Annotated in this window: 99 protein-coding genes, 8 tRNA genes, 3 rRNA genes and 1 riboswitch (2 of these 111 running past the window's edge); of the genes, 67 read left to right on the top strand and 43 right to left on the bottom strand. The window is 55.8% G+C overall.

All coding sequences use genetic code 11. The features are described from left to right. Both HF679_RS18020 and HF679_RS18015 read left to right on the top strand, forming a co-directional pair. Positions 1–639, top strand: the 3' portion of a protein-coding gene (locus tag HF679_RS18020; RefSeq protein ID WP_123758033.1) for an MFS transporter. The gene continues 627 nt to the left of window position 1, outside the view; 639 of the gene's 1,266 nt are visible here — the last part of the coding sequence; its start codon lies off the left edge, out of view; it ends in the stop codon at positions 637–639. Positions 640–1,022: 383 nt separating this feature from the next. Then, complete coding sequence (locus tag HF679_RS18015; protein WP_123758032.1) at positions 1,023–2,411, top strand: carbohydrate porin; 1,389 nt, start codon at positions 1,023–1,025, stop codon at positions 2,409–2,411. A 46-nt stretch (positions 2,412–2,457) separates the two neighbouring features. Here the strand turns inward: HF679_RS18015 and rhaM are convergent, their stop codons facing one another. From rhaM to rhaB, 9 genes are all read right to left on the bottom strand, one after another. Continuing rightward, a complete protein-coding gene (rhaM, locus tag HF679_RS18010; RefSeq protein WP_123758031.1) occupies positions 2,458–2,772 on the bottom strand; it encodes an L-rhamnose mutarotase in 315 nt (104 codons plus the stop codon). Continuing rightward, positions 2,769–3,917 carry a lactaldehyde reductase gene (gene fucO / locus HF679_RS18005; RefSeq protein ID WP_123758030.1) on the bottom strand — a complete coding sequence of 383 codons (1,149 nt, stop codon included), beginning with the start codon at positions 3,915–3,917 and terminating at the stop codon, positions 2,769–2,771. The genes rhaM and fucO overlap by 4 nt, the downstream gene beginning before the upstream one ends. A gap of 18 nt (positions 3,918–3,935) precedes the next feature. Further along, positions 3,936–4,955: an ABC transporter permease gene (locus HF679_RS18000; protein ID WP_123758029.1), complete on the bottom strand. Its 1,020-nt coding sequence runs from the start codon at positions 4,953–4,955 to the stop codon at positions 3,936–3,938. Continuing rightward, positions 4,952–5,959: an ABC transporter permease gene (locus HF679_RS17995; RefSeq protein WP_187043064.1), complete on the bottom strand. Its 1,008-nt coding sequence runs from the start codon at positions 5,957–5,959 to the stop codon at positions 4,952–4,954. The genes HF679_RS18000 and HF679_RS17995 overlap by 4 nt, the downstream gene beginning before the upstream one ends. Continuing rightward, positions 5,956–7,467 carry a sugar ABC transporter ATP-binding protein gene (locus tag HF679_RS17990; protein ID WP_123758027.1) on the bottom strand — a complete coding sequence of 504 codons (1,512 nt, stop codon included), beginning with the start codon at positions 7,465–7,467 and terminating at the stop codon, positions 5,956–5,958. The genes HF679_RS17995 and HF679_RS17990 overlap by 4 nt, the downstream gene beginning before the upstream one ends. A gap of 50 nt (positions 7,468–7,517) precedes the next feature. Continuing rightward, positions 7,518–8,504: a rhamnose ABC transporter substrate-binding protein gene (gene rhaS, locus HF679_RS17985; protein ID WP_123758026.1), complete on the bottom strand. Its 987-nt coding sequence runs from the start codon at positions 8,502–8,504 to the stop codon at positions 7,518–7,520. A 79-nt stretch (positions 8,505–8,583) separates the two neighbouring features. Then, positions 8,584–9,414, bottom strand: a complete 831-nt coding sequence (gene rhaD / locus HF679_RS17980; RefSeq protein WP_123758025.1) for a rhamnulose-1-phosphate aldolase — start codon at positions 9,412–9,414, stop codon at positions 8,584–8,586. Positions 9,415–9,522: 108 nt separating this feature from the next. Further along, positions 9,523–10,782, bottom strand: a complete 1,260-nt coding sequence (gene rhaA, locus HF679_RS17975) for an L-rhamnose isomerase (RefSeq protein ID WP_123758024.1) — start codon at positions 10,780–10,782, stop codon at positions 9,523–9,525. Then, on the bottom strand, positions 10,779–12,245 hold the full coding sequence (gene rhaB, locus HF679_RS17970) for a rhamnulokinase (protein ID WP_187042265.1): 1,467 nt from the start codon (positions 12,243–12,245) through the stop codon (positions 10,779–10,781). Before rhaB ends, rhaA begins: the two co-directional genes overlap by 4 nt. Before the next feature lie 311 nt (positions 12,246–12,556). Here rhaB and rhaS (HF679_RS17965) point away from each other — a divergent pair, with 311 nt between their 5' ends. Both rhaS (HF679_RS17965) and rhaR read left to right on the top strand, forming a co-directional pair. After that, positions 12,557–13,393, top strand: a complete 837-nt coding sequence (gene rhaS, locus HF679_RS17965; RefSeq protein ID WP_123758021.1) for an HTH-type transcriptional activator RhaS — start codon at positions 12,557–12,559, stop codon at positions 13,391–13,393. A gap of 72 nt (positions 13,394–13,465) precedes the next feature. Continuing rightward, positions 13,466–14,314 carry an HTH-type transcriptional activator RhaR gene (gene rhaR / locus HF679_RS17960; protein ID WP_123758068.1) on the top strand — a complete coding sequence of 283 codons (849 nt, stop codon included), beginning with the start codon at positions 13,466–13,468 and terminating at the stop codon, positions 14,312–14,314. A 122-nt stretch (positions 14,315–14,436) separates the two neighbouring features. On the opposite strand, the gene HF679_RS17955 is transcribed toward rhaR, so the two are convergent. From HF679_RS17955 to HF679_RS17945, 3 genes are read right to left on the bottom strand one after another with little or no spacing between them, the layout of a single operon-like run. Further along, complete coding sequence (locus HF679_RS17955; protein WP_123758020.1) at positions 14,437–15,744, bottom strand: TRAP transporter large permease; 1,308 nt, start codon at positions 15,742–15,744, stop codon at positions 14,437–14,439. Continuing rightward, positions 15,737–16,240: a TRAP transporter small permease gene (locus HF679_RS17950; protein WP_123758019.1), complete on the bottom strand. Its 504-nt coding sequence runs from the start codon at positions 16,238–16,240 to the stop codon at positions 15,737–15,739. The genes HF679_RS17955 and HF679_RS17950 overlap by 8 nt, the downstream gene beginning before the upstream one ends. A gap of 14 nt (positions 16,241–16,254) precedes the next feature. Next, the gene (locus HF679_RS17945; RefSeq protein WP_123758018.1) at positions 16,255–17,238 is read right to left on the bottom strand and encodes a TRAP transporter substrate-binding protein; all 984 of its coding nucleotides are present in this window, start codon (positions 17,236–17,238) and stop codon (positions 16,255–16,257) included. Positions 17,239–17,625: 387 nt separating this feature from the next. Between HF679_RS17945 and sodA the strand changes: the two genes are divergently transcribed. Further along, the gene (gene sodA / locus HF679_RS17940) at positions 17,626–18,246 is read left to right on the top strand and encodes a superoxide dismutase [Mn] (protein ID WP_123758017.1); all 621 of its coding nucleotides are present in this window, start codon (positions 17,626–17,628) and stop codon (positions 18,244–18,246) included. A 70-nt stretch (positions 18,247–18,316) separates the two neighbouring features. Further along, on the top strand, positions 18,317–18,991 hold the full coding sequence (yiiM, locus tag HF679_RS17935) for a 6-hydroxyaminopurine reductase (protein WP_187042264.1): 675 nt from the start codon (positions 18,317–18,319) through the stop codon (positions 18,989–18,991). Between the two features lie 77 nt (positions 18,992–19,068). Here the strand turns inward: yiiM and cpxA are convergent, their stop codons facing one another. Continuing rightward, positions 19,069–20,442, bottom strand: a complete 1,374-nt coding sequence (gene cpxA / locus HF679_RS17930; protein WP_123758015.1) for an envelope stress sensor histidine kinase CpxA — start codon at positions 20,440–20,442, stop codon at positions 19,069–19,071. Continuing rightward, positions 20,439–21,137, bottom strand: coding sequence for an envelope stress response regulator transcription factor CpxR (gene cpxR, locus HF679_RS17925; RefSeq protein ID WP_004203671.1), 699 nt, complete (start codon positions 21,135–21,137; stop codon positions 20,439–20,441). The genes cpxA and cpxR overlap by 4 nt, the downstream gene beginning before the upstream one ends. Positions 21,138–21,292: 155 nt before the next feature. Between cpxR and cpxP the strand changes: the two genes are divergently transcribed. From cpxP to pfkA, 3 genes are all read left to right on the top strand, one after another. Beyond that, positions 21,293–21,796 (top strand): cell-envelope stress modulator CpxP, encoded by a 504-nt coding sequence (gene cpxP, locus HF679_RS17920; RefSeq protein WP_123758014.1) that lies wholly within the window; start codon positions 21,293–21,295, stop codon positions 21,794–21,796. A gap of 159 nt (positions 21,797–21,955) precedes the next feature. Continuing rightward, on the top strand, positions 21,956–22,852 hold the full coding sequence (gene fieF, locus HF679_RS17915; protein WP_123758013.1) for a CDF family cation-efflux transporter FieF: 897 nt from the start codon (positions 21,956–21,958) through the stop codon (positions 22,850–22,852). Positions 22,853–23,055: 203 nt separating this feature from the next. Next, positions 23,056–24,018, top strand: coding sequence for a 6-phosphofructokinase (gene pfkA, locus HF679_RS17910; protein ID WP_123758012.1), 963 nt, complete (start codon positions 23,056–23,058; stop codon positions 24,016–24,018). 62 nt (positions 24,019–24,080) lie between these two features. On the opposite strand, the gene rraA is transcribed toward pfkA, so the two are convergent. The 7 genes from rraA to priA form a co-directional block, all read right to left on the bottom strand. Further along, positions 24,081–24,566: a ribonuclease E activity regulator RraA gene (rraA, locus tag HF679_RS17905; RefSeq protein ID WP_123758011.1), complete on the bottom strand. Its 486-nt coding sequence runs from the start codon at positions 24,564–24,566 to the stop codon at positions 24,081–24,083. Positions 24,567–24,658: 92 nt separating this feature from the next. Continuing rightward, the gene (gene menA, locus HF679_RS17900) at positions 24,659–25,585 is read right to left on the bottom strand and encodes a 1,4-dihydroxy-2-naphthoate polyprenyltransferase (RefSeq protein ID WP_123758010.1); all 927 of its coding nucleotides are present in this window, start codon (positions 25,583–25,585) and stop codon (positions 24,659–24,661) included. Between the two features lie 192 nt (positions 25,586–25,777). Further along, a complete protein-coding gene (gene hslU / locus HF679_RS17895; RefSeq protein WP_123758009.1) occupies positions 25,778–27,112 on the bottom strand; it encodes an HslU--HslV peptidase ATPase subunit in 1,335 nt (444 codons plus the stop codon). Positions 27,113–27,121: 9 nt separating this feature from the next. Continuing rightward, the gene (gene hslV / locus HF679_RS17890) at positions 27,122–27,652 is read right to left on the bottom strand and encodes an ATP-dependent protease subunit HslV (RefSeq protein ID WP_095105382.1); all 531 of its coding nucleotides are present in this window, start codon (positions 27,650–27,652) and stop codon (positions 27,122–27,124) included. Positions 27,653–27,743: 91 nt separating this feature from the next. Then, on the bottom strand, positions 27,744–28,745 hold the full coding sequence (gene ftsN / locus HF679_RS17885; RefSeq protein ID WP_123758008.1) for a cell division protein FtsN: 1,002 nt from the start codon (positions 28,743–28,745) through the stop codon (positions 27,744–27,746). 76 nt (positions 28,746–28,821) lie between these two features. Further along, complete coding sequence (cytR, locus tag HF679_RS17880; protein WP_123758007.1) at positions 28,822–29,850, bottom strand: DNA-binding transcriptional regulator CytR; 1,029 nt, start codon at positions 29,848–29,850, stop codon at positions 28,822–28,824. A 151-nt stretch (positions 29,851–30,001) separates the two neighbouring features. Further along, positions 30,002–32,197: a primosomal protein N' gene (priA, locus tag HF679_RS17875; RefSeq protein ID WP_123758006.1), complete on the bottom strand. Its 2,196-nt coding sequence runs from the start codon at positions 32,195–32,197 to the stop codon at positions 30,002–30,004. Between the two features lie 264 nt (positions 32,198–32,461). Between priA and rpmE the strand changes: the two genes are divergently transcribed. Next, a complete protein-coding gene (rpmE, locus tag HF679_RS17870; RefSeq protein ID WP_045853658.1) occupies positions 32,462–32,677 on the top strand; it encodes a 50S ribosomal protein L31 in 216 nt (71 codons plus the stop codon). Positions 32,678–32,802: 125 nt separating this feature from the next. On the opposite strand, the gene metJ is transcribed toward rpmE, so the two are convergent. Beyond that, the gene (gene metJ, locus HF679_RS17865; RefSeq protein WP_004869405.1) at positions 32,803–33,120 is read right to left on the bottom strand and encodes a met regulon transcriptional regulator MetJ; all 318 of its coding nucleotides are present in this window, start codon (positions 33,118–33,120) and stop codon (positions 32,803–32,805) included. 265 nt (positions 33,121–33,385) lie between these two features. Between metJ and metB the strand changes: the two genes are divergently transcribed. Further along, complete coding sequence (metB, locus tag HF679_RS17860) at positions 33,386–34,546, top strand: cystathionine gamma-synthase (RefSeq protein WP_123758005.1); 1,161 nt, start codon at positions 33,386–33,388, stop codon at positions 34,544–34,546. A gap of 2 nt (positions 34,547–34,548) precedes the next feature. Continuing rightward, positions 34,549–36,981: a bifunctional aspartate kinase/homoserine dehydrogenase II gene (locus HF679_RS17855; protein WP_123758004.1), complete on the top strand. Its 2,433-nt coding sequence runs from the start codon at positions 34,549–34,551 to the stop codon at positions 36,979–36,981. Between the two features lie 44 nt (positions 36,982–37,025). Here HF679_RS17855 and HF679_RS17850 read toward each other — a convergent pair whose 3' ends face one another. Further along, positions 37,026–37,397: a carboxymuconolactone decarboxylase family protein gene (locus HF679_RS17850; protein ID WP_123758003.1), complete on the bottom strand. Its 372-nt coding sequence runs from the start codon at positions 37,395–37,397 to the stop codon at positions 37,026–37,028. A gap of 89 nt (positions 37,398–37,486) precedes the next feature. On the opposite strand from HF679_RS17850, the gene HF679_RS17845 reads away from it, so the two are divergent. Continuing rightward, positions 37,487–38,386, top strand: coding sequence for a LysR family transcriptional regulator (locus HF679_RS17845; protein WP_187042263.1), 900 nt, complete (start codon positions 37,487–37,489; stop codon positions 38,384–38,386). Positions 38,387–38,553: 167 nt separating this feature from the next. Next, positions 38,554–39,444 (top strand): methylenetetrahydrofolate reductase, encoded by an 891-nt coding sequence (gene metF, locus HF679_RS17840; RefSeq protein ID WP_123758001.1) that lies wholly within the window; start codon positions 38,554–38,556, stop codon positions 39,442–39,444. A 33-nt stretch (positions 39,445–39,477) separates the two neighbouring features. Here the strand turns inward: metF and HF679_RS17835 are convergent, their stop codons facing one another. From HF679_RS17835 to HF679_RS17825, 3 genes are all read right to left on the bottom strand, one after another. After that, positions 39,478–40,581 carry a glycerol dehydrogenase gene (locus HF679_RS17835; protein WP_123758000.1) on the bottom strand — a complete coding sequence of 368 codons (1,104 nt, stop codon included), beginning with the start codon at positions 40,579–40,581 and terminating at the stop codon, positions 39,478–39,480. Between the two features lie 54 nt (positions 40,582–40,635). After that, complete coding sequence (fsa, locus tag HF679_RS17830; protein WP_123757999.1) at positions 40,636–41,298, bottom strand: fructose-6-phosphate aldolase; 663 nt, start codon at positions 41,296–41,298, stop codon at positions 40,636–40,638. 208 nt (positions 41,299–41,506) lie between these two features. Next, positions 41,507–42,361, bottom strand: a complete 855-nt coding sequence (locus HF679_RS17825) for a helix-turn-helix transcriptional regulator (RefSeq protein WP_154145190.1) — start codon at positions 42,359–42,361, stop codon at positions 41,507–41,509. Positions 42,362–42,514: 153 nt separating this feature from the next. Between HF679_RS17825 and zinT the strand changes: the two genes are divergently transcribed. Further along, on the top strand, positions 42,515–43,165 hold the full coding sequence (gene zinT / locus HF679_RS17820; RefSeq protein ID WP_187042262.1) for a metal-binding protein ZinT: 651 nt from the start codon (positions 42,515–42,517) through the stop codon (positions 43,163–43,165). A 107-nt stretch (positions 43,166–43,272) separates the two neighbouring features. Here zinT and ppc read toward each other — a convergent pair whose 3' ends face one another. Continuing rightward, positions 43,273–45,924 carry a phosphoenolpyruvate carboxylase gene (ppc, locus tag HF679_RS17815; RefSeq protein WP_154145189.1) on the bottom strand — a complete coding sequence of 884 codons (2,652 nt, stop codon included), beginning with the start codon at positions 45,922–45,924 and terminating at the stop codon, positions 43,273–43,275. A gap of 255 nt (positions 45,925–46,179) precedes the next feature. Further along, entirely contained in the window at positions 46,180–47,331 is a 1,152-nt protein-coding gene (argE, locus tag HF679_RS17810; protein WP_123757995.1) for an acetylornithine deacetylase, read from the bottom strand. 177 nt (positions 47,332–47,508) lie between these two features. On the opposite strand from argE, the gene argC reads away from it, so the two are divergent. The 4 genes from argC to oxyR all read left to right on the top strand — a co-directional run bounded on the left by argC (position 47,509) and on the right by oxyR (position 51,935). Next, entirely contained in the window at positions 47,509–48,513 is a 1,005-nt protein-coding gene (gene argC / locus HF679_RS17805) for an N-acetyl-gamma-glutamyl-phosphate reductase (RefSeq protein ID WP_123757994.1), read from the top strand. 6 nt (positions 48,514–48,519) lie between these two features. Then, the gene (argB, locus tag HF679_RS17800; RefSeq protein WP_123757993.1) at positions 48,520–49,296 is read left to right on the top strand and encodes an acetylglutamate kinase; all 777 of its coding nucleotides are present in this window, start codon (positions 48,520–48,522) and stop codon (positions 49,294–49,296) included. A gap of 71 nt (positions 49,297–49,367) precedes the next feature. After that, entirely contained in the window at positions 49,368–50,741 is a 1,374-nt protein-coding gene (gene argH / locus HF679_RS17795) for an argininosuccinate lyase (protein ID WP_123757992.1), read from the top strand. A 276-nt stretch (positions 50,742–51,017) separates the two neighbouring features. Further along, positions 51,018–51,935 carry a DNA-binding transcriptional regulator OxyR gene (oxyR, locus tag HF679_RS17790; RefSeq protein WP_123757991.1) on the top strand — a complete coding sequence of 306 codons (918 nt, stop codon included), beginning with the start codon at positions 51,018–51,020 and terminating at the stop codon, positions 51,933–51,935. On the opposite strand, the gene sthA is transcribed toward oxyR, so the two are convergent. Then, positions 51,918–53,318, bottom strand: a complete 1,401-nt coding sequence (sthA, locus tag HF679_RS17785) for a Si-specific NAD(P)(+) transhydrogenase (protein WP_123757990.1) — start codon at positions 53,316–53,318, stop codon at positions 51,918–51,920. The two genes, oxyR and sthA, sit on opposite strands and share 18 nt — an antisense overlap. Positions 53,319–53,514: 196 nt before the next feature. On the opposite strand from sthA, the gene fabR reads away from it, so the two are divergent. Together fabR and HF679_RS17775 are read left to right on the top strand one after the other, a co-directional pair. Next, entirely contained in the window at positions 53,515–54,150 is a 636-nt protein-coding gene (gene fabR / locus HF679_RS17780; RefSeq protein WP_123757989.1) for an HTH-type transcriptional repressor FabR, read from the top strand. Between the two features lie 15 nt (positions 54,151–54,165). Continuing rightward, a complete protein-coding gene (locus HF679_RS17775; protein ID WP_123757988.1) occupies positions 54,166–54,525 on the top strand; it encodes a YijD family membrane protein in 360 nt (119 codons plus the stop codon). 56 nt (positions 54,526–54,581) lie between these two features. Here the strand turns inward: HF679_RS17775 and trmA are convergent, their stop codons facing one another. Next, complete coding sequence (gene trmA / locus HF679_RS17770) at positions 54,582–55,682, bottom strand: tRNA (uridine(54)-C5)-methyltransferase TrmA (protein ID WP_123757987.1); 1,101 nt, start codon at positions 55,680–55,682, stop codon at positions 54,582–54,584. 115 nt (positions 55,683–55,797) lie between these two features. After that, positions 55,798–55,979: riboswitch (cobalamin riboswitch) on the top strand. A gap of 65 nt (positions 55,980–56,044) precedes the next feature. On the opposite strand from trmA, the gene btuB reads away from it, so the two are divergent. The 9 genes from btuB (at position 56,045) to HF679_RS17725 (ending at position 64,541) form a co-directional block, all read left to right on the top strand. Continuing rightward, positions 56,045–57,913: a TonB-dependent vitamin B12 receptor BtuB gene (gene btuB / locus HF679_RS17765; RefSeq protein ID WP_123757986.1), complete on the top strand. Its 1,869-nt coding sequence runs from the start codon at positions 56,045–56,047 to the stop codon at positions 57,911–57,913. After that, positions 57,858–58,709 (top strand): glutamate racemase, encoded by an 852-nt coding sequence (murI, locus tag HF679_RS17760; protein ID WP_187042261.1) that lies wholly within the window; start codon positions 57,858–57,860, stop codon positions 58,707–58,709. Before btuB ends, murI begins: the two co-directional genes overlap by 56 nt. Before the next feature lie 381 nt (positions 58,710–59,090). Continuing rightward, a 16S ribosomal RNA gene (locus HF679_RS17755) occupies positions 59,091–60,630 on the top strand. Between the two features lie 70 nt (positions 60,631–60,700). Next, positions 60,701–60,777 (top strand) — tRNA-Ile (locus HF679_RS17750). 109 nt (positions 60,778–60,886) lie between these two features. After that, a tRNA-Ala gene (locus HF679_RS17745) sits at positions 60,887–60,962 on the top strand. A 205-nt stretch (positions 60,963–61,167) separates the two neighbouring features. After that, positions 61,168–64,072, top strand: a 23S ribosomal RNA gene (locus tag HF679_RS17740). Between the two features lie 95 nt (positions 64,073–64,167). After that, positions 64,168–64,283: ribosomal RNA gene (rrf, locus tag HF679_RS17735) — 5S ribosomal RNA — on the top strand. Together the 16S, 23S and 5S rRNA genes with 4 tRNA genes alongside form the textbook arrangement of a ribosomal RNA operon. A 55-nt stretch (positions 64,284–64,338) precedes the next feature. Continuing rightward, positions 64,339–64,415: transfer RNA gene (locus tag HF679_RS17730), tRNA-Asp, on the top strand. 50 nt (positions 64,416–64,465) lie between these two features. Next, positions 64,466–64,541, top strand: a tRNA-Trp gene (locus HF679_RS17725). A gap of 98 nt (positions 64,542–64,639) precedes the next feature. On the opposite strand, the gene hdfR is transcribed toward HF679_RS17725, so the two are convergent. Beyond that, positions 64,640–65,461 carry an HTH-type transcriptional regulator HdfR gene (gene hdfR / locus HF679_RS17720; RefSeq protein ID WP_123758144.1) on the bottom strand — a complete coding sequence of 274 codons (822 nt, stop codon included), beginning with the start codon at positions 65,459–65,461 and terminating at the stop codon, positions 64,640–64,642. Positions 65,462–65,579: 118 nt separating this feature from the next. Between hdfR and HF679_RS17715 the strand changes: the two genes are divergently transcribed. Then, on the top strand, positions 65,580–65,918 hold the full coding sequence (locus tag HF679_RS17715; RefSeq protein WP_123758143.1) for a DUF413 domain-containing protein: 339 nt from the start codon (positions 65,580–65,582) through the stop codon (positions 65,916–65,918). A gap of 24 nt (positions 65,919–65,942) precedes the next feature. On the opposite strand, the gene HF679_RS17710 is transcribed toward HF679_RS17715, so the two are convergent. After that, the gene (locus HF679_RS17710; RefSeq protein WP_123758142.1) at positions 65,943–67,463 is read right to left on the bottom strand and encodes a YifB family Mg chelatase-like AAA ATPase; all 1,521 of its coding nucleotides are present in this window, start codon (positions 67,461–67,463) and stop codon (positions 65,943–65,945) included. 364 nt (positions 67,464–67,827) lie between these two features. On the opposite strand from HF679_RS17710, the gene ilvL reads away from it, so the two are divergent. The 7 genes from ilvL (at position 67,828) to ilvA (ending at position 74,372) form a co-directional block, all read left to right on the top strand. After that, positions 67,828–67,926 carry an ilv operon leader peptide gene (gene ilvL, locus HF679_RS17705; RefSeq protein ID WP_001311244.1) on the top strand — a complete coding sequence of 33 codons (99 nt, stop codon included), beginning with the start codon at positions 67,828–67,830 and terminating at the stop codon, positions 67,924–67,926. 66 nt (positions 67,927–67,992) lie between these two features. Further along, positions 67,993–68,064, top strand: a complete 72-nt coding sequence (gene ilvX / locus HF679_RS25040) for a peptide IlvX (RefSeq protein WP_217426897.1) — start codon at positions 67,993–67,995, stop codon at positions 68,062–68,064. Between the two features lie 2 nt (positions 68,065–68,066). Continuing rightward, a complete protein-coding gene (gene ilvG, locus HF679_RS17700; protein WP_123758141.1) occupies positions 68,067–69,713 on the top strand; it encodes an acetolactate synthase 2 catalytic subunit in 1,647 nt (548 codons plus the stop codon). Beyond that, on the top strand, positions 69,710–69,967 hold the full coding sequence (gene ilvM, locus HF679_RS17695; protein WP_123758140.1) for an acetolactate synthase 2 small subunit: 258 nt from the start codon (positions 69,710–69,712) through the stop codon (positions 69,965–69,967). Before ilvG ends, ilvM begins: the two co-directional genes overlap by 4 nt. Before the next feature lie 16 nt (positions 69,968–69,983). Then, positions 69,984–70,913, top strand: a complete 930-nt coding sequence (locus tag HF679_RS17690; RefSeq protein WP_123758139.1) for a branched-chain amino acid transaminase — start codon at positions 69,984–69,986, stop codon at positions 70,911–70,913. Between the two features lie 61 nt (positions 70,914–70,974). Then, positions 70,975–72,825: a dihydroxy-acid dehydratase gene (ilvD, locus tag HF679_RS17685; RefSeq protein ID WP_123758138.1), complete on the top strand. Its 1,851-nt coding sequence runs from the start codon at positions 70,975–70,977 to the stop codon at positions 72,823–72,825. A 2-nt stretch (positions 72,826–72,827) separates the two neighbouring features. Further along, on the top strand, positions 72,828–74,372 hold the full coding sequence (gene ilvA / locus HF679_RS17680; protein WP_123758137.1) for a threonine ammonia-lyase, biosynthetic: 1,545 nt from the start codon (positions 72,828–72,830) through the stop codon (positions 74,370–74,372). On the opposite strand, the gene ilvY is transcribed toward ilvA, so the two are convergent. Beyond that, positions 74,369–75,259, bottom strand: coding sequence for an HTH-type transcriptional activator IlvY (ilvY, locus tag HF679_RS17675; RefSeq protein ID WP_187042260.1), 891 nt, complete (start codon positions 75,257–75,259; stop codon positions 74,369–74,371). The two genes, ilvA and ilvY, sit on opposite strands and share 4 nt — an antisense overlap. 162 nt (positions 75,260–75,421) lie before the next feature. Between ilvY and ilvC the strand changes: the two genes are divergently transcribed. Further along, positions 75,422–76,897: a ketol-acid reductoisomerase gene (gene ilvC, locus HF679_RS17670; RefSeq protein ID WP_123758135.1), complete on the top strand. Its 1,476-nt coding sequence runs from the start codon at positions 75,422–75,424 to the stop codon at positions 76,895–76,897. A gap of 121 nt (positions 76,898–77,018) precedes the next feature. On the opposite strand, the gene ppiC (HF679_RS17665) is transcribed toward ilvC, so the two are convergent. After that, complete coding sequence (ppiC, locus tag HF679_RS17665; protein WP_123758134.1) at positions 77,019–77,300, bottom strand: peptidylprolyl isomerase PpiC; 282 nt, start codon at positions 77,298–77,300, stop codon at positions 77,019–77,021. A 50-nt stretch (positions 77,301–77,350) separates the two neighbouring features. After that, positions 77,351–77,632: a peptidylprolyl isomerase PpiC gene (gene ppiC / locus HF679_RS17660; RefSeq protein ID WP_123758133.1), complete on the bottom strand. Its 282-nt coding sequence runs from the start codon at positions 77,630–77,632 to the stop codon at positions 77,351–77,353. Positions 77,633–77,744: 112 nt separating this feature from the next. Between ppiC (HF679_RS17660) and rep the strand changes: the two genes are divergently transcribed. Then, complete coding sequence (gene rep / locus HF679_RS17655; RefSeq protein ID WP_123758132.1) at positions 77,745–79,766, top strand: DNA helicase Rep; 2,022 nt, start codon at positions 77,745–77,747, stop codon at positions 79,764–79,766. A 71-nt stretch (positions 79,767–79,837) separates the two neighbouring features. Here rep and gppA read toward each other — a convergent pair whose 3' ends face one another. Further along, a complete protein-coding gene (gppA, locus tag HF679_RS17650; protein ID WP_187042259.1) occupies positions 79,838–81,328 on the bottom strand; it encodes a guanosine-5'-triphosphate,3'-diphosphate diphosphatase in 1,491 nt (496 codons plus the stop codon). A 125-nt stretch (positions 81,329–81,453) separates the two neighbouring features. Beyond that, positions 81,454–82,719 (bottom strand): ATP-dependent RNA helicase RhlB, encoded by a 1,266-nt coding sequence (gene rhlB, locus HF679_RS17645; RefSeq protein ID WP_123758130.1) that lies wholly within the window; start codon positions 82,717–82,719, stop codon positions 81,454–81,456. Positions 82,720–83,062: 343 nt separating this feature from the next. Here rhlB and trxA point away from each other — a divergent pair, with 343 nt between their 5' ends. The 17 genes from trxA (at position 83,063) to HF679_RS17560 (ending at position 98,386) form a co-directional block, all read left to right on the top strand. Further along, positions 83,063–83,392, top strand: a complete 330-nt coding sequence (gene trxA, locus HF679_RS17640; RefSeq protein WP_123758129.1) for a thioredoxin TrxA — start codon at positions 83,063–83,065, stop codon at positions 83,390–83,392. Between the two features lie 332 nt (positions 83,393–83,724). Next, the gene (rho, locus tag HF679_RS17635) at positions 83,725–84,984 is read left to right on the top strand and encodes a transcription termination factor Rho (protein ID WP_002883293.1); all 1,260 of its coding nucleotides are present in this window, start codon (positions 83,725–83,727) and stop codon (positions 84,982–84,984) included. A gap of 240 nt (positions 84,985–85,224) precedes the next feature. Beyond that, positions 85,225–86,328 carry a UDP-N-acetylglucosamine--undecaprenyl-phosphate N-acetylglucosaminephosphotransferase gene (gene wecA / locus HF679_RS17630; protein WP_123758128.1) on the top strand — a complete coding sequence of 368 codons (1,104 nt, stop codon included), beginning with the start codon at positions 85,225–85,227 and terminating at the stop codon, positions 86,326–86,328. 13 nt (positions 86,329–86,341) lie between these two features. Beyond that, on the top strand, positions 86,342–87,388 hold the full coding sequence (gene wzzE, locus HF679_RS17625) for an ECA polysaccharide chain length modulation protein (RefSeq protein ID WP_123758127.1): 1,047 nt from the start codon (positions 86,342–86,344) through the stop codon (positions 87,386–87,388). A 43-nt stretch (positions 87,389–87,431) separates the two neighbouring features. After that, complete coding sequence (gene wecB, locus HF679_RS17620; protein ID WP_123758126.1) at positions 87,432–88,565, top strand: non-hydrolyzing UDP-N-acetylglucosamine 2-epimerase; 1,134 nt, start codon at positions 87,432–87,434, stop codon at positions 88,563–88,565. After that, positions 88,562–89,824 (top strand): UDP-N-acetyl-D-mannosamine dehydrogenase, encoded by a 1,263-nt coding sequence (wecC, locus tag HF679_RS17615; RefSeq protein ID WP_187042258.1) that lies wholly within the window; start codon positions 88,562–88,564, stop codon positions 89,822–89,824. Before wecB ends, wecC begins: the two co-directional genes overlap by 4 nt. Positions 89,825–89,902: 78 nt before the next feature. Further along, a complete protein-coding gene (gene rffC, locus HF679_RS17610) occupies positions 89,903–90,577 on the top strand; it encodes a dTDP-4-amino-4,6-dideoxy-D-galactose acyltransferase (RefSeq protein WP_174510351.1) in 675 nt (224 codons plus the stop codon). A gap of 4 nt (positions 90,578–90,581) precedes the next feature. Next, positions 90,582–91,712 (top strand): dTDP-4-amino-4,6-dideoxygalactose transaminase, encoded by a 1,131-nt coding sequence (gene rffA, locus HF679_RS17605; RefSeq protein WP_123758123.1) that lies wholly within the window; start codon positions 90,582–90,584, stop codon positions 91,710–91,712. A 1-nt stretch (position 91,713) separates the two neighbouring features. Beyond that, the gene (gene wzxE, locus HF679_RS17600; RefSeq protein ID WP_123758122.1) at positions 91,714–92,964 is read left to right on the top strand and encodes a lipid III flippase WzxE; all 1,251 of its coding nucleotides are present in this window, start codon (positions 91,714–91,716) and stop codon (positions 92,962–92,964) included. Beyond that, positions 92,961–94,040, top strand: a complete 1,080-nt coding sequence (locus HF679_RS17595; RefSeq protein ID WP_123758121.1) for a TDP-N-acetylfucosamine:lipid II N-acetylfucosaminyltransferase — start codon at positions 92,961–92,963, stop codon at positions 94,038–94,040. Before wzxE ends, HF679_RS17595 begins: the two co-directional genes overlap by 4 nt. Continuing rightward, positions 94,037–95,386: an ECA oligosaccharide polymerase gene (gene wzyE, locus HF679_RS17590; protein ID WP_123758120.1), complete on the top strand. Its 1,350-nt coding sequence runs from the start codon at positions 94,037–94,039 to the stop codon at positions 95,384–95,386. Before HF679_RS17595 ends, wzyE begins: the two co-directional genes overlap by 4 nt. Before the next feature lie 8 nt (positions 95,387–95,394). Next, complete coding sequence (gene wecG, locus HF679_RS17585) at positions 95,395–96,135, top strand: lipopolysaccharide N-acetylmannosaminouronosyltransferase (RefSeq protein ID WP_187042257.1); 741 nt, start codon at positions 95,395–95,397, stop codon at positions 96,133–96,135. 318 nt (positions 96,136–96,453) lie between these two features. Further along, positions 96,454–97,839: a bifunctional threonine/serine APC transporter ThrP gene (thrP, locus tag HF679_RS17580; protein WP_123758118.1), complete on the top strand. Its 1,386-nt coding sequence runs from the start codon at positions 96,454–96,456 to the stop codon at positions 97,837–97,839. Between the two features lie 102 nt (positions 97,840–97,941). Next, positions 97,942–98,018: transfer RNA gene (locus HF679_RS17575), tRNA-Arg, on the top strand. 64 nt (positions 98,019–98,082) lie between these two features. Continuing rightward, positions 98,083–98,158 (top strand) — tRNA-His (locus tag HF679_RS17570). Positions 98,159–98,180: 22 nt separating this feature from the next. Then, positions 98,181–98,266, top strand: a tRNA-Leu gene (locus tag HF679_RS17565). 43 nt (positions 98,267–98,309) lie between these two features. Then, a tRNA-Pro gene (locus tag HF679_RS17560) sits at positions 98,310–98,386 on the top strand. A gap of 634 nt (positions 98,387–99,020) precedes the next feature. On the opposite strand, the gene hemY is transcribed toward HF679_RS17560, so the two are convergent. Genes hemY through hemC form a run of 4 tightly spaced genes read right to left on the bottom strand, consistent with a single transcriptional unit; the run spans position 99,021 to position 103,129 of the window. Further along, positions 99,021–100,217, bottom strand: a complete 1,197-nt coding sequence (hemY, locus tag HF679_RS17555) for a protoheme IX biogenesis protein HemY (protein ID WP_187042256.1) — start codon at positions 100,215–100,217, stop codon at positions 99,021–99,023. Positions 100,218–100,220: 3 nt separating this feature from the next. Further along, complete coding sequence (gene hemX, locus HF679_RS17550; RefSeq protein ID WP_123758116.1) at positions 100,221–101,429, bottom strand: uroporphyrinogen-III C-methyltransferase; 1,209 nt, start codon at positions 101,427–101,429, stop codon at positions 100,221–100,223. A 21-nt stretch (positions 101,430–101,450) separates the two neighbouring features. Continuing rightward, on the bottom strand, positions 101,451–102,191 hold the full coding sequence (hemD, locus tag HF679_RS17545; RefSeq protein ID WP_123758115.1) for a uroporphyrinogen-III synthase: 741 nt from the start codon (positions 102,189–102,191) through the stop codon (positions 101,451–101,453). Next, complete coding sequence (gene hemC / locus HF679_RS17540; RefSeq protein WP_123758114.1) at positions 102,188–103,129, bottom strand: hydroxymethylbilane synthase; 942 nt, start codon at positions 103,127–103,129, stop codon at positions 102,188–102,190. The genes hemD and hemC overlap by 4 nt, the downstream gene beginning before the upstream one ends. A 348-nt stretch (positions 103,130–103,477) precedes the next feature. Here hemC and cyaA point away from each other — a divergent pair, with 348 nt between their 5' ends. Next, positions 103,478–106,030: a class I adenylate cyclase gene (gene cyaA / locus HF679_RS17535; RefSeq protein WP_123758113.1), complete on the top strand. Its 2,553-nt coding sequence runs from the start codon at positions 103,478–103,480 to the stop codon at positions 106,028–106,030. Positions 106,031–106,092: 62 nt separating this feature from the next. On the opposite strand, the gene cyaY is transcribed toward cyaA, so the two are convergent. Continuing rightward, complete coding sequence (gene cyaY, locus HF679_RS17530; RefSeq protein ID WP_123758112.1) at positions 106,093–106,413, bottom strand: iron donor protein CyaY; 321 nt, start codon at positions 106,411–106,413, stop codon at positions 106,093–106,095. A 138-nt stretch (positions 106,414–106,551) separates the two neighbouring features. Here cyaY and lptM point away from each other — a divergent pair, with 138 nt between their 5' ends. The 9 genes from lptM to HF679_RS17490 all read left to right on the top strand — a co-directional run bounded on the left by lptM (position 106,552) and on the right by HF679_RS17490 (position 114,597). Then, positions 106,552–106,755 (top strand): LPS translocon maturation chaperone LptM, encoded by a 204-nt coding sequence (gene lptM / locus HF679_RS17525; RefSeq protein ID WP_123758111.1) that lies wholly within the window; start codon positions 106,552–106,554, stop codon positions 106,753–106,755. A 35-nt stretch (positions 106,756–106,790) separates the two neighbouring features. Then, positions 106,791–107,615 carry a diaminopimelate epimerase gene (gene dapF / locus HF679_RS17520; protein WP_174510377.1) on the top strand — a complete coding sequence of 275 codons (825 nt, stop codon included), beginning with the start codon at positions 106,791–106,793 and terminating at the stop codon, positions 107,613–107,615. Beyond that, the gene (locus HF679_RS17515; RefSeq protein ID WP_123758109.1) at positions 107,612–108,319 is read left to right on the top strand and encodes a DUF484 domain-containing protein; all 708 of its coding nucleotides are present in this window, start codon (positions 107,612–107,614) and stop codon (positions 108,317–108,319) included. Before dapF ends, HF679_RS17515 begins: the two co-directional genes overlap by 4 nt. Beyond that, on the top strand, positions 108,316–109,218 hold the full coding sequence (xerC, locus tag HF679_RS17510) for a tyrosine recombinase XerC (protein WP_154145217.1): 903 nt from the start codon (positions 108,316–108,318) through the stop codon (positions 109,216–109,218). Before HF679_RS17515 ends, xerC begins: the two co-directional genes overlap by 4 nt. Next, positions 109,218–109,934 carry a 5-amino-6-(5-phospho-D-ribitylamino)uracil phosphatase YigB gene (gene yigB / locus HF679_RS17505; protein ID WP_123758107.1) on the top strand — a complete coding sequence of 239 codons (717 nt, stop codon included), beginning with the start codon at positions 109,218–109,220 and terminating at the stop codon, positions 109,932–109,934. The genes xerC and yigB overlap by 1 nt, the downstream gene beginning before the upstream one ends. Positions 109,935–110,012: 78 nt before the next feature. Continuing rightward, positions 110,013–112,175, top strand: a complete 2,163-nt coding sequence (gene uvrD / locus HF679_RS17500) for a DNA helicase II (protein WP_154145218.1) — start codon at positions 110,013–110,015, stop codon at positions 112,173–112,175. Between the two features lie 148 nt (positions 112,176–112,323). Then, on the top strand, positions 112,324–112,380 hold the full coding sequence (gene ysgD / locus HF679_RS25035; protein ID WP_350028775.1) for a YsgD/CorL family protein: 57 nt from the start codon (positions 112,324–112,326) through the stop codon (positions 112,378–112,380). A gap of 148 nt (positions 112,381–112,528) precedes the next feature. Further along, entirely contained in the window at positions 112,529–113,479 is a 951-nt protein-coding gene (corA, locus tag HF679_RS17495) for a magnesium/cobalt transporter CorA (RefSeq protein ID WP_123758105.1), read from the top strand. Between the two features lie 215 nt (positions 113,480–113,694). Next, the gene (locus HF679_RS17490) at positions 113,695–114,597 is read left to right on the top strand and encodes an endonuclease/exonuclease/phosphatase family protein (protein ID WP_045853602.1); all 903 of its coding nucleotides are present in this window, start codon (positions 113,695–113,697) and stop codon (positions 114,595–114,597) included. Positions 114,598–114,655: 58 nt separating this feature from the next. On the opposite strand, the gene rarD is transcribed toward HF679_RS17490, so the two are convergent. Next, positions 114,656–115,343, bottom strand: partial view of an EamA family transporter RarD gene (gene rarD / locus HF679_RS17485; protein WP_154145219.1) — the 3' portion only. The gene runs 206 nt beyond the window's last position; the window shows 688 of its 894 coding nt (coding positions 207–894); its start codon lies off the right edge, out of view — the gene reads right to left on this strand; its stop codon occupies positions 114,656–114,658.

Genomic DNA, 115,343 nt, shown 5'->3' with positions numbered 1-115,343 from the left:
CGTCCCGCGGTGGATCTCAAAACCGCCATCAGCATGTTCCGCCAGCGCAAGATGTGGATGTTTATTCTGTATGTCGTGGGCGTGGCCTGCGTGTATGACGTCTTCGATCAGCAGTTTGCGACCTTCTTTAAATCTTACTTTGCCACCCCGGAAGCCGGCACGCGCGCCTTTGGTTTTGCGACCACTGCCGGAGAAATTTGCAACGCCATCATTATGTTTAGCTCGCCGTGGATCATTAACCGCATCGGCGCGAAGAATACCCTGCTGATTGCCGGGATGGTGATGGCGGTGAGGATGATCGGTTCGTCGTTCGCCACGACGGCGGCAGAGGTGGTGGTTCTGAAAATGCTGCACGCGCTGGAAGTCCCGTTCCTGCTGGTGGGGGCATTCAAATATATTACTGGGGTGTTCGATACCCGGTTGTCGGCGACTATCTATCTGGTGGGCTTTCAGTTTGCCAAACAGGTGGCGGCGATTTTCCTCTCGGCATTTGCCGGCAATATGTATGACCGGATTGGTTTCCAGGACACCTACCTGATCCTCGGGAGCATTGCGCTGGTCGTCACCATTATCTCCGCCTTCACCTTGTCAGGAAAAACGGCCGTCGACAGCGTCGGCAATAAGACGATGGCGGTGTAGGCCGGGACCAGACCTATAATCATATTGAAATCATTAATGTATTAAGACGCCAGATGCAGAACCGGAAATATTCCGGCTCTGCTGGTCTGGCTCTCTTATTTAGATTATTCATGGTGTGGTTATTAATTATTTTTATGGTTTATTTGTGACCCGTTTTTTATTAAGGGTTACGGTATTCCTGTGTTATCTCGCTCACGATAATGAAGAATTGTTTTTAATGGCTGAAAAGGAGTTGTTACTATTCGATTACCTGCGGTAAAGCGTCCCGGAACTGCCGGGCGTTAATAAGTAAAAAACAATAAAGCATGGCATATATAAAAATATTCACGTGGTGGATTTTAATTAATCCAGTCATTGAAATTTTATCTCTGGGAAACATAACGATGAATAAGACAATATTAGCGGTAGCCGTTGGTTTATTATTAACGGCAAATACCGGTATGGCAAAAACGCAGTCACAAACGCTGGAACAACGCCTGCAACAGCTCGAATCGCGGCTTGCTGCGGCGGAGAGTCGCGCCACGCAAGCCGAAAATCAGATCCAGCAGTTGAAGATTGAACAGGCACAAGAGATCCAGCAGCTTAAAACCACACCCAGCACGATGGCGGTAAAAAGCCAGACCCCGGATGTTGAAACGCAGAAAAACACCAGCGTACCTGCCCTGACCCTCAGCGGCTACGGTGATTTAAAAATCTATGGTGATGTTGAATTCAACATGGATGCCGAAAGCAAACGCGGCTTGCTGGCGATGACTAACGCCGATGTCAGTAGCGACCCGACCTCCGATCGCTGGGACCTCAATGGCCGCATCCTGCTGGGGTTTGACGGCATGCGCAAAATGGACAACGGCTATTTTGCCGGCTTCTCGGTTCAGCCGCTGGCGGATATGACCGGTTCGATGAACCTCGATGACGCCGTGTTCTTTTTTGGTCAGGAGGATGACTGGAAGGTGAAGGTCGGTCGCTTTGAAGCCTACGACATGTTCCCGCTTAATCAGGACACCTTTGTTGAGCACTCCGGCAATACCGCAAATGACCTCTACAGCGACGGTCACGGTTATATCTATATGATGAAAGAGGGTCGCGGCCGTTCCGATGCCGGCGGTAACTTCCTGCTGAGCAAGCAGATCGACAACTGGTATTTTGAGCTCAATACGCTGCTGGAAGATGGCACGTCGCTGTATGACAACGGCGGCTACCACGGTCGCAATATGGAGCAGAAAAAGAACGTCGCCTATTTGCGTCCGGTGATTTCATGGGCGAAAGACGATTTTTCTGTCGCTGCGGCGATGGAGTCGAACGTGGTAAACAATGCCTATGGTTATCAGAATGCCCAAGGGAATTTTGTCGATCAGTCTGACCGTACCGGATATGGCCTGACCATGACCTGGAATGGCCTGAATAGCGATCCGGATAACGGCGTGGTGGTGAATCTGAATACCGCGTATATGGACGCCAGTAATGAAAAAGATTTTACCGCCGGGGTGAATGCGCTATGGCAGCGCTTTGAGCTGGGATATGTCTACGCACATAATAAAATTAACGATTATGCCGGGGTAATTTGCGATAACGACTGCTGGATTAAAGATGAAGGCACTTATAATATTCATACCTTCCACGCCTCGTATCAAATCCCGAACGTGATGAATATGCAGAACTTTAATATTTATCTCGGGGCTTATTACTCTCTGCTCGATAGCAACGATAAGCTGAGCCAGAGCGATGACGACGATCGTTACGGCGCCCGCGTGCGCTTTAAATACTTCTTCTGATTACCTGTCAGCATTGCCCCGCGAATATCGCGGGGCAACTCGCCACTTATTCCAGATAAAATACCGGTTTCAGCGCGGCGCTCACCGGGCTGCTATCGGCGTTGGTCGGCATAATATCGGCCATATGCTGCCACCAGCGCTGACAGACTTCGGTGCGGGCAATATCATCCCAACGGGCTTCCGATTCCACCTCTACCGTGGCGAACAGCAGGTGGCGCGCGGGATCGAGATAGATAGCGTAGTGGTGCGCGCCATGGGCTTTCAGCACCGCCTCCAGCTCTGGCCAGATTGGCGTATGGCGGCGCTGGTACTCTTCATGCGCGTCGGGATTGACCTGCATGACGAAGGCTTTGCGGATCATAAGGCCTCCAGATAGAGCTCGCGAACCTCGTCGCGGCTGGCGCTGCGCGGGTTGCAAGGTGCGCAGGGGTCGGCCAGCGCTTTATCCAGCCAGCCTTCAATATCGGCTTTGCTGACGCCAAGCTGGCTGAAGCCTTGCGGGATCCCAACGCGTTTGCTCAGGGCGCGAATGGCGTCGATGGCCTCCATGCTGGCGGCTTCATCGCTCATGCCGCGAGTATCGACCCCCATGGCCTGCGCCACGCGGGCAAAGCGGGAGACGGCATGCGGGCGGTTAAAGTTTTCGATCACCGGCAACAGAATAGCGTTGCACACGCCATGCGGCAGGTTATGGGTGGCGCCGGGCTGATGGGCCAGCGCGTGGACCAGGCCAAGACCAGCGCTGTTAAACGCCATTCCCGCCAGATACTGACCAAAGGCCATCTGCTCACGGGCCTCAAGGTGATGCCCATCGTCTACGGCTTGCGGCAGCCACAGGTTGATCAGGCGAATCGCCTCCAGGGCGTTCGCGTCGGTCAACGGGTGCGCGCCGACGCTAACAAACGCTTCGATGGCGTGAGTCAGGGCATCCATGCCGGTGGCGGCGGTGACGGAGGCCGGGAGATCCAGCATGACGCTGGCGTCATCGACTGCAATATCGGGGATGATATTGGGGTCGATAATCACCTCCTTGACCTGGCGTTCGCTATCGATAATCACCGCGTTGCTGGTCATTTCCGCTGCTGTACCGGCGGTGGTGTTGATGGCCACCAGCGGCACGCCGGCATTTTGTACTTTGCCCACGCCGGCATAGGCGGTCGACGGGGCCGGGTTCGCGGTCAGAATTTTCACCGCTTTGGCAGTATCGATCGGGCTACCGCCGCCAAAGGCGATGAGGTAGTCGCAGCCTGCCGCCAGATAGGTGGCATAGCCTTGTTGCACCAGCGCCTCGGTAGGGTTGGGAAACACTTCATCAAACAGATGATAAGCCAACTGGTGTTTATCGAGGGCGGCAAACAGGCTGTCCAGCAGGCCCAGCTTTACCAACTGACCATCGGTGACAATCAGCGCTTTTCCCCACGGTTTTTTCGCCACCAGTTCCACCATATCGCCGATGGCCCCTGCGCCGTGCAGGCTAATTTTGGGTAATGCCAACATAAAGCTCATGATTATTCTCCTTAATATCTACGGGTTATCCTTTTGGCTGCCCCTGCGTTGCATCACCCGTCGGGTAATGATGGGCAGTGAAATCACCACAATCAGCATCGCGCCGATGATGATTGACATAACGATGCCCGGCACGTTGAGCAGGCTCAGGCCGAAGGTCACCAGCCCCATCAGGAAGGCGGCGATAATCACCCCCACCATGCTGCCGGCCCCCCCAAGAATGTTGACGCCGCCGAGTACCGCCATGGTCACCACCGCCAGCTCCCAGCCCATCGCCAGGGTCGGGCGGGTGCTGCCGAGTCTTGAGGTCAGCAGCACCGCGGCCAGGCCCGCCATCAGCCCGACCAGCGCAAACAGCACGAGGTTGTGGCGCTTGACGTTAATCCCGGAGAACCAGGCTCCGGTGGGGTTATTGCCGATGGCGTAAGTCCGGCGACCAAAGTTGGTTTTATGCAGCAGGAAGGTAAAGGCGACGGCGAGCAGGATAAACAGCGCGAACTCGAAGGAGAGCGCGCCCCATACGTAGCCCTGGCCGAACCACGCGAAGCTTTCCGGGTACTGATTCAGAGCCTTGTCGCCCAGCAGGATATAGGTCAGGCCGCGATACAGGCTCATGGTGCCGATAGTGATAACAATCGACGACAGATTAAAGCGCGTCACCAGGATGCCGTTAAACAGGCCGCACAGCAGCCCCACGCCGAGACCCACCATAACCAGCAGCGGCGTGTCCATCCCCGCCGCCGCGCAGAAGCCCATGACCGTTGAGCTTAGCGCCATCGTCGACGCCACCGAGAGGTCGATTTCCCGGGCAATAATCAGCATTGCCATCGGCAGAACGATGATCGCTTTTTCGGTAAAGTTAAACGTGGCGTCCGACAGGTTCCAGATATTGAGGAAGTAGGGAGACGCCAGCGCATTGGCAATAAACACCGCCAGCGTGACCGCCAGCAGGAATCCCTCCCAGCACAGCAGGCGGCGCAGCGGCGACGGCGCAACCGGCACGCTTTTGATCTCTTCAGATAGCATCATTTTGCTCATGATTTCACCGCCTGTTTCTGCCGGGCTAACGCTGCGTTTCGCAGGATTAACCGCCCGTGCCCTTTATTGCTGCGCTCGTTCAGGAGCACCGCAATCACAATGACCGCGCCGGAAATCGCCATTTGCCAGAACGGCGAAATGCCGATCACCGGCAGCGCGTTATTGATAACCCCAAGGAACAGCGCGCCGCACAGGCAACCCAGCACCCGTCCGGTCCCGCCCATGGTGCTGATGCCGCCGATGACGCAGGCGGCAACCACCTGCAGCTCAAAGCCATTGGCAACATCCACGTAGGCGACGGCAAAGCGCGAAATCCACAGATAGCCGCAGAACCCGGCCAGCGCGCCGGAAAGGCAGAAGCTGACGAACTGCATTTTCCCGGCATTAATCCCGGTGTAATAGGCCGCCGTGGCGTTGCCGCCCGCGGTGTATAACGCCCGGCCGGTGCGGCTGTAGCGCAGGAAATAGCCGACCAGGCACAGCGCGGCGATGGCGCACCAGCTCAGCAACGGCAGCCCCAGGAATGAGGTGCGCGGCAGGCCGAGGAACCCGGCGCTCATCTGGTGCGAGTTGACCCAGCCGCCGTCGGAGAGCAGGAAAATAATGCCGCGATAGATGCTCATGGTCCCCAGGGTGACCACGATGGCCGGAATACCGAGCCGCCACACCAGCAGGCCATTTATTACCCCCATCAACAGGCCCAGCAAGGTTGCCAGCGCCAGCAGCGCCACAACCGGGATCCCCGGATAGTGGGCGTTGAGCAGCGCGACGATCATTCCGGTGAGCGCCAGGTTGGCGGCCATCGACAGATCGATGCCTTTCGTCAGCAGCACCATCATCTGGCCAAGCGCGAGGATGATCAGGATGGCGGTGTCGTTAAACATCTCCGCCAGATTGCCCGGCGAAATAAACGACGGCACCCGGCTGCCGATGGCGCCGATCATCAAAACGATCACCGCCGCCAGCAGCGCTTCGCGGTGTTTAAGCAGTTGTCGCCCCATTATGCTGCCTCCTGGCCGGTGCCGCTGGCGGCGCTGACGATGGTTTCTGCCGTCGCTTCGCCTGCGCGATACTCGGCAACCATCAACCCTTCGTGCATCACGATTATCCGGTCCGACATCCCCATCACTTCCGGTAATTCCGAAGAGACCATAATCACCGCCAGCCCCTGGCTCACCAGCTCGGACATAAACTGATGCACTGCCGCTTTGGAGCCGATATCGATGCCTTTGGTCGGCTCATCGAGAATAATTACGTCCGGATGGGTCGCCAGCCATTTGCCGATCACCACTTTCTGCTGGTTGCCGCCGGAGAGCGTCTCTACCGCCTGCCGCCAGCTAAAAGCTTTGACCTGCAGACGCGTGGCGTATTCATCCGCCAGCCGCCATTCGCGGGCATCGTTCAGCACGCCGTTGGGGTTCAGCTTGCTGAGCTGCGGCAGGCTGATGTTCTGGGCGATGGGCAGGGCGATAATTGCCCCCTGTTTCTGCCGCTCTTCCGGTACGCAGACAATCCCGGCCTGGATGGCGTCCGCCGGCTGGCGAAAGCGCACCGTTTTGCCGTTGAGCACGATTTCGCCGGATGACGGTCGGGAGACCCCAGAGAGCGCCTGCATCAGTTCGGTACGCCCGGCGCCGACCAGGCCATAGAAGCCCAGAATCTCGCCTTTGCGCAGCGAAAAGGTAATATCGGCAAACTCGGTCGGGTGGCACAGGTTTTTCACCTCAAGCACCGTTTCTCCCGGCGTGCAGTCGACCTTCGGGTAGGTCTGGGTGATGGCCCGGCCGACCATCATCGCCACCATCTGCTCTTCGGTGATCGCGTGAATATCGCCGGAGCTGACGTACACGCCGTCGCGCAGAATGGTGTAGTGATCTGCCAGTTCGAAAATTTCGTCGAACTTATGCGAGATAAACAAGATCGCTTTGCCGTCGAGCTTCAGGCGTTCAACGATTTGATAAAACTCCAGAATTTCATGCTGGGAGAGCGCCGCGGTAGGCTCGTCGAGAATCACCACCTGCGCTTCAAAAGAGAGCGCCCGGGCAATCGCCACCATATGACGCTGGGCGATGCTGAGGGTTTTCAGCGTCGCCCGCGGGTCAATCTGCACCTCAAGGCGATTGAGGATTTCACCGGCTTTTCGATGCATCGCCGGCCAGTCGAGCTTCTTCAGCAGGCCGGTATGCAGATACTGGCCGACGAAAATATTTTCGGTCACCGACAGCTCGTCAAACAGCACGGTTTCCTGATGAATCGCGGTTATCCCCACCTTATGCGCCGACTCCGGGTTCGGCAGCTGAATGGGGATCGCTTTATAGAGAATGTCGCCCTCTTCGGGCTGATAAATACCGGTCATCACTTTGACCAGCGTGGACTTGCCCGCGCCGTTTTCGCCGATTAAGGCGGTCACTTTGCCGGGCCAGAGGTCGAGCTGCACGTTCTCGAGGGCACGCACACCGGGAAAAACCTTGGTGATGCCCTTAAGCGACAGCAGAGGAGTGGGTGCTGACATGATAGTTCTCCGGTTTTTCCCCTGCCGCCAGGAGAAGCAGGGGATGAGGATTAGAAAATCTTCGAGAACTTATCGATGTTGCTGGCATCGTAAACGAACGGCTGCGCCATGGCGCCGTTACCGTTTGCATCCAGCTGCACTTTACCCAGCTTGCCCATGTTGGCTTCGGTTTTGGTGGCGGTCCCTTTGACTAGATCGTCAGCCAGATATGTCGCGGCATAGCCGAGGTCGATCGGGTTCCAGATGGCGAAGCTTTTACTGGCGCCGGACTTGATCGCCCCGGCCATTTCAGACGGCAGCCCCAGCCCGGTGACGTACACCTTGCCGATTTTGCCCTGATCTTTCACCGCCTGTGCGGCGGCCACGATCCCCACCGATGAAGGCGACACGATCACTTTAAGATCCGGATAAGACTTCAACAGGCCCACCGCTTCGCGGTAGCTCTTATCGGACAGATCGTCGCCGTAGGCGACGGTAACCAGATTGATGGACGGGTACTGCGGCAGCACCTTTTTCATCTCTTCAATCCAGATGTTCTGGTTGGTGGACGTCGGGGTGGCGCTGAGGATCGCCACATCGCCTTTTTCGACGTTCAACGCTTTCAGCGCGTCGGCGGCAAGCTTGACGTTGGTTTCGCCAATTAAGGCGTTATTCGACGGATTGAGATGGATTTGCCGTCCGGCCTGCGCGACACCGGAGTCCCAGGAGACCACCTTGATGCCACGCTGCATTGCTTTTTTCAACACCGGCACGACCGCGTCCGGATCGTTGGCGGATATCGCGATCGCATCAACCCCCTGGGCGATCAACCCGTTAAGCACTTCGATCTGCGCTTCTGCCGTGGTGGTGGTCGGGCCGGTATAAATAACTTTTACATCACCTAACTCTTTGGCTGCCTCCTGGGCACCCACGTTTGCTGCTTCGAAGAAGCCATTGCCTAACGATTTCGCCACGAGGGCGATTTTTACTTCAGCTAAAGCGGAACCGGACAACGCCAGAGCGGCAACGGTGAGGATCAAGCTTGTCTTTATTTTCATTGCTTTTACTCCACATATTTTGAGTTGGGTTTGCAGGTGACAGAGTTCGCCCCGTCTCAGTGAGCGGGGCGCGATGTTATTATGGATAAAGGTCTAACGCGGACTGCATCGGTTGCACATCAAAGCGCTTGCCCAGCGCGATCAGCTCTTCCCGGGTAATGGTCTGTTTCATGCCTCCCATCGAATAGACTTTCACCAGCACTTCGGCCGATTTCTCTGCGGTATCGATCAGCCCAAAGGTTTCGTCCAGCGTCGGGCCGCTGCCGAAGACCCCGTGGAAAGGCCACAGTACCAGAGAATGTTGCTGCATTTGTTGGGCGGTGGCCTGACCGATTTCGTCGGTACCGGGCACCATCCAGGGCAGCATGCCGACGCCGTCCGGGAACACCACCAGACACTCGGTGCTGCCTTCCCACAGCTTGCGGGTAACCAGTTCGCTGTTGTTTTCCAGGACATAGGTCAGGGCAATCAGATTGGTGGCATGACAGTGCATGATCACGCGGTCTTTGCCGTGGGTGAGCTTGATGCGTTCGCTATGTGACAGGAAGTGCGCCGGCAGTTCAGACGTCGGCACCGCGTCGTCGGTCAGCCCCCACAGAATATGATATCCCGCGCCGTCGCTGTCGACTTTTACGACGCCAAGGTTGGCAGCCGGGTCGAGTTGCACATTACGGAAGAATTTACCTGAGCCGGTGACCAGAAACGGCTGATTAGCCAGGGTTGGCATCGGCTGGCTCAGCGAGATATAGCGCGGTTTGGCGTGGAAATCGGCCGTGAACGGTGCAATATCCGCCTCATCGAGACGCAGCGTCAGGTTACCGCCGTTGCGCTCGTCCCAGCCCTTCAGCCAGGCATCGGAAGTGGCTTTAATCATGCCCTGGACGAACCAGGAGTGGTTGATGTTCTGCATAGTCTTGCGTTTCCTGTTAATGCGATGCGGGGAGCGCCCCTCACCATAAATAGGTTGTTTATATGCCGGTCGCCCGCTCAGTACGGCGCGACCGGGGATGTGCTGACACTACCCGCGTTGGACCAACACCGTTTTTTCATACGCCCGCACGCTATCCAGCCACTGGCTGCCCGCCGGGGTATCGTGGCGCTGGCAATACATCTCCCAGATGGCCTGCCACGGCAGGCATTTCTGCTCTTCCAGCAGGGCCAGGCGGGCGGTGTAATCGCCGTCGGCTTCCAGCTGACGCAGCTGTCCGGTCGGCTCCAGCAGGGCGCGCAGCAGCGCTTTTTTCATGTTGCGGGTGCCGATCACCCAGGCGGCGATGCGGTTGATGGAGGCATCAAAGAAATCGAGGCCAATGTGTACGCGGTCGAACAGATCGTGGCGGATGATTTCGCTGGCAATGGCCTGGGTTTCATCATCCAGCAGCACTACGTGATCGCTGTCCCAGCGCACCGGGCGGCTGACGTGCAGCAGCAGGCGCGGGATGTACAGCATGGCAGCGGAGATTTTGTCGGAAATCACTTCCGTGGGATGGAAGTGGCCGGCATCCAGGCACAGGGCGGTCTGACGGCTGGTGGCGTAGCCCATATAGAACTCGTTGGAGCCGACGGTGTAGCTTTCGGCGCCGATCCCAAACAGCTTGCTCTCCACGGCATCGATATGGTGCGCCGGGTTGAGTTTCTCGCTGATCACCTCATCCAGCGCATTCAGCAGGCGCTGGCGCGGCGCGAAACGGTCGACGGTGATGTCCTTCATGCCGTCGGGGATCCAGATATTCATCACTGAAGGGGTGCCGAGCTGCTCGCCGAAATAGGCCGATACGCGACGGCTGGCCTTACAGTGATCGATCCAGAACTGGCGGATGTCGTCGTTGGCATGCGACAGGGTAAAGCCGTCGGCGCTCAGCGGATGGGAGAAGCAGGAAGGGTTAAAGTCCAGCCCCAGCCCCTGGGTTTTCGCCCACTCAACCCAGTTACGGAAGTGCTGCGGTTGGATTTCATTGCGCGCCACCGGGGTATCTGACTCCAGATAGAGCGCATGCAGATTCAGGCGCTTTGGCCCGGGGATCAGGCTCAGTGCCTGCTCAAGGTCGGCGCGTAATTCGCTGGCGTTGCGCGCTTTCCCTGGGTAATTCCCGGTGGCCTGGATGCCGCCGGTCAGGCTTCCTTCCGGGTTTTCGAAGCCGGCAACATCATCACCCTGCCAGCAGTGCATCGATACCGGTAGCCGGTCCAGCTGGCGCAGGGCCTCCTCGACATCCACGCCAACGGCGGCGTAGCGCTGTTTAGCAATCTCCCAGGCTTGTTCAAGTTGAGTGGTCATGCGCAAAGCTCCTTAGTCTGTTGGGGCTGAAACTGCGCCATAAAGCGGGCAATTTCACTGTCAGGATGTGGGGTAAAAGTGGTGAGGGCGTAGTTTTGCTGCACCACCTGACGGAATTCATCGACGTTGTTCAGCTCATCAAGGGTCATCAGCTGTATGCCGATGTTGCCCAGGGTGGAAGCTTCAACGGGACCCGCGACCACCGTGATGCCGCAGGCATCGGCACACAGCTGGTTCAGCAGGTCGTTCTGGCAGCCGCCGCCGACGATATGCAACTGGCTGAACGGCTGGCCGCGGAGCCGGGAAAGTTCGCTAAGTACCTGGGCGTACAGCAGCGCCAGGCTGTCGAAAATACAGCGCGCCAGCCCGGCATCATCGTCGGGGACCGGCTGTCCGGACTCACGACAGGCGGCCTGAATTTCGGCGCGCATGCTGGGCGGGTTGATAAAGCGTTGGTCGTTGCAGTCGATCACGCTGCGACAGGCAGGGCGTTGCGCCGCCTGGGCAATCAGCGCCGCCAGGTCATCGATCTGTTGCTCGGCAATCACCCGCTGGAGCAGCCACAGGCCCATGATATTTTTCAGCACCCGATAGCGGCCTTCGGCGCCGCCTTCGTTGGTGATATTCGCCTGCAGCGCGTCATCGCTGGTGCAGGGGGTTTTGCTTTCAAAGCCCATCAACGACCAGGTGCCGGAAGAGAGGTAAGCCGCGTTTTGGTCGACGAGCGGCGCGGCGATAACCGCGCTGGCGGTATCGTGGCTGGCGACGGCGACCACCGGGATCGCGTTGCCCTGCGGGCATAGCCAATCACCGATCACGTTGCCTGGATGGGTGGGGGTGCCGAACCATTCATGCGGCGCGCCGCACCAGTTCAGCAGCGTGTCATCCCAGTTATCGCTGTTAATGTTGACCAACTGGGTGGTGGTGGCGTTGGTGTATTCCCAGTTCATCTTGCCGGTCAGGCGGAAGCTAAAGTAGTCCGGGATCAGCAGCGCGTGCGCGACCTGGCTGACCTGTTCCGGTTGTTGTTCTACCAGCGCCCGGAGCTGATACAGGGTGTTGAACGGCAGAAACTGGATGCCGCTGCGACGGTAAATGTCCGCCCGGCCCAGCTGGGTTTCCGCCAGCGTCATCAGGCCATCGGTGCGGGCATCACGATACGACACCGGCAGGCCGACACGCTGGCCCTGTTGATCCAGCAGGACATAATCCACGCCCCAGGTATCAATACCGATACTGTCGATAAGGATGCCCTGTTCGCATACCGCCTGCAGCCCGTGACGAATTTCCGCTTCCAGGCTATCGATATCCCAACAGTCGAAGCCATCGACCTTCTGCAACCTGTTGGCGAACCGATGCACCTCACGCAGCGCCAGCTTTCGCTGACAGGGGTCATAACTGGCGAGCATTACCCGCCCGCTGGAGGCGCCTAAATCAACGGCGACACAATGACGAAAACTCATGGGGAGATCCTTGTGAAAATCATTGTGTGCAGTCTAAAAAAGCCGTCACTGGCTCACCTTCTTGCTACGGACAGGGAAAATCCGTCGCTGGCAAGAAAGCAAAGGTGACCGTGAGGAAGCTCACATTTCCTGTTAATCAGTGGCGGGAGCGGGGGTGTGACGGCGTCCGCAGTTCCCGAACTTTCCGGCTGTTTCTTGAAAAAGCGGCAGGCTTTGCGAATTTTGCGGTCAAAAATTGAAGGCCGGATTGTCAGCCCTTTATTACTATTCCAGCACTGATTGATAGTCTTTCTCATTTAGAGGGCGTAGCTATGACCATCCTGCACAGCGTGGATTTCTTTAAGTCTGGCACTTCTGCTGTAGCCATTGAGCCGCGTCTCCCTCAGTCCGCCTTCCCGGAGCATCACCACGATTTCCATGAAATCGTCATCGTCGAGCACGGGACGGGGATTCATGTTTTTAACGGTCAGCCCTATACCATCAGCGGGGGATCGGTGTGCTTTATTCGCGACCACGACCGCCATCTCTATGAACATACGGATAATTTGTGCCTGACTAACGTGCTCTATCGCGCACCGGATGCCTTTCGTTTTCTGAATGGCGTCAGCCAGCTGCTGCCGCAGGAGCAGGAGGGTAACTATCTCTCCCACTGGCGGGTGAACCAGAATGCGTTGCAGCAGGTGCGGCAGATTGTCGAGCAGATGGAGAACGTTGGTGCAGATACGGATATGCACACCATCGCCGGACGGGAGATCCTCTTTATGCAGCTGCTGGTGCTGCTGCGAAAAAGCAGCCTCGCGGAAGGGGCGGCAGACAACGATGCGCGACTGAACCACCTGATGGCCTGGCTGGAAGATCACTTCGCGGAAGATGTCTGCTGGGAGGAGGTGGCGGCGCAGTTTTCGCTGTCGCTACGCACGCTACACCGCCAGCTGAAACAGCAAACGGGGCTGACGCCGCAGCGTTACCTTAACCGGGTGCGGCTGATGAAGGCGCGCCACCTGCTGCGTCACAGCGATGAGAGCGTGACGGATATCGCTTATCACTGCGGTTTCGGCGACAGTAACCACTTTTCGACGCTTTTTCGCCGCGAGTTTGACTGGTCGCCGCGCGATATTCGCCAGGGGCGTGACGCGATTCTTCAATAACGCGAGAGCAGTCAACGTTTTAGCGAGTAAAAACGCCAATAATTAACCGTTATTGGCGGTGGAGTGTGCGTGGTGGCAGGTCAGCTGATTCTTCGTAAAGATGAGTTCTTCGCATCTCCTTCGCAGGCGGTGGCGGTGGCGGATCGTTATCCGCAAAACGTCTTCGCCGAGCACACCCACGAGTTCTGCGAGCTGGTGCTGGTGTGGCGAGGCAACGGCCTGCATGTCCTGAACGACCGTCCCTGGCGCATCACCCGCGGTGACCTGTTCTACATCCGCGCCGAAGATAAACACTCCTACGCTTCGGTGAACGATTTAGTCCTGCAAAACGTTATCTACTGCCCGGATCGCCTGCGGCTCAATTTTGACTGGTCGGCACATATTCCCGGTCTGTTTGGTACACCGTGGGTTCCGCACTGGCGCATCGGCAGCACCGGGATGGCTCAGGTCCGCCAGGTCATCACCCAGCTGGAACACGAAAGTAGCCGCTGCGACGCCCAGTCCAACAATATGGCCGAACTGCTGTTTGCTCAGCTGGTGCTGACGCTGCAGCGTCATCGCTACGCGACCGATAACCGGGCGGCGACCGCCAGCGAAACGTTGCTCGATAAGCTGCTGACCGAACTGGCGGGCAGCCTGAACCGTCCCTTCTTTCTCGATCGCTTTTGCGAACGTGAAGCTTGCAGCGAACGGGCGCTACGCCAGCAGTTTCGCCAGCAGACGGGTATGACCATCAACCACTATTTGCGACAGCTGCGCATCTGCCACGCGCAGTATTTACTGCAGCACACCGAACGGCTGATTGGCGAAGTGGCGACGCAGTGCGGCTTCGAAGACAGCAACTACTTCTCCGTGGTATTCAACCGCGAAATCGGCATGACGCCGGGACAGTGGCGGCAGCGCAGCCGCATGGCCGCATGATAAATATCCTCGTCTTGTGCAGATGAGCGTCATTTACGGTGGCTATTGGCAGTTTTAGCGTTAAGCCAATCAGGAAAGATTACTCCGCCTTCTGCAGGAAGGCGGATTCTTATCTGGCTGGGTCAGGACATGACGCCCAGTAAGCGCGGCAGGAATAGCGTTAATTCTGGAAGGTAGGTAATGAGTAACAGAACGCCGAAGATAGCGATATAGAACGATATCAGTGGCTTAATGACTTCTTCAACCTTCACCTTACCGACGCTGGCACCGACATACAGTCCACTGCCTACCGGCGGCGTGATGGTACCGATCGCCAGGTTATAGATCATAATGATACCGAAATGCACCGGATCTACGCCGATCTTAACCATAATCGGTAGCAAGATCGGGGTAAAAATCAGAATCGCCGGGCCGATATCCATAAAGGCGCCAATGAGCAATAGAAAAACGTTGACCACCAGCAGGATAACCTCTTTGTTTTCTGATATCCCCAAAATCATCCTGCTGAGAGCTGCCGGAATATTGGTTATCGACATGGAGAAGGACATGGCCGATGAGGTGGCCAACAGGAACATAATGATCCCTGTCATCACCACCGTCTGGATCAGAATCGCTGGCATATCTTTCAGTGAAAGCGTGCGGTAGCAGAGGGTCAGCAATAATGTGTACACCACAGCGATGGCCGATGCTTCAATCGCGGTAAAGATGCCCTTTACGATACCGCCGACGATAATCACGATCAGCAGCAAACTGGGTACCGCCTCAAGCGTGACTTTCAGCGCCATTCCTTTCTGAACGGTAAAAAATACCCGATAGTTATTTCGCTTCGCGACCACCCAGGTCACAAGCATACAGCCGACGCCCCACAATATTCCGGCGACCATACCGCCTGCGAATAACGCAGCGATTGAGGTTCCTCCGCTGGCCAGCGCATAGAGGATAAAAGCGGTGGTTGGTGGAATAAGCATGCCGGTTGGGGCAGAGGCAATATTGGCAGCGGATGCGAACGCGCGGTTATAGCCTTCTTTTGCGCTCATTGGCACCATAACGCCGCCGATTGACGTCGAAGCAGCGATAGCAGAACCGGAAATTGCGCCAAACATCATGTTACCGACAATATTGGTGTAGGTTAACGAACCGGGCAGCCGGCCGGTAAACAGTTTCGCGAAGTTCACCAGGCGTGTAGCGATCCCCCCGCTGTTCATAATGACGCCGGAAAGCACGAAAAATGGCACCGCCAGTAGGGCGAAACTATCGAGGCTGGAGAACATTTTCTGCGCGGTAGCGAACATCGAGATATCGAACGGTAAGACCAGCATCATGGTGCTGCAAGAGGCTATGACGATGCAGATACCAATAGGCGCGCCCATCGCCAGTAAGAGCACGAACACGCCAATTAACGTCAGAGAGGCGAAAACAGGATCAATCATGGTGATTCTCCACGGTCGGCGAGGAGGTTCGGATCGTGCGCACGGCATCGACGATGTTCAGGAGGCTGTAGATAATAATCAGCATGCCTGCGATGGGCAGAGCGTAATACACTTTCCCCATCGGGATCCCCAGCGCCGGGGAGACCTGGAGCATAGAAATCGCTGAAATTTTCAGGCCGCCGATAATCAGTATCCATACGGAAAATGCCATGAACGTTAACTGTAAAACGATCATCCACCAGTGGCGAACCGTCGTTGAGACCTTATCGATAAGCAGGGTCAGACTGATATGCTGTTGCTTGCCGGCAACGTAAGCCATACCCAGCATGGAAATCCATACCAACATAAAACGCAGTAGTTCTTCGGTAATGGTGCTTGGGCGCCCAACAATATAGCGGCTAATCACCTGCCAGCATGACACTGCGACCATAATTGTAAGTACCAGGCAACAGACAAGCTCAAGTAGCCTGTCGAGTCCTTTTCTAAATTTTTCCATAACATATCCTGTGCTTATCTGGCTTTAGCGGATTGAATTTTTTGGTACAAGGCGTACAGGTCCGGGCGGGATTTCAACTCGTCATAAATCGGCTGTACCGCCTGCTGGAAGGGTTTCTGATCGACCTCGAAGAATTCGACATTGAAGTCTTGAATCGCCGATAGTTTTGTCTTTTCGATTTCAGCTTCCCAGGCCATTTTTTCGAACTCGGTAGAGGCTTTTATCGCTTCGCGAATGACTTTCTGTTGCTCTGGGGTCAGCTTTTCCAGCGTCAACGAACTCATCAGCAAAATATCGGGGATGCGGGTGTGCATATCGTAGGTGTAGTAGCGGGCAACTTCGCCGTGCCGGGCGATCGTGAGGGCGAACTCGTTGTTTTCTGCGCCATCCAGGATCCCCTGTTGCAGCGAGGTATAGACTTCGGCCTGACTCATGGCGATGGGGGAGGCGCCCAATAGCCTTAGCGTACGAATCGCGGTTTCGCTCTGCATTACGCGGATCTTTTTACCTTGCAGATCGCCGAGATTGCGGACCGGGCCTTTGCTCATATAAAAGTTACGGGCGCCTGAGTCGTACCAGCCGACGCCGATAAATCCCTGTGCGGCAGTGGATTGATACACGCTTTCCATGACCTGCGGGTCATCCATAACCTTGTAATACTCTTGCGGGTTGGCAAAAAGGTAAGGCAGAGAGAAAACACCGTATACAGGCGAAAAACTTTCCATGAGCCCGGAGGAGACTTTGGTGATATCCACCACGCCGACCTGGGTGAGTTCGACTAGCTCGCGCTCGCCGCCAAGCTGGCCGTCCGGGAAATACATGACTTTGACTTCACCATGGGTGTTGGACTCGATCTGCTCGCCGAGAAAACGTAACGCCTCTTTCACCGGTTGGCTGTTTTCGGCATAGGCCAGCCGTAATATCGTATCTGCCCGCGCTCCGGCCGGCAGTATCAGCAGGATGGCCGTGAGTAGCACTATTCTCCGTAGTAATTTCATTTTTCCCTCGCTATCAATGATTGCTGAAGGCGAAATTACCTGGTTGTGCCGGGAGAGACCTTTAGCCTGTTGCCACGATGTGCCAAAAGTGGCAACAGGACAGGGAAAGATGAGAGCCAGATCAGAAGTGTGTTTTTTTCAGATTTTATAAAGGTCTAACCCACGTGACTTTGCGCAGAACGCGATCCCGCTACAGGACGAAGCAACATATGACAACAGGTTAATTTATTGTTTTATTTGGCAAAAAAATGGATATACCCCGTTGTTATAACCTTATTAAAAATACGGCATTGATAAGCGTTTTCAATATCATTTAATTAACTATAATGAACCAACTGCTTACGCGGCCTTAACACTTCCTGCCGCTCGACAATAATGGAGATGATTATGAGTTATACACTGCCAGCCCTGCCGTACGCTTATGACGCCCTGGAACCGCACTTTGACAAGCAGACGATGGAAATCCATCACTCTAAGCACCACCAGGCCTACGTTAACAATGCTAACGCTGCGCTGGAGAGCCTGCCGGAATTCGCAAGCCTGTCCGCTGAAGAACTGATCACCAAACTGGATCAGCTGCCGGCTGACAAAAAAGGCGTTCTGCGTAACAACGCCGGCGGCCACGCTAACCACAGCCTGTTCTGGAAAGGCCTGAAAACCGGGACTACCCTGCAGGGCGACCTGAAAGCGGCGATCGAGCGTGATTTCGGTTCCGTTGATAACTTCAAAGCGGAATTCGAAAAAGCGGCAGCAACCCGCTTCGGTTCCGGTTGGGCGTGGCTGGTCCTGAAAGGTGACAAACTGGCCGTGGTTTCTACCGCGAACCAGGATTCCCCGCTGATGGGCGAAGCTATCTCTGGCGCTTCCGGCTTCCCGATCGTGGGCCTGGACGTCTGGGAACACGCTTACTACCTGAAATTCCAGAACCGTCGCCCGGACTACATCAAAGCCTTCTGGGATGTGGTTAACTGGGACGAAGCAGCTGCACGTTTTGCCGCCAAAAAATAAGGTTGCATTGTGCTGACTGAGAAGCGAGTCTGATGACTCGCTTTTTTTGTATCGGCATAAGGAGCAGCAGATGCACTATCCGCTCAACGTCTATATCGGTCGCGTTCGCGATTTTCCCAGCAGCCGCCCGAGCGCTATCAAAAAAATTCAGGTCGACGGCGAGTTAACCCTGGGTGAGCTGGGCCTGGAAGGTGATGAGCAGGCGGAACACAAAATTCATGGCGGGCCAGACCGCGCGCTTTGCCACTATCCCCGTGAACACTATGCCGACTGGATCCGCGAGTTTCCTGAACAGGCCGACCTTTTCTGCTCGCCGGCGTTTGGCGAAAACCTCTCTACCGAAGGGCTGACGGAGCATAATGTCCACATTGGCGATATCTTTCGTTGGGGCGAGGCGCTGATTCAGGTCACGCAGCCGCGTTCACCCTGCTTCAAACTTAACTTCCATTTTGCTATCAGCGATATGGCGCAGCGAATGCAGCAAAGCGGTAAAACGGGCTGGCTCTATCGGGTAGTGGCGGGCGGTCATGTCTCCAGCGATGCGCCGCTGGAGCGGGTCTCTCAGGTCAGTGATGTGAGCGTCTACGAAGCCGGAGCCATTGCCTGGCATATGCCGTTCGATGATGAGCAGTATCATCGCCTGCTGTCTGCCGCGGGGCTGTCGGTGAGCTGGACCCGCACCATGCAGAAGCGGCGTTTAAGTGGGCAGATAGAAGATAATTCGCGGAGATTATGGGGGGAATAATTCCCCCCATTAGAGCCTTGCCGGACGTGTTCCCGGCGGCGGCGGGCGACATGTCCGTGTCACCGGGACAGACTTCATCAGGTCCGTTTGTACAACGGCAGCCAAATCGTTAAACGCAATCCACCCAGCGGGCTGTCATCGGCCTTGACCCAACCGCGATGCTGCTGAATAGCCGCTTCGACAATCGCCAGCCCCAGACCGGTGCCGCCAGACTCGCGATCGCGAGCCTCGTCGGTGCGGTAGAACGGCCGGAATATCTGCTCGCGATCCTCCGGGCTAACGCCTGGACCGTCGTCATCAACGTTAATCGTGATGCCGTCTTTATCGACGGAGAAGCTCACTGAAATTTTGGTATGCGAGTAACGCAGCGCGTTACGCACGATGTTTTCCAGCGCACTTTCCAGGGCATTCGGGTTGCCGTAGAGCGGCCAGGGGCCTGGCGGATACTCTACCGTGAAGGATTTCCCTACCTGCTCGGCCTCAAACGCAGCGTTATCCAGCACTTCACCCCACAGCTGATTCGCCTTCACCGTTTCGCTCACCAGGGCGTTGTTCGCCTGGTTGCGCGACATCACCAGCAGGTCGTTGATCATGCTGTCCAGCCGGTGGGCTTCGGTCTCAATTCGCTCAAGCTCTTTGCTCTCGCCACTGCGGCGACGCAGCAGGGCGGTCCCCAGTTGCAGGCGCGTGAGCGGGGTACGTAGCTCGTGAGAAATATCGGATAACAAACGCTGCTGCCCGGTCATCATGCGTTCCAGCGCCGTCACCATCTGGTTAAAACTGGCCCCGGCAGCTAAAAACTCCTGCGGGCCGGCTTCCAGCTCTGGATGTTGGCGCAGGTTACCCTGCGCGACCTCATCGGCGGCGTTTTTCAACTTACGCGCCGGCTTGGCCAGGCTCCATGCAAGCCACAGAAGCAGGGGAGAACTGACCAGCATCGTCACGATGAGCAGAAGCAACGGACGGTCGAACAGCAGGTTGATAAAGTCTGACTGGGAGGTACTGGCGGGGCGGATTAGATAAAGCTGGTAATTATCTTCCCCATCCCTGACGGAAAACGGGCCAACCATTTCCAGGCGGCCGTAACGTTTTTTCTGCGGATGATCGGCATTATCGGCCTGGCCGATAAAGTTGCGAATGATCTGCATTTCGTTGCGTTCTGCGCCGATAACGCGTCCTTCGCTGGTGACCAGCAGTAAACGCTGCCCCGGCGGGGCCCACTTATCGATCGCGCGGAACAGACGACGCCACCACATCAGATCGTTGGGCGGGTCGGTCGCCAGTTCGGCTTCGACGTGCTGTTCAATCATGATGCCCTGACGCTGTTCGCTTTCCAGCAATTCGGTCATCTGGCGCGAGTCCAGCTTGGGCAACATCAGAACCAGCATCAACACCAGTGCCAGCGTAAGCCAGAAAATAGCGAAGATGCGTGCGGTTAAACTTCCTATCATGAAGCTGAAACCATCAGGTAGCCGCGGCCGCGCAGGGTTTTAAACCATGGGTGACCATCTTTGCGCTCCGGCAGCTTACGACGCAGATTCGAAATATGCATATCGATAGCGCGGTCGAATGGCGTAAGGCGTTTACCCAACACTTCCTGACTCAGGTGTTCACGAGATACCACCTGGCCGAGATGCTGCGCCAGCAGGTAGAGCAGGGTGAACTCGGTACCGGTCAGCTCCAGGGTTTGCCCATCGAAATTGGCCTCCTGACGACCCGGATTGAGGCTTAATGCATCAACTTCCAGCGTCGGGGAACCTGCTTCGGTGGTTTGCTGCTGCTCGCTCCAGTGCGAACGGCGCAGAATCGCGCGTATACGCGCCACCAGTTCACGATCGTTGAACGGCTTAGGTAAGTAATCATCTGCGCCCAGCTCAAGGCCAAGCACGCGATCCAGCTCGCTACCGCGGGCAGTGAGCATAATGACCGGGGTCTGGTGTGTCTGACGTAACTCTTTCAGTGTATCGATGCCATTTTTCTTCGGCATCATCACATCAAGCAAAAGTAAATCGATGCTGTCGTCAAGAAGAGCCAGTGCCTGTTCCCCGTCATGGGCCACGAGCACATTAAATCCTTCCATATCAAGCAGCTCTTTTAACAGGGAGGTGAGCTCCCGGTCATCATCAACTAACAGGATTTTATTCATTGTTTAAATACCTCCGAGGCAGAAATTACGTCATCAAGGCTCGCTAATCCATGACTTTACGTTGTTTTACACCCCCTGACGCATGTTTGCAGCCCGAATCGTAGACTGTATCTCGTTGAATCGCTACACAGACACAAACGTATTGGGAGTATGTGATGCGCAATGTTATAGCTGCCGTCATGGCCTCAACGCTGGCGTTAAGTGCATATAGCCAGGCCGCTGAAGTCGTTACCAGCGTTAACTGGCTCCCCGGAGACGACGGGGTGCAGCGCACCAGCCAGAGTCATATGTTTGACGGCATAAGTTTAACCGAACAGCAACGTCAGCAGTTACGAGATCTTATGCGACGGGCGCGCCACGACAGGCCACCCATTAATGTTAGCGAAATGGAGACAATGCATCGCCTTGTCACCGCAGAAAATTTTGATGAAAACGCTGTGCGCGCTCAGGCAGATAAGATGGCGCAGGAACAGGTTGCCCGCCAGATCGAAATGGCAAAAGTTCGCAACCAGATGTACCACCTGTTAACGCCAGAGCAGCAAGCGGTTCTCAATGCTAAACACCAGCAACGAATGGATCAGTTGCGTGAGGTTGCAAGGATGCAGAAAGGATCAGCAACCATGCTGTCGAGTAGTAGCAATACCGTGCAACCCCAGTAGTAAACCCTGTTTTCCTTGCCATAGACACCATCCCTGTCTTCCCCCACATGATGTGGGGGTTTTTTTTGCCTGTCACTCAGCAATATGACTTCTTCTCCTTGCGCCTCGTTGCGGCAAAAGTTCAGGTTATACTAAGCGCATCGCCGAAAAGGAGAGTTTATGAATCAATCTTATGGGCGGCTGGTGAGCCGGGCGGCTATTGCGGCGACGGTGATGGCCTCCACGTTACTTTTGATCAAGATTTTTGCGTGGTGGTATACCGGTTCTGTCAGTATTCTGGCTGCGCTTGTGGACTCGCTGGTGGATATTGCCGCCTCGTTAACCAACCTGCTGGTGGTGCGATATTCGCTGCAACCCGCTGATGAAGAACATACTTTTGGTCACGGCAAGGCGGAATCGCTGGCCGCGCTGGCGCAAAGTATGTTTATCTCTGGGTCGGCCCTGTTCCTGTTTTTGACCGGCATACAGCATCTGGCGCGTCCGGAGCCCATGCAGGCGGCAGGTATTGGCATGATCGTGACCCTGATTGCGCTGGTCAGCACGCTGGTGCTGGTCACTTTTCAGCGCTGGGTGGTGAGAAAAACGCAAAGTCAGGCGGTGCGAGCAGATATGCTTCATTATCAGTCTGATGTTATGATGAATGGCGCCATTCTGGTGGCGCTGGGCCTGTCCTGGTATGGCTGGCATCGTGCCGATGCGCTGTTTGCTCTCGGGATTGGCATCTATATTTTATATAGCGCGCTGCGTATGGGCTATGACGCTGTTCAGTCGTTATTAGACCGCGCACTTCCTGATGAGGAACGTCAGGACATTATCAATATCGTGACCGCATGGCCTGGCGTCAGCGGGGCGCACGATCTACGAACGCGGCAGTCAGGGCCGACTCGCTTTATTCAAATACATTTGGAAATGGAAGATAACCTCCCTCTGGTTCAGGCGCATGTGATTGCCGACCAGGTTGAGCAGGCGATTCTGCACCGTTTCCCGGGTTCTGATGTCATTATCCATCAAGACCCCTGCTCCGTCGTGCCGCTGGCACGCCAGGGCGTTTTTTGAGCGTTGAGTTATAGTCTGTAAATTCGATGTTAAAATGTGGGGCGGATCGGCATTATTTGTATAAATTACCGCCATTTGGTCTGACCTGAATCAATTCAGCCAGAAGCGTTTGATATACTATTGCAATTATCGTCGTGCTCTCCTGATCGAGGAGCGCTTCAGGCAACAGGATTATTTTTTGCTTCCTAAGTTCAGAGGTAGTCATGATTAAGAAAATCGGTGTATTGACAAGTGGCGGTGATGCGCCGGGCATGAACGCAGCAATTCGTGGCGTTGTGCGCGCAGCATTAACGGAAGGTCTGGAAGTTTTTGGAATCTATGACGGTTACCTCGGCCTGTATGAAGATCGCATGGTTCAGCTCGACCGCTATAGCGTTTCCGACATGATCAACCGTGGCGGTACTTTCCTGGGTTCAGCGCGTTTTCCTGAATTCCGCGAAGAGCATGTGCGTGCCGTAGCCCTTGAGAACATGAAAAAGCGTGGTCTGGATGCGCTGGTTGTTATTGGCGGTGACGGTTCCTACATGGGGGCGATGCGCCTGACCGAAATGGGCTTCCCGTGCATCGGTCTGCCTGGCACCATCGATAACGACATCAAAGGCACCGACTACACCATCGGTTTCTTCACCGCGCTGAGCACTGTAGTTGAAGCGATTGACCGTCTGCGTGATACCTCTTCTTCTCACCAGCGTATTTCTGTTGTTGAAGTGATGGGCCGCTACTGTGGCGACCTGACCCTGGCGGCGGCGATTTCCGGTGGCTGTGAGTTCATCATGGTTCCCGAAGTTGAATACACCCGCGATGACCTGGTGTCTGAAATCAAAGCCGGTATTGCAAAAGGTAAGAAACACGCCATCGTGGCGATCACTGAGCACATGTGCGACGTGGACGAACTGGCTCACTACATCGAGAAAGAAACCGGCCGTGAAACCCGTGCAACGGTACTGGGCCACATTCAGCGTGGTGGTTCTCCGGTTCCTTACGACCGTATCCTGGCTTCCCGCATGGGCGCCTACGCGATCGAACTGCTGCTGCAGGGCTTCGGTGGCCGCTGTGTCGGCATTCAGAACGAAAAACTGGTGCACCATGACATCATCGATGCTATCGAGAACATGAAGCGTCCGTTCAAAAACGACTGGCTGGATTGCGCGAAGAAACTGTACTAAGTTCTGGCGCGAGACAAACAAAAAGGCCTTCTCTCTGAGAAGGCCTTTTTTTATCGGGCGGGTTATTCGATATCCAGCGCATCCTCGGAAAGGATGATGCCGGTATTATCAGCATACAGATGGTCGCCGGAGAAGAAGGTCACGCCGCCGAAATTGACGCGAACGTCGCTTTCGCCGATGCCTTCGCCAGCGGCGCCAACAGGAATAGCGGCCAGCGCCTGGATGCCAATATCCAGATCTTCCAGGTCGTCAACCTGACGCACTGCGCCATAGACCACTAACCCTTCCCACTCGTTTTGTACGGCCAGACGCGCCAGGTCGGCGTCAATTAACGCACGGCGGACGGAGCCCCCGCCATCGATCAGTAAGATGTGACCACGGCCGTTCTGTTCGAGCATATCGTATAGCAACCCGTTATCCTCGAAACATTTCACCGTGATGATTTGTCCACCAAACGACGACCGCCCCCCAAAGTTGGAGAACAGAGGTTCCACTACGTTGACATCTTCCTGGTAGATGTCACAAAGCTCGGAAGTATCGTATTTCATAGGCTTAACGTTCAGTTGCTGCGAGAGTTTTTAGTATATCTCGCGAATCGTATTGTTGGCAAAATCATCAATTGTTAATTGATATTTGTCAGTTAACCCGCGAGCTTGCTGCAAACAATTCCAATGACAAACAGCAGGTTGGTTAACAGCGCGGCTTTGACCGTCCGTTCCAGCATTGGACGCATGGCGGCCGGCTCGCGCTCGCGCATCACAAATCGCGCCTGCTTCGCCAGCAGCGGCGTAGCGAGCATGAACAGCCAACCCCATAGGTTTTGTAGCGATATCAGATTAAACAGCGCCAGACACAGCGGAGCGCCGATAAGCAGGCTTGCGTGGTAGCGGCGGGCGTTGACCGGTCCCAGGCGTACCGCCAGGGTATTTTTGCCGTTCTCTCGGTCGCTATCGATATCGCGCAGATTATTGATATTCAGCACCGCAGCGGCTAACAGGCCACAGGCGGTGGCAGGCAGGAAAATGACGGCTTCAATGGTGTGGGCCTGTAGATACCAGCTCCCGGCGACGCTAAGCCAGCCAAAGAACAGCAGTACCGAAATATCGCCCAGGCCTATATAGCCGTAAGGACGGGTTCCGACGGTGTAGGTAATGGCGGCGATAATCGAAAGGCTGCCGAGCACCATAAAGCCAATAAAATCGGCCATCGTTTGCCAGGCGCAGAACAGCAGCGCCAGCCCGGAGAGGCAAATCAGCACCACGGTGGCGATCAGCGCGCGCTTCATTTGCGGCTGGGTGATAGCCCCTTTCTGCATGCCGCGCAGTGGTCCTAAACGGTCGGGTTTATCGCTGCCCTTCACGGCATCGCCATAATCGTTGGCGAGATTCGACAGTATTTGCAGCAATCCAGCGGTGATCAGCGCCAGTAGCGCGACCCAGGGATCGAAGTGCCCCTGATACCAGGCCAGCGTTGTGCCAACCACGATGGCGGAAAAGGCCAGAGGGAGTGTTTTTGGCCGCAGGCTTTCGAGCCAGGCCTGGGTGCGGGTTATTGGTTTTTCAGTCATAGGTTCCGGCCAATAAAAATGGGGCTATACCCGCCATCCTTCAAGCTGCCTCTTTGTTGGCTTCGCCTGCTCACCCCGGTCACTTACCTGAGTAAGCTCCCGGAGATTCTTTGCGTCGCCGCCTTCCTGCAACTCGAATTATGTTGGGTTTATATAGCCCCATCTATAGTGATGAAAATATATTGGACCGGATTATAGGATAAAACGGCTCAGATCTTCATCTGCCACCAGTACATCCAGATGTTTACCAACATATTCCGCATCAATCGTGATGCTCTGACCGTTCATTTCGCTGGCGTCGTAGGAGATATCTTCAATCAGACGCTCCAGCACGGTGTGCAGACGACGTGCACCGATGTTTTCGGTGGTTTCGTTCACCTGCCATGCTGCCTGTGCGATGCGCTTGATACCTTCCTGGGTAAACTCGATGTTAACCCCTTCGGTGGCCATCAGTGCTTTGTACTGCACGGTGATGGAGGCATTCGGCTCGGTCAGGATGCGTTCGAAATCTTCGGTAGTCAGCGCTTTCAGCTCAACGCGGATCGGCAGACGTCCCTGCAGTTCCGGGATCAGGTCAGACGGGCTGGCCACCTGGAATGCGCCGGAGGCGATAAACAGGATATGGTCGGTTTTGACCATGCCGTGTTTGGTTGAGACGGTGCAGCCTTCCACCAGCGGCAGCAGGTCACGCTGAACGCCTTCACGAGAGACATCCGGGCCAGAGCTGTTGCCACCACGCTTACAGATTTTGTCGATTTCGTCGATAAACACGATACCGTGCTGTTCAACGGCATCGATGGCATCCTGCTTCAGCTCTTCCGGGTTCACCAGTTTCGCCGCTTCTTCTTCAATCAGCAGCTTCATCGCGTCTTTGATTTTCAACTTACGCGGTTTTTGCTTCTGGCCACCGAGGTTCTGGAACATAGACTGCAGCTGGCTGGTCATCTCTTCCATGCCCGGAGGGGACATGATTTCAACGCCCATTGGCGCAGCGGCAAGATCGATCTCGATTTCTTTGTCGTCGAGCTGGCCTTCACGCAGTTTCTTACGGAATGCCTGGCGCGCCGCTGACGGCTCCTGAGGCTGTTCTGCCTGGCCCCAGTTATTTTTTGCCGGCGGGATCAGTACGTCGAGAATACGCTCTTCGGCCATCTCTTCGGCGCGATAGCGGTTTTTATCAATGGACTGCATGCGGACCATTTTGATCGCCGCATCGGTCAGATCGCGGATAATCGAATCCACTTCTTTACCGACATAGCCCACTTCGGTGAATTTCGTTGCTTCAACTTTGATGAACGGCGCGTTGGCCAGTTTCGCCAGACGACGAGCAATTTCGGTTTTACCGACGCCGGTCGGACCGATCATCAGAATGTTTTTCGGCGTGACTTCGTGGCGCAGTTCTTCGTTTAACTGCATACGGCGCCAGCGGTTACGCAGCGCGATAGCCACAGAACGCTTGGCTGCATCCTGACCGATAATGTGTTTGTCCAGTTCGCTGACAATTTCGCGTGGGGTCATTTCAGACATGGGAGATCCTTACGCTTTAGAGGCTAATTCTTCGATGGTGTGGAAATGGTTGGTATATATGCAGATATCACCTGCAATATTCAACGCCTTCTCTGCGATGTCGCGTGCGCCCATATCGGTGTTTTCCAGCAGAGCACGAGCCGCGGCCTGAGCGTAGGGGCCACCAGAACCGATAGCGATCAGATCGTTTTCGGGCTGCACCACGTCACCGTTACCGGTGATGATTAGCGAGGCGTTTTCATCCGCGACCGCCAGCAGGGCTTCCAGTTTGCGCAACATACGATCGGTACGCCAGTCTTTTGCCAGTTCCACGGCGGCCTTGACCAGGTGTCCCTGGTGCATTTCCAGTTTACGTTCAAACAGTTCGAACAGCGTGAAGGCATCAGCAGTGCCGCCGGCGAAGCCTGCGATCACTTTGTCGTTGTACAGGCGACGAACCTTTTTCACGTTACCTTTCATGACGGTATTGCCAAGCGTGGCCTGGCCATCACCGGCGATAACCACATGGCCGTTACGGCGAACACTTACTATTGTTGTCACGAGCAGACCCCTTGGTTACAAATGCGGAATAGGGGCCCCGCGGATGACGCGGGGCAGAATGCAATTATAGATGGGGGGGATTTTTAGGGTTTCAACCCCTGGCGGCAAGACGAATGCAGTTTGCATGCCCGGCCATCTTCAGGCGAGTGATCATATCGTTGGCGCTTTCTTTGCCTTTCAGCGGCCCAATCACCACGCGGTTCCAGCCATTGTTGGTGGTAATGCGTGAGGAGAACCCTTCAAATGCCAGCTGTGCGCGCACGGTTTCTGCCTGCTCAGCGCCTTTAAAGGAGCCGCACTGAATCATCCAGCTACGATCGTCTTTCTTCTCAGCCGGCGCTTTCTGCGCTTCTTCAACGCGAGCAACTGGCGCGGCGGCCTGGGTTTTAGGCTGCGACGTTGTATGCGCCGGCGTTTGTAGCAGGTCCTGATACGGCTGCTGGGTAGACGCGGTTTGCTTCGGCTGCTGCACCGGTTTTGGTTGCGCAGCTGGCTTTGGCTGTTCTGCTACTCGCTGTTGCGCACGCGGCTGTTGTACCGGCGCCTGCGTTTGCGTCTGCGCCCACTGCTGCTGGGCAACCTGTTGCTGCTGTTGCACCTGCTGCTGAGCCAGACGTTGGCGCTGCAGCGTTTGCTGGCGCTGGGCCTGGGTTTGTTCGTTCCACGGAACTTCAGTCAGCTGAGTTGGCTGCTGGCGCATATCCGCCTGCATTTGTGCCAGCAGCTGACGCTGTTCGTTGGTTAGCTGTTCGGGTTTCATCACTTCCCCGCCGGCCGTCGGTTCAGTAGGCGCACGTACGCCAGGCTGGCGACTTTCCAGCTCTTTGATATAGCGCCAGCGCTCTTCCGGCTTCGGCGGTAAGCCGTTTCCTGCAGCCTGACGGTTTTGCAGGGCTTCCGCTTCTTCTTTTTTATGGTGCGTGATGAAGTACAGCCCACCGATAAAGGCCACCAGCACTGCCGCCGCGATCGCAACCATCGTTGGTGAAACCGCCGCCAGGCTGCTCTGTTTGTTCCTTGAGCTTCGGGTATTACCCTTTTTGCGCCGCGAAGAAGCCGGTTGGCTGCGGCGTACATAATCTCGTTGTGCCACTATCGTTTCGCTGTCTTATTCGTTCGTCAGTCCGCCATGTTACTTAAGCGGCAAGGCTTTGACCAGAACCGGATGGTTATGCTCTGATTTTACGTGTACTGCCGCGAACGATCAGTTCGCAGTCCAGCAATCGTGAACCGCTGTTCACATTATGACCATGTAGCTGATCCAGTAGTAACAGCATCGCTTCGCGGCCGATATCAAAGCGCGGTTGCGCAACGGTCGTCAATGGCGGATCGCAAAATTCAGATAAAGAGATATTATCGAAACCCACAATCGACAGGTCGTCAGGCACTTTCAGGCCCCGGCGTTTTGCCAGCGACAGCGCGCCAAGCGCCATGATATCGCTGTGGCAGAAAACCGCGGTGGGCGGCACCGGGAGCGCCAGAAGCTGCTCCAGCGCGTTGGCACCGGCTTCATAGGTAAAATTACCGCGCGCAATATAATGCGGGTCGATAGTTATTCCACTGCGGCGCAGCGCCTGCACATAGCCCTGAAGCCGGTAATGGCACAGCGGCATCTCTTCCGGACCGGCGATACAGCCAATGCGCTGGTGTCCCAGTTCATGCAGATAATTAACAGCATTAAACGCCGCGGTGAGGTTATCGATATGCACCGTCGGCAGCTCCAGCTCCGGCGCAAACTCATTCGCCATGACCATCGGCGGTAGATTGCGTTGCTCTTCAACGCCAGCGTCGAAGGGCAGTCGTGAGCCGAGCAGCAGCATACCGTCGATCTGCTTGGTGATAATCAGGTCGATAAAGGTTTTTTCCTGGCGGTTCTGGTGAGCGCAGTCACCGATCAGCACCAGATATCCCTGTTCCGCCGCGGTGATCTCAATGCCTCGAATGATCTCGCTGAAAAAGGGATCGCAAATATCAGGCACGATGACCAGAATCGTACGCGATTCATTGCGTTTCATGTTACGCCCGAGCGACTGCGGCAAATAGCCGACTTCAAGCGCTGCCTGTTCCACCCGGTTACGGGTAGTCTGAGACACCTTATCGGGATTCATTAACGCTCGGGACACGGTTGCCGTGGAAACGTTTGCCTTCAGGGCGACGTCTTTCATCGTGGCGGCAACCACCTGTTTTTTGGGCTTCACCTGTTTTCTCCTCACTGACTCGTGCAGACACATCCCTTGTGCTCTGACATCAGCAACATTTTTAGCAGATAGTCGATGCAGAGAGTTACAGAATTTTCATGAAAAACGTGATGGTTGTTGAATTTTTTCGATCCGTCTCGCAAGAGAAGGCTTAACCTTCAATAGGATCGACATCCAGCACCCACTTTACCTTACGTGCTTCCGGCAGGGTGTTGATCAGCGCCAATGTCCCGCTGACAATATGCTGCAGGCGAACGCGCGACGGATGCTGGAGCAGGATCTGCCAGCGCCAGCGGCCTCCGCGTTTGGGGGCCAGCGCCGGTACAGGGCCAAGCACCCACAGTTTGTCATCGGCCAACGGGCTGGCCTGCAGCAAATTGCGCAACTGCTGCAGGAACAGTGGCGCCTGCTGATTGTTGTGATCTTCGGCACGAATAAGGACGTGGCTGGTCCACGGCGGCAGCTGCATGGTCTGACGTTCGGCCAGCGCCTGATCGGCAAAAGCGTCGTAACCCTGATACAGCAGCGTTTGCAGCAGCGGATGCTCCGGATGGTGCGTTTGCAGAATCACCTCGCCCTGTTTACCCGCGCGCCCGGCACGGCCAGAGACCTGGGTGTAGAGCTGGGCGAAGCGCTCGGCAGAACGGAAGTCGGCGGAAAACAGCGCGCCATCAACGTCCAGCAGAGACACCAGCGTCACGTCCGGGAAGTGGTGACCTTTTGCCAGCATCTGCGTGCCGATCAGGATACGCGCGCCGCCGCGGTGGATATCGGCGAGGTGCTGTTCGAGCGCGCCTTTACGGCTGGTGGTATCCCGGTCGACGCGGGAGATCGGAACGCCGGGAAACAGCGGCGCCAGCGCCTGCTCCAGCTGTTCGGTTCCCAGCCCGACGGGAACAAGGTGCGTCGACCCGCAAGAGGGACACTGACGCGGAATGGGGCGCTGACTGTCGCAGTGGTGACAGCGCAGGTGATGCTGGGCCTGGTGCAGAGTGTAATAGCTGTCGCAGCGCGGGCATTCCGCAATCCATCCACAATCGTGGCACAGCAGCGCAGGGGCAAAACCGCGGCGGTTTAAAAACAGGATCACCTGGTTATCGGCCTGCAGATGTTGCCGCATGCGGCTAATCAGGGCCGGAGATAGTCCCGCCTGCAGCTGTTGGCCTTTTAAATCCAGCACGTGCTGCTGAGCCGGACGCGCGTTGCCCGCTCGCTTGGTCAGCTTCAGCTGACGATACTTGCCCTGACGAACGTTATAGAGCGTCTCCAGCGCCGGCGTGGCGGAGCCCAGAATGATCGGGATTTGCTCGCTATGGGCGCGCCAGACCGCCAGGTCGCGGGCATGATAGCGCCAGCCTTCCTGCTGCTTATAGGAGCTATCGTGCTCCTCATCGATAACAATTACCCCGAGGTCTTTAAACGGCGTAAACAGCGACGAGCGCGTCCCGATGACGATAGCCGCCTCGCCATTTTTAGCCTTTAACCATGCAGAAAGACGCTCGCTGTCATTCAGCCCGGAGTGCAGCACCTCGACCGGCGCGTTAAAGCGCTGGCGGAAGCGGGCGATGGTTTGCGGCGTGAGGCCAATCTCCGGCACCATCACCAGCGCCTGACGGCCCTGTGCCAGCACGTTTTCCAGGACGCTGAGATAGACTTCCGTTTTGCCGGAACCGGTAATACCGGCCAGCAGCCAGGTTGAAAACCGGTCTGAAGCGCTATGAATGGCGCCCACGGCGGTGGCCTGTTCGGTATTCAGACGCAGCCGTTCGCCGGGAATGGAAAAATGGCTTCGCCAGTCGGTAAGGGCCGGGGTTTCGCTCGCCAGCTCACACAGCCCTTTGCCACGCAGCGCCTGCAGCGCCGCATCGTTAAACTCCAGCTCAGCGACCTGATAGCGCCATATTTTTCCCTGACGCAGCGCCGACAGCGCCTGCTGTTGCTTCGGCGAACGCTTGAGGCTGTTGATGTCGACGGCCTGCCCCTGTTCGGTGGCAAACCAGTACCACTGCGGCGCTGCGCTGGCCGGTTTACCCTGACGCAGCAGGATCGGTAGCGCGTGGAACAGCACATCGCCGATAGGGTGGTGATAATAATCGGCCGCCCATAGCAGCAGTCGCCAGACGGTAGATGAAAACACTGGTTCGCTATCCAGCGCTTCGGCAACCGGTTTTAGCTCATCTAACGGCAGTTCGCTGTGCTCGCTGATGGCGGTGACAATGCCGATCTTCTCCTGTTTGCCAAAGGGCACACGCACGCGACAGCCTGCTTTGACCGCCATGCCTTCAGGGAGGCGGTAGTCAAAAGTACGGGGCAGCGGAACGGGCAGGGCAACGTGGGCGACGGACATGTCATCTTCCTGACTTGAAATCTGGCCGCTTAGTATACACATTGTGATAAGGGCTCGCGGATCAGTTTGCATATGCTGGTCAAATTCTGTATGATTCGCCGCCTTTGGTGCGCTTCGTGCAGCATCAAACTAAACTTATTACCTGAAAGTTTCGCGCTGTGGTCAATGTGCCGGTAGCGTAGAAGGTGACGGGCAATTATTAACATCGCGTGGTGTCTGGCGTTAGGGCTGGAAGAGCGACGCGGCCTTAACTGAGGTTCTCCCATGAAAAAAGATATTCACCCGAAATACGAAGAAGTTACTGCTAACTGCTCTTGCGGTAACGTCATGAAAATCCGTTCTACCGTAGGTCACGACCTGAACCTCGACGTGTGCGGTAAATGCCACCCGTTCTACACTGGCAAGCAGCGTGACGTTGCTACCGGTGGCCGTGTTGACCGCTTCAACAAGCGCTTCAGCGTGCCGGGTACCAGCAAGTAATTTGCTGAAAGAAAAAGCCGCCTCAGGGCGGCTTTTTTTGTTTTTGTCGCCAGACCGCGCTGTAGTTGATGGCCGGTCAGCGACGTCAAAAAGGGCGGAGATAAACTCCGCCCTTTTTCATGCGCTTAGTATTCCCACGTATCCGGGTCGATGCCCATCTCACGCATAATCTGCTTCGCCGCTTCCGGGATCTCATCGCTGCGCTCTTTACGCAGGTCTTCATCGTTCGGCAACGGTTGACCGGTAAAGGCATGCAGGAACGCTTCACACAGCAGTTCGCTGTTGGTGGCATGCCGCAGGTTGTTCACCTGGCGACGCGTGCGTTCATCGGTGAGGATTTTTAACACCTTCAGAGGAATGGAAACCGTAATTTTTTTTACTTGCTCACTCTTCTTACCGTGCTCAGCGTATGGGCTGATATATTCGCCGCTCCATTCAGCCATGAGATACCTTAATCCTCTATTCATTAGTTAAGGACCAGAACGTCTTGTCTGGCCATAATTGCGCGTAGTTTACCGTAGCGGGGCGTGTCTGACATCTGATTAGCCCCTGCGGATGTGCGCCAATGCATATAATTTTAACGGCTATTCGCTTTTTGCTCAATCTATACGCAAAGAAGTTTAGATGTCCAGATGTATTGACGTCCATTGTGACAATGATTACTCTGGTGCCTGACTTTTCACCGATCCAGCCCAGGAACTGCCCAACATGACGCGTAAACAGGCCACCATCGCAGTGCGTAGCGGTTTAAATGACGACGAACAGTACGGTTGCGTTGTCCCGCCGATTCACCTTTCCAGTACCTACAACTTCACCGGCTTTAATGAACCTCGTGCCCATGACTATTCCCGTCGCGGCAACCCGACGCGTGATGTCGTGCAACGCGCACTGGCGGAGCTGGAAGGCGGCGCGGGTGCTGTGCTGACCAACACCGGTATGTCGGCTATTCTGCTGGTGACCACCGTGTTCCTGAAGCCTGGTGATGTGCTGGTAGCACCACATGACTGCTACGGCGGCAGCTATCGCTTATTTGATAGCCTGGCGAAACGCGGGTGCTATCGCGTGCTGTTTGTCGATCAGAATGATGAACAGGCGCTGAATGCGGCATTGGCTGAAAAACCGAAGCTGGTATTGGTCGAAAGCCCAAGTAATCCGTTGCTGCGGGTGGTGGATATTGCGAAAATCTGTTCGCTAGCTCGTGAAGCAGGTGCGGTAAGCGTGGTGGATAACACCTTCCTGAGCCCGGCGTTGCAAAACCCGCTGGCGCTGGGTGCCGATCTGGTACTGCATTCGTGCACCAAATACCTGAATGGCCACTCTGACGTGGTGGCGGGCGTGGTGATTGCCAAAGATCCGGCCCTTGTCACCGAACTGGCATGGTGGGCGAATAATATCGGCGTCACCGGCGGTGCATTCGATAGTTACTTGTTGCTACGTGGTTTGCGTACGCTCTCTCCGCGTATGGAAGTGGCGCAGCGCAATGCTCAGGCGATTGTCGACTATCTGAAAGCCCAGCCGTTGGTGAAAAAACTGTATCATCCGTCCCTGCCGGAAAATCAGGGGCATGAGATTGCTGCGCGTCAGCAAAAAGGTTTTGGCGCAATGTTAAGCTTTGAACTGGACGGGGATGAGCAGATGTTGCGTCGTTTTCTGAGCGGATTGTCGCTGTTTACGCTGGCCGAATCGCTGGGGGGCGTAGAAAGTCTGATTTCGCATGCCGCGACGATGACGCATGCAGGTATGTCGCCTGAAGCACGTGCGGCGGCTGGGATTTCAGAAACGCTTCTGCGTATTTCGACCGGTATTGAAGATGGTGAAGATTTAATTGCCGACCTGGAAAATGGCTTCCGGGCAGCAAACGAGGAATAAACATGAGTGTGAATGCGCAGGCAGGGGCGAAGGGTCGTCAGCTGCACAAATTTGGTGGGAGTAGTTTAGCGGATGCGAAATGTTACCTGCGCGTCGCGGGGATCATGACGGAATACTCGCAGGCGGGTGACATGATGGTTGTCTCCGCCGCGGGTAGCACCACCAACCAGCTGATTAGCTGGCTGAAACTCAGCCAGACCGATCGCCTTTCTGCGCATCAGGTGCAGCAGTCGCTGCGCCGTTATCATATGGAGCTGATCGCCAGCCTGCTGCCAGCAGATGCTGCCGATACGCTGATCGCCACTTTTATTCACGATCTCGAGCGCCTTGCCGGCTTGCTTGACAGCGGCGTGACCGATGCGGTCTACGCCGAAGTGGTTGGTCACGGGGAAGTCTGGTCCGCACGCCTGATGGCGGCAGTCCTGAACCATTTAGGGCAGGAGGCGGCCTGGCTCGATGCCCGCAGCTTCCTGCGTGCCGAACGCGGCGCCCAGCCGCAGGTGGATGAAGGCCTGTCCTACCCGTTGTTGCAGCAACTGATGGCGCAACACCCGAACAAACGCCTGGTGGTGACCGGTTTTATCTCGCGTAACAACGCGGGAGAGACGGTTCTGCTGGGGCGCAACGGCTCCGACTATTCCGCGACCCAGATTGGCGCGCTGGCCGGGGCCTCGCGCGTCACGATCTGGAGTGACGTGGCCGGGGTCTACAGTGCCGACCCGCGTAAGGTAAAAGATGCCTGCCTGTTGCCGCTGCTGCGCCTGGATGAAGCCAGTGAGCTGGCACGTCTGGCCGCGCCAGTGCTGCATGCCCGTACTCTGCAGCCGGTATCCGGTAGCGATATCGATCTGCAATTGCGCTGTAGCTATAACCCTGAACAGGGCTCCACGCGCATTGAACGTGTGCTGGCCTCCGGGACCGGCGCACGTATTGTGACCAGCCACGATGATGTGTGCCTGATTGAGTTCCAGGTGCCTGCGGGCCAGGATTTCAAGCTGGCGCATAAAGAGCTGGATCTTATCTTTAAACGCGCCCAGCTGCGCCCGCTGGCGGTCGGCGTTCATGCCGACCGTAAGCTGCTGCAGTTCTGCTATACCTCGGAAGTCGCCGACAGCGCGCTGCGCCTGCTCGACGAAGCCGGTCTCCCGGGCGAGCTGCGTCTGCGTCAGAAGCTGGCGCTGGTGGCGATGGTGGGGGCTGGCGTCAGCCGTAACCCACTGCACTGTCACCGTTTCTGGCAGCAGCTGAAAGGGCAGCCGGTTGAGTTTACCTGGCAGTCCGAAGAGGGCATCAGCCTGGTCGCGGTGCTGCGTGCTGGTCCGACGGAAAGCCTGATTCAGGGGCTGCACCAGTCGCTGTTCCGCGCCGAGAAACGCATTGGCCTGGTGCTGTTTGGCAAAGGCAACATTGGTTCGCGCTGGCTGGAGCTGTTCGCTCGCGAACAAACCACGCTTTCCGCGCGCACCGGTTTTGAATTTATTCTCGCCGGGGTGGTGGACAGCCGCCGCAGCCTGCTGAACTACGAAGGCCTGGACGCCAGCCGCGCATTGGCCTTCTTCAACGACGAGGCCGTCGCCCAGGATGAAGAGTCGCTGTTCTTGTGGATGCGTGCCCACCCGTACGATGATTTAGTGGTGCTGGACGTAACCGCCAGCGAGCAACTGGCCGATCAATACCTGGATTTCGCCAGCCATGGCTTCCACGTGATCAGCGCCAATAAACTGGCGGGCGCCAGCAGCAGCGATAAATACCGTCAGATCCACGATGCGTTCGAGAAAACCGGTCGTCACTGGCTGTACAACGCCACCGTAGGCGCGGGCCTGCCTGTGAACCACACGGTGCGCGATCTGATCGATAGCGGCGATACCATCCTGGCGCTGAGCGGCATTTTCTCCGGCACGCTCTCCTGGCTGTTCCTGCAGTTTGATGGCACCGTGCCGTTCACCGACCTGGTCGATCAGGCGTGGCAGCAAGGGCTGACGGAGCCGGACCCGCGCGTTGACCTGGCGGGGAAAGACGTTATGCGTAAACTGGTGATCCTCGCGCGTGAGGCCGGGTATGACATCGAGCCGGATCAGGTTCGTGTGGAATCGCTGGTGCCTGCGCACTGCGAAGAGGGCTCTGTCGATCACTTCTTCGAGAATGGTGAAGAGCTGAACGAGCAGATGCTGCAGCGTCTGGAAGCGGCCCGTGAAATGGGGCTGGTTCTGCGCTACGTGGCGCGTTTTGATGCCAACGGCAAAGCACGAGTCGGCGTGGAAGCGGTACGTGAGGAGCACCCTCTGGCGGCGCTGCTGCCGTGCGACAACGTGTTTGCAATCGAGAGCCGCTGGTACCGCGATAACCCGCTGGTGATCCGCGGCCCGGGTGCCGGCCGCGATGTGACCGCTGGCGCCATTCAGTCGGACATCAACCGTCTGGCGCAGCTGCTGTAATTCAACCCTGTCACGAGACCAGGCGTTGCTCTGGTCTCGTGACATCAGCGTGCAGCGAACACCTCTTTGGCGGCAAACAGGCCATTCAGCGCCGCGGGGAACCCCGCATATACCGCCATCTGCATGATCACTTCGAGAATTTCTTCCTGCGACAAACCCACGTGTAACCCGGCGGCAATGTGCACTTTGAGCTGCGGGGCGGCGTTGCCCAGCGCGGTAAGCGCGGCAATGGTGGCGATTTCACGGCTGCGCAAATCCAGCCCCGGACGGGCGTAGATATCGCCGAACGGGAACTCAATCAGATAGCGGGCAAAGTCCGGGGCGATAGCCTGCAGGCTGGCTACGACGGCATCGCCGCCCTTACCATCAACGCGCTGCAGCATCTCAAGGCCGGTAGTATAACGTTCTGATGTCATGATCTTTCCTCATAGAGATAATGTGCTGTAAGGAGAGTAGAGGCATCGGGAAGCGTTGAGTAATACCCTTTTCGTGATACCTTTCCGGTATGACAAATTCGCGCTTATCTACTCTGGACATGCGGCTGCTGCGTTATTTCGCGGTGGTGGCGGAAGAGAACAACATTAGTCGGGCAGCGCAGCGGTTGTTTATTTCACAGCCGCCGCTGAGCCGGCATATCCGCCAGCTGGAAATGCTGCTGGGGGTGACGCTGTTTGTCCGTCACACCAAAGGACTGATACTGACCGCAGAAGGCGAGCGGGTGCTGGAGACGATCCGGCCGTTGCTGGCGCTGCAGGAGCAGACGCTGAGCGCGTTAAGCCAGCTCTCCCGCGACCGCCAGCAGCCGTTACGACTGGGGCTGACCACCGCGTTTGAACAGGGGATCTTTGCGCCGCTGGAATCGGCCCTGAGCGGTCACGTCAGCGTCCTGCACCTCAGCCGACAGGCTTCACCGGCCCTCGCTCAACAGGTGCGCAGAGGCAAGCTGAACGCCGCGCTGGTGGCGTTGCCGCTGGATGCCGACGGCTTAACGTTTTCGCCGCTGCCCTATGATGAACCGCTGATTGCGGCATTGCCGGCTTCATGGCCGCAAGCCGCCATGGTCCAGTTGACCTTAAACGCCCTGAACCATCGACCGCTGTTCTGGTTCAAGCGGGAGCGTAATCCGGCGTTTTTTGACCAGACCCGGCGCATCTTTGAACGTGCTGGCTTTACCCCAACCTACGTTGAAGAGCCTGCCGAGCATGATGTCCTGCTGGCGCGTATTGCGCGTGGCGAAGGGATGATTCTGCTGCCCGCCTCATTTGCGGCTATTCAGCGTCAGGGGGTGGTGTTCCAGACGCTGGAGGAGGCCCGTCTGCATCTGACGCTGGGATTATTAACCCGGCCGGAAGATGACGCGTTGCGCGACTGGCTGCTGCCGTTAATTGAAGAATCATTAACTTAGCGTCGGGTGACATGAATTAATCTCATCTTCGCTGAATATTCCTCACTGTTTACGCTGATTTTTCTATTGACGCCTGCCCGCTTTTCCGTCATTTTTACATCTGGACGTCTAAACGTATAGAAGTTCGCAACACAACAAACAATAAAATGCGATTGATGAGGTAAGGTATGAGCTTTTTTCACGCCAATCAGCGGGAAGCGCTGAATCAGAGCCTGGCAGAAGTGCAGGGCCAGATTAATGTGTCTTTTGAATTCTTCCCGCCGCGCACCAGTGAAATGGAGCAAACCCTGTGGAAGTCCATCGATCGCTTAAGCAGCCTGAAGCCGAAGTTTGTGTCGGTGACCTACGGCGCGAACTCCGGCGAGCGCGACCGTACCCACAGCATCATCAAAGGCATTAAAGAGCGTACTGGTCTGGAAGCGGCACCGCATCTGACCTGTATCGACGCCAGCCGCGACGAGCTGCGCGCCATTGCCCAGGACTACTGGAACAACGGCATTCGTCATATTGTCGCCCTGCGCGGTGACTTACCGCCGGGTAGCGGCAAGCCGGATATGTACGCCGCCGATCTGGTGACGCTGCTGAAAGAGGTGGGCGATTTTGATATCTCCGTGGCGGCCTATCCTGAAGTGCACCCCGAGGCCAAAAGCGCGCAGGCGGATCTGCTGAATCTGAAGCGTAAGGTCGATGCGGGCGCCAACCGGGCAATCACCCAGTTTTTCTTCGATGTTGAAAGCTATCTGCGTTTTCGCGATCGCTGCGTGTCGGCCGGCATTGATGTCGAAATTATTCCCGGGATCCTGCCGGTCTCTAACTTCAAACAGGCGAAGAAGTTTGCCGACATGACCAACGTGCGCATCCCTACCTGGATGTCGAAAATGTTTGAAGGCCTGGATAACGATGCGGAAACCCGCCAGCTGGTCGGGGCGAACATCGCCATGGACATGGTGAAGATTTTAAGCCGGGAAGGGGTGAAGGATTTCCACTTCTACACGCTGAACCGTGCCGAGATGAGCTACGCGATTTGCCACACGCTGGGCGTGCGCCCGGCGGTATAAAACGATGGCCCTCAATGAGGGCCATGTTGTTTTTTATTCCCACTCATGCAGAAAACGTTGGCCGTACTGATCGGCGACCAACAGCGCGGCGTAGACCTGATCGGCCGTCGCGCCACCAGGCATATTGTGGATGGTTTCGCCCTCTGCGCAGGCGGCTTCCGCCACGGCGCGCATCTTGCCTGGAATATCCCCTTTAATATTCAACTGCGCCAGGGTGATCGGCAGGCCGACGCTGTGGCACAGAGCGGCAACGGTTTCGATCTCTTCCACCGGGGCATTTTCCAGCACCAGCTGGGTCAGCGTACCGAAAGCGACTTTTTCACCGTGATAGAAATGGTGGGCATCCGCCAGCACCGTCAGCCCGTTATGGATGGCGTGCGCCGCGGCCAGACCGCCGCTTTCAAAGCCCACGCCGCTCAGATAGGTGTTGGCTTCAATCACTTTCTCCAGCGCCGGCGTGACAACATGTTGCTCCGCCGCCAGCATCGCTTTTTCACCTTCCTCAATCAGCGTGTTGTAGCACAGTTCGGCCAGCGCCAGCGCGGCCTGAGTGCATTGACCTCCCGCCATGGTCGTGGCGCCGCTGCGTGAACAGGCGCGCGCTTCAAACCAGGTCGCTAACGCATCGCCGATACCGGCTGCCAGCAGGCGCGGTGGCGCACCGGCAACGATTTGCGTATCGACAATGACCATATTCGGGTTGCGTGGCAGCATCAGATAGCTGTCAAACTCCCCTTCATCGGTATAGAGAACCGAGAGGGCGCTACAGGGGGCATCCGTTGAGGCAATGGTCGGGGCAATCACCACCGGAAGGTGCATAAAGTGAGCCAATGCTTTTGCGGTATCCAGCGTTTTACCGCCGCCGATACCCAGCACGGCATGACAGTTGGCTGAACTGGCAATGTCCTGCAAACGGTTGATTTCATTGCGTGAACACTCGCCGCCAAACGGGACGATTTCGGCCACCAGGCCGGCGTCTGTCAGGCTTTTGCGCAGTTTTTCTTCGGCAAAACCCAGTACAAACTTGTCGCCCACAATCAGCCAGCGTTCGGCCAGTGGTTTGAGGTATTCGCCAAGGCGGGTGATGGCGTTCGCGCCCTGAATGTATTTGCCCGGGGATTGAATAATGTGATCCATTTCTTTTCCTCCTGGATGATCGTGGCGCCGCCCTTTGTCGGCGCGCCGATCGGGTTACAGGTTCAGATTTCCAAAAGCGTTATTCCAGTCTTGCTCAAACTTCTCTATGGCTGACTCTACCGCGGGGGTGCCAAGCATTTGTTGCGCTACGTCTAAAGGAAGGGTGATAGCTTCGCAGCCCGCTAACAGACAATCCAGCGCCTGGCGTGGGGTTTTAAAGCTGGCGGCCAGCACTTTGCTCTCTGGCGCATGGAGCTCCAGCAGGGATTGCAGCTCCTGCACCATGCGGATGCCGTCACCGCCCTGGGCATCGACGCGATTGACGTAAGGGGCGACATATTTTGCGCCTGCCAGCGCGGCCAATAGCCCCTGGGAGGCGCTATAGACCGCGGTGCCCAGAGTCGGGATACCTTCTTTCTTCAGCAGCTTGATCGCGGCGAGGCCCTCGGCGGTAACCGGGATCTTAACCACAATTCCCGGGACGGCATTGCTCAGGCGTTTGGCTTCCGCCACCATGCCTTCGGCATCGCGGCTCATGGTCTGGGCAAACAGCGTTCCCTCTGGCCCGACGGCTTTTTGCAGGCGCGGGAGTACCTCCCAGACCGGCGTTTTGCCGGCGGCGATAATGCTGGGGTTGGTGGTGACGCCAGCCAGGGGATAGATGCGTGCCAGGCGTTCAACTTCTGCTACGTTTGCGGTGTCCAGATAGAGTTCCATAGCCTTTCCTCGATGCTCAATTCAGTGATGTTGAGATAAGGATACGGCTTCTCACTGGCGGGTCGCCAGATGACAAATTTGCCAAAAACTGGATAAATGTACGCATTACGGTTAAGGATGATTTAGATCACGTTTCTCCCGTGATACCTGATGAACCTGGGCAGGTTAATCAGCGAAATATGAAGAAATACTTACAAAAATCTAGTTTTTACTGGATTTCTTTTTCTGTTAGCTGGCTGTGGTACTGACGGCGATACTCGGAGGGCGAGCGTTCGGTATTTTTACGAAACAGGCGGCAGAAATAGTTGCTGTCGGCAAAGCCGCAGGCGTGGGCGACATCTTTGACCTTCATGTCATGGCCCTTTAGCAGCATCCTGGCCTGTTCGAGCCGGACGTGATTCAGGTACTCGTTAAACCCCATTGGCCCGCATTTCTGGAACAGGTGGGAGAGATAGTTTGGCGAGAGATAAAATTCCTGCGCGACCGCTTCGCGGGTTAACGGCTCGGCAAAGTGGGCCTCGATATACTGACGGATCGCCTCAAACAGCGCCTGGCTGCGGGACGCGGTTTGTACCTGGCTGCCGAGCAGATCGGCGCAGTGGCTCAGCAGGCTGATAACAATGCAGCGCGTCGTGCGCTGTTCCTGGGGTTGCATCAGCATCTCATTGAGTGCCTGTAGCAGGAAGGAGCCGGTACGAGGGCCGCGGCGCGGAACCTGCAGCTTTTCCTCAATCTGCAGATGGTTACCGTCCCAGCGCTGTAGAGTAAATACCAGCTGCTGCTTGCCAAATACGATGCTCAGGGTGCGACAGGGCGAGCTCCACTGGGGAAAATGCCATCCTCCGGCGGGGATATACAGCGCGTCATACCGGGCAAGTATTGGCGGATCGGCCTTTACACCAGGATCGTACAGCTGGCCTTCAAGCATGATTTCAAAACGTGAAAAATCAGCCTTCTGTACTTCATCGGCAAGCGGGCGGTGGGTGCTGGCAAAGCGGATCTGCTGGATCGCCGCCGGACCGGTGATTAACGCGTCGATGAGTTGATTGAGATCGGTATCCATACTTGCTCCATACAAGGCGCCTCGTATTTATCATACCGGACAGAGCAGAAAGGGTAAAAGCCGGTGCAGGATGGCGGGAGAACGATGTTGCACGATATGTATGATATGTTATATTGTAACATATCGTTGCAAGCGTTAACTCAGGAGAATGTAATGACCACAAAGATGTCTGCCCTTGCGTTGGGCGTTGGCCTGCTATTGGCCAGCGCTCAGACCTTTGCTCACGGCAATCATAGCCATGGACCCGCGTTAACCGAGGCGGAGATAAAAGCAAGCGAGGGCATTTTTGCCGATGGGGATGTGAAGGATCGCTCGTTAAGCGATTGGGACGGGATCTGGCAGTCGGTGAACCCTTATCTGCTCAATGGTGATTTGGATCCGGTGCTGGAGCAAAAAGCCAAAAAAGCGGGCGATAAGAGCGTGGCCGAGTATCGGGAATATTATAAGAAAGGCTATGCCACCGACGTTGACCAGATTGGGATTGAGGACAACGTGATGGAGTTCCACATTGGCAAAACGGTCAATACCTGCCAGTACGCCTATTCCGGCAAGAAGATCCTGACTTATGCCTCCGGTAAGAAGGGCGTGCGCTATCTGTTTGAATGCCAGCAGGCTGATTCAAAAGCACCGAAATTTGTGCAGTTCAGCGATCATATTATCGGCCCGCGCAAATCGCAGCACTTCCACATCTTTATGGGTAATGAATCGCAGGAGGCGCTGCTGAAAGAGATGGATAACTGGCCGACCTATTATCCGTATGCCCTGCACAAAGAACAGATCGTCGACGAGATGCTGCACCATTAATGAAAAAAGCCAGTTAATAAAAAACCCCGGTCGCGCGATGCTGGCCGGGGTTTTTGTTGCCCGGATAAGGCCTAAACGGCGCTATCCGGGGCTGGTTTGCGGCGAGATTAGCCGGTGTTACGCATACCGGCAGCAACGCCGGCGATGGTGACCATCAGCGCCTGTTCGACGCGTGGGTCCGGCTCTTTGCCTTCTTCTTCCGCCAGACGCGAACGGTGCAGCAGCTCTGCCTGCAGAACGTTCAGCGGGTCAGTATAGATGTTACGCAGCTGGATAGACTCGGCGATCCACGGCAGGTCGGCCATCAGGTGGGAATCGTTCGCAATATCCAGTACCACGTTGATCCCGGTAGAGAGCAGCTCGCGCAGTTCTGCACCCAGCTTCCACAGCTCCGGGGTCACCAGGCGCTGATCGTAATATTCCGCCAGCCACAGGTCGGCTTTCGAGAACACCATTTCCAGCATGCCGAGACGGGTAGAGAAGAACGGCCAGTCGCGACACATCGTTTCGAGCTCGCTCTGTTTGCCATCTTCCACCACTTTCTGCAGCGCGGTGCCTGCACCAAGCCAGGCCGGCAGCATCAGACGGTTTTGCGTCCAGGCGAAAATCCACGGAATGGCGCGCAGAGACTCGACGCCACCGGTCGCACGGCGTTTTGCCGGACGGGAACCCAGCGGCAGTTTACCCAGCTCCTGCTCCGGCGTTGCGGAGCGGAAGTACGGGACGAAGTCTTTATTTTCACGCACATAGCCACGGTACATCTTGCAGGAGATGTCAGACAGCTCGGCCATGATATGGCGCCATTCCGGTTTTGGTTCCGGCGGCGGCAGCAGGTTGGCTTCCAGCACCGCGCTGGTATACAGCGACAGGCTGCTGATGGTGACTTCAGGCAGGCCGTATTTAAAGCGAATCATCTCGCCCTGTTCGGTCACGCGCAGGCCGCCTTTCAGGCTACCTGGAGGCTGAGACAGCAGCGCGGCGTGTGCCGGTGCGCCACCACGACCGATGGAACCGCCGCGGCCGTGGAACAGCGTCAGCTCAATCCCGGCTTTTTCGCAGGTTTTGATCAACGCGTCCTGTGCCTGATACTGCGCCCACGATGCTGCCATGACGCCGGCATCTTTTGCGGAGTCAGAGTAGCCAATCATGACCATCTGTTTGCCCTGAATAAAGCCGCGATACCAGTCGATATTCAGCAACTGGGTCATTACGTCATTGGCGTTATTCAGGTCGTCCAGGGTTTCAAACAACGGCGCGACCGGCAGGGCGAAGCCAATACCGGACTCTTTCAGCAGTAGATGCACGGCCAACACGTCGGACGGGGTCTTCGCCATTGAGATCACATACGCGGCGATGGATCCGTACGGCGCCTCGGCGATCACTTTACAGGTGTCGAGGACTTCACGGGTTTCGTTGCTTGGCTCCCACTGACGCGGCAGCAGCGGACGTTTGGAATTCAGTTCGCGGATCAGGAACGCCTGTTTGTCGGCTTCTGACCAGCTTTCGTAATCGCCGATACCCAGATAGCGGGTCATTTCGCCCAGCGCTTCGGTATGACGGGTGCTTTCCTGACGAATGTCGATACGCACCAGCGGTACGCCGAAAGATTTCACGCGGCGCAGCGTATCCAGCAGTTCGCCGTTGGCGATGATGCCCATGCCGCAGGACTGCAGCGACTTATAGCAGGCGTAAAGCGGTTCCCACAGCTGTTCGTTCTGGGTAATCAGGCCTGCCGGCTTCGGCAGTTTCTGCCCCTTCAGGCGGGCTTCCAGCCAGGTCTGAGTTTCCATCAGCTGGGTACGCAGCTTTTTCATCAGATAGCGGTACGGTTCCTGTGCCCCTTCCGCGCCGGCCAGTTCGCGCAGCTCGTCGGTGCATTCAACCATCGACAGTTCAGAGATCAGCAGCTGAATATCTTTCAGGAACAGGTCGGTCGCCTTCCAGCGGCTCAGCAGCAGCACGTGACGAGTAATATCGGCGGTGACATTCGGGTTACCGTCGCGGTCGCCGCCCATCCAGGAGGTGAAACGCACCGGGACGAAGTCTACCGGCAGCTGATAGCCGAGGTTCTCTTCCAGCTGTTCGTTCAGCTCGCGCAGGTAGTTTGGCACCCCTTCCCACAGGCTGTTTTCAACAACGGCAAAACCCCATTTTGCTTCATCAACCGGCGTCGGGCGGTATTTACGGATTTCATCCGTATGCCAGGACTGGGCAATCAGCTGGCGCAGACGGCGCATCAGCTGGTGGTGCTCGTAGTCAGCGATATCTTTGTTATCAAGCTGCTTCAGGCAGTTGTTCACTTCCACCATTTTGTGGATCAGCGTACGGCGGGTGATCTCGGTGGGGTGAGCGGTAAGCACCAGCTCCAGAGACAGGGACTCCACCGCTTTCTTAATGGTCTCTTCGTTGAGATGAGGTTGGTCTTTGAGCTTTCTCAGGGTGCGGGCAATCACTTCCGGGTTGCTGGCCGCTTCACCGTTCGGTGAAATGCTGTGGTATTGCTCTGCGGTATTCGCCAGATTCAGAAACTGGCTGAAAGCACGGGCCACCGGCAGCAGCTCGTCATTGGACAAGTTTTGCAGCGTGGTCAGCAATTCCTGGCGGTTGGCTTCATTGCCGGCGCGAGAAGACTTGGACAATTTACGGATAGTTTCGACACGATCAAGAATGTTCTCTCCCAGTGCATCCTTGATGGTATCGCCTAGCACCTTACCGAGCATACTGACATTACTACGCAAAGCGGAATATTGTTCGTTCATGTTACCCCAGACACCCCATCTCATTTTATTTTGTTATATCCGGCGCTCTGCAACAGTGAGCATCGGATAAGCAGCCGTCTTTTATAAAGCCACGTAAAAACCCCCACGTCAATTGTTGCGAAATCGCTTCAGCAAACGAATAAATGACGGCAATTTGCGAAATTTAACTCAGAGGTCGCCTGATAAGCATTACTTATGGAAATGTGACCAGAATCACCGTCCCGCCCTGATAAAAGCGGCGGGAACGGACTGCCCTTAATGCCAGCAGAAATGATGGACAACCTGGGTAATTAGCTCCCGGGTCGGCTTAATAAAGCGGGTTTCCAGGTATTCATCCGGCTGGTGCGCCTGGTTGATGGAGCCAGGGCCTAATACTAACGTCGGACACAACGTCTGGATAAACGGCGCCTCGGTGCAGTAGTTCACCACTTCGGTTTGTGCGCCGAGCAGCTTTTCCACGACCTGAACCAGACGGTGGTCCGGCGGGCATTCGTAGCCGGGAATCGGCGGGTGCAGTTCGGATACCGTCAGGCGGCCCGGCCAGCGTTCGCTTACCGGCGCCAGCGCTTCATCCAGCAGTCCGTTAAGATCGTTGAGCGTCATGCCCGGCAGCGGGCGAATATCCATATGCAGCTCGCAGCAGGCGCAGATGCGGTTTGAGGCATCGCCGCCGTGAATCGCGCCGAGGTTGAGCGTCGGATACGGCACGGTAAACGCGGCGTAGTGATAACGCTCTTTTAAGTCGTCGCGTAGCTGCATGATGCGGCCGATAGCATCGTACATCAGCTCAATGGCATTCACGCCGCGCGCCGGATCGCTGGAGTGGCCGGACTGGCCCTGGATACGAATCGCGTTGGACATATGGCCTTTATGCGCTCGCACCGGCTGCAGAGAAGTCGGTTCGCCGATGATGGCGCAGTCCGGACGCAGCTGGGTGGTTTCGGCAAAGTAACGGGCGCCGGCCATACTGGTCTCTTCATCGGCGGTGGCCAGGATGTAGAGCGGCTTTTTCAGCGTGCTGACATCGACATCGCGCAGGGCATCAAGGATAAAGGCGAAAAAGCCTTTCATGTCGGCGGTGCCGAGACCGTACAGTTTGTTGTCGTGCTCGGTCAGGGCGAAAGGATCGCGGGTCCAGCGGCCGTCATCAAACGGCACGGTGTCGGTATGCCCGGCGAGCAGCAGACCGCCAGCGCCGTGGCCGGTACTGGCCAGCAGATTGAATTTATTGCGCGTCTCCGGTACCGGCTGGACTTCAACATTGAAGCCAATATCGCGGAACCAGCCAGCGAGTAAATTGATTAAAGTCTCATTACTTTGGTCCAGTGCTTCTTCGGTTGCACTGATGGAAGGTGTGGCGATCAATGCGCGGTAAATCTCGATAAAGGGCGGTAAATTGTTTTTCATTGTTGACACACCTCGGGTCATGATAGTATCAATATTCATGCATTATTTGTGAATAAAAATACATTATCGTTGAGCGTAAGAAAACCCATAAAATGCAGGGAGACTCTTACGGCTTAACTGGGTGAGGAAGCGAGATGCTTCCTGGGCAAATATGACGTAAGAAGGTGAAGAGCCCCGATGTTGAAGACGCTGATTGTGGGTGCCAGCGGTTATGCCGGCGCAGAGCTAGTGACCTATGTAAATCGCCATCCTCATATGACCATAACCGCTTTGACGGTCTCCGCGCAAAGCAATGATGCAGGGAAATTAATTTCCGATTTGCATCCTCAGCTGAAAGGCATTGTGGATCTGCCGCTGCAGCCGATGTCAGATATCAGCGAATTTAGCGCCGGCGTCGATGTTGTCTTCCTCGCGACCGCACATGAAGTGAGCCACGACCTGGCGCCGCAGTTTCTTGCCGCAGGCTGCGTGGTGTTCGACCTGTCCGGCGCCTTCCGCGTGAACGACGGTGCGTTCTACGAAAAATATTACGGTTTCACTCATCAGCATCCGGCCCTGCTTGAGCAGGCGGTTTACGGTCTGGCTGAGTGGAACGCTGACGCGCTGAAAGAGGCGAACTTAGTTGCTGTTCCAGGCTGCTATCCGACGGCGGCCCAGCTGTCGTTGAAACCGTTGATCGATGCGGACCTGCTGGATCTGAACCAGTGGCCGGTGATCAATGCGACCAGCGGCGTCAGCGGCGCAGGGCGTAAAGCGGCTATCAGTAATAGCTTCTGTGAAGTCAGCCTGCAGCCGTATGGCGTATTCAATCATCGTCACCACCCGGAAATCTCCACCCACCTTGGCGCGGAGGTTATTTTTACCCCTCACCTTGGTAATTTTAAACGTGGGATCCTCGAAACCATCACCTGCCGCCTGAAGCCTGGCGTGAGCAAAGATCAGGTTGCCGCCGTGTTCCAGCAGGCCTATGCCAATAAGCCGATGGTCCGTTTATATGATAAAGGCGTGCCGGCATTGAAAAACGTCGTGGGTCTGCCATTCTGTGATATCGGTTTTGCCGTTCAGGACCAGCACATTATTGTGGTGGCGGCGGAAGATAACCTGTTGAAAGGTGCGGCGGCACAGGCAATACAGTGCGCGAATATTCGTTTCGGCTACGCTGAGACGCAGTCTCTTATTTAAGGTGTGATGATGAACCCATTAATAATTAAGCTCGGCGGCGTGTTACTCGATAGCGAAGAAGCGCTGGAGCGCCTGTTTACCGCGCTGGTGAATTACCGTGAAGCCCATCATCGCCCGCTGATTATCGTGCATGGCGGTGGTTGTGTGGTGGATGAGCTGATGAAGCAGCTCAACCTGCCGGTGAACAAGAAAAATGGTCTGCGGGTTACGCCGGCGGATCAGATCGACATTATTACCGGCGCGCTGGCGGGAACCGCCAATAAAACGCTGCTGGCCTGGGCGAAAAAACACCATCTGGCTTCCGTGGGCCTGTTCCTCGGCGATGGCGATAGCGTTAAGGTGACGCAGCTGGACGAAGAACTGGGTCACGTTGGTCTGGCGCAGCCGGGTTCGCCTGCGCTGATTAACACCCTGCTGGCGGGCGGCTATCTGCCGGTGGTCAGCTCCATCGGGGTCACCGATGAAGGGCAACTGATGAACGTGAATGCCGATCAGGCGGCGACCGCGCTGGCGGCGACGCTCGGTGCGGACCTGATTCTGCTGTCCGATGTCAGCGGCATTCTCGATGGCAAGGGCCAGCGCATTGCGGAGATGACCGCGGCGAAGGCAGAGCAGCTGATCGAACAAGGCATTATTACCGACGGCATGATTGTGAAGGTGCATGCGGCACTGGATGCGGCACGCACGCTGGGCCGCCCGGTGGATATCGCCTCGTGGCGCCACGCGGAGCAGTTGCCGGCGTTGTTTAACGGCACGCCTATTGGCACGCGCATTCTGGCCTGATTTAACACAGTTGAAGACGGGAAGCACAGGGCTTCCCGGCAGCATAAAACCAAATTTGAAGGAAGCACATTATGGCACTTTGGGGCGGGCGTTTTACTCAGGCAGCCGATCAGCGGTTCAAACAGTTCAACGACTCTTTGCGCTTCGACTATCGCCTGGCGGAGCAGGATATTGTTGGCTCTGTCGCCTGGTCTAAAGCGCTGGTGACGGTGGGCGTGCTGAGTGCCGCCGAGCAACAGCAGCTGGAAGAGGCATTAGGTGTGCTGCTGGAAGAGGTGCGGGCGAACCCGCAGCAAATCCTTGAAAGCGACGCGGAAGATATTCACAGCTGGGTAGAAGGCAAGCTGATCGACAAAGTGGGTCAACTGGGTAAGAAGCTGCATACCGGGCGTAGCCGTAACGATCAGGTCGCCACTGACCTGAAGCTGTGGTGTAAAGACACGGTCGCCGAGCTGCTGTCGGCCAACCGCCAGCTGCAAAGCGCGCTGGTGGAGACAGCTCAGAGCAACCAGGATGCGGTGATGCCGGGGTATACCCACCTGCAGCGCGCGCAGCCGGTGACTTTTGCCCACTGGTGCCTGGCGTATGTTGAAATGCTGGCGCGTGATGAAAGCCGTCTGCAGGATGCCCTGAAACGTCTGGATGTCAGCCCGCTGGGCTGCGGCGCGCTGGCGGGAACCGCCTATGAAATCGACCGCGAGCAGCTGGCTGGCTGGTTGGGCTTTGCCTCGGCGACCCGCAACAGCCTCGATAGCGTTTCTGACCGTGACCACGTGTTGGAACTGCTCTCTGATGCATCGATTGGCATGGTGCACCTGTCACGCTTTGCCGAAGACCTGATTTTCTTTAATACCGGGGAAGCCGGTTTTATTGAGTTGTCCGACCGCGTCACCTCCGGTTCCTCTCTGATGCCGCAGAAGAAAAACCCGGATGCGCTGGAGCTTATCCGTGGTAAATGCGGCCGTGTTCAGGGCGCGCTGACCGGGATGATGATGACCCTGAAAGGTCTGCCGCTGGCGTACAACAAAGACATGCAGGAAGATAAAGAAGGGCTGTTCGACGCGCTCGATACCTGGCTGGACTGCCTGCATATGGCGGCGCTGGTGCTGGACGGTATTCAGGTTAAGCGTCCGCGTTGCGAAGAGGCGGCGCAGCAGGGCTATGCCAATGCCACTGAGCTGGCGGATTACCTGGTAGCGAAAGGGGTTCCGTTCCGCGAAGCGCACCATATCGTCGGTGAAGCGGTGGTAGAAGCGATCGCCCAGGGCAAGCCGCTGGAAGATCTGGCGCTGGCCGACCTGCAGAAATTTAGCAGCGTGATTGCCGATGATGTCTATCCGATTCTGTCGCTGCAGTCTTGCCTGGATAAGCGTTCGGCAAAAGGCGGCGTCTCACCGCAGCAGGTCGCTAAGGCAATTGACGACGCCAGACAGCGTCTGGTGTGAATGCGCTATTTTCACGGGTCATTCTAACGGAGTGAGTCGTCAAAGAGGCTCGGGCCATGCCCGGGCTTTTTTTATGCAAAAAAAAGCGGACACAAGGTCCGCAAAAGTTCACGTTGGCTTTAGTTGTTCGGTCAGGGAATATGATGAGGCCATCGTTGATTTTCTGACGTCGGCCTCGTTTCTGGGCTTATTATTGAACAGAAAACTTGATAGGGATAATCGTTCGTTGCTATGCTATCTATCGCCATGAACTATCATGGCGACGGAGGATGAATAATGAATATTCGCGATCTTGAATACCTGGTTGCGCTAGCCGAGCACCGCCATTTTCGGCGCGCGGCGGACTCCTGCCACGTCAGCCAACCCACGCTGAGCGGACAAATCCGCAAGCTGGAGGATGAACTTGGGGTCATGTTGCTGGAGCGCACCAGCCGTAAGGTTCTGTTTACCCAGGCCGGACTGTTGCTGGTGGATCAGGCGCGTACCGTGTTACGCGAAGTCAAAGTGCTCAAGGAAATGGCAAGTCAACAAGGTGAGACCATGTCCGGGCCGCTGCATATTGGCCTGATTCCGACAATTGGCCCTTATCTGTTGCCGCAAATAATACCGATGCTGCACCAGACTTTTCCAAAACTGGAAATGTATCTGCATGAAGCACAAACGCATCAACTGCTGGCTCAGCTAGACAGCGGTAAGCTGGACTGCGCGATCCTCGCGCTGGTGAAAGAGAGCGAGGCCTTTATTGAGGTCCCGCTGTTTGATGAGCCGATGATGCTGGCTATCTACGAAGATCACCCGTGGGCAAATCGCGATCGCGTGCCGATGTCTGATTTGGCCGGGGAAAAACTGCTGATGCTGGAAGATGGCCACTGCCTGCGCGATCAGGCGATGGGCTTCTGTTTTGAGGCCGGTGCGGATGAAGATACCCATTTCCGCGCGACCAGTCTTGAAACGCTGCGCAACATGGTGGCCGCAGGTAGCGGCATCACGCTGCTGCCGGCGTTAGCGGTGCCGCAGGAGAGAAAACGCGATGGCGTGGTCTATATTCCGTGCATTAAGCCGGAACCAAGACGCACCATTGGTCTGGTATATCGTCCGGGTTCACCGCTGCGTAGTCGCTACGAGCATCTGGCGGAGGCCATCCGCGGCACCATGGATGGCCATTTCGACAAAGCGTTAAAACAGGCGGTTTAAGCCATTTAACGCGGCAACCCGATAGGCTTCCGCCATGGTCGGGTAGTTAAAGGTGGTGTTGACGAAGTACTCAATGGTGTTGCCACCACCTTTCTGCTCCATAATCGCCTGGCCGATATGAATAATCTCGGCCGCGCGTTCACCAAAGCAATGAATGCCCAGGATCTCTTTCGTTTCACGATGGAACAGGATCTTCAGGGTTCCCACGCTCATGCCGACGATTTGCGCGCGTGCCAGGTGTTTAAACGCCGCACGGCCCACTTCATATGGCACCTTCATCGCCGTCAGCTGCTGCTCGGTTTTACCCACGGAGCTGATTTCCGGAATGGTGTAGATACCGGTCGGGATATCTTCAATCAGGTGGGCAGAGGCCTCGCCTTTAATCAGCGCCTGCGCGGCGATGCGGCCTTGATCGTAGGCGGCGGACGCCAGGCTCGGATAACCGATAACGTCACCAACGGCATAGATATGCGGCAGCGCCGTCTGATACATGCTGTTCACTTTGATCTGGCCGCGGCTATCGGTTTTCAGGCCGATATTTTCCAGCGCCAGGGAATCGGTATTACCGGTACGGCCGTTGGCGTACAGCAGGCAGTCGGCTTTCAGTTTTTTGCCCGATTTCAAATGCATGATCACGCCGTCATCGACGGCTTCAATTTTCTCATACTCTTCGTTGTGGCGAATCACCACGCCGCTGTTCCAGAAGTGATAGGAGAGAGAGTCGGACATCTCCTGATCGAGGAACGCCAGCAGACGATCGCGGGTGTTGATCAGGTCGACCTTCACCTCCATGCCGCGGAAAATCGACGCATATTCGCAACCAATAACCCCGGCGCCGTAGATGATCACGTGGCGTGGTTCATGCTGCAGGCTGAGAATCGAATCGCTGTCGTACACGCGCGGATGGGAAAAATCGACATCGGCAGGATGGTAAGGGCGTGAGCCGCAGGCGATGACGAATTTTTCCGCGGTGATGGTCTCGACGGTACCATCGTGACATTCCAGCGCGAGGGTGTGCTCATCAACAAAGTGGGCGTTGCCCTGCAAAATTTCGCAGTGGTTGCGCTCATAGAAACCCTGACGCATATGGGTTTGTTGATTAATCACGCTGTCGGCATGGTTAAGAATGTCGGCAAAAGAAGAACGAAGAAGGCGGGAGTGGTCACTGTAGAGAGGGTTTTGGTTAAACTCGATAATACGACTGACGGCATGGCGGAGCGCTTTTGACGGGATGGTACCCCAGTGGGTACAGCCGCCGCCGACGTTATGATAGCGCTCGATAACGGCGACGCGCGCTCCCTGTTTAACCAGTCCCATGGCGGCGCCTTCACCGCCAGGGCCGGACCCAATCACGATTGCATCATAATCCCAAGAGTGCGACATGGCATTACTCACCTGTTTTATACATAAAATAAACACGATGATAACATTCGCCGGGCTTTAACCCAATTATCGTTGTGCTTTTTTGCGGCATAAAAGCAGAATCGGCTCGTAAACAATCATTCACAAAGCAGTGTAAACCGATTAGTTTTAATCTCTGGTATAGTGCCAGCAGGGCTATTGGAAGGATTCAGACATCGTGATGGGCGTAAGAGCGCTACAAAAAGAGAAAACCCGGCGTTCGCTGGTCGAAGCGGCATTCAGCCAGCTTAGCGCTGAGCGGAGTTTCGCCAGCTTGAGTTTACGTGAAGTCGCGCGCGAGGCGGGGATTGCCCCCACCTCCTTTTATCGCCATTTTCGTGATGTTGATGAGCTAGGTCTGACCATGGTCGACGAGAGTGGGCTCATGCTCCGCCAGCTGATGCGCCAGGCGCGGCAGCGTATCGCTAAAGGCGGTAGCGTGATTCGCACCTCCGTCTCCACATTTATGGAATTTATCGGCAATAACCCTAACGCATTCCGCCTGTTGTTGCGGGAACGTTCTGGCACTTCCGCGGCGTTTCGCGCCGCTGTCGCACGCGAAATTCAACATTTCATCGCGGAACTTGCCGACTATTTAGAAATCGAAAACCACATGCCACGCGCCTTTACCGAAGCGCAGGCTGAAGCTATGGTCACCATCGTGTTTAGTGCCGGCGCAGAAGCGCTGGATGTCGGTGTTGAACAACGTCGGCAGCTGGAAGAACGACTGGTACTGCAGCTCAGAATGATCTCGAAAGGGGCGTACTATTGGTATCGCCGCGAACAAGAAAAAATGTCACATCATTCCGAATAACGTGAAGGACGAGCAATGAAACACTCAGTTCAAGATAAAGGTACGTTGTTGCTGGCGCTGATCGCTGGCCTGTCCATTAATGGAACCTTCGCAGCCCTGTTCAGCTCGATTGTTCCCTTTTCCATCTTCCCGATTCTGTCGTTACTGCTGACGGTGTACTGTCTGCACCAGCGCTATCAGAATCGCAGCATGCCCGTGGGGCTGCCGGGCCTGGCGGCCGCCTGTTTTATTCTGGGCGTTCTGCTGTACAGCACCGTGGTGCGTGCGGAGTATCCGGATATCGGGTCTAACTTCTTCCCGGCGGTGCTGTCGGTGATCACCGTGTTCTGGATTGGCTACCGGATCCGCAACCGTAAGGACACGGCGGCAGAGTAAACCGGTCGTCGGGCTCACCCGGCAAACATCGCGTTGCCGGGTTCATTTCTTCCTTCTTACTTCTTCGTTAACAGCACGCCGCATTCCATATGATGGGTATACGGGAACTGATCGAACAGCGCCAGGCGTGTGACGTCGTGAGTCTGGCTTAAGGTTTCCAGATTCTGGCACAGGGTCTCCGGGTTACAGGAGATATACAGGATCCGTGGATACGCCTGCACCATCTTCTCGGTTTCACTGTCCAGACCGCTGCGCGGCGGATCGACAAAAATGGTCTCGCACTGATAGCTTTGCAGGTCGATACCCTGCAGGCGATTAAACTCTCGCACGCCGTTCATGGCTTGAGTAAACTCTTCTGCCGCCATGCGAATAATCTGCACGTTATCAATATGGTTAGCCGCAATGTTGTACTGGGCCGCTGCGACGGACGGTTTGGCGATCTCGGTTGCCAGTACGCGCTCAAAATTGCGCGCCAGCGCCAGCGAGAAGTTGCCGTTGCCGCAGTACAGCTCCAGTAAATCCCCCGTAGCGTCTTTGGTGGCATCCAGCGCCCATTCCAGCATCTGAATATTCATGGCGGCATTCGGCTGGGTGAAGCTGTTTTCAACCTGACGGTAGATCATCTCCCGGCCTGCGACCGGCAGACGCTCGTCGATGTAATCCTGGTCGAGCTCGATTTTGGTTTTAGTGGCCCGGCCAATCAGATGCACGTTCAGGTTTTGCGCCCGCAGCGCATCGCGCAGGGCGGTGGCCTGCTGACGCCACTCATCGTCGAGCTTTTTGTGGTACAGCAGCGAGACCACGGCCTGGTTGCTCATGGTCGTCAGGTAGTCGACCTGGAATAACTTATGGCGCAAAACCGGGTTGTTGCGAACACCGTCGAGGATGGCGGTCATCAGCTGATTGATAAGCTCGCTGGCTGCCGGGAAGCTATCAACGCGAATGCGGGATTTGGTCTGTTGATCAAACATGATGTGGTACAGGTCGTCGCCATCGTGCCACAGACGAAACTCAGCACGCATTCGATAATGGCTGACCGGCGAACGAAACACCTCCGGAACCGGCGCGGCAAAAGGCACCATCATTTTCTGCAGACGGACGACTTTCTCTGCCAGCTGCGCTTCATACTGTTCGGTCGGAAGATGTTCGGGGGTCATGATGCATCCTGAATAAAATAATTACGCGGGGATTGTAGGGAAAGCGCAGGGGATGTCCAGCCCGGATAAGGTTTCAAATATAATTATAGAAGTCTGGACATCTATATGTTTCTAATTATAGCATTGTGTAACCGGTCCTGTGAGTTAAAAGGGAATCCAGTGCAAATCTGGGGCTGACGCGCAGCGGTAAGGAAGGTGGGATGAACGCATTATGCAGACACTGCCGATAGTTGGTGGGAAGTCTTCATCCATAACACACCCCGAGCCCGAAGACCTGCCGGAATACGTCGCATTTGGTTTCTATCATCGCGTGCTACTGATGAAGCCAGCGGCATCCTTTATATGTTACGGATGCTTTTACAATGATTAAAAAAGCTTCGCTGATGACGGCACTCTCCGTCACGGCATTTTCTGGCTGGGCGCAAGACAGCAATTCAGACACGTTAGTGGTGACAGCAAATCGTTTTCAACAGCCGGTCAATACGGTGCTTGCGCCGACTGACGTGGTGACCCGGGAAGATATCGATCGCTGGCAGGCCAAGGATTTAAACGACGTCATGCGTCGACTGCCTGGTGTGGATGTTGCCCAGAATGGCGGAATGGGGCAGAGCTCGTCGCTGTTCATCCGCGGTACGGAAGCCAAACAGGTGCTGGTGCTGATCGATGGCGTTCCTACGCCTCGCCCTGGCATCACCAATAACCCCGACCTCAACCAAATACCGCTCTCGCTGGTGCAACGGGTGGAGTACATCCGTGGACCGCGCTCCGCGATTTATGGTTCCGGCGCGATGGGCGGGGTGATTAACGTCATTACCCACTCTGATAAAGAAGAATCTAAGATCACTGCGGGCGTCGGGTCGGAAGGCTATCAGCAATACGACGGCACTCTGCGTCATCGCTTCGGCGATACGGTTGCTACTGTGGCGGGCTCCTATGAGGGCAATAAAGGCTTTAACGTTCAGCCTGACTCCAGCTGGAGCCATGACCAGGATCGCGACGGCTTCCGCAGTAAAGCGTTCTGGGGCAGCCTCGAGCATAAATTCAACGATAACTTCGACGGCTTCTTCCGCGGTCGCAGCTATACCAACAACTCCGATTACGATCTGGGAAGTGCGCCCTACAGCGCGGCGTACAGCGCAGATGAAGAACAGCTCTATAACCAGAGCTGGGATGCGGGCCTGACCTACAGCTCCGGGATCTACTCTTCGCAGCTGATCGCCAGCTACCAGAAGGTGAAAGACTACAACTACAGCAGCATCTACGGCCGTTACAATGACGGTACGACGCTCGATCGCATGACGCAGCGTAATCTGCAGTGGGGAAACAATCTTGTTGTTGGTCACGGCTCGGTGAGCGCCGGTGTGGACTGGCAGCAGCAGCGACTGACCTCGTCGGACACGGTGATATCGGATACCTATAAGCGCGATAACACGGGTCTGTATCTGACCGGGCAACAGCAGTTTGGTGATGTGACGCTTGAGGCTTCCGGCCGCGAGGACCACGACGAGCAGTTTGGCTGGCACGGCACCTGGCAAACCACCGCCGGTTGGGAGTTCGTGGAGAATTATCGCGTCACCCTGGGCTACGGCACCGGCTTCCTCGCGCCTTCTCTGGGGCAACAGTTCGGCTCCGCCCGCTTTGGCATCAACTCAAACCCGAACCTGAAGCCTGAAGAGTCTAAGCAGTGGGAAGCCGGACTTGAAGGACTCACCGGTCCGCTGGACTGGCGACTGTCGGCGTATCACTACAAGATTTCGAATCTGATTACCTATTACTCGGATCCTGTCACCTATGACGGTGAGTATGACAATATCAATTCCGCGACCATTAAAGGTGTGGAGTGGACGGGTAATATTGATACCGGCATCTTCAGCCATCGCGTGACGTTGCAGTATGTCGATCCGCGCAATGACGACAACGGCGAAGTCCTGGCCAGACGTTCTAAACGCCAGGCTAAATACCAGCTCGACTGGACGATGTTCAAGGTCGATATGGATATCTCGTGGCAGTATTACGGTAAGCGCTACGACAACAACACGTCTCAGTACAATCCGACGCAGCGAATTTTGCCAAGCTACAGCACGGTTGACGTTTCTGCCGCGTATCCGATCACCGATCGCCTGACAGTTCGTGGTAAAATAGCCAACCTGTTCGATAAAGATTACGAGACAGCTTATGGCTACCAAACTGCAGGACGAGAATACTACTTGTCTGGCAGCTACACCTTCTGATCCACGTCCCACCGTACTGGTGTTTGATTCCGGTGTCGGTGGGTTGTCGGTTTATAATGAGATCCGGCAGCTGCTGCCGGATCTGCATTACATCTACGCTTTCGATAACGTTGCTTTTCCTTATGGGGAAAAGAGTGAAGAATTTATCGTTGAACGCGTACTCGAGATTGTCACCGCAGTTCAGCAGCGTTATCCACTGGCGCTAGCCGTCATTGCCTGTAACACCGCCAGTACCGTCTCTCTTCCTGCACTGCGCGACAAATTCGGCTTTCCCGTGGTGGGTGTGGTGCCGGCGATTAAGCCTGCGGCCCGACTCACGGCGAACGGTATTGTCGGCCTGCTAGCCACCCGCGGTACGGTTAAGCGTCCTTATACGCGTGAGCTAATCAGCCGCTTTGCCAATGAATGTAAGATAGAGATGCTGGGTTCTGCGGAACTGGTTGAGCTGGCAGAAGCGAAGCTGCAGGGCGAGCCGGTCCCGCTGGATGAGTTACGCCGTATTCTGCGTCCCTGGCTGCGAATGTCAGAGCCGCCCGATACCGTGGTGCTGGGCTGCACGCATTTCCCGCTGTTACAGGAAGAACTGCAGCAGGTCTTGCCGGAAGGCACGCGAATGATTGATTCCGGAGCCGCAATTGCCCGCCGTACCGTCTGGCTGCTGGAGCACGAAGCACCAGATGCAAAATCCAGTGATCCTAATATTGCCTATTGCATGGCGCTGACCGCCGGAACCGAGCAACTTTTACCCGTTTTACAGCGTTATGGCTTTGAGACGCTGGAAAAACTGCCGCTTTAAGGGTGTTTTGCACAAAAAAGAGACGGTTGAAAAGTTTTTTTAAAACAGGGCTTGTCAACGTCTCAGAACTCCCTATAATGCGCCTCCACTGACACGGAACAACGGCAAGCAAGCCGCCGGGTCAGAAGGGTTTCTCCGGAAATTCTGACAGAGAAAAGCGAAAACAAATGCTTGACTCTGAATGAGGAAAACGTATTATACGGGACCTCGCAACGGTGAGCGAAAGCCGCGTTGCACTGCTCTTTAACAATTTATCAGACAATCTGTGTGGGCACTCAAAGTGACATGGATTCTTAACGTCCTCGGACGAAAAATGAATACCAAGTCTCTGAGTGAACATACGTAATTCATTACGAAGTTTAATTCACGAGCATCAAACTTAAATTGAAGAGTTTGATCATGGCTCAGATTGAACGCTGGCGGCAGGCCTAACACATGCAAGTCGAGCGGTAGCACAGAGAGCTTGCTCTCGGGTGACGAGCGGCGGACGGGTGAGTAATGTCTGGGAAACTGCCTGATGGAGGGGGATAACTACTGGAAACGGTAGCTAATACCGCATAATGTCGCAAGACCAAAGTGGGGGACCTTCGGGCCTCATGCCATCAGATGTGCCCAGATGGGATTAGCTTGTAGGTGAGGTAATGGCTCACCTAGGCGACGATCCCTAGCTGGTCTGAGAGGATGACCAGCCACACTGGAACTGAGACACGGTCCAGACTCCTACGGGAGGCAGCAGTGGGGAATATTGCACAATGGGCGCAAGCCTGATGCAGCCATGCCGCGTGTATGAAGAAGGCCTTCGGGTTGTAAAGTACTTTCAGCGAGGAGGAAGGCGTTAAGGTTAATAACCTTGGCGATTGACGTTACTCGCAGAAGAAGCACCGGCTAACTCCGTGCCAGCAGCCGCGGTAATACGGAGGGTGCAAGCGTTAATCGGAATTACTGGGCGTAAAGCGCACGCAGGCGGTCTGTTAAGTCAGATGTGAAATCCCCGGGCTCAACCTGGGAACTGCATTTGAAACTGGCAGGCTTGAGTCTTGTAGAGGGGGGTAGAATTCCAGGTGTAGCGGTGAAATGCGTAGAGATCTGGAGGAATACCGGTGGCGAAGGCGGCCCCCTGGACAAAGACTGACGCTCAGGTGCGAAAGCGTGGGGAGCAAACAGGATTAGATACCCTGGTAGTCCACGCTGTAAACGATGTCGACTTGGAGGTTGTTCCCTTGAGGAGTGGCTTCCGGAGCTAACGCGTTAAGTCGACCGCCTGGGGAGTACGGCCGCAAGGTTAAAACTCAAATGAATTGACGGGGGCCCGCACAAGCGGTGGAGCATGTGGTTTAATTCGATGCAACGCGAAGAACCTTACCTACTCTTGACATCCACGGAATTTAGCAGAGATGCTTTAGTGCCTTCGGGAACCGTGAGACAGGTGCTGCATGGCTGTCGTCAGCTCGTGTTGTGAAATGTTGGGTTAAGTCCCGCAACGAGCGCAACCCTTATCCTTTGTTGCCAGCGGTTCGGCCGGGAACTCAAAGGAGACTGCCAGTGATAAACTGGAGGAAGGTGGGGATGACGTCAAGTCATCATGGCCCTTACGAGTAGGGCTACACACGTGCTACAATGGCATATACAAAGAGAAGCGACCTCGCGAGAGCAAGCGGACCTCATAAAGTATGTCGTAGTCCGGATTGGAGTCTGCAACTCGACTCCATGAAGTCGGAATCGCTAGTAATCGTAGATCAGAATGCTACGGTGAATACGTTCCCGGGCCTTGTACACACCGCCCGTCACACCATGGGAGTGGGTTGCAAAAGAAGTAGGTAGCTTAACCTTCGGGAGGGCGCTTACCACTTTGTGATTCATGACTGGGGTGAAGTCGTAACAAGGTAACCGTAGGGGAACCTGCGGTTGGATCACCTCCTTACCTGAAGAACCTGCCTTTGTAGTGTCCACACAGATTGTCTGATGAAAAATAAGCAGTAAAACATCTCTGCAGGCTTGTAGCTCAGGTGGTTAGAGCGCACCCCTGATAAGGGTGAGGTCGGTGGTTCAAGTCCACTCAGGCCTACCAAATTCATCCTGATACTGCGTTGTGAAACGACTCGCATACCTCAGTATGCTTCGCCCTTCCACGCCTTGTTTCAGTCTGAATTACCGGTACGAGAGATGAGTATTACGATGGGGTTATAGCTCAGCTGGGAGAGCGCCTGCCTTGCACGCAGGAGGTCTGCGGTTCGATCCCGCATAGCTCCACCATCCTTTACTGCGACTAACAAGAAAACTTCAGAGTGTACCTGAAAAGGTATGCTGCGAAGTTTTGCTCTTTAAAAATCTGGATCAAGCTGAAAATTGAAACGACACACTGTTTCCTTTCTCCGTAATAAGAAAGGAAAAGCGGTGTGTTCGAGTCTCTCAAATTTTCGCAATGCGGACTGTTTTACGAAACAGCTTCGGGTTGTGAGGTTAAGCGACTAAGCGTACACGGTGGATGCCCTGGCAGTCAGAGGCGATGAAGGACGTGCTAATCTGCGATAAGCGTCGGTAAGGTGATATGAACCGTTATAACCGGCGATTTCCGAATGGGGAAACCCAGTGTGATTCGTCACACTATCGTTAAGTGAATACATAGCTTAACGAAGCGAACCGGGGGAACTGAAACATCTAAGTACCCCGAGGAAAAGAAATCAACCGAGATTCCCCCAGTAGCGGCGAGCGAACGGGGAGGAGCCCAGAGTCTGAATCAGCGCGTGTGTTAGTGGAACGGTCTGGAAAGTCCGGCGGTACAGGGTGATAGCCCCGTACACTAAAATGCACACGTTGTGAACTCGAAGAGTAGGGCGGGACACGTGGTATCCTGTCTGAATATGGGGGGACCATCCTCCAAGGCTAAATACTCCTGACTGACCGATAGTGAACCAGTACCGTGAGGGAAAGGCGAAAAGAACCCCGGCGAGGGGAGTGAAAAAGAACCTGAAACCGTGTACGTACAAGCAGTGGGAGCCTACTTGTTAGGTGACTGCGTACCTTTTGTATAATGGGTCAGCGACTTATATTCTGTAGCAAGGTTAACCGTATAGGGGAGCCGCAGGGAAACCGAGTCTTAACTGGGCGTTAAGTTGCAGGGTATAGACCCGAAACCCGGTGATCTAGCCATGGGCAGGTTGAAGGTTGGGTAACACTAACTGGAGGACCGAACCGACTAATGTTGAAAAATTAGCGGATGACTTGTGGCTGGGGTGAAAGGCCAATCAAACCGGGAGATAGCTGGTTCTCCCCGAAAGCTATTTAGGTAGCGCCTCGTGAACTCATCTTCGGGGGTAGAGCACTGTTTCGGCTAGGGGGTCATCCCGACTTACCAACCCGATGCAAACTACGAATACCGAAGAATGTTATCACGGGAGACACACGGCGGGTGCTAACGTCCGTCGTGAAGAGGGAAACAACCCAGACCGCCAGCTAAGGTCCCAAAGTCACAGTTAAGTGGGAAACGATGTGGGAAGGCACAGACAGCCAGGATGTTGGCTTAGAAGCAGCCATCATTTAAAGAAAGCGTAATAGCTCACTGGTCGAGTCGGCCTGCGCGGAAGATGTAACGGGGCTAAACTGTGCACCGAAGCTGCGGCAGCGACACTATGTGTTGTTGGGTAGGGGAGCGTTCTGTAAGCCGTTGAAGGTGGCCTGTGAGGGTTGCTGGAGGTATCAGAAGTGCGAATGCTGACATAAGTAACGATAAAGCGGGTGAAAAGCCCGCTCGCCGGAAGACCAAGGGTTCCTGTCCAACGTTAATCGGGGCAGGGTGAGTCGACCCCTAAGGCGAGGCCGAAAGGCGTAGTCGATGGGAAACAGGTTAATATTCCTGTACTCGGTGTTACTGCGAAGGGGGGACGGAGAAGGCTATGTTAGCCGGGCGACGGTTGTCCCGGTTTAAGCATGTAGGCGGGAAGTTTAGGTAAATCCGGACTTCTGTTAACGCTGAGGTGTGATGACGAGGCACTACGGTGCTGAAGTAACAAATGCCCTGCTTCCAGGAAAAGCCTCTAAGCATCAGGTAACATCAAATCGTACCCCAAACCGACACAGGTGGTCAGGTAGAGAATACCAAGGCGCTTGAGAGAACTCGGGTGAAGGAACTAGGCAAAATGGTGCCGTAACTTCGGGAGAAGGCACGCTGATGGTAAGTGAAGCGACTTGCTCGTGGAGCTGAAATCAGTCGAAGATACCAGCTGGCTGCAACTGTTTATTAAAAACACAGCACTGTGCAAACACGAAAGTGGACGTATACGGTGTGACGCCTGCCCGGTGCCGGAAGGTTAATTGATGGGGTTATCCGTAAGGAGAAGCTCTTGATCGAAGCCCCGGTAAACGGCGGCCGTAACTATAACGGTCCTAAGGTAGCGAAATTCCTTGTCGGGTAAGTTCCGACCTGCACGAATGGCGTAATGATGGCCAGGCTGTCTCCACCCGAGACTCAGTGAAATTGAACTCGCTGTGAAGATGCAGTGTACCCGCGGCAAGACGGAAAGACCCCGTGAACCTTTACTATAGCTTGACACTGAACATTGAGCCTTGATGTGTAGGATAGGTGGGAGGCTTTGAAGCGTGGACGCCAGTCTGCGTGGAGCCAACCTTGAAATACCACCCTTTAATGTTTGATGTTCTAACGTAGACCCGTAATCCGGGTTGCGGACAGTGTCTGGTGGGTAGTTTGACTGGGGCGGTCTCCTCCCAAAGAGTAACGGAGGAGCACGAAGGTTAGCTAATCCTGGTCGGACATCAGGAGGTTAGTGCAATGGCATAAGCTAGCTTGACTGCGAGCGTGACGGCGCGAGCAGGTGCGAAAGCAGGTCATAGTGATCCGGTGGTTCTGAATGGAAGGGCCATCGCTCAACGGATAAAAGGTACTCCGGGGATAACAGGCTGATACCGCCCAAGAGTTCATATCGACGGCGGTGTTTGGCACCTCGATGTCGGCTCATCACATCCTGGGGCTGAAGTAGGTCCCAAGGGTACGGCTGTTCGCCGTTTAAAGTGGTACGCGAGCTGGGTTTAGAACGTCGTGAGACAGTTCGGTCCCTATCTGCCGTGGGCGCTGGAGAATTGAGGGGGGCTGCTCCTAGTACGAGAGGACCGGAGTGGACGCATCACTGGTGTTCGGGTTGTCATGCCAATGGCATTGCCCGGTAGCTAAATGCGGAAAAGATAAGTGCTGAAAGCATCTAAGCACGAAACTTGCCCCGAGATGAGTTCTCCCTGACTCCTTGAGAGTCCTGAAGGAACGTTGAAGACTACGACGTTGATAGGTCGGGTGTGTAAGCGTAGCGATACGTTGAGCTAACCGATACTAATGAACCGTGAGGCTTAACCTTACAACGCCAAAGCTGTTTTGGTGATTAGAGAGAAGATTTTCAGCCTGATACAGATTAGTCAATATGTCTTTAAGACGTGTTGATAACAGAATTTGCCTGGCGGCGATAGCGCGGTGGTCCCACCTGACCCCATGCCGAACTCAGAAGTGAAACGCCGTAGCGCCGATGGTAGTGTGGGGTCTCCCCATGTGAGAGTAGGGAACTGCCAGGCATCAAATTAGCAGTGAAACCGGGGCAATAAACCGGTTGTTGTAAAGAAATTCGGTGGAGCGGTAGTTCAGTCGGTTAGAATACCTGCCTGTCACGCAGGGGGTCGCGGGTTCGAGTCCCGTCCGTTCCGCCACTTATTAAAATTAAGCCTGCTACATTAGCAGGCTTAATAGTAGCAAATTTAGGGGCGTAGCTCAGTTGGTAGAGCACCGGTCTCCAAAACCGGGTGTCGCGAGTTCGAGTCTCTCCGCCCCTGCCATATATAATCCTTTGCTTAGGCAAAGGATTTTTTTTTGCCTGCCGTTTCCCTTCCAGAAATTTCCTCCACATCCTCCGTCCCTGGAGGCGTGTTTTTAGTTAATCCAGTATGCTGGTTTTGAGTATCTCGCGGATCTGCGCCTGCTTATCGCTATTCTGTAACCAGATAGCGTACAGAGGACGCGACAGCGTTGTGCTATCCGTCACCGTATGTAGCCCGCTTTTATCCTTCACCCAGCGCGTAGGTAACCATGTACAACCATTTAGCGTCGCCAGTTGCTGATAGGCCAACTCGGCGGAACTGGTGGTCAGCAGCGGAACGTCATCGCTACCAATCAGTCCGACCTCATTTTGTTGAAAGTCCGGACCCCATTCCAGGCGCAAATAATTCAATTCACTCTTATTTTTAAACGGCGAGGCGCAGTAGAGTGCCAGGGTAAAATTACCGAGCAACTGGCTGCTTAATTCGTCCATTTTCGGCGATTCTGTCGTGATCAGCAGATCAAGTTGCCGTTCATGTAATTGTTTAACCAGCGATTGCCGCTGCGCAATCCGCGCCTCAAACTGCAGGTTATGGGGCTCTTTGTAGAGTTTCCCCAGCCATCCGTTAAGCATGCATTCCCATAAGGATGCGCTACCGCCAATCGAGAATTCATTATGCCGGGAAGCGTTCGCAACCTCTTTTCGCGCCGCCTGCCAGGTATTCATCAGTGTTTCGGCGTAAGGAAGCAGTTTTTCTCCGGCAGACGTCAGACGGATGTTGTTGCGATGACGGGTAAAAAGGTTAACGCCAAGCTGGTTTTCCAGCTGGCGAATACGAAAGCTGACCGCTGACTGCGTCAGATAAAGCGCCTCCGCTGCTCGCCCAAAGTGGCGAGTTCTACTCACCTCAAGGAAAGTTTTGAGCAATTCCGTATCCACACTCTTCTCCGCAAAATTATTTGTCGTAATGATTTAAATCTTTTGTTTTACACTCTGTCAAGCGTAACTAATACTCCGCGCCATAAATAGCTCGGCCAAAGAATCAGGAGCGTGTAGGATGGCGGAAAGCTTTATGACGACTAATCGTTTTTTCGATAATAAACATTATCCGCGCGGGTTCTCCCGTCATGGTGATTTCACCATCAAAGAGGCACAACTGCTGGAACAGCATGGTTATGCTCTTAACGAACTGGAACTGGGTAAACGCGAACCTGTCACCGAAGATGAAAAACAGTTTGTTTCGGTATGCCGAGGTGAGCGTGAGCCAGTAACGGAAATGGAGCGCGTCTGGATTAAGTATATGGCACGCATTAAGCGGCCTAAGCGTTTCCATACCCTGTCCGGCGGTAAGCCGCAGGTTGAAGGCGCTGAAGATTACACCGAAAGCGACGATTAAGAAAAAAGGGCGAAAGCCCTTTTTTTATGTCATCAGTTTCTGCAAATGAGTCAGCATCCGTTCTATTGCCCGATAGCTAAGGGCCTCCTGAAGATGACAGCGCTCGATACGAGGTTCATCACCGGTGTCGGCGATTGTCCGGGCAACTTTAAGTAAGCGCTGCCAGGCGCGGATAGAGAGTCCCAGCTGTGTTAATACCTGCTCCAGCCATATTGCGTCCTGGTGGTGGAGTGGGCACCAGATTTTCATTTCGCTATTTTCCAGATCGGCATTCAGTTTCTCCTGCCGGGAGAGCTGCTTTTCACGTGCCGCCAGCACTCGCTTGCGCACGCTGGCGCTATCTTCTGACACAGCACCTTCCTGGCTGAGTACGCCGGGTGGTGGCAGAGGGATTTCCAGCGACAGATCGAAGCGGTCCAGGAACGGTCCTGACAGACGCCCCAGATAACGTAAGGTTTGTTCGGGAGAAGCCCGATTATGGTGGCCCTGATAGTGCCCGGTGGGGCTGGGGTTCATCGCGGCAATAAGCTGGAAATGCGCCGGATAGTCAATTTTCGCCCGGGTCCGTGAAATATGTATCTTTCCTGACTCAATCGGCTCGCGCAGCGCATCGAGTACTCTACGTTCAAACTCCGGGAGTTCATCCAGAAATAACACCCCATTATGGGCCAGAGAGATCTCACCTGGAATGGGGATTGAGCCGCCTCCCACCATTGCCGTGAGTGAGGCACTATGATGCGGGCTGCGAAACGGCCGTTGGCGCCACTGTTTCGTCGCGCGTTGAGAGCTGAACAGGCTCAGGATCGCGGCGCTTTCTAATGCCTCCTGATTGCTTAATGGTGGCAGGATACCCGGCAGCCGGCCGGCGAGCATAGTTTTTCCTGTTCCCGGAGGACCGATCAACAGCAGGTTATGCCCACCCGCGGCGACAATTTCCAGCGCGCGTTTCCCCTGCTGTTGCCCAATGACATCACTCAGGTCAGGAAGGCCCTGTGGAGGGCGTTCTGCCTCAGGGAGAGGGCAGGACAACGTGTGCTGGCCTTCCAGGAAAGCGCATACCTCCTGTAGATGCCTGGCGACAAGGCATTCGCCACCTTCAATGAGCCCCACCTCAGTAGCGTTGTCCTCGGCGACGATAATCTGCCGTCCAGCCTTTATCGCCTCCATTGCGCTGGAGATAGCGCCAGGAACGCCACGTAGCGCCCCTGTAAGCGCGAGTTCACCGATAAACTCGTATTGATTCAGCCTGGTAGTATTAAGCTGCTCCGATGCCACCAGAAGCGCGAGAGCGATAGGCAGATCGTACCGACCACCTTCTTTTGGCAGATCGGCCGGAGCCAGGTTAATGGTGACCTTTTTGGCCGGGAACGTATAGCCACTGTTAATGATCGCGCTGCGTACCCGGTCCCGCGCCTCTTTCACCGTGGTTTCAGGAAGACCCACCATGGTCAACCCGGGAAGCCCATTACTGATATGTATTTCGATAGTAATAAGCGGGGCGCTGATACCGAAAGCAGCCCGTGTGTAAACGATCGCGAGTGACATAATGCCTCCTGAGTGCCGGTATTATGTCGGGTGAAAAAGCGTTGGTAACCTGCAATAAGCGTGTTTTAGGCGACGTATTCCAGCGAATTTGCCAGATATCGTTACATTTCATTCAATATGGAATGCGCTTCGCGGTCGAACATCATGGTGGTGGACTCTTCAGAGAGGAATCATCGCGTCGTCATAAAAAATGGCAATAAATTGAATTTTTTTCACTTTATACTTTTCTTATTAAAAACAATTGTTTTACCTAAAATTGTTAGCATGATCAGAAAGTGAGATATAAAAAAATCTTGTGTTTGATGCGATGACTGTGATAACTCTTTAGGTATTCCTTCGAACAAGAAGCCAGAAAGAACAGAAAATGACAGCCCTTCTACGAGTGATTAGCCTGGTCGTGATTAGCGTGGTGGTGATTATTATCCCACCGTGCGGGGCTGCACTTGGACGAGGAAAGGCTTAGTAATCAAGCCTTAACGAACTAAGACCCCCGCACCGAAAGGTCCGGGGGTTTTTTTATAACTTAAAAATGATGAGTGAGGAGCAGACAATGACTAACAGCATAAAATTCTGTTTCTCCCGATCTATGACGGGGAACTAACTATGAACGGGGCACAGTGGGTAGTACATGCTTTGCGAACACAGGGAGTCGACACAGTTTTTGGCTATCCAGGTGGCGCAATTATGCCGGTTTACGATGCATTGTATGACGGCGGCGTGGAACACCTGTTGTGCCGGCATGAACAAGGCGCAGCCATGGCGGCGATTGGTTATGCCCGTGCCACCGGTAAAACCGGCGTCTGCATTGCAACTTCAGGTCCGGGTGCGACGAACCTGATTACCGGTCTGGCGGACGCGTTGCTGGACTCTATCCCCGTTGTTGCCATCACCGGCCAGGTCGCCGCGCCGTTTATCGGCACGGACGCTTTCCAGGAAGTGGATGTTCTGGGACTGTCACTGGCCTGTACCAAACATAGTTTCCTGGTGCAGTCTCTGGAGGAGCTGCCGCGAGTGATCGCCGAGGCTTTCCAGGTCGCCAACTCAGGCCGTCCTGGCCCGGTTCTGGTTGATATCCCAAAAGATATCCAGCTGGCAAAAGGCGAACTCGACCCGTGGTTCTCCACCGTCGATGATGATATCGCCTTCCCTCATGCCGAAGTCGAACAGGCTCTGCAAATGCTGGCAACCGCGCAAAAACCGATGCTGTACGTCGGCGGCGGCGTCGGTATGGCACAGGCGGTTCCCGCTCTGCGCGACTTTATCGGCGTCACGCAACTGCCGGTAACCTGCACGCTGAAAGGCCTGGGCGCCGTTGATGCGGAGTATCCGTACTACCTGGGAATGCTGGGGATGCACGGGACTAAAGCGGCCAATCTGGCGGTACAGGAGTGCGACCTGCTCATCGCCGTCGGGGCGCGGTTTGACGATCGCGTGACCGGGAAGCTGAACACCTTCGCGCCGCATGCGAAAGTTATCCATCTGGATATCGATCCGGCGGAACTGAACAAGCTGCGTCAGGCTCATGTCGCCGTAACGGGCGATCTGAATACGCTGCTGCCGGCGTTACAACGGCCGTTGGCGATTGATGCCTGGCGTCAGTACAACCAGGACCTGTGTGCCGAACACGCATGGCGCTACGATCATCCTGGCGACGGTATTTACGCGCCGCTGCTGCTCAAGCAGCTGTCCGATCGCAAACCGGCCGACAGCGTGGTAACCACCGACGTCGGTCAGCATCAGATGTGGTCAGCGCAGCACATGACCTACACCCGCCCGGAGAACTTTATCACCTCCAGTGGCTTAGGCACGATGGGCTTCGGCCTGCCGGCTGCGGTAGGGGCACAGGTTGCGCGGCCGAACGATACGGTTATCTGCGTCTCTGGTGACGGCTCCTTCATGATGAACGTTCAGGAGCTGGGCACCGTGAAGCGCAAACAGCTGCCGTTGAAAATTCTGTTGCTGGATAACCAGCGCTTAGGGATGGTTCGCCAGTGGCAGCAGCTGTTCTTCGAAGAGCGCTATAGCGAAACGACTCTGACCGATAACCCCGATTTCGTCACGCTGGCCAGCGCCTTTGGCATTCCAGGCCAGCACATCACCCGTAAAGACCAGGTTGAAGCGGCTCTCGACACCATGCTTTCGAGCCAGGGGCCATACCTGCTTCATGTCTCAATTGATGAACTTGAGAATGTCTGGCCGTTGGTACCGCCCGGTGCCAGTAATGCAGAAATGCTGGAGAAATTATCATGATGCAACATCAGGTCGCTTTACAGGCTCGCTTTAACCCGGAAACCTTAGAACGCGTGCTGCGCGTGGTACGCCACCGCGGTTTTCAGGTTTGCTCCATGAATATGGAAACCGCCGCAGACGCCAGCAACATAAATATCGAATTGACCGTTGCCAGCCAGCGTCCCGTCGAATTACTGTTTAGTCAATTAAGTAAGCTGGTCGACGTCGCCTGTGTCGAGATCCAGCAACCAACATCACAACAAATCCGCGCCTAAGCGCAAGGGAAGAAAAATGACGACGAAAAAAGCTGATTACATTTGGTTCAATGGCGAGATGGTTCCGTGGGGCGAAGCCAAGGTTCATGTGATGTCCCATGCGCTTCACTACGGTACTTCTGTATTCGAAGGCATCCGTTGCTACGACTCGCACAAAGGGCCAGTGGTGTTCCGCCATCGCGAACATATGCAGCGTCTGCATGATTCAGCCAAAATTTACCGTTTCCCGGTCTCTCAAAGCGTTGATGAGCTGATGGAAGCCTGCCGTGAAGTGATCCGTAAAAACGGCCTGACCAGCGCTTACATCCGCCCGCTGATCTTTGTTGGCGATGTGGGCATGGGCGTGAACCCGCCGGCGGGATACAGCACTGACGTGATCATCGCGGCGTTCCCGTGGGGAGCTTATCTTGGCGCTGAAGCGCTGGATCAGGGGATCGATGCGATGGTTTCTTCCTGGAACCGTGTCGCGCCGAACACCATCCCTACTGCCGCGAAAGCCGGCGGTAACTATTTGTCCTCGCTGCTGGTTGGCAGTGAAGCCCGTCGTCATGGCTATCAGGAAGGGATCGCCCTCGATGTGAACGGCTATATCTCCGAAGGCGCGGGTGAAAACCTGTTTGAAGTGAAAGACGGCATTCTGTTCACGCCTCCGTTCACCTCTTCCGCACTGCCGGGCATTACCCGTGACGCTATTATCAAACTGGCGAAAGACCTGGATATCGAAGTCCGCGAGCAGGTGCTGTCCCGCGAATCGCTGTATCTGGCGGATGAAGTCTTCATGTCGGGCACGGCGGCAGAAATTACGCCGGTGCGTAGCGTTGATGGTATCCAGGTTGGCGAAGGCCGCTGCGGCCCGGTGACCAAACGTATTCAGCAAGCATTCTTTGGCCTCTTCACCGGTGAAACCGAGGATAAATGGGGCTGGTTGGATCAGGTTAACCACTAAGCATTAAAAGATGGGGCGACACGCAGCGCCCCATTTCACAGAAACTGGGAGTAACTAAAGCATGCCTAAGTACCGTTCCGCCACCACCACTCATGGCCGTAATATGGCGGGTGCCCGCGCGCTGTGGCGCGCAACCGGGATGACTGACGCCGATTTCGGTAAGCCGATTATCGCCGTCGTTAACTCCTTTACCCAGTTTGTTCCGGGTCACGTACACCTGCGCGATCTGGGTAAGCTGGTTGCAGAGCAGATTGAAGCCTCAGGCGGCGTTGCGAAAGAATTCAACACCATCGCAGTGGATGATGGGATCGCCATGGGCCATGGAGGTATGCTTTATTCACTGCCATCCCGTGAACTGATTGCCGACTCGGTTGAGTACATGGTCAACGCGCACTGTGCTGATGCCATGGTCTGTATCTCCAACTGCGACAAAATCACCCCGGGGATGCTGATGGCTTCCCTGCGCCTCAATATTCCGGTTATTTTCGTCTCCGGCGGCCCAATGGAAGCCGGGAAAACCAAGCTGTCTGACAAGATCATCAAGCTCGATCTGGTTGATGCAATGATTCAGGGAGCTGACCCGAAAGTTTCCGACGAACAGAGTGAACAGGTTGAACGTTCTGCCTGTCCGACTTGCGGCTCCTGCTCCGGGATGTTCACCGCCAACTCGATGAACTGCCTGACCGAAGCACTGGGTCTGTCGCAGCCGGGTAACGGCTCCTTGCTGGCAACGCACGCCGACCGCAAGCAACTGTTCCTTAACGCGGGGCAACGTATCGTTGAGCTGACCAAACGCTACTACGAGCAGGATGACGCATCCGCGCTGCCGCGTAATGTCGCCTGTAAAGCGGCGTTTGAAAATGCCATGACGCTGGATATCGCCATGGGCGGTTCCACCAATACCGTACTGCACCTGCTGGCAGCCGCGCAGGAAGCGGAAATCGACTTCACGATGAGTGATATCGACAAGCTTTCACGCAAGGTACCGCAGCTGTGTAAAGTGGCGCCGAGCACGCAGAAATACCATATGGAAGACGTTCACCGTGCGGGCGGCGTGCTGGGGATCCTCGGCGAACTGGATCGCGCCGGACTGTTGAACCGCGACGTGAAAAACGTTTTAGGCCTGACCCTGCCGCAAACGCTCGATCAATACGATGTCATGCTGACCAAAGATGACGCGGTGAAAAAAATGTTCCGCGCTGGCCCGGCAGGTATTCGTACGACCCAGGCGTTCTCGCAGGATTGTCGCTGGGATACCCTGGATGACGATCGCGCTGAAGGCTGCATCCGCTCGCTGGAACATGCTTACAGCAAAGATGGCGGCCTGGCGGTACTGTACGGCAACTTTGCAGAAAATGGCTGTATCGTGAAAACGGCCGGCGTGGATGACAGCATCCTGAAATTCACCGGGCCTGCCAAAGTCTACGAAAGCCAGGACGATGCCGTTGAGGCGATCCTCGGTGGCAAAGTGGTGGCGGGCGACGTCGTGGTTATTCGCTACGAAGGGCCGAAGGGTGGTCCGGGGATGCAAGAGATGCTCTACCCGACAACCTTCCTGAAATCCATGGGGCTGGGCAAAGCCTGTGCGCTGATCACCGACGGACGTTTCTCAGGCGGCACATCAGGCCTGTCGATTGGTCACGTTTCACCGGAAGCGGCCAGCGGCGGCAATATCGCGATTATCGAAGATGGCGATATGATTGCCATTGATATTCCGAACCGTGGGATTCAACTGCAGTTGAGCGATGCCGAGATTGCCGCACGTCGCGAAGCGCAAGAGGCTCGTGGCGATCGGGCGTGGACGCCGAAATCCCGTGAACGTCAGGTCTCTTTTGCACTCCGCGCCTATGCCAGCCTGGCAACCAGCGCCGATAAGGGCGCGGTACGCGATAAATCCAAACTTGGGGGTTAATCATGGCCGAGTCACAACCCCTGTCTGCCGCCCCTGAGGGGGCGGAATATCTCAGGGCGGTGCTACGGGCACCGGTCTATGAAGCGGCGCAGATTACGCCGCTGCAGAAAATGGAAAAGCTCTCTTCGCGTCTTGATAACGTGATCCTGGTGAAGCGAGAAGATCGCCAGCCGGTGCATAGCTTCAAGCTGCGCGGGGCCTACGCGATGATGGCGGGGCTGACGGAAGCGCAGAAAGCGCAGGGCGTGATCACCGCTTCCGCAGGTAACCACGCTCAGGGCGTGGCTTTCTCCGCCTCGCGCCTTGGCGTGAAGGCGCTGATCGTGATGCCGGTTGCGACGGCGGATATCAAAGTCGACGCGGTGCGTAACTTTGGTGGCGAAGTCCTGCTACACGGTGCCAATTTTGACGAAGCGAAAGCAAAAGCCATTGAGCTGGCGCAACAGCAGAACTTCACCTGGGTGCCGCCCTTTGACCATCCGATGGTGATTGCCGGACAGGGCACGATGGCGCTGGAACTGCTGCAGCAGGATGCCCATCTGGACCGCGTTTTTGTTCCGGTCGGCGGCGGCGGTCTTGCCGCGGGCGTTGCGGTTCTGATCAAGCAGCTGATGCCGCAGATCAAGGTGATTGCGGTAGAAGCGGAAGACTCTGCCTGCCTGAAAGCCGCGCTGGAAGCCGGACATCCGGTGGACCTGCCGCGCGTCGGGCTGTTTGCCGAAGGGGTGGCGGTGAAACGCATCGGTGACGAGACCTTCCGGGTTTGTCAGGAGTATCTCGACGATATCATCACCGTCGACAGCGATGCGATTTGCGCGGCGATGAAAGACTTGTTCGAAGATGTCCGTGCGGTAGCAGAACCTTCTGGCGCGCTGGCGCTGGCGGGGATGAAGAAATATATCGCTCAGCATGATATTCGCGGCGAACGGCTGGCACACGTGCTGTCCGGCGCTAACGTTAACTTCCACGGCCTGCGCTACGTTTCCGAACGCTGCGAGCTGGGTGAACAACGCGAAGCGCTGCTGGCGGTCACCATCCCGGAAGAGAAAGGCAGCTTCCTGAAGTTTTGCCAGCTGCTGGGCGGGCGTTCAGTCACCGAGTTCAACTACCGTTTCGCTGATGCTCAGGACGCCTGTATCTTCGTCGGTGTCCGTTTGAGCCGAGGCCTGGAAGAGCGCAAAGAGATTCTGGATCTGCTGCGGGAAGGCGGCTATAGCGTGGTCGATCTTTCCGATGACGAAATGGCGAAGCTGCATGTGCGCTACATGGTCGGCGGGCGGCCGTCAAAACCGCTGCAGGAGCGGCTGTTTAGCTTCGAATTCCCTGAGTCGCCAGGGGCGCTGCTTAAGTTCCTGCATACGTTAGGCACCCACTGGAACATCTCTCTGTTCCACTACCGCAGCCATGGGACCGACTATGGTCGCGTGCTGGCCGGTTTTGAGCTTGGCGATCATGAGCCAGATTTTGAAACCCGACTGCATGAGCTGGGCTATGACTGCCACGATGAAACGCATAACCCGGCATTTCGCTTCTTTCTTGCGGGTTAGTGGTTAGGCAACAAAGACCAGAAAGCATCAATAAGCGGCTCATACAGCCGCTTTTTTTGTGCGCACACGCCCAGCTCAAATGGCGTTTTTTCATCGCTGCGCTCTAAAATCATTACGCGATTGCGTACCGGTTCCGGGCTGTTCTCCAGCACCACTTCGGGAATCAGGGCTACGCCGCAGCCGAGTGCGACCATCGAGACCATCGCCTCATGGCCACCCACGGTGGCATAAATTGACGGGTTGCTGATTTTTTGCCGCCGGAACCACAGTTCGATACGCCGACGCACCGGGCCCTGATCGGCCATGATAAATGGCACCGTTGACCAGTCGGGGTTCTCCACCGAAATCTGGCTACGTACCGGGCAAGGCAAGGCCGGGGCTATCAGCACCACCGCCAGATTCTCCAGCATTGAAAACGCCACTGCGCCCGGCAACGTCTCCGGCTTACCGGCGATCGCGAGGTCAGCTTCGCCCGTCTCCACTTTTTCCATGGCGTCGGCGGCATCGCCGGTGGTGAGCTTAATTTCTACCGAAGGGTGCTCGGCGCGAAAGCGGTCGAGAATCGGCGGTAGATGGCTGTAGGCGGCGGTGACGGAGCAGAAAATATGCAGCTCGCCGGACAGCGACGGCCCCTGCTGATCGATGGTGTGGCGCAATTGTTGATACTGCAACAGCGTTTGCTGGGCAAACGTTCTCAGCTCTTCGCCCGCTTCGGTGAGCGTGACCGTGCGGTTATCGCGGACAAACAGCGCCTGGCCAAGGTCTTCTTCCAGGCGCTGGATTTGCCGGGACAGGGTCGAGGGACTGACGTGCATCGCCCGCGCGCTGCGGCCAAAATGGCGGCTTTCCGCCAGATGCAGGAAGGTTTTCAGATCGCGTAAATCCACTGGCCGCACTCCACGATTTTACATTGCAGATATTGCAATGTGACGTTGTGAATATATCAATTTCCGCAATGAATTTCCTGTCATATAGTGGGTTCATTCTCAATTGCCACAATACGGCAAGCGAACCGAACAATAAGACGTACAACATCACGGAGTATCACCATGGCTAACTACTTTAATACACTGAACCTGCGCCAGCAGCTGGCACAGCTGGGTAAATGTCGTTTTATGGCTCGCGACGAATTCGCCGATGGCGCCAGCTACCTTCAGGGTAAAAAAGTGGTCATCGTCGGCTGCGGCGCCCAGGGTCTGAACCAGGGTCTGAACATGCGTGACTCTGGCCTGGATATCTCCTACGCACTGCGTAAAGAAGCCATCGCTGAAAAACGTGCTTCCTGGCGCAAAGCGACCGAAAACGGTTTTACCGTCGGGACTTATGAAGACCTGATCCCGCAGGCTGATCTGGTTGTTAACCTGACGCCGGACAAACAGCACTCTGACGTTGTGCGTTCTGTACAGCCGCTGATGAAAGATGGCGCTGCGCTGGGCTACTCTCACGGTTTCAACATCGTGGAAGTGGGCGAGCAGATCCGTAAAGACATCACCGTCGTGATGGTCGCGCCGAAGTGCCCGGGTACCGAAGTGCGTGAAGAGTACAAACGCGGTTTCGGTGTACCGACGCTGATCGCTGTTCACCCGGAAAACGACCCGAAAGGCGAAGGCATGGCTATCGCTAAAGCCTGGGCTGCGGCGACCGGTGGTCACCGTGCCGGCGTACTGGAGTCCTCCTTCGTTGCGGAAGTAAAATCTGACCTGATGGGCGAGCAGACTATCCTGTGCGGTATGCTGCAGGCCGGTTCTCTGCTGTGCTTCGACAAGCTGGTGGCTGAAGGCACCGACCCGGCTTACGCAGAAAAACTGATTCAGTTCGGCTGGGAAACCATCACCGAAGCGCTGAAGCAGGGCGGTATCACCCTGATGATGGATCGCCTGTCCAACCCGGCGAAACTGCGTGCTTATGCGCTGTCCGAGCAGCTGAAAGAGATCATGGCGCCGCTGTTCCAGAAACACATGGATGACATCATCTCCGGTGAATTCTCTTCCGGCATGATGGCTGACTGGGCTAACGACGATAAGAAACTGCTGACCTGGCGTGAAGAGACCGGTGCAACCGCGTTCGAAACCGCTCCACAGTTCGAAGGTAAAATCGGCGAGCAGGAGTACTTCGATAAAGGCGTTCTGATGATCGCTATGGTGAAAGCGGGCGTTGAGCTGGCGTTCGAAACCATGGTTGATTCCGGCATCATTGAAGAGTCCGCTTACTACGAATCACTGCACGAGCTGCCGCTGATTGCCAACACCATCGCGCGTAAGCGTCTGTATGAAATGAACGTGGTTATCTCCGACACCGCAGAATACGGTAACTACCTGTTCTCTTACGCTTGCGTACCGCTGCTGAAAGAGTTCATGACCACTCTGCAGACCGGTGACCTCGGCAAAGCGATCGCGGAGGGCGCGGTAGATAACGCCCAGCTGCGTGACGTGAACGACGCGATTCGTAACCACCCGATCGAATCCGTCGGCCACAAACTGCGCGGCTACATGACTGACATGAAACGTATTGCTGTTGCGGGCTAACGCTCTGCTCTGAATACGAGACGTCAATAAACGAAAACCCGGCATGCGTCAGCACTGCCGGGTTTTTTGTTTTTGCATCAATCATCGTGAACCGCTCTCAGGCAGAGTGGTTCGGTCGTTATTACTTGCGGTACAGGACTTTGATGATGTGATAGCCAAACTGGGTGTGCAGCGGGCCGGTTGGCTCCAGCTCAGGGCAGGAGAAGACCACTTTATCAAACGCCGGAACCATCTGGCCCTGACGGAATTCACCTAAATGGCCGCCTTTTTTACCTGACGGGCAGGTAGAGTGTTTTTTCGCCAGCTTCTCGAAATCGGCGCCGTTTTTGATCTGCTCCAGCAGGTCGAGGGCCAGTTTCTCTTCTTTCACCAGAATGTGCATTGCTGCCGCTGTTTTTGCCATGATCGTGCCTTGATAAGTTGCTATGAATCAGACGGCAATATTAGCATGCGCTAGCGGCGATACAGCACCTTAATGATGTGGTAGCCGAACTTAGTTTTTACCGGTCCGAAGGGTTTGAGCAGCGGGCAACTGAAGACGGCGCTGTCAAACGGGCCAACCATAACGCCCCGGTTAAACTCACCAAGATCGCCGCCATTGCGGCCTGACGGACATTTTGAATAGCGTTTTGCCAGATGATCAAAGCTCACGCCGCGTTCCAGTTTGGCGAGGATCTCTTGGGCCAGCTTTTCTTCTTTTACCAGGATATGCAGGGCTGCTGCGCTCTTTGCCATCGTTTTGCTCTCAGGATTATCGGTGTTGCGACCACTTTACCATTAGCCGGTAAATCTCCTCCCGGCTTTCTGCTACAATCCACACCCCGTTCGAAGATTGAGCAAGATTCCCATGCGTTTAAACCCTGGCCAACAACAAGCCGTCGAATTCGTCACTGGACCGTGCCTGGTGCTGGCGGGCGCCGGTTCCGGTAAGACCCGCGTTATCACCAATAAAATTGCGCACCTGATCCGCGGCTGCGGCTATCAGGCACGCCATATTGCGGCGGTGACCTTCACGAACAAAGCGGCACGCGAAATGAAAGAGCGTGTCGGGCAAACGCTGGGACGCAAAGAAGCGCGTGGTTTGATGATCTCCACCTTCCATACCTTGGGGCTGGATATTATTAAGCGTGAGTACGCCGCGCTGGGGATGAAATCTAACTTTTCGCTGTTCGATGATACCGACCAGGTCGCCCTGCTCAAAGAGCTGACCGAGGGGCTGATCGAAGACGATAAAGTGGTGCTGCAGCAGCTGATCTCGACGATCTCGAACTGGAAAAACGATCTGCAAACGCCGGCGCAGGCCGCCGCAAATGCGAAGGGCGAACGGGATCGGATCTTTGCCCACTGCTACGGGCTGTATCACGCGCATATGAAAGCCTGCAACGTGCTGGATTTTGACGATCTGATCCTGCTGCCGACCTTACTGTTGCAGCGTAACGAAGAGGTGCGCGAACGCTGGCAGAACAAGATCCGCTATCTGCTGGTAGATGAGTATCAGGATACCAACACCAGCCAGTACGAGATGGTGAAGCTGCTGGTCGGGCAGCGCGCGCGGTTTACCGTGGTGGGCGATGATGACCAGTCTATCTATTCCTGGCGTGGCGCGCGGCCGCAGAACCTGGTGCTGCTGAGTCAGGACTTCCCGGCCCTGCAGGTGATTAAGCTAGAACAGAACTACCGTTCTTCCGGGCGCATACTGAAAGCGGCCAACATCCTGATCGCCAACAACCCGCATGTCTTCGAAAAGCGCCTGTTTTCCGAACTGGGGTATGGCACAGAGCTGAAAGTCCTCTCGGCGAACCATGAAGAGCATGAAGCGGAGCGGGTGACCGGGGAGTTGATTGCCCATCACTTTATCAATAAGACGCAATACAAGGATTACGCAATCCTCTACCGCGGTAACCATCAGGCGCGGGTCTTTGAAAAGATGCTGATGCAGAACCGCATCCCGTACAAAATCTCGGGCGGCACGTCGTTCTTCTCCCGACCGGAGATCAAAGATCTGCTGGCCTATCTGCGGGTGCTGACCAACCCTGATGATGACAGTGCCTTCCTGCGCATCGTCAACACGCCGAAGCGCGAAATCGGCCCGGCAACGCTGCAAAAACTGGGCGAATGGGCGATGACCCGCAATAAGAGTTTGTTCACCGCCAGTTTCGACATGGGCCTCACCCAGACGCTCACCGGTCGCGGATACGATGCGCTCACCGGCTTTACGCAGTGGCTGGGCGAGATTCAGCGTCTGGCAGAAAGTGAGCCGATCGTGGCGGTGCGCGATCTGATCCGCGGGGTGGATTATGAGTCCTGGCTGTATGAGACCTCCCCGAGCCCGAAAGCCGCAGAGATGCGCATGAAAAACGTCAACCAGCTGTTTAGCTGGATGACCGAGATGCTGGAAGGCAGCGAAATCGACGAGCCAATGACCCTCACTCAGGTGGTCACCCGCTTCACGCTGCGCGATATGATGGAGCGCGGCGAGTCAGATGAAGAGTCGGATCAGGTGCAGCTGATGACCCTGCATGCCTCGAAGGGGCTGGAATTTCCCTATGTATACCTGGTAGGCATGGAAGAGGGATTGCTTCCCCATCAGAGCAGCATCGATGAAGATAACGTTGATGAAGAGCGTCGGCTGGCCTACGTGGGGATCACCCGCGCGCAGAAAGAACTGACGTTTACGCTGTGCAAAGAGCGTCGCCAGTACGGAGAGCTGGTGCGCCCGGAGCCAAGTCGTTTTTTGCTGGAGCTACCGCAGGATGATCTGATCTGGGAGCAGGAGCGCAAAGTCATCACCCCGGAAGAGCGGATGCATAAAGGACAGGCCAACGTCGCCAATATTCGGGCCATGCTGGCAAAAGCGAAAGGTAAGTAACCGGCAGGGCGTTCCCGGTGACGCGCACCGGGGACATTTTAGCGTTGCCGCCGCCTCAGGAGCGGGCGGAATTAAGCTACTTCCAGCGGCCAGTGGACATAGCTTTGCCACTGGCACTCTTGCTCCACCATCTCCCGACCCAGCGGATGGCTTTCCAGCCATTCGTCCGGCAGCGTCAGCATCAGTTTCTCGCCGTCGACCGTCAGCCCAATGGCGGGCAGAAGATCGTCGCGACGGCGGCTGGCAAACAGGATCGCCAGACGCAGCAAGCGGCATAAATGCTCTGCCACTCGCGGCTTCACCGCATTCTGCTGGTGGAGAGAAGAGAGGTCGATGGCGTTGGTTTGATTGAGCAATAACGTGGCGAGCAGCTTTTTTTGTGCCGGAGTGAAGCCGGGCAGATCAAGGTTGCTCACCAGATAGGCGGCATGCTGCGGCGCGCGTTTAAAATCCACGCTCAGGCCGATTTCATGTAGCGCGCAGGCGCTGGCCAGCAGCTCGCGGCTCAATGATTCCAGCTCCCAGCTGTCGTCCAGTTGATTCACCAGATGGGCCGCGAGATGGCTCACTCGCTGCGCCTGCTCGGTATCGATCATAAAGCGGCGCTGAATATTGCGCAGCGTACGGCTGCGGATATCCTGATCGACGGACAGATGCAGCATGCCGTAGACCAGCCCTTCACGCAGTGCGCCGCCCGCGAGGGTCATGCACTGAATATTCAGTTCGCTGAAGATGGCAATAAGAATGGCCAGGCCGCTTGGGAAAACCAGCGCACGCTCTAAGGTTAAGCCTTCGATTTCCAGCTCTTCCAGACGTCCGCACTGGATCGCCCGCTGTTTGAGCTGCTGCAGTTTGGCTAAGGTGATGCGCTCATCCATTCCCTGCGCCATCATGATTTCCTGCAGCGCCTGCACGGTGCCGGATGCGCCAACGCACACCTTCCAGCCGTGGTAGTTCAGGGTGTCGGTAATCGGGCGCAGAACTTCGCGTGCGGCATCTTCTGCGAGTTCGAAGTTTTCTTTCGTCAGGTTACGATCGGCGAAGTAGCGTTCCAGCCAGGTCACGCACCCCATCGACAGGCTAAAGAGCGACGTGGTCTGGGCGCCTGTGCCGGTCACCAGTTCGGTACTGGCACCGCCGATATCGACCACCAGTCGGCGATCTTCACCGCCGGTGGTATGCGCCACGCCTTGATAGATCAGACGCGCTTCTTCTTCGCCGCTGATCACCTGCACCGGACAGCCGAGGATTTCCCGCGCCTTTGCTAAAAATTCATCGGCGTTGACGGCCAGGCGTAACGTGGCGGTTGCCACCACGCGAATTTGAACCGGGGGGATATCCTGCAGGCGCTCGGCAAACAGTCGCAGGCACTGCCATCCACGCTCCATCGCGTCTGCGGAGAGCGCATTATCACTGTTCAGGCCAGCGGCCAGACGCACTTTGCGCTTGATGCGGCTGAGCGTCTGGATGCTCCCGGCCACCTCGCGTACAACCAACATATGAAAGCTATTGGAACCAAGATCGATAGCTGCATAAAGCGAGGTGGAACTCATACACTTCATCCTTCAAGTTGCCTCTGTGTTGACGGCGTTCTCGCGCCCGAATCACTTACCGGTGTAAGCGCATCGGGATTCACTCTCTTGCCGCCTTGATGCATCCTGAAGGATTTTGTGTATGGCATAAATCTTTAACCTGAACGACGACGGTTACGAGGCGGACCATTGCGACGCGGGCCATTACCTGTGCGTGGGCGCGACAGGCGCAGCGGCTTAGGCAAGTCGGTCATGAGTGCGTCCGGGTTGTACTTGCTGACCGGAATGGAATGACCGGTGTAGGTCTCAATCGCCGGTAGGTTCAACGCGTACTCTTCACAGGCCAGGCTGATGGAGTGACCGCTGGCGCCCGCGCGACCGGTACGGCCGATACGGTGAACGTAATCTTCGCAGTCGTCCGGCAGGTCAAAGTTAAAGACGTGCGTAACGGCCGGGATATGCAGACCACGTGCAGCAACGTCTGTCGCCACCAGAATGTCGATATCGCCACGTGTAAAATCTTCAAGAATACGCAGGCGTTTTTTCTGTGCGACGTCGCCGGTTAACAGGCCAACGCGATGACCGTCCGCGGCCAGATGACCCCAGATATCTTCGCAACGATGTTTGGTGTTAGCGAAAATAATCGCGCGGTCCGGCCACTCTTCTTCCAGCAACGTCTGCAGCAGACGCATTTTTTCTTCGTTGGAAGGATAGAACAGCTCTTCTTTAATACGGTGACCCGTTTTCTGTTCCGGCTCGACTTCAACATACTCGGCGTTGTTCATCTGCTCGAACGCCAGTTCGCGGACACGGTAAGAAAGGGTAGCGGAGAACAGCATGTTCAGACGCTGGTTGGTTGGCGGCATGCGACGGAACAACCAACGGATATCTTTAATAAAGCCGAGATCGTACATGCGATCGGCTTCATCCAGTACGACGACCTGAATCGCACCAAGGTTAATGTGATTCTGTTTTGCGTAATCGATCAGACGACCGGTCGTGCCGATCAGAATGTCGACGCCGCTTTCCAGGACTTTCAGCTGCTTATCGTAGCCGTCGCCGCCATACGCCAGACCCAGCTTCAGGCCTGTCGCCTGCGCCAGAGGTTCTGCGTCAGCGTGAATCTGTACCGCCAGCTCACGCGTCGGTGCCATGATCAGCGCGCGCGGTTGGTTGACCTGGCGGTCTTCTTTAGCCGGGTGAGTGAGAAGATAATGAAACGTTGACGTCAGGAACGCCATTGTTTTTCCGGTACCGGTTTGCGCCTGCCCGGCGACATCACGACCTTCCAGTGTCAGTGGAAGCGCGAGAGCCTGAATGGGCGTACAATTATGAAAGCCTTTCTTTTCAAGGGCTTCAATCACTGCCGGGTGCAGGGCGAAGTCGGAAAACTTCTGTTCTGTTAAATGTGTTTTGCTCATAGTGTGGTAGAATATCAGCTTACTATTGCATTAAGAAAGCGTATCCGTTGAAATAACGTCAACCTTTCGTTGGCTATACGCGAAATGACTTAGGCTGCATCTGCGGCAACCGAATGAATCCTCGAAAGCTTAGACTACTCAGCGAGCCGAGGAGGATTAATCTACCCGAAACGGGTTGATGACGGTTTGTTTTGGCGTCTGCGAGACGAAGTCCATGAGGGACCGGGTCGCACAGATGTCAGTATAAAGAGGCATCCTGAAGATTAACGTGTATAACGTAGCATCGGCACGTCGTTGATGTCTGCGACACCAACACACCAGGCTTATTCCTGTGGAGTTAAATATGAGCGATAAAATTATTCACCTGACTGACGACAGTTTTGACACGGACGTACTCAAGGCTGACGGGCTAACCCTCGTCGATTTCTGGGCAGAGTGGTGCGGTCCGTGCAAAATGATCGCCCCGATTCTGGATGAGATCGCTGAAGAGTATCAGGGCAAACTGACCATTGCTAAACTGAACATCGATCAGAACCCGGGTACGGCGCCAAAATATGGCATTCGCGGCATCCCAACCCTGCTGCTGTTTAAGAACGGCGAAGTCGCGGCAACCAAGGTTGGCGCACTGTCTAAAGGCCAACTGAAAGATTTCCTCGACGCCAACCTGGCGTAAGCGGTTTGCCATTCCGGCGTCCGGGGCCCTATTTTTAGCGGAACTCTGGACGCCCGGCTAGAGTCGTGCTAAGTTAATTTCAGACTTCGTTTTAAACATACCTTTATTGTTTGAATCTTGTTTTACCCAAAGCGTCCCGCAGCAATGCGCGAGAAGCTACAAATTCCGGGCTTATCACTCTTTCCGTTTGTCGTTCCAGCTCTGCGTTCTTTCCTGTGACCAGGCAACGTACAGGCACGAGATGAAGGCCGTTAACAGGCATGGAAGTTCCTGCCATACCATTCACAACATTAAGTTCGAGTTCTACCCCGAGTTTAAGAACCCACACCATTATGAATCTTACCGAATTAAAGAATACGCCGGTTTCTGAGCTGATTACTCTCGGCGAAAATATGGGGCTGGAAAACCTGGCCCGTATGCGTAAGCAGGATATTATTTTTGCCATCCTCAAGCAGCATTCGAAGAGTGGCGAAGATATCTTTGGCGATGGCGTACTGGAGATACTGCAGGATGGATTTGGTTTCCTCCGCTCCGCAGACAGCTCCTACCTCGCCGGTCCCGACGACATCTACGTATCCCCTAGCCAAATCCGCCGTTTCAACCTCCGCACTGGTGACACCATTTCCGGTAAGATTCGTCCTCCTAAAGAGGGTGAGCGTTACTTTGCACTGTTGAAAGTTAACGAAGTTAACTACGACAAGCCGGAAAATGCGCGCAATAAGATCCTGTTCGAGAACTTAACGCCGCTGCATGCCAACTCTCGCCTGCGTATGGAACGTGGTAACGGTTCTACTGAAGACTTAACCGCTCGCGTACTGGATCTGGCCTCGCCGATCGGTCGTGGCCAGCGTGGTCTGATTGTCGCGCCGCCGAAAGCGGGTAAAACCATGCTGCTGCAGAACATCGCGCAGAGCATCGCGTACAACCACCCTGACTGTGTGCTGATGGTGCTGCTGATCGACGAACGTCCGGAAGAAGTGACCGAGATGCAGCGTCTGGTTAAAGGTGAAGTCGTTGCTTCGACCTTTGACGAACCAGCATCTCGCCACGTTCAGGTTGCTGAGATGGTTATCGAGAAGGCGAAACGCCTGGTTGAGCATAAGAAAGACGTAATCATTCTGCTCGACTCCATTACCCGTCTGGCCCGTGCGTACAACACCGTGGTCCCGGCATCAGGTAAAGTGCTGACCGGTGGTGTGGACGCTAACGCCCTGCACCGTCCGAAGCGTTTCTTCGGCGCCGCACGTAACGTTGAAGAGGGCGGTAGCCTGACCATCATCGCGACGGCCCTGATCGATACCGGTTCCAAAATGGACGAAGTTATCTACGAAGAGTTTAAAGGCACCGGTAACATGGAGCTGCACCTCTCTCGTAAGATTGCTGAAAAACGCGTCTTCCCGGCTATCGACTACAACCGTTCCGGTACCCGTAAAGAAGAACTGCTCACCACTCAGGAAGAGCTGCAGAAGATGTGGATCCTGCGCAAAATCATCCATCCAATGGGTGAAATCGACGCGATGGAGTTCCTCATCAATAAGCTGGCGATGACCAAAACTAACGATGACTTCTTCGACATGATGAAGCGTTCGTAAGTTAACAAAGCCAAAAAAACGCCACGCAACCGCGTGGCGTTTTGTTTTTGGGATTTGTATGATCCAGGAAGGGAAAATAAAACTGGTATTATCGTATGATTAGCGTACCACTCCAGGCAGAGACAACTTTAACAGACTAAAATCTATACAATAAATTTGTAATGTTCTGCTTTACCCCTTCAGGAGTTGAGACATCGTCGTTATACTTCCCGGATTAACCATGCTGAGAGCACATGTGTTGTGAATTTACTCACTGCTATTACTGAATTAATCAGTATTTTTTTATTCACTACCCTTTTTATTTTTGTTGCTCGCAAAGCGGCAAAAAAAGTCGGGTTAGTGGATAAACCTAACTATCGAAAACGGCACCAGGGTTTGGTTCCGTTAGTGGGTGGCATCTCAGTTTACGCAGGCATTTGTTTTACCTTTGCTATCGCCGATTATTACATTCCCCATGCATCCTTATACCTGGCGTGTGCCGGGATCCTTGTGCTGGTGGGGGCGCTGGATGACCGGTTTGATATCAGCGTAAAAATTCGTGCGGTTATCCAGGCCGCCATTGCCGTCGTGATGATGATGGCAGGAAATCTGCATCTGAGTAGCCTGGGCTTTATCTTCGGCTCGTGGGAGCTGGTCCTTGGCCCGTTTGGTTTCTTCCTCACCCTCTTCGCCGTTTGGGCGGCGATCAACGCCTTTAATATGGTCGATGGCATCGACGGCCTGCTCGGTGGTCTGTCATCGGTCTCCTTCGCCGCTACCGGTATTATTCTGTGGTTCGACGGTCAGTACAGTCTGGCAATGTGGTGTTTTGCGATGATTGCCGCCATTTTGCCCTATATTTTACTGAACCTCGGCGCCCTTGGCCGTCGTTATAAAGTCTTTATGGGTGATGCCGGCAGCACCATGATTGGCTTCACCATTATCTGGATTCTGCTGGAAACAACCCAGGGCAAAACGCACCCGATAAGCCCGGTGACCGCGCTGTGGATTATTGCGATTCCGCTCATGGATATGGTGGCGATTATGTATCGCCGTCTGCGTAAGGGCATGAGTCCGTTCTCTCCGGACCGCCAGCACATTCATCATCTGATCATGCGTGCCGGGTTTACTTCCCGGCAGGCGTTTGTCCTGATTACTCTGGCAGCGGCAATACTGGCGCTGGTGGGCGTAGCGGCGGAATACACCCGCATCGTTCCTGAATGGGTGATGTTAATCCTCTTTTTATTGGCCTTTTTCCTTTATGGCTACTGTATCAAACGCGCATGGAAAGTGGCGCGACTGGTTAAGCGCATCAGACGTAGAATTCGGCGGCACAGCGGCAATAATCCAAAATTAACCAAGTAGAACTGGGGACGTGATGACTCAACCATTACCGGGAGCACAAGCAGTGAACGTTGAGAATGAGCTGGATATTCGCGGGCTGTTTCGCGCCTTATGGGCAGGAAAAATCTGGATAGTCGGCATGGCCGTGCTATTTGCGCTGATCGTTCTGGTTTACGCCTTCTTTGCTCGTCAGGAGTGGAGCGCAACGGCGATAACCGATCGGCCGACCGTCAATATGCTGGGTGGCTACTATTCTCAGCAGCAGTTCTTACGCAATCTGGATATTAAAGCCAACCTTGTACCGGTCGACCAGCCTTCGGCGATGGATCAGGCCTACAAAGAGTTCATCATGCAGCAGGGCTCCTGGGATACCCGCCGCGATTTCTGGCTGCAAACGGATTACTACAAGCAGCGTCAGTCGGGCAATGCCCGTGCCGATGCCGCACTGCTGGATGAGCTGATCAATAACATTCAGTTTATGCCCGGCGATCCGTTGAAAAACGTCAACGACAGCGTGAAGCTGACGGCGGAAACCGCGCCGGATGCCAATAATCTGCTGCGTCAGTATGTCGCGTTCGCCAGCCAACGTGCCGCAGGGCATCTGAACGATGAACTGCGCGGCGCCTGGGCGGCTCGTACCGTACAGATGAAAGCGCAGGTGAAACGCCAGGAAGAAGTGGCGCGTGAAATTTTCAACCGCCGCACCCACAGCGTGGAAGAGGCGTTGAAAGTCGCACAGCAGCACAATATTTCCCGTAGCGAAACGGATATTCCGGCGGACCAGCTGCCGGATTCCGAACTGTTTTTACTCGGCAGGCCGATGCTGCAGGCACGACTGGAAAATTTGCAGGCGGTTGGTCCGGAATACGATCTCGACTATGACCAAAGTCGTGCCATGCTGAATACGCTCAACGTTGGGCCGACCTTAGACCCACGTTTTCAGACTTACCGGTATTTGCGAACGCCGGAAGAACCTGTAAAACGTGATAGCCCGCGGCGTGTATTCCTCATGGTGATGTGGGGAATCGTAGGGGCGCTCATTGGTGCAGGCGTTGCATTATCGCGTCGCCGGGTCCAGTGATGAAGGGCAAATGGACTTCATCACCTAATCGAAGAGAATCGATGTGAAAGTACTAACGGTATTTGGCACAAGACCCGAAGCCATCAAAATGGCACCTCTGGTTCACGCACTGGCAAAGGATCCTCACTTTGAGGCCAAAGTGTGCGTCACCGCGCAGCATCGCGAGATGCTCGATCAGGTGCTAAAACTTTTTTCTATTGTTCCGGATTATGACCTCAATATCATGCAGCCAGGCCAGGGCCTGACTGAAATTACCTGCCGCATCCTCGAGGGGCTGAAGCCGGTTCTGGAGTCGTTTAAACCCGATGTCGTGCTGGTGCATGGCGATACCACCACGACAATGGCCGCGAGCCTGGCCGCTTTTTACCAGCAGATCCCGGTCGGGCATGTTGAAGCCGGTCTGCGTACCGGCGATCTGAGCTCACCCTGGCCAGAAGAGGGCAACCGTACGTTGACCGGGCGTCTGGCGACCTGGCACTTCGCGCCAACGGAAACTTCGCGGGAAAACCTGCTGAAGGAAAACATCGCGCCGGGCCAGATCACGGTAACCGGTAATACGGTGATCGACGCGCTGTTCTGGGTTCGCGATCGGGCACTGGGCGATGAAGCGCTGCGTACTACGCTGATGCAGCGTTATCCTTTCCTGGCGAATGGCAAGAAGATGATTCTGGTCACCGGCCACCGTCGGGAGAGCTTCGGCCGCGGGTTTGAACAAATCTGCCAGGCGCTGGCCGAGATTGCCGCCAGCCATCCCGAAGTACAAATTGTCTATCCAGTGCACCTGAACCCGAACGTCAGTGAGCCGGTAAACCGTATTCTCGGCCACGTTGATAACGTGATTTTGATCGAACCGCAGGATTACCTGCCGTTTGTCTGGCTGATGGATAACGCCTGGCTGATCCTCACCGACTCAGGCGGTATTCAGGAAGAAGCACCCTCTCTGGGGAAACCGGTGCTGGTGATGCGCGACATGACGGAGCGCCCGGAGGCGGTTGCCGCAGGCACCGTGCGTCTGGTGGGGACCGACCGTCAGCGCATCGTTGCTGAAGTCACGCATCTGCTCAAGGATGATGCCGCATACCAGGCCATGAGCCGGGCGCACAATCCTTATGGCGATGGTCAGGCATGTCACCGAATTTTGTCCGCACTTAAAAATAATAATCAGGTAACGCTATGAGTTTTTCTACCATTTCAGTGATTGGCCTTGGGTACATTGGCTTGCCAACCGCTGCCGCGTTCGCCTCCCGGCAGAAGCGGGTGGTCGGCGTTGATATTAATCAACATGCCGTGGAGACCATTAACCGTGGGGAGATTCATATCGTTGAACCGGATTTGGCGAGCGTCGTCAAAACCGCGGTCGAGCAAGGCTATTTAAGCGCCACGACCACGCCGGTTGCGGCGGATGCCTACCTGATTGCAGTTCCTACGCCGTTTAAAGACCAGCACGAGCCGGATATGGTTTTTGTGGAGTCGGCGGCGAAATCTATTGCGCCGGTGCTGCGGAAAGGGGCGCTGGTGATTCTGGAGTCGACCTCTCCGGTAGGGGCCACCGAACAGATGGCCGCCTGGCTGGCTGAAATGCGCCCGGATCTGAGTTTCCCGCAGCAGGCCGGTGAAGCCGCAGACGTCAACATTGCCTATTGCCCGGAGCGCGTTCTGCCGGGGCAGGTGATGGTCGAGCTGATCAAAAACGACCGTGTTATCGGCGGTATGTCACCGGTGTGTTCTGCGCGCGCCAGCGAACTGTATAAAATCTTCCTTGAAGGCGAATGCGTGGTGACCAACTCCCGCACCGCCGAGATGTGTAAGCTGACCGAAAACAGCTTCCGCGACGTCAATATTGCCTTTGCCAACGAACTGTCGCTGATCTGCGCCGATCAGGGGATTAACGTCTGGGAGCTGATTCGCCTGGCGAACCGCCATCCGCGCGTCAATATCCTGCAGCCGGGCCCGGGAGTTGGCGGGCACTGTATCGCCGTCGACCCGTGGTTTATCGTGGCGCAAAACCCGCAGCAGGCGCGACTCATCCGCACCGCCCGTGAAGTCAACGATCATAAACCTGACTGGGTTATCAGCCAGGTTAAAGCGCAGGTCGCGGATTGCCTGGCAGCCAGCAACAAGCGCGCCAGCGAACTGAAAATCGCCTGCTTTGGCCTGGCGTTTAAGCCCAACATCGACGATCTGCGTGAAAGCCCGGCGATGGCTATCGCGAAGCAAATTGCCCACTGGCACAGCGGTGACACCTGGGTGGTTGAACCCAATATTCACCAGCTGCCGAAGCAGCTGGATGGCCTGTGCTCGCTCGCTTTGCTGGAGGATGCATTAGCCGGTGCCGATGTGCTGGTGATGCTGGTGGACCATAATGAGTTTAAAGCCATCAGCGGCGACAGCGTGACGCAGAGCTATATTGTCGATACCAAAGGGGTATGGCGGTGAGTCCAATGCTGGTCAGCGACGGCAGTCCGCGTTGTCTTTCGGGCGCTGGCCCTGACCACCCTGTCCGGGATACCTCTCATGTCTCTCCATGCCAGTATTGAACCCCTGGAATGGGAAAATCGCTTCTTTGGCATTCATAGTGCGATAGTCCGTTTCCGTGACGATGCCCCGCCGCTGACCGCGCAAGCGTTAGCGGGTTGGTCACGTCTGCAAGCAAAGATCGCGGCAGATAACAGCGAACAGCTGGATGCGCTCCAGCAGCTGGGCTTCCAGCTGGTGGAAGGCGAGGTCGATCTGGCGCTGCCGGTCGGTTCCCCTGACGGCGCATGCGGTGATGTGGCGACCGTGGCGGATATTCCCCGGTTGCGTGAGCTGGCGGCCCAGGCATTTTCTCAAAGCCGCTTTCGCGCGCCCTGGTACGCGGCAGACGCCAGCGGCCGGTTCTATGCACAATGGATTGAAAACGCGGTACGCGGCACGTTCGATAACCAGTGCCTGATTTTTCGCGCCGCCGATGGCGATATTCGCGCTTTTGTTTCACTGCGCCAGCTCAACGAGACGGACGCCCGGATTGGCCTGTTGGCCGGTCGCGGTGCCGGCGCGGAACTGATGCAGGCCGCACGGCGCTGGGCTGAACATCGTCAACTCTCTACACTGCGGGTGGCAACCCAGATGGGCAATACCGCCGCGCTTAAACGTTATATTCTCAGCGGTGCGAATGTGGAAAACACCGCCTACTGGTTATACAGGTGACAACATGATCCCATTTAACGCGCCGCCGGTCGTCGGTACCGAGCTTGAGTATATGCAATCCGCAATGGGCAGCGGCAAGCTGTGTGGCGATGGCGGATTTACCCGCCGCTGCCAGCAATGGCTGGAGCAGCGTTTCGGGACGGCAAAAGCGCTGCTGACGCCTTCCTGCACCGCTTCGCTGGAGATGGCGGCGCTGCTGCTGGATATCCAGCCGGGCGATGAAGTGATTATGCCAAGCTACACCTTCGTTTCGACCGCCAACGCCTTTGTGCTGCGCGGGGCAAAAATCGTCTTCGTTGATATTCGCCGCGATACCATGAACATCGACGAAACGAAGATTGAAGCCGCGATTAGCGAGAAAACCCGGGCGATTGTGCCGGTGCACTATGCCGGCGTGGCCTGCGAGATGGACACCATCATGGCTCTTGCCAGCAAATACAACCTGTTCGTGGTTGAAGATGCCGCGCAGGGTGTGATGTCGACCTACAAAGGTCGCGCGCTGGGCACCATCGGCCATATCGGCTGTTTCAGCTTCCATGAAACCAAAAACTACACCGCCGGCGGTGAAGGCGGGGCAACGCTGATCAACGATCGTCAGCTGATCGAGCGCGCAGAAATTATCCGCGAGAAGGGCACTAACCGCAGCCAGTTTTTCCGTGGGCTGGTGGATAAGTACACCTGGCGCGATATCGGATCCAGCTACCTGATGTCCGACCTGCAGGCGGCCTACCTGTGGGCGCAGCTGGAGGCGGCTGAACAGATTAACCAGCAGCGCCTGACGTTATGGCAACGCTATTACGACGCGCTGCTGCCGCTGGCCCAGTCCGGTCGCATCGACCTGCCCGTCATTCCAACTGACTGCGGGCATAACGCGCATATGTTTTATATTAAGCTGCGCGATATCGACGATCGCAGCAACCTGATTGCCTGGCTGAAAGAGGCGGAAATCCTGGCGGTGTTCCACTACATTCCGCTGCATAGCTGCCCGGCGGGCGAGCAATTCGGCGAGTTCCGCGGTGAGGATCGCCATACCACTCAGGAAAGCGAGCGTCTGCTGCGCCTGCCGCTGTTCTACAACCTGACGTCGACTAACCAACGTACGGTGATTAACTCGCTTCTGAGCTATTTCTCCTGATATGTCGCTGGCTAAAGCTTCACTGTGGACCGCCGCGTCTACGCTGGTTAAAATTGGCGCCGGGCTGCTGGTGGTTAAACTGCTGGCGGTCTCCTATGGGCCAGCAGGGGTCGGCCAGGCGGGTAACTTCCGCCAGCTGGTCACCGTGCTTGGCGTCCTGGCAGGGGCAGGTATTTTCAATGGCGTGACCAAACTGGTCGCGCAACACCATGACGATCGGCAGCAGCTCAATAACGTGGTCGGCACCGCCTCGGCGATGGTGCTCGGCTTCTCGACGCTGCTGGCACTCATCTTTTTGCTGGCGGCGGCACCGATTAGTCAGGGGCTGTTTGGCCACACCCAATACCAGGGGCTGGTTCGCCTTGTGGCGCTGGTACAGATGGGGATTGCGTGGGCCAACCTGCTGCTGGCGTTGATGAAAGGTTTTCGCGATGCGGCGGGGAATGCCCTGTCGCTGATCGCCGGTAGCCTGATTGGCGTCGTGGCCTACTATGGCTGCTACCATTTTGCTGGTTATCAGGGAGCGCTGCTTGGGCTGGCGCTGGTACCGGCGCTGGTGGTGGTGCCGGCGGCCATTGTGTTATGGCGGCGTGGGACCATTCCGCTCAGCGCGCTGCGGCCTCGCTGGGATAACGGCCTGGCAGGGCAGCTTTCCAAATTTACCCTGATGGCGCTGATGACCTCGGTGACGCTGCCGGTGGCCTACGTGATGATGCGTAATCTGCTGGCGGAGCGCTATGGCTGGGAAGCGGTCGGGATCTGGCAAGGGGTCAGCAGCATTTCCGATGCCTATCTGCAGTTTATTACCGCATCGTTTAGCGTCTACCTGCTGCCGACGCTCTCGCGATTGACGGACAAATCGGCGATTACCCGCGAGATTGGCAAATCCTTAAAATTTGTCCTCCCGGCAGTGGCGGCGGCGAGCTTAACCGTCTGGTTGCTACGCGATTTTGCCATCTGGCTGCTATTTTCAGACCGCTTTACGGCGATGCGCGACCTGTTTGCCTGGCAACTGGTGGGCGATGTGCTTAAGGTGGGCGCCTATGTTTATGGCTATCTGGTGATTGCGAAAGCGTCACTGCGCTTTTATATACTAACGGAAATCAGCCAGTTTACGTTGCTGACCGCCTTCTCGCACTGGCTGATCCCAGCAAATGGTGCAATTGGCGCGGCGCAGGCGTATATGGCAACTTATATTGTTTATTTCGCCCTTTGTAGTGGCGTGTTTTTACTCTGGCGTAGACGGGCATGACAGCACTGATACATGTACTGGGATCGGATATCCCGCACCACAACCAGACCGTTCTGCGGTTTTTTAACGACGAGCTGGCCGCGCATGACGAGCAGGCGCGTCGGTTTATGGTCGTCGGTGATGCAACAGGAATGCGCGAGGCGTACCCGGCATTGTCGATCACCTGCTATTCCGGGAAAAAGTCGCTGGCGCAGGCGGTTATTGCTAAGGCAAAGGCCGATCGTCAGCAGCGTTTTTTCTTCCACGGTCAGTTTAATACCGGGCTATGGCTGGCTCTGCTGAGCGGAGGCATCCGTCCCGCCCAGTTTAACTGGCATATCTGGGGCGCCGATCTGTATGAGAATTCGTCGAGCCTGAAGTTCCGTCTATTCTACCCGCTGCGACGCCTTGCGCAGGGTAGAGTCGGGCGTGTGTTTGCCACCCGGGGCGATCTGAGCTGGTTTGCCCGCCGCCACCCGCGCGTGCCTGGCGAGCTGCTCTATTTCCCGACGCGTATGGACCCGACGCTTAATTCGCTGGCCGATAGCGCGCCGCAGTCCCAGACGTTGACCATTCTGGTGGGTAACTCGGGCGATCGCAGCAACGAGCATATTGCGGCGTTGCGGGCTATTCATCAGCAGTTTGGCGATACGGTGAACGTGATCCTGCCGATGGGGTATCCGGAAAACAATGCGGACTATATTCGTGAAGTGCAGGCGGAAGGGGCGGCGTTGTTCTGCGCCGCGCACCTGCAGATACTGAGCGAAAAGCTAGAATTTCATGATTATCTGGACCTGCTGCGTCGCTGCGATCTGGGCTATTTCCTGTTTGCCCGCCAGCAAGGTATCGGGACGTTATGTTTGTTGATTCAGGCGGGTATCCCCTGTGTACTGAACCGGGAAAATCCGTTCTGGCAGGATATGACGGAGCAGAATATCCCGGTACTGTTTACCGGCGATACGCTGGATGTCGCCGTCGTACGCGAGGCGCAGCGCCAGCTGGCTGGCGTTGATAAGAACCAGATTGCTTTCTTCCGGCCGAACTATCTCGCGGGCTGGCAGCAGGCGTTGCGGATTGCGGCGGGGGTCAACTCATGACATTAATGGCATTTTGCGGACTGCTGGTGGTCTGGCTGCTGTCGACGCTGTTTATCGCCACCCTGACCTACTTTGAGTTTCGCCGCGTGCGCTTTAACTTCAACGTGTTTTTCTCGCTGCTGTTTTTGCTGACGTTCTTCTTTGGCTTCCCGCTGACCAGTATTCTGGTGTTCCGCTTTGATGTGGGCGTCGCCCCGCCGGACGTGCTGCTGCAAACGCTGCTGGTGTCGGTGTGCTTCTACGCGGTCTACTACGTGACCTATAAGACCCGTCTGCGCTCGGCCACCGACGATAGCCTGCGCCGCCCGCTGTTTACCATGAACCGCGTGGAAACCCATCTGGCCTGGGGCATTCTGCTGGGTATTGCCCTGTTATGCCTTGGGATTTTCTTTGCCCATAACGGCTTCCTGCTGTTCCGACTCAACTCTTACAGCCAGATCTTCTCCAGCGAAGTCTCCGGCGTTGCGTTGAAGCGATTTTTCTATTTCTTTATCCCGGCGATGCTGGTGGTCTACTTCCTGCGTCAGGATTATAAGGCGTGGATCTTCTTCCTGATCAGCACCGTGGCGTTTGGCCTGCTGACCTACGCAATTGTCGGCGGTACCCGCGCCAACATTATTATCGCTTTCGCTATCTTCTTGTTTATCGGCATCATTCGTGGCTGGATTAGCCTGTGGATGCTGGCGGCGGCAGGCGTCCTGGGCATTGTGGGGATGTTCTGGCTGGCGCTCAAACGCTATGGCATGAACGTCAGCGGCGACGAGGCGTTTTATACCTTCCTGTACCTGACCCGCGATACCTTCTCGCCGTGGGAGAACCTGGCGCTGCTGCTGCAGAACTACGATAAGATCGAGTTCCAGGGGCTGGCGCCGATGATCCGCGACTTCTACGTCTTTATTCCCAGCTGGATGTGGCATGGCCGGCCATCGATGGTGCTCAACACCGCCAACTACTTTACCTGGGAAGTGCTGAACAACCACTCTGGCCTGGCTATTTCCCCCACGCTGATCGGTTCGCTGGTGGTGATGGGCGGCGTATGGTTTGTGCCGCTGGGTGCAGTGGCGGTCGGGCTTATCATCAAATGGTTCGACTGGCTGTATGAACTGGGCAACCGGGAGACTAACCGCTATAAAGCGGCCATTCTGCATAGCTTCTGTTTTGGCGCTATCTTCAACATGATAGTGCTGGCGCGCGAAGGGCTGGATTCATTTGGCTCACGCGTGGTGTTTTTCCTCGTGATCTTTGGCATCTGTTTACTGGCGGCGAAACTGCTGTACTGGCTGCTGGATAGTGCGGGGTTGATTCATCGGCGGGTCAAACCGCTTTCACAACCTCAGGTCAGATAAGGATGGACATGACTGAGACCATTTCGGCGCCGTTGTATCTGCTGAGAGGCTTACAACTTATCGGCTGGCGTAATATGCAGCACGCTCTGGATTATCTTTACGCCGACGGCACGATTCGCCAGGGAACGCTGGTGGCGATCAATGCGGAGAAAATGCTGGCGGTTGAGGATAATCCCGAGGTCCGGGCGCTGATTGAGGCCGCGGAGTTTAAATACGCCGACGGCATCAGCGTAGTACGCTCGTTGCGGAAAAAATACCCCCAGGCGCAGGTGTCGCGCGTGGCGGGGGCCGACCTGTGGGAAGCGCTGATGGAGCGCGCGGGCGCGCAGGGCACACCGGTCTATCTGGTGGGCGGCAAGCCGGAAATACTGGCCCAGACTGAAGCACAGCTGCGTGCACGCTGGAACGTCAATATCGTGGGCAGCCAGGATGGCTATTTCGCCGCCGATCGACGTCAGGCGCTGTTTGAGCAGATCCGCGACAGCGGAGCCAAAATCGTCACCGTCGCGATGGGCTCACCGCGCCAGGAGATCCTGATGCGTGACTGCCGTGAAGTTTATCCCGAGGCGTTGTACATGGGCGTAGGCGGCACCTATGACGTCTTCACCGGCCATGTCCAGCGGGCGCCGCGGTTCTGGCAGAACCTTGGCCTGGAGTGGTTTTATCGTCTGGTATCCCAGCCGAGCAGAATTAAACGACAGATCCGCCTGCTGCGATATTTACGTTGGTATTACACCGGTCAACTCTGATATTCCACCTCTGTCCGGCGAGTTTGTGTACATATTCTGCGTGAATAGTTAACTCGCCTGATACTTTATTTGCCATTTCCTCAAAATTCATTAACCATTCGCAGGCTTAACGCGCGACGGGCACCCGGTGCCATCGCGCCGGCAAGGCTATTTCCTTTCACTCATTCATAAAAATAACCGGTATATGCACCACACCATTGGGGAGCTATCAAGGTGACAAACCCGTCACTCCCCGGTGGCGTCGATCATTTCTGCGACGCCACCCAGCACGCTGGATGAGGGATAAAAACCGGAGGCAAGGCAAACACAAGAGGCTATATGACAGAGAAAAAAGTGGAACTCCAGCGCGGGCTGGAGGCCAGGCATATTGAACTGATCGCCCTTGGCGGGACGATTGGCGTAGGGTTATTTATGGGAGCGGCAAGTACGCTGAAGTGGGCCGGTCCTTCCGTCCTGCTGGCGTATATCATCGCCGGTATATTTGTCTTCTTTATCATGCGCTCGATGGGCGAGATGCTGTTCCTTGAGCCGGTGACCGGTTCATTCGCCGTATACGCGCACCGTTATATGAGCCCGTTTTTCGGCTACCTTACCGCCTGGTCGTACTGGTTTATGTGGATGGCGGTGGGGATCTCGGAGATTACGGCCATCGGGGTCTATGTGCAGTTCTGGTTCCCGGAGATGGCGCAATGGATACCGGCGTTGATAGCCGTCGGGCTGGTGGCGCTGGCGAACCTGGCGGCGGTGCGCCTGTACGGTGAAATCGAATTCTGGTTCGCGATGATCAAAGTCACCACCATTATCGTGATGATTGTGGTGGGGCTGGGGGTGATCTTCTTTGGCTTCGGTAACGGCGGTCACGCTATTGGTTTCTCGAACCTCAGCGAGCACGGCGGATTCTTCGCCGGCGGCTGGAAGGGCTTTCTGACGGCACTGTGTATTGTGGTGGCGTCCTATCAGGGCGTTGAGCTGATTGGTATCACCGCAGGCGAGGCGAAGAACCCGCAGGTCACGCTGCGTAGCGCGGTGGGGAAAGTCCTGTGGCGGATCCTGATTTTTTATGTGGGCGCCATTTTCGTGATTGTCACTATTTTCCCGTGGAACCAGATTGGTTCAGGCGGTAGTCCGTTTGTCCTGACCTTCGCGAAAATCGGCATTACGGCCGCCGCAGGGATTATCAACTTTGTGGTGCTGACGGCAGCGCTGTCCGGCTGTAACAGCGGTATGTACAGCTGCGGGCGGATGCTCTATGCGCTGGCGAAGAACCGTCAGCTGCCGGCGGCTATTGGTAAAGTCTCACGCAATGGTGTACCGGCCGTGGGCGTCGCGCTGTCGATTCTGATTCTGCTGGTCGGCTCCTGCCTGAACTATATTATCCCTAACCCGCAGCGGGTGTTCGTCTATGTCTACAGCGCCAGCGTGCTGCCGGGGATGGTGCCGTGGTTCGTGATCCTGATTAGCCAGATCCGTTTCCGCCGTACCCATCAGGAGGCTATCGCCAGCCATCCTTTCCGTTCGCTGCTGTTCCCGTGGGCGAACTATCTGACAATGGCGTTTCTGATTTGTGTGCTGATCGGCATGGGTTTTAACGACGATACCCGTATGTCGCTGTTCGTCGGTATTCTTTTTCTCGCCCTGGTGACGCTCATTTATCGGGTATTTGGCTTCGCCAGGCAGGGGAATGCCGAGAAAACGGCGGAATAAACGCCAAAATGAACAAAGCGTGACCAAACAGTAATTTTATTTAAAAAGGCACTAGACAGCGGGGGGGGAAGTCCGTAATATCCGACCCCGCAACGGCGCTAAGCGCCCGTAGCTCAGCTGGATAGAGCGCTGCCCTCCGGAGGCAGAGGTCTCAGGTTCGAATCCTGTCGGGCGCACCATTTAACCCGGTGCTTGAGCTGCGGTGGACTGTTTCAACAGGGCCGCGTGAAAAGATTTGTAGTGGTGGCTATAGCTCAGTTGGTAGAGCCCTGGATTGTGATTCCAGTTGTCGTGGGTTCGAATCCCATTAGCCACCCCATTATTTGATAGAGTTGTGAATTGCGAAGGTGGCGGAATTGGTAGACGCGCTAGCTTCAGGTGTTAGTGTCCTTAGGATGTGGGGGTTCGAGTCCCCCCCCTCGCACCACGACTTTAAAGAATTGAACTAAAAATTCAAAAAAGCAGTACATCGGCGAGTAGCGCAGCTTGGTAGCGCAACTGGTTTGGGACCAGTGGGTCGGAGGTTCGAATCCTCTCTCGCCGACCAATTTTGAACCCCGCTTCGGCGGGGTTTTTTGTTTTCTGCGCTCGCAGAAAAATCACCTATCCCCATGATATCGCTATTTATATTTCACTCATCGTGATGCGACTTATTGCCCGGAATAGTCTCAATTCATTGCCCGGACAGATACATTTTCCCCCGATCCTGTGCGATAATAACCGGGTAGATGCTCATTCCATCTCTTATGTTCGCCTTAGTGCCTCATAAACTCAGGAATGATGCAGAGCCGTTTAATGGTGCTTATCGTCCACTGACAGATGTCGCATTTTATATGCTAAATCATTCATGATGTGTCGAGATGGCCAGTATGGGAATCCCCTGGCGCTTGCAAAGGTAAGTGACTCGGGTGAGCATGCGCCGCCAACGAAGAGACAGCGTGAAGGATGACGCAGATAGCCTCATCAAACACCATGGACATAACGTTGAGTGAAGCACCCAATTTGTTGTCAAACAGACCTGTTTTAACGCCTGCCCTGATTTCAGTGCAGGCGTTTTTTTATTTCAGGGGTTGGCAGCCGATGGCAAAAGCAAGAATGAAGCAAGAGAAAGGAAGAGAGAGTAAAAGCGGGTGCTGAGGAGAGCGCTATCGCCCCCAGAAGAGGCGATAGCAAAAGGGCGGTTACGCTTGCGGATTGTTCTGCAGAGTTAACAGCAGGCCATCACGGCGCATTAAGGCTGCCTCTTCCGGTTGATGCATCCGGTCCAGCGTATCGGCCAGCCAGGCATAATCGAACGCATCAGGACGCTGTTTCAGCGCGGCACGGAACGCAATGCTGGCTTCTTGCCACTCGCCGTGACGCATCAGGGATTGCCCCAGGGTGCTCCACAGCAATGGACGATCGCCGACGGTTTTGATCTGCTGACGCAGGACTTTTTCCAGCTGCTCAGGATTATTGGTCTTCAGGCGCGGAATCAGCATCGCCAGGCGGTCGTCATACTGCTTTTTCAGACCGTCGATAATAATCTGCTGTGCGGTATCGTGATCGTCGCTCTCAATCAGCAGGTTCGCCATCGCCACCTGCAACGTTACCTGGCTGCGGGTTTTGCGATTCTGGCTCTTCCACCATTCACGCAGCCCATCGCTACCGCGGTCGGCCAGTGTTTGCCCCATCAGGCCAACCCAGGCCTGCTGCTCCAGCGCAGCGCGGTATTCTTCATCGCCGACGTTGGCTTTCGCCATGGACGGGATGATATCCAGCAGGGAATTCCACGCCCCGGTGCGGGTATAGGCTTGCTCAGCCAGACGTAGAACTTCCGGATGTCTGGGGGTAATTTCCAGCAATTTATCAATGCCGTGGCGCGCCGCAAGATTCTCATTGCGGGCCAGTTGCAGACGCACGCGAGCGATCTCAACCGGGATGAGATCGTCCCCGGCCAGCTCAGTCGCGCGTTCCAGATGCTGATTGGCCCGGGCATCATCGCCACGCTGCTGCGCCGCTTCCGCCGCCATCAGGTAGTTCACCACCGGCTGCTCAGCATGATCGGCGTTTTTCGCCATCAGCTTCTCAACCTGCTGATAGTCGCCTTCCGCCAGTTTGAGCAGCGCCTGCTCGGTTTGTTTACGTGCGCGACGGCGCTTACGACCAACGAACCAGCCGCGAGTATGCGCGCCGGTGCGGAAAATACGGCGGAACAGCCATTCGATAGCAAACAACACCACCATCGTGAGGATCATGATGATGACCAGCCCGGTGACGCTGGTTTCGATATTGTAGTTATCGGTCTGGATCAGCACGTATCCCTGGTGCCCGGAAATAATCGGACCGACCACGATCCCGGCGATCAACAGCGCGAACAGTAAGAGAATTTTCAACATGCGTTACTCTCCTTGTGCCGCGTGTGCAGGTGCCGGTTCAGATGCTGGCGCAGGTGCCGATGGGGCAGGGGCTGCTGGAGCCGGTGCGCTGCTCTGGGTGACGGCAGGCTGTGCCATCAGGCTGCGGACCCGCGTTTGCATCAGCTTCTCAAGGATGGCCTGGCTCTGCAGATTATCCGGCACGCTCATCGTGATGCTTTGCTGACTCAGCTTATCGACATCCTCAAGGAAGGCCTTGGTCGTGGCATCTTCGGTATCGTAATACGCCCGCACCCACGTCGAGACGTTATCCAGCGCCTGCTTGTAGGTTTCTTCCTGATGGCGCGGGACCGCCTGGGCAGCAACCAGCAGACGAGAGCGAATATTTTCGCGCAGATAGACGTCCTGGTTCGGCGCCAGCAGCGGCACTGCCGTTTCGTCGCGACGACGAATGGTAATAAAGCTGTCCATAAAGTTCTGCCAGCTTTTCTGCAGATTGACGCGCCATTCGCCAATGGAGCTGGAGAGCTCTTCGCTGTCGGAATCCATCGGGGAGTCGTCGTCGTTGTTGTCGGCGAGACGCAGGTTATCAATCTGGTTCGCGAGCTGGTTGACCTTGAGGATAATACCGTCGTAGTCCACCTGGCTGACCGCTGACAACGAGGTAATATCGTCGGTGATGGCGCGGCGGGCGCTAATCAGGCTGGGATCGTTCATATCGGCGAGGCTGGCGTCGGCGCTTTTCAGCAGCGCGGCAGCGGTGGTGACGTCCTGATCGCTCCACAGTTTACGCCCGGCAGATTTCACCAGGAAGTCGGCCTGTGCCAGCAGCCAGGTTTTGGCATCGCTGCCGGAAATCACCGCTACTTTTTGTTGCACCTCTTCCAGCTGCTTCGTCAGCGCTTCCTGCTGATGCTTCGCGTCGGCGAGCTGGTCAGCCTGCTGTTTAAGCAGACTGTCGAATTCATTTTTCTGGCTCTCTTGCGCTTTAAGCAGCGCGGCGACCTGGTCGCCAAGCACCGTACTGGTTTCGTTCTGCCGGGAGACTTGCTGTTTATTCAAACTAAACAGGCCCACGCCAGCGGCGAGGGCAATGGCGATAGCCACCGCGCTAAGGACGAGGCTGGTTTTATTACCGCCGTTTTTCTTTCCGCTATTCTCTGGCTGTGGCGTCTTGTCCACGGCCTCCCTGGTCTCTTCAACCACGGCGGATTGGTTTTGTTGTTCCGTCATTATGGCTTCCAATGTTGAGAGTTATTGTAATGCGCGTAGCAGTGCATCGTTGTCGGCACCATCGGCAACCTGGATATCCTGCCAGCCCAAATCACGGGCCTGCCGGGCCAGGCGTTCACTGACAACGACAATGCGACAGCGTAGGAGCCACCGCTCGTGATACCACTGCGGCATCAGTGTCCAAAGCTGTTGCAGCATCTCACCGCTGGTGATGACCAGGGTGTTGATGCCGCGGGACTGCCAGCGCATTGCTTCTTCTGCGCCATCATAATGCTTTGTATTACGTTGATAACATTCACAAAAAGTGACTTCAGCACCGCGTTCACGGAGCGTTTCACCTAACAATTCCCGCCCACCATTACCGCGAAGAAGAAGCGCCTTCTTTCCCGCAATGTTTTGTAATTCAGGTAATTGTAGCAAGACTTCGCTGATTTCCCGATCTAATGGGTAGCGAATATTCTGACCACTGACCGTATGCAGCGCCAGTGCGGTGGTGCGGCCGATTGCGAAATAGTCCGCTGTCTGCGGCCAGCGCTGGCCCAGCTGCTGCAGGCGCGCGTGAGCAAACTCGACGGCGTGCTGCGACAGCGCGAACAGGAGATCGCCGGCTGATAAGGCGGCCAGCTGACCGCTTAACGCGTGCAGTTGGCGACCGGGGGTAAATTCAATAAGCGGAAAGCTCCAGGCCTCCTGTCCTTGTAAGCGCAGGCGGCTGACCAGCTCTTCGCCTTGCGGCAGCGGACGGGTGACCAGGATGCTCATCGCGGCGCTTCTCCGGCATACACCGCGGCGAGAATATCGCGGGCGCCGTTATCCAGCAGTTCTTCAGCAAGGGAAACACCGAGACGTTCCGCCTCTTGCGGATGACCGCGTCGCTCGCCCTGGACCATTTGCGAACCGTCAGGTGCGCCAACCAGCGCCCGCAGCCACAGCTCACCATCGATAAGCTCGGCGTAGCTGCCGATAGGCACCTGACAGCCACCTTCCAGCCGGGTGTTCATCGCCCGTTCGGCGCGGACCCGAATGGCGGTCTCGTCGTGATTGAGCGGGGCCAGCAGCGTCTGCGTCCAGCTATCGTCCAGGCGACATTCAATTCCAACGGCGCCCTGGCCGACGGCAGGCAGTGACTGCTCCGGCGTCAACGGCTGGCGAATGCGCGCTTCCAGCCCCAGGCGCTTAAGCCCGGCGGCGGCGAGGATGATGGCGTCATATTCGCCGCTATCGAGTTTGCCGAGACGCGTACCCACGTTGCCGCGCAGCGAGCGGATCACCAGGTCCGGACGGCGTGCGGCGAGCTGGCACTGACGGCGTAAACTTGATGTGCCAACGATGCTGCCGTGCGGCAGCGCATCGATTGAGGCGTAGTTATTCGAGACGAAAGCGTCGCGCGGATCTTCGCGCTCGCAAATCGTGACCAGTCCCAGCCCCTCAGGGAACTCGACGGGAACATCTTTCATGGAGTGCACGGCGATATCCGCGCGTCCTTCCATGATGGCCAGCTCTAATTCTTTGACAAATAAACCTTTACCGCCCACTTTTGCCAGCGGCGTATCAAGGAGTACGTCGCCGCGCGTGACCATTGGCACCAGTTCTACGACCAGGCCAGGATGGCAGGACTCAAGGCGATCTTTCACATAATGCGCCTGCCATAGCGCAAGTGGGCTTTGCCGTGTGGCAATTCTCAAAACTTTGTCTAACATGCTTGTTACCGTCATTGTCGACCACAAACTATCCTAACATTGTTGCCTTAGGGATGTTAGTTTTGTGGGTATAGGGCCGTGGCGCTTTGGTTATTGACGTTTGATGCGCATCGCGGTTGCCGCAACCGTAGTGATGAATTTACACACAGTAAACGGTGCTACACTTGTATGTAGCGCATCTTTCTTTACGGTCAATCAGCAAGGTGTTAGATTGATCACGTTTTAAACCATTTGTCCGTCAGCAGTTCATCACAACCACACCGACGACGAATGGTGACGGTTTTTGTTGAAATACTGAAATCCTCCGTACTATTGTACGACGGTTTTTTGAACATCAGGCGATATGTCTTGTACCTCTATATTGAGACACTGAAACAGAGACTGGATGCCATTAACCAACTGCGCGTAGATCGCGCGCTTGCTGCCATGGGACCCGCTTTCCAGCAGGTTTACAGTCTACTGCCGACATTATTACATTATCATCACCCGTTGATGCCGGGTTACCTTGACGGTAACGTTCCCCGTGGCATTTGCCTCTACACGCCTGATGAAACCCAACGCCACTACCTTGATGAGCTGGAACTCCACCGGGGCCTGCTGACGCAGGAGCCGCCGAAAGGCGAGCTGCCGATTACCGGCCTGTACTCGATGGGCAGTACCTCCTCTGTAGGGCAAAGCTGTTCCTCCGACCTCGATATCTGGGTGTGCCATCAGGCATGGCTCGATACCGAAGAACGCCAGCTGTTACAACGTAAATGCAGCCTGCTTGAAAGCTGGGCGGCATCGCTGGGCGTTGAAGTCAGCTTCTTCCTGATTGACGAAAACCGCTTCCGCCACAATGAAAGCGGCAGCCTGGGCGGCGAAGACTGCGGCTCCACGCAGCATATTTTGCTGCTCGATGAGTTCTACCGCACCGCGGTGCGCCTCGCCGGGAAACGTATTCTGTGGAATATGGTGCCGTGCGAAGAAGAAGATCACTACGACGATTACGTCATGAGCCTGTATGCCCAGGGCGTACTGACGCCAAACGAGTGGCTGGATCTCGGTGGCCTGAGCTCGCTGTCGGCGGAAGAGTACTTCGGCGCCAGCCTGTGGCAGCTGTATAAAAGCATCGATTCGCCCTATAAGGCCGTGCTGAAAACCCTGCTGCTGGAAGCGTACTCCTGGGAATATCCGAACAACCGTCTGCTGGCGAAAGACATTAAACAGCGCCTGCATGATGGTGAGATCGTTTCGTTTGGTCTCGACCCATACTGCATGATGCTGGAGCGCGTTACCGCCTATCTGCAGGCGATCGAAGATGACACCCGTCTCGATCTGGTACGCCGTTGCTTCTACCTGAAAGTCTGCGAAAAACTCAGCCGCGAGCGCGCCTGCGTGGGCTGGCGTCGTGAAGTCGTTAGCCATCTGGTCAAAGAGTGGGGCTGGGATGAAAAGCGTCTGATGATGCTGGACAACCGGGCGAACTGGAAGATCGACGAAGTCCGCAAAGCGCACAACGAACTGCTGGATGCGATGATGCAAAGCTATCGCAACCTGATCCGCTTTGCGCGGCGCAATAACCTGAGCGTTTCCGCCAGCCCGCAGGATATCGGCGTGCTGACCCGTAAGCTGTATGCCGCGTTTGAAGCGCTGCCGGGGAAAGTGACCCTGGTGAACCCGCAAATTTCACCGGATCTCTCCGAGCCGAATCTGACCTTTATCCACGTGCCGCCAGGCCGCGCCAACCGCACCGGCTGGTACGTCTATAACCGCGCGCCGGATATGGAATCGATCATCAGCCATCAGCCGCTGGAATATAACCGTTATCTTAATAAGCTGGTGGCATGGGCCTGGTTTAATGGCCTGCTGACGTCACGTACTCGCCTGTTTATTAAGGGCAACGGTATCGTCGATCTGGCGAAACTGCAGGAGATGGTGGCCGATGTGTCGCACCACTTCCCGCTGCGCCTGCCGTCGCCAACGCCAAAAGCGCTGTACAGCCCGTGCGAAATTCGCCACCTGGCCATTATCGTTAACCTCGAATATGACCCGACCGCGGCGTTCCGCAATCAGGTAGTGCATTTTGACTTCCGTAAGCTGGATGTCTTTAGCTTCGGTGAAGAGCAGAAGTGTTTAATTGGCAGCGTCGACCTGCTGTATCGTAACTCGTGGAACGAAGTGCGAACCCTGCACTTTAACGGCGAGCAGGCGATGATCGAGGCGCTGAAAACCATTCTGGGCAAGATGCACCAGGATGCGGCGCCGCCGGACAGCGTTGAAGTCTTCTGCTACAGCCAGCATCTGCGCGGCTTAATCCGTACCCGCGTGCAGCAGATGGTTTCCGAATGTATTGAACTGCGTCTTTCGAGTACCCGCCAGGATACCGGCCGCTTTAAGGCGCTGCGGGTGTCCGGGCAGACCTGGGGCCTGTTCTTCGAACGGCTGAACGTTTCGGTGCAGAAGCTGGAAAACGCGATCGAATTCTACGGCGCTATCTCGCATAACAAACTGCACGGCCTGTCGGTGCAGGTGGAAACCAACCACGTTAAGCTGCCGCAGGTGGTGGACGGGTTTGCCAGTGAAGGGATTATTCAGTTCTTCTTTGAAGATGCTGATAACGACAGCGGGTTTAACATTTATATCCTCGACGAGAGCAACCGCGCTGAGGTGTATCACCACTGTGAAGGCAGTAAAGAGGAACTGGTGCGTGACGTGAGCCGTTTCTACTCGTCATCCCATGACCGCTTTACCTACGGCTCCAGCTTTATCAACTTCAACCTGCCGCAGTTCTATCAGATTGTTGACGTAGACGGCCGACCGCAGGTGATTCCTTTCCGTAGCCAGGCGATCGGCACTACCGCGACGCCGGTGAGCCAGGATACGACCGTTTCGCCGATGCTGCAGCAGCACTATTCCTGAGAACGTCTCCTGAGTACCGGTAACCCGGATAACGCGCGACGCGCCGCTATCCGGGCATATCCTTAGCGGAAGCTGACCTCTTCGCCGGCCTGCTGCGTGGCCGCCTGTTCCAGCAGATCCCAGAAGGTTTCCCCGCTGCGATCGCAAACCCACTCATCACCTTTTAAATCAAAATGATAGCCGCCCTGTTTTGTGGCAAGCCACACCTGATGCAGCGGCTCCTGACGGTTGATAATGATTTTGCTGCCGTTTTCAAAACTGAGGGTCAGTACGCCGCCGTTAATTTCACAGTCGATATCGCTATCGCCGTCGCGGTCGTCCAGACGCTCTTCGATGGTCATCCACAGGCTGTCAGCCAGGCGATGGAATTCACTGTCGTTCATCGTTCTACCCTGCTTTTTTGAAGATGCCGGCAGTATAGCGCGAAACAAAAGCGCGCGCAGTCGGATGCTAAACGCTTGCTTTTACGTCTTCTCCTGCGATGATAGAAAGCAGAAAGAGTGAATCACGGGCAACTATCAATGAAAAACGTTTTTCCAGCGCTTGCCGTTTTATTGGCGGTCTTTAGCCTGACCGGCTGTGGTCTGAAGGGACCGTTGTACTTCCCTCCGGCAGAAAAGACGGCTGCACCGCCGACCAAACCGGTCGATAGCGGGATCCAGAGCACGACGCCAGATCGTAACGATCGCGGTGATAGCGGCGGCCCGACCCAGATAAACTATTAACGATAACGTTCTGTTCCGCGCAACTGGAGTAGATGATGCAGTTCTCTAAAATGCATGGCCTTGGCAACGACTTTATGGTCGTTGACGCGGTAACGCAGAATGTTTTTTTCTCACCGGAGCTGATTCGCCGCCTGGCGGATCGTCATCTGGGCGTTGGTTTCGATCAGCTGCTGGTGGTTGAACCGCCTTACGATCCTGATCTGGATTTCCACTATCGCATCTTCAACGCCGACGGCAGTGAAGTCTCGCAGTGCGGCAACGGCGCGCGCTGCTTTGCCCGCTTCGTGCGCCTGAAAGGCCTGACCAATAAACGTGACATCCGCGTGAGCACGGCGAACGGTCGTATGGTATTAAGCGTAACGGAAGACGATCTGGTGCGGGTGAATATGGGCGAGCCGAACTTCGAGCCCTCTCAGGTGCCTTTCCGCGCCAACAAAGCGGAAAAGACCTATATCATGCGCGCGGCGGAACAGACAGTATTGTGCGGCGTCGTCTCGATGGGCAATCCGCACTGTGTTATCCAGGTCGATGATGTGGAAACCGCGGCGGTAGAAACGCTGGGCCCGGTGATGGAAAGCCACGAACGCTTCCCGGAACGCGCGAACATCGGCTTTATGCAGGTCGTCGAGCGAAATCGCATTCGTCTGCGGGTATATGAACGCGGCGCGGGTGAAACCCAGGCCTGCGGCAGCGGCGCCTGTGCGGCGGTCGCGGTGGGCATCCAACAAGGATTGCTGGCCGAAGAAGTACGCGTGGAATTGCCAGGCGGGCGTCTTGATATCGCCTGGAAAGGCCCGGGCCAACCGTTGTTTATGACTGGCCCGGCGGCACATGTCTACGACGGATTTATTCACTTATGAAACAAGTCGGGGAAGAACAGCAGGAAATCACTGGCGCGCTGGACGATCGCGCGGTGGTGGACTATCTGTTGCAACATCCTGAATTCTTTATTCGCAATGCCGCCCTCGTGGAGCACATGCGCGTACCGCATCCGGTGCGTGGCACCATTTCGCTGGTGGAATGGCATATGGTGCGGGCACGTAACCATATCAACGTGCTGGAAGAGAACATGATGCTGCTGATGGAGCAGGCGACGGCGAATGAAAGCCTGTTCCAGCGCCTGCTGCATTTGCAAACGCGGCTGGCGTCGGCGGAAAGCCTCGATGAGATGCTGAACCGCTTTCACCGCTGGGCCCGTGAGATCGGGCTGGCGGGGGCGACGGTGCGTCTGTTTCCCGACAGCTGGCGGCTCGGTGCGCCATCGAAATTCACTCATCTGGCGCTGAGCCGACAGGCGTTTGAGCCCATTCGCATCCAGCGTCTTGGCCAGGCACGCCACTATCTCGGGCCGCTACACGGGCCGGAACTGCTGGTGGTGCTGCCTGAAGCGAAAGCCATCGGGTCGGTCGCGATGTCGCTGCTCGGCGGCGATGACGCGCCTGGCGTGATGCTGTTCAGCAGCCGTGACGCTCAGCATTATCAACCCGGGCAGGGGACGCAGCTGCTGCAGGAGATCGCATTAATGCTGCCGGGACTGTTGGAGCGCTGGGTTGAACGCGCATGACCGACTCCCCGTTATTCACCGCCGTTGAACGCTTTCTGCGCTATCTGGGCGTGGAGCGTCAGCTCAGCCCGATTACGCTGCTGAACTACCGGCGCCAGCTCGAGGCGCTGATGGCGCTGGCTGAACCGGCAGGGCTGAAAAGCTGGCAGCAGTGCGATGCCGCTCAGGTTCGTGGCCTGGCGGTGCGCAGCCGGAAGCAGGGCCTGGGGCCTGCCAGCCTTGCGCTGCGGCTTTCCGCGTTGCGCAGCTTCTTTGACTGGCTGGTGGCGCAGGGCGAGCTGACAGCGAACCCGGCAAAAGGCATCTCCGCCCCGAAAATTCCGCGTCACTTACCAAAAAATATCGACGTCGATGACGTGAACCGACTGCTGGATATCGATCTCAACGATCCGCTGGCGGTGCGCGACCGGGCGATGCTGGAAGTGATGTACGGTGCGGGCCTGCGCCTCTCCGAGCTGGTCAATCTCGATATCAAACACCTCGATCTGGAATCCGGAGAGGTGTGGGTGATGGGGAAAGGCAGCAAAGAGCGCCGCCTGCCGATTGGCCGCAGCGCGGTGGCGTGGATTGAGCACTGGCTCGATCTCCGCGGGCTGTTTGGCACCGATGACGACGCGCTGTTTTTATCCAAATTGGGGAAACGTATTTCCGCGCGAAACGTGCAGAAGCGTTTTGCCGAATGGGGCATCAAGCAGGGGCTGAACAGCCACGTGAATCCGCATAAACTACGTCACTCGTTTGCGACGCATATGCTCGAATCGAGCGGCGATCTGCGTGGCGTGCAGGAGCTGCTGGGCCACGCCAATCTGTCCACCACTCAAATCTATACCCATCTTGATTTTCAACACCTTGCCTCGGTGTATGATGCGGCGCATCCGCGCGCCAAACGGGGGAAATAATGCGCTTTTACCGACCTCTGGGCCAGATTTCTGCTTTGACGTTTGACCTGGACGATACCCTTTACGACAACCGCCCGGTCATCGACCGCACGCTGCATGAATCGCTGGCCTTCGTGCGGCAATACCATCCGGCGCTGAGCCACTTCGACGTTCACGAGCTGCACCAGCTACGCGAAACGTTGCTGGAGACGGAGCCGGAGATTTACCACGACGTGACCGAATGGCGCCGCCGCGCGCTGGTGCTGGGAATGACGAATGCCGGGCTATCCGCCGGGCAGGCTGCCGAAGGCGCAGAGGCGGCAATGGCCAATTTTGCCCACTGGCGCAGCCTGATCGATGTCCCGCAGGAAACCCACGATACGCTGGCCGCCCTGGCAAAAAAATGGCCGCTGGTGGCGGTGACGAACGGGAACGCGCAGCCGGAACGCTTTGGGCTGAATGACTATTTCCGTTTTGTATTACGTGCCGGCCCGGACGGACGCTCGAAACCCTTTGCCGATATGTATCATCTGGCGGCCGAGCGCCTCGAACTGCCGCTCGGCCAGATACTGCACGTGGGGGATGACCTGACGACCGATGTCGCCGGGGCGATCCGCTGCGGCATGCAGGCCTGCTGGATCAAACCGCAGGGGGCCGACCTGATGCGCGCCAGCGACAGCCGCCTGCTGCCGCACATTGAAATTTCGCAGTTGGCATCTCTGACCTCGCTGATATAATCACCACTAGTTCTGTATATATTAACAGTATGCCCGGTAGACCTTGCGTGACCGGGCAGCTCTTTTCCGGCGGTGCCAATGGACGTTTCTTACCTGCTCGACAGCCTTAATGACAAACAGCGCGAAGCCGTTGCCGCTTCGCGTACCAATATGCTGGTTCTGGCTGGAGCGGGCAGCGGTAAGACTCGTGTCCTGGTGCATCGTATCGCCTGGCTGCTGAGCGTGGAAAACTGCTCACCCTATTCGATTATGGCGGTGACCTTTACCAACAAAGCGGCAGCAGAGATGCGTCATCGTATCAGCCAGCTGATGGGAACCAGCCAGGGCGGCATGTGGGTCGGCACATTCCACGGACTGGCCCACCGACTGCTGCGGGCCCACCATCTGGATGCTAACCTGCCGCAGGATTTTCAGATCCTCGATAGCGAAGATCAGCTGCGTCTGCTGAAACGCCTGATTAAAGCCATGAACCTCGACGAGAAGCAGTGGCCGCCGCGTCAGGCAATGTGGTACATCAACAGCCAGAAAGACGAAGGGCTACGCCCGCACCATATTCAAAGCTACGGTAACCCGGTTGAGCAAACCTGGCAGCAGGTCTATCAGGCCTATCAGGAAGCCTGCGATCGCGCCGGTCTGGTGGATTTTGCCGAGCTGCTGCTGCGCGCGCACGAGCTGTGGCTCAACAAGCCGCATATTCTCCAGCACTACCGTGAGCGCTTCACCAATATCCTCGTCGATGAGTTTCAGGATACCAACAACATCCAGTACGCCTGGATTCGCCTGCTGGCGGGCGACAGCGGCAAGGTAATGATTGTCGGCGATGACGACCAGTCGATCTACGGCTGGCGCGGCGCCCAGGTAGAGAACATCCAGCGCTTCCTTAACGACTTCCCCGGTGCAGAAACCATCCGCCTGGAGCAGAACTACCGTTCAACCAGCAACATCCTGAGCGCGGCGAACGCCCTGATTGAAAACAACAGCGGGCGTCTGGGAAAAAAACTGTGGACCGATGGCGCCGACGGCGAACCGATCTCGCTCTATTGCGCCTTCAACGATCTCGATGAAGCGCGCTTTGTGGTTAACCGTATTAAGACCTGGCAGGAGAACGGCGGGGCGCTGGAGCAGTGCGCGATTTTGTATCGCAGCAACGCCCAGTCGCGTTTGCTGGAAGAGGCGCTGTTACAGGCCAGCATGCCGTACCGGATCTACGGTGGTATGCGCTTCTTCGAACGCCAGGAAATTAAAGATGCGCTGTCGTATCTGCGCCTGATTGCCAACCGCAACGACGACGCGGCCTTTGAGCGCGTGGTGAATACCCCGACGCGCGGCATCGGCGATCGCACGCTCGACGTGGTGCGTCAGACCTCGCGCGATCGTCAGCTCACGCTGTGGCAGGCGTGCCGTGAACTGCTGAAAGATAAAGCCCTGGCCGGTCGTGCCGCCAGCGCGTTACAGCGTTTTATGGAGCTGATAGACGCCCTGGCGCAGGAAACCGTGGATATGCCGCTGCATGTCCAGACCGACCGGGTCATTAAGGATTCCGGCCTGCGGATCATGTACGAGCAGGAGAAAGGCGAGAAGGGCCAGACCCGTATTGAAAACTTAGAGGAACTGGTGACGGCAACGCGCCAGTTCAGCTACAACGACGAAGATGAAGATTTAATGCCGCTGCAGGCGTTTCTCTCCCACGCCGCGCTGGAAGCGGGCGAAGGGCAGGCGGATACCTGGCAGGACGCGGTACAGCTGATGACCCTGCACTCGGCGAAAGGCCTGGAGTTCCCGCAGGTGTTTATCGTCGGCGTGGAAGAGGGGATGTTCCCGAGCCAGATGGCGCTGGATGAAGGCGACCGTCTGGAAGAAGAGCGTCGCCTGGCCTACGTTGGCGTGACGCGGGCGATGCAGAAGCTGACCCTGACCTATGCGGAAACCCGTCGGCTGTACGGCAAAGAGGTCTACCACCGTCCGTCGCGCTTTATCGGCGAGCTGCCGGAAGACTGCGTGGAAGAGGTGCGTCTGCGGGCGACGGTGAGCCGTCCGGTCAGCCATCAGCGAATGGGAACGCCGATGGCGGAAAACGATACCGGCTACAAGCTGGGCCAGCGGGTTCGCCATCCTAAGTTCGGCGAAGGTACCATCGTCAATCTGGAAGGAAGCGGCGAACACAGTCGCTTGCAAGTGGCGTTCCAGGGGCAAGGTATCAAATGGCTGGTGGCGGCTTATGCGCGGCTGGAAACAGTGTAACATTAAGAAAAATATCGTTTTTTTATAATTATCTGCTAGCCTTATATGCTAAAGGGCAGGATTTGCTCTTTAGCGTTCCGTTGCGTGTTGACGCCGTTTTTGCGCTGGCGTAACATGCGCGCACGATTACGCTAAGAGGACATTCGCCTTGGACACACCCAGTAGATGCTGGCTCAACTTCCTGTCCGTCAGGAACAACTCCTAAGGCTATCCTCTTATGCTGATAGCCTTAGCGGTTGTCGGCGACCCGTCATTCCCGTCGCTCTGAGTCAGGCTTAATGGTCTGAAACCCAAATTGTTTCTGTGTGCCCACCGAACTGTCCGATAATTTTTTTGCATTGGGAGTCCCGGTCATGCTGAGCGCATTTCAACTGGAAAATAATCGTTTAACACGCCTGGAAGCGGATGAAATAAAACATCTCGCCAGTTCGGTGTGGGTCGATCTGGTGGAGCCAGACGACGATGAACGAAGCCGCGTACAGACGGAATTGGGTCAGAACCTGGCTACCCGCCCGGAACTGGAAGACATCGAAGCATCGGCGCGTTTCTTCGAAGACGAAGACGGTTTGCACATTCACTCATTCTTCTTTTTTGAAGATGCCGAAGACCACGCCGGTAACTCCACCGTGGCGTTTACGATTCGTGAAGGGCGCCTGTTCACCCTGCGCGAGCGCGAACTGCCCGCGTTTCGTCTCTATCGCATGCGCGTGCGCAACCAGCTAATGGTTGATGGCAACGCCTATGAGCTGCTGCTGGATCTGTTCGAAACCAAAATTGAACAGCTGGCGGATGAAATCGAAAACATCTATAGCGACCTGGAAAAACTCAGCCGCGTGATTATGGAAGGCCGTCAGGGCGACGAGTACGATGACGCGCTGTCAACGCTGGCGGAACAAGAGGATATCGGCTGGAAGGTGCGCCTGTGTCTGATGGATACCCAGCGAGCGCTGAACTTCCTGGTGCGTAAGGCCCGTTTGCCGGCGGGGCAGCTGGAGCAGGCGCGCGAGATCCTGCGCGATATCGAATCTCTGCTGCCGCATAACGAATCGCTGTTCCAGAAGGTGAACTTCCTGATGCAGGCGGCGATGGGCTTTATCAACATCGAGCAGAACCGCATCATCAAGATCTTCTCGGTGGTCTCCGTAGTCTTCCTGCCGCCAACCCTGGTGGCGTCAAGCTATGGGATGAACTTTGAGTTTATGCCCGAGCTGCACTGGAGCTTTGGTTATCCGGGGGCGATCGTCTTTATGATGCTGGCCGGCCTGGCGCCATATCTCTACTTTAAGCGTAAAAACTGGCTTTAAAACAATAAATTATATCAAAACCGGCCGCCTTATAAGGTGGCCGGCTTTTTTTCGCCTTTATGTCGGCCGCCGCGCCGGGGAACGGAAACAGGCTTTGATTATCGCGAGTGACTTAATTCTCTACGCATCAGAAGTGTGGGCCATAAGTCACATAAAAGCTGAGGGATAATTGTTACCATCGCAATATTCCCGATAAAAAAAAGTGAAATTTTATAATGAAAAGTATCTTTACACTACCCTTCCTGGCGCTTGCCTGCCTCTCCGTTAATGCACAAGCTGTTGAAAAACTTGCTGGTAATGAAATTCTTGCGGTTCAAAAAGGCGGCGTTGCGGATAAAGTCTACGCCGAGAATTATCCTCAGCTGAAGATTGCGACCTATAACATCGGCAAGAATGAAGCGTCCGATAACGTGGCGGATTTTACTGCACTCAATTTAGCGATTAAGAACATCGGCGCCGATATTATTGCGGTTCCGGAAGTCGATAATAAAACCGCCAGAAGCCAGAAAATCGATCAGCTAAAAACCATCGCGGACGCTAACGGCTATCACTACGCCTTCGGCAAAGCGCTGGATTTCGACGGCGGTGAGTATGGTCTCGGTATTCTGTCCAAATATAAAATCGACCACACCCAGGTGATTAAGCTGCCGTCGGGGGATGCCGAGCAGCGAATCGCGCTATTGGCGCAAATCGCCGTTCCCGGCTTTGACAGCCCGGTGCTGGTGATGGTGACCCATCTCGACTGGCAGAAGGATCCGACGATGCGCGTGGAGCAGGTTCGCCATCTTCTGGACGTGAGCATCGGCGATGCCCCATCCGACTTTAAAGATATCGCCTCATCGATCAAAATTCTCGCGGGTGATTTTAACTCCACGCACGATGAGCAGCCGTTAAAAGAGGTGGGTTATTTCTTTAACCCCGTGGTGAAGCAGGGGACGGATTACCGCACCTGGCCCGCGGTTAACCCGGCAATAGATATTGACCATATTTTTACCTTCAAGGGGCAAAAATGGAATGTGAAAAAAATCGAGGTGCCGCATAACTCGCCGGCCTTTGCCTGGTCATCCGCCAGCGATCATTTACCCCTGATTGCCGAGCTGGAGCTCACCGAGCAGTAAAAATAACGCGCCGGCCTCTGCGGATGAGAGGCCGGCGCGTGAGGCGGACGCGACGGCGCTAAGCCCGACGCAGCCGGCGCTGGGTGTACAGCGCATCGACGATAAACACCGCCAGCGCAATCCAGATAAAGGCGAAGGTCACCATCTTATCGGCCCCCGGCACTTCCCCGTAAAACACCACCGCCAGCAGGAACATCAGCGTTGGACCAATATACTGGAAGAACCCCAGCGTAGAGAGTCGCAGGCGGGTGGCCGCGCCGGTAAAGCACAGCAGCGGGATGGTGGTAACGACGCCGGCAGCCATCAGCAGCAGGTTCAGCGACCACGGGTTTTGCCCCATATGGCTGGTCGGGCTATCGGCGATGGCGAACAGATACAGCGCCGCCACCGGTAACAGCCACAGAGTTTCCACCAGCATGCCGGTTTGCGCATCGACGGCTATCTTTTTACGCAGCAGCCCGTAAAAGGCGAAGCTAAAGGCCAGCCCCAGGCCGATAATCGGCAGCGAACCAAAGGTCCACAGCTGTACCAGCACGCCGCAAAGCGCCAGCAGTACCGCCAGCCACTGCATCCGGCGGAAGCGCTCGCCGAGGAAGATCATCCCCAGCACAATATTCACCAGCGGGTTAATAAAGTAGCCAAGGCTAGCTTCCAGCATATGGTGGTTATTCACCGCCCAGATGAAAAGCAGCCAGTTGCCGCCAATCAGCACCGCCGACACCGCCAGCAGAAACACCTTCCGCGGC

Origin of the sequence: Enterobacter sp. JUb54 (genome assembly GCF_014298075.1) — a bacterium.
Taxonomy (GTDB): domain Bacteria; phylum Pseudomonadota; class Gammaproteobacteria; order Enterobacterales; family Enterobacteriaceae; genus Klebsiella; species Klebsiella lignicola.
The sequence above is the reverse complement of the archived record's forward strand: the minus strand, read 5'-3'. Positions and strand labels throughout refer to the sequence as shown.

Bases quoted from the DNA above. Each gene is read 5' to 3' on its own strand.
- HF679_RS18015 (WP_123758032.1), top strand. From the start codon at position 1,023: ATGAATAAGACAATATTAGCGGTAGCCGTTGGTTTATTATTAACGGCA.
- rhaM (WP_123758031.1), bottom strand. From the start codon at position 2,772: ATGATCCGCAAAGCCTTCGTCATGCAGGTCAATCCCGACGCGCATGAA.
- fucO (WP_123758030.1), bottom strand. From the start codon at position 3,917: ATGAGCTTTATGTTGGCATTACCCAAAATTAGCCTGCACGGCGCAGGG.
- HF679_RS18000 (WP_123758029.1), bottom strand. From the start codon at position 4,955: ATGAGCAAAATGATGCTATCTGAAGAGATCAAAAGCGTGCCGGTTGCG.
- HF679_RS17990 (WP_123758027.1), bottom strand. From the start codon at position 7,467: ATGTCAGCACCCACTCCTCTGCTGTCGCTTAAGGGCATCACCAAGGTT.
- rhaS (WP_123758026.1), bottom strand. From the start codon at position 8,504: ATGAAAATAAAGACAAGCTTGATCCTCACCGTTGCCGCTCTGGCGTTG.
- rhaD (WP_123758025.1), bottom strand. From the start codon at position 9,414: ATGCAGAACATCAACCACTCCTGGTTCGTCCAGGGCATGATTAAAGCC.
- rhaA (WP_123758024.1), bottom strand. From the start codon at position 10,782: ATGACCACTCAACTTGAACAAGCCTGGGAGATTGCTAAACAGCGCTAC.
- rhaB (WP_187042265.1), bottom strand. From the start codon at position 12,245: ATGAGTTTTCGTCATTGTGTCGCCGTTGATTTAGGCGCCTCCAGCGGG.
- rhaS (WP_123758021.1), top strand. From the start codon at position 12,557: ATGACCATCCTGCACAGCGTGGATTTCTTTAAGTCTGGCACTTCTGCT.
- HF679_RS17955 (WP_123758020.1), bottom strand. From the start codon at position 15,744: ATGATTGATCCTGTTTTCGCCTCTCTGACGTTAATTGGCGTGTTCGTG.
- HF679_RS17950 (WP_123758019.1), bottom strand. From the start codon at position 16,240: ATGGAAAAATTTAGAAAAGGACTCGACAGGCTACTTGAGCTTGTCTGT.
- HF679_RS17945 (WP_123758018.1), bottom strand. From the start codon at position 17,238: ATGAAATTACTACGGAGAATAGTGCTACTCACGGCCATCCTGCTGATA.
- sodA (WP_123758017.1), top strand. From the start codon at position 17,626: ATGAGTTATACACTGCCAGCCCTGCCGTACGCTTATGACGCCCTGGAA.
- yiiM (WP_187042264.1), top strand. From the start codon at position 18,317: ATGCACTATCCGCTCAACGTCTATATCGGTCGCGTTCGCGATTTTCCC.
- cpxA (WP_123758015.1), bottom strand. From the start codon at position 20,442: ATGATAGGAAGTTTAACCGCACGCATCTTCGCTATTTTCTGGCTTACG.
- cpxR (WP_004203671.1), bottom strand. From the start codon at position 21,137: ATGAATAAAATCCTGTTAGTTGATGATGACCGGGAGCTCACCTCCCTG.
- cpxP (WP_123758014.1), top strand. From the start codon at position 21,293: ATGCGCAATGTTATAGCTGCCGTCATGGCCTCAACGCTGGCGTTAAGT.
- fieF (WP_123758013.1), top strand. From the start codon at position 21,956: ATGAATCAATCTTATGGGCGGCTGGTGAGCCGGGCGGCTATTGCGGCG.
- pfkA (WP_123758012.1), top strand. From the start codon at position 23,056: ATGATTAAGAAAATCGGTGTATTGACAAGTGGCGGTGATGCGCCGGGC.
- rraA (WP_123758011.1), bottom strand. From the start codon at position 24,566: ATGAAATACGATACTTCCGAGCTTTGTGACATCTACCAGGAAGATGTC.
- menA (WP_123758010.1), bottom strand. From the start codon at position 25,585: ATGACTGAAAAACCAATAACCCGCACCCAGGCCTGGCTCGAAAGCCTG.
- hslU (WP_123758009.1), bottom strand. From the start codon at position 27,112: ATGTCTGAAATGACCCCACGCGAAATTGTCAGCGAACTGGACAAACAC.
- priA (WP_123758006.1), bottom strand. From the start codon at position 32,197: ATGTCCGTCGCCCACGTTGCCCTGCCCGTTCCGCTGCCCCGTACTTTT.
- rpmE (WP_045853658.1), top strand. From the start codon at position 32,462: ATGAAAAAAGATATTCACCCGAAATACGAAGAAGTTACTGCTAACTGC.
- metJ (WP_004869405.1), bottom strand. From the start codon at position 33,120: ATGGCTGAATGGAGCGGCGAATATATCAGCCCATACGCTGAGCACGGT.
- metB (WP_123758005.1), top strand. From the start codon at position 33,386: ATGACGCGTAAACAGGCCACCATCGCAGTGCGTAGCGGTTTAAATGAC.
- HF679_RS17855 (WP_123758004.1), top strand. From the start codon at position 34,549: ATGAGTGTGAATGCGCAGGCAGGGGCGAAGGGTCGTCAGCTGCACAAA.
- HF679_RS17850 (WP_123758003.1), bottom strand. From the start codon at position 37,397: ATGACATCAGAACGTTATACTACCGGCCTTGAGATGCTGCAGCGCGTT.
- HF679_RS17845 (WP_187042263.1), top strand. From the start codon at position 37,487: ATGACAAATTCGCGCTTATCTACTCTGGACATGCGGCTGCTGCGTTAT.
- metF (WP_123758001.1), top strand. From the start codon at position 38,554: ATGAGCTTTTTTCACGCCAATCAGCGGGAAGCGCTGAATCAGAGCCTG.
- HF679_RS17835 (WP_123758000.1), bottom strand. From the start codon at position 40,581: ATGGATCACATTATTCAATCCCCGGGCAAATACATTCAGGGCGCGAAC.
- fsa (WP_123757999.1), bottom strand. From the start codon at position 41,298: ATGGAACTCTATCTGGACACCGCAAACGTAGCAGAAGTTGAACGCCTG.
- HF679_RS17825 (WP_154145190.1), bottom strand. From the start codon at position 42,361: ATGGATACCGATCTCAATCAACTCATCGACGCGTTAATCACCGGTCCG.
- zinT (WP_187042262.1), top strand. From the start codon at position 42,515: ATGACCACAAAGATGTCTGCCCTTGCGTTGGGCGTTGGCCTGCTATTG.
- ppc (WP_154145189.1), bottom strand. From the start codon at position 45,924: ATGAACGAACAATATTCCGCTTTGCGTAGTAATGTCAGTATGCTCGGT.
- argE (WP_123757995.1), bottom strand. From the start codon at position 47,331: ATGAAAAACAATTTACCGCCCTTTATCGAGATTTACCGCGCATTGATC.
- argC (WP_123757994.1), top strand. From the start codon at position 47,509: ATGTTGAAGACGCTGATTGTGGGTGCCAGCGGTTATGCCGGCGCAGAG.
- argB (WP_123757993.1), top strand. From the start codon at position 48,520: ATGATGAACCCATTAATAATTAAGCTCGGCGGCGTGTTACTCGATAGC.
- argH (WP_123757992.1), top strand. From the start codon at position 49,368: ATGGCACTTTGGGGCGGGCGTTTTACTCAGGCAGCCGATCAGCGGTTC.
- oxyR (WP_123757991.1), top strand. From the start codon at position 51,018: ATGAATATTCGCGATCTTGAATACCTGGTTGCGCTAGCCGAGCACCGC.
- sthA (WP_123757990.1), bottom strand. From the start codon at position 53,318: ATGTCGCACTCTTGGGATTATGATGCAATCGTGATTGGGTCCGGCCCT.
- HF679_RS17775 (WP_123757988.1), top strand. From the start codon at position 54,166: ATGAAACACTCAGTTCAAGATAAAGGTACGTTGTTGCTGGCGCTGATC.
- trmA (WP_123757987.1), bottom strand. From the start codon at position 55,682: ATGACCCCCGAACATCTTCCGACCGAACAGTATGAAGCGCAGCTGGCA.
- btuB (WP_123757986.1), top strand. From the start codon at position 56,045: ATGATTAAAAAAGCTTCGCTGATGACGGCACTCTCCGTCACGGCATTT.
- murI (WP_187042261.1), top strand. From the start codon at position 57,858: ATGGCTACCAAACTGCAGGACGAGAATACTACTTGTCTGGCAGCTACA.
- HF679_RS17715 (WP_123758143.1), top strand. From the start codon at position 65,580: ATGGCGGAAAGCTTTATGACGACTAATCGTTTTTTCGATAATAAACAT.
- HF679_RS17710 (WP_123758142.1), bottom strand. From the start codon at position 67,463: ATGTCACTCGCGATCGTTTACACACGGGCTGCTTTCGGTATCAGCGCC.
- ilvL (WP_001311244.1), top strand. From the start codon at position 67,828: ATGACAGCCCTTCTACGAGTGATTAGCCTGGTCGTGATTAGCGTGGTG.
- ilvG (WP_123758141.1), top strand. From the start codon at position 68,067: ATGAACGGGGCACAGTGGGTAGTACATGCTTTGCGAACACAGGGAGTC.
- ilvM (WP_123758140.1), top strand. From the start codon at position 69,710: ATGATGCAACATCAGGTCGCTTTACAGGCTCGCTTTAACCCGGAAACC.
- HF679_RS17690 (WP_123758139.1), top strand. From the start codon at position 69,984: ATGACGACGAAAAAAGCTGATTACATTTGGTTCAATGGCGAGATGGTT.
- ilvD (WP_123758138.1), top strand. From the start codon at position 70,975: ATGCCTAAGTACCGTTCCGCCACCACCACTCATGGCCGTAATATGGCG.
- ilvA (WP_123758137.1), top strand. From the start codon at position 72,828: ATGGCCGAGTCACAACCCCTGTCTGCCGCCCCTGAGGGGGCGGAATAT.
- ilvC (WP_123758135.1), top strand. From the start codon at position 75,422: ATGGCTAACTACTTTAATACACTGAACCTGCGCCAGCAGCTGGCACAG.
- ppiC (WP_123758134.1), bottom strand. From the start codon at position 77,300: ATGGCAAAAACAGCGGCAGCAATGCACATTCTGGTGAAAGAAGAGAAA.
- ppiC (WP_123758133.1), bottom strand. From the start codon at position 77,632: ATGGCAAAGAGCGCAGCAGCCCTGCATATCCTGGTAAAAGAAGAAAAG.
- rep (WP_123758132.1), top strand. From the start codon at position 77,745: ATGCGTTTAAACCCTGGCCAACAACAAGCCGTCGAATTCGTCACTGGA.
- gppA (WP_187042259.1), bottom strand. From the start codon at position 81,328: ATGAAGTGTATGAGTTCCACCTCGCTTTATGCAGCTATCGATCTTGGT.
- rhlB (WP_123758130.1), bottom strand. From the start codon at position 82,719: ATGAGCAAAACACATTTAACAGAACAGAAGTTTTCCGACTTCGCCCTG.
- trxA (WP_123758129.1), top strand. From the start codon at position 83,063: ATGAGCGATAAAATTATTCACCTGACTGACGACAGTTTTGACACGGAC.
- rho (WP_002883293.1), top strand. From the start codon at position 83,725: ATGAATCTTACCGAATTAAAGAATACGCCGGTTTCTGAGCTGATTACT.
- wzzE (WP_123758127.1), top strand. From the start codon at position 86,342: ATGACTCAACCATTACCGGGAGCACAAGCAGTGAACGTTGAGAATGAG.
- wecC (WP_187042258.1), top strand. From the start codon at position 88,562: ATGAGTTTTTCTACCATTTCAGTGATTGGCCTTGGGTACATTGGCTTG.
- rffC (WP_174510351.1), top strand. From the start codon at position 89,903: ATGTCTCTCCATGCCAGTATTGAACCCCTGGAATGGGAAAATCGCTTC.
- rffA (WP_123758123.1), top strand. From the start codon at position 90,582: ATGATCCCATTTAACGCGCCGCCGGTCGTCGGTACCGAGCTTGAGTAT.
- wzxE (WP_123758122.1), top strand. From the start codon at position 91,714: ATGTCGCTGGCTAAAGCTTCACTGTGGACCGCCGCGTCTACGCTGGTT.
- HF679_RS17595 (WP_123758121.1), top strand. From the start codon at position 92,961: ATGACAGCACTGATACATGTACTGGGATCGGATATCCCGCACCACAAC.
- wzyE (WP_123758120.1), top strand. From the start codon at position 94,037: ATGACATTAATGGCATTTTGCGGACTGCTGGTGGTCTGGCTGCTGTCG.
- wecG (WP_187042257.1), top strand. From the start codon at position 95,395: ATGACTGAGACCATTTCGGCGCCGTTGTATCTGCTGAGAGGCTTACAA.
- thrP (WP_123758118.1), top strand. From the start codon at position 96,454: ATGACAGAGAAAAAAGTGGAACTCCAGCGCGGGCTGGAGGCCAGGCAT.
- hemY (WP_187042256.1), bottom strand. From the start codon at position 100,217: ATGTTGAAAATTCTCTTACTGTTCGCGCTGTTGATCGCCGGGATCGTG.
- hemX (WP_123758116.1), bottom strand. From the start codon at position 101,429: ATGACGGAACAACAAAACCAATCCGCCGTGGTTGAAGAGACCAGGGAG.
- hemD (WP_123758115.1), bottom strand. From the start codon at position 102,191: ATGAGCATCCTGGTCACCCGTCCGCTGCCGCAAGGCGAAGAGCTGGTC.
- hemC (WP_123758114.1), bottom strand. From the start codon at position 103,129: ATGTTAGACAAAGTTTTGAGAATTGCCACACGGCAAAGCCCACTTGCG.
- cyaY (WP_123758112.1), bottom strand. From the start codon at position 106,413: ATGAACGACAGTGAATTCCATCGCCTGGCTGACAGCCTGTGGATGACC.
- lptM (WP_123758111.1), top strand. From the start codon at position 106,552: ATGAAAAACGTTTTTCCAGCGCTTGCCGTTTTATTGGCGGTCTTTAGC.
- dapF (WP_174510377.1), top strand. From the start codon at position 106,791: ATGCAGTTCTCTAAAATGCATGGCCTTGGCAACGACTTTATGGTCGTT.
- HF679_RS17515 (WP_123758109.1), top strand. From the start codon at position 107,612: ATGAAACAAGTCGGGGAAGAACAGCAGGAAATCACTGGCGCGCTGGAC.
- xerC (WP_154145217.1), top strand. From the start codon at position 108,316: ATGACCGACTCCCCGTTATTCACCGCCGTTGAACGCTTTCTGCGCTAT.
- yigB (WP_123758107.1), top strand. From the start codon at position 109,218: ATGCGCTTTTACCGACCTCTGGGCCAGATTTCTGCTTTGACGTTTGAC.
- uvrD (WP_154145218.1), top strand. From the start codon at position 110,013: ATGGACGTTTCTTACCTGCTCGACAGCCTTAATGACAAACAGCGCGAA.
- corA (WP_123758105.1), top strand. From the start codon at position 112,529: ATGCTGAGCGCATTTCAACTGGAAAATAATCGTTTAACACGCCTGGAA.
- HF679_RS17490 (WP_045853602.1), top strand. From the start codon at position 113,695: ATGAAAAGTATCTTTACACTACCCTTCCTGGCGCTTGCCTGCCTCTCC.